We start from the raw sequence: 95,599 nt of genomic DNA, 5'->3' as shown, positions 1-95,599 counted from the left end.
CGAGGCGCCTCTCTCGTCGATACTGGGATCAGGCGGGGTAGTCGCCGCGCTTGACCTGCGGCTTGGGCAGGCGCATGAAACGCATCTGCAGCGACCGCATCGCGGCGTACCAGCCGAGACCGCGTTCCATGCGATCCTTGCCGAACTTCGCGGCGATCTTGCGCTTGACGCGCATTCCCAACAGCACCATGCCGCCGATCGCGAGGATCAGGTAGGCCATCATCACGAGGTACGCCCAACCGGCGATGGCGAAACCGCCGATCGCGAGATTGGCCGGGAGGAGCGAGATCAGGATGACCAGCACCATGACGCCCATCACGAATTCGGCAGGGTGCCAGCCGGCGTCCACGTAGTCGCGGACCCAGCGGCGCTGCGGCCCCTTGTCGCGAGCCGGAAGGTACTTCTCCTCGCCGGCAGCCAGGCCGGCCTGAGCGCGGTTGCGGCGTTCGTTCAGCTCGGCGCGAGCCGCAGCCTTGGCCTCCTTGGTGTTCGCGACCAGAGGTCGGCGACGGGCAGCCTCCTGCTCGGCCCGGGTCGGCGTCGCGCGTCCCTTGCCCGACGCGGTCGTCTCGGCGGCGGGGTCGTCGTTCGTCGAAGGGGGGACAGGGGTAGTGGCCACGAGGTTCCTCGGTTCAGTGAAGGCGGATCACCTTAAGATTACTCGCATGACATCTCCTGCCCAGTCCGGTGACCAGAATCTCTCCAGCGAACGCGAGCCGGCCGTCCTCGAGGCTGCTGCCACAGGGTTTCCGGCTGCGCTGAGCGACCTGGGCGCACTCGTCCGCATCCCCGGAATGGCATGGCCCGCGTTCGACCAGACGCAGCTCGAACGCAGCGCCGACGCTGTCGCCGCGCTCGCGTCCGCCACCGGCGTCTTCGACGAGGTGCGCGTGCTGCGCGCCGCGATCCCCGGCACCGACGAGCACGGGCAGCCTGCCGTGCTCGCGACGCGTGCGGCGCGCAACGGCAAGCCGACGATCCTGCTCTACGCGCATCACGACGTGCAGCCTCCCGGCGACAACGCGCTGTGGGAGACTCCGCCGTTCGAGCCCACGGTGCGCGACGGGCGCCTGTACGGACGCGGCGCCGCCGACGACAAGGCGGGGATCATGGCCCACATCGCGTCGATCCGCGCCGTGGCCGAGGTCATCGGCGACGACCTCGAGCTGGGCATCGCCATGTTCATCGAGGGTGAGGAGGAGTACGGATCGCGTTCCTTCGCGCAGTTCCTCTCCGACAACAAGGAAGCTCTCCGGGCGGACGCGATCGTCGTCGCCGACTCGGGCAACTGGGATTCGGTCACCCCGGGCCTCACGGTGTCGCTCCGCGGCAACGCGCGCTTCACCGTGCGCGTGCGCACGCTCGATCACGCATCCCACTCGGGCATGTTCGGTGGAGCGGTTCCCGACGCCATGATGGCCACGGTCAGGATGCTCGCCACGCTGTGGAACGAGGACGGCTCGGTGGCGGTTGCGGGAATGACCGAGCGCGACGCGCCGACGCCGGACTACACCGAGGAGACGCTCCGCGACGAAGCCGGCCTTCTGCCCGGCACGTCTCCGATCGGCGGTGGCACCATCCTCAGCCGGATCTGGAACAAGCCGGCGGTCACCGTCATCGGCATCGATGCCACGAGCGTCGAGGCGGCGTCGAACACGCTTCTTCCCGAGGTGACTGTCGTCGTGAGCGCGCGCGTCGCGCCCGGCCAGACGGGGGAGGAGGCGTACGCCGCTCTCGAGGCGCACCTGCGTGAGAACGCCCCGTTCGGCGCGGAGCTGACCTTCACCGACGTCGATCTGGGGAACGGCTTCCTCGTCGACACGAGCGGCTGGGCGGTCGCGCTCACCCGCGATGCGATGCATTCCGGGTACGGCGTGGCGCCCGTGGATCTCGGCGTCGGCGGTTCCATCCCGTTCATCGCCGACCTGGTGCGTGAGTTCCCCGAGGCGCAGATCCTCGTGACCGGCGTCGAGGACCCGCACTCCCGTGCCCACAGCCCGAACGAATCACTGCACCTCGACACGTTCCGTCACGCCGTCGCGACCGAGGCTCTGCTGCTCTCGCGCATGAACGACATCATCATCTGAGCCTCATCCGCGAGCCTGAGGGTAAAATCGAGATACCAGCCGTGCGAGCGCGGCCCGTCCCAAGGAGCGACATGAGCGACACCACACTGACCTCAGCAGAGACCACCCAGGCGCACGGCGTGAAGCTGACCGATGCCGCGGCCACGAAGGTCAAGAACCTCCTCGAGCAGGAGGGCCGCGACGATCTGCGCCTGCGCGTCGCCGTCCAGCCCGGCGGATGCTCCGGCCTGATCTACCAGCTGTACTTCGACGAGCGATTCCTCGAGGGCGACGAGACCGTCGACTTCGACGGCGTCGAGGTCATCATCGACAACATGAGCGTTCCGTACCTCGACGGCGCCTCGATCGACTTCAAGGACACGATCTCGGAGCAGGGCTTCACGATCGACAACCCCAACGCCGCTGGCAGCTGCGCCTGCGGAGACAGCTTCCACTGATCCGAACCCTCGCGCCAACCTGCGTGGTTGGCATGAATCAGGTGTGAGGTTGCCCTAGACTTGGGTGTGCCCTGTCCGCAATCTGAAAGGTGCATCGTGCCCTCGAAACGCCGCCTTCGTTGGGCCGCTCTCCCCCTGGGAGTAGCGGCAGCCGTGGCCCTGGCGGGATGTACTGCCACCGAGCTGAACGGTTACCTCCCGGGCTTCGTGGAGGGTGAGCCTGCAGCCACCAACCAGACCGAGCGCGTGTCGTCTCTCTGGGTCAACTCCTGGATCGTCCTCCTCGCCGTCGGCGTGATCACCTGGGGCCTCATGGCCTGGGCCGCGATCGCGTACCGGCGCCGCAAGGGCCAGACCGGGCTCCCCGTGCAGATGCGCTACAACATGCCGATCGAGATCTTCTACACGGTCGTGCCGCTGATCCTCGTGCTGGGCATGTTCTTCTTCACCGCCCGTGATCAGGCCGCGATCGAGACGAAATGGGATGAGCCCGACGTCGAGATCACGGCCATCGCCAAGCAGTGGGCGTGGGACTTCCAGTACGACGGCGAAGAGGAGGACAACTCCGACGCCGTCTGGACCATGGGAATCCAGGCTCAGCCTGATGCCGACGGAACCATCGACCAGTCCCAGCTCCCCACGCTGGTGCTGCCGGTCGACCAGAAGGTGACGATCAACCTGCAGTCCCGCGACGTCATCCACTCGTTCTGGATCATCGACTTCCTCTACAAGAAGGACATGTACATCGGGAAGGACAACTCCTGGTCCTTCATTCCGACCCGAGTCGGCGAGTACGCCGGCAAGTGCGCCGAGCTGTGCGGCGAGTACCACTCGATGATGCTCTTCAACGTCAAGGTCGTCGAGCAGGACGAGTACGACGCCTACCTCCAGACTCTCGAGGAGGAAGGCAACACGGGAGACATCACGGACGCGTACGACCGTCTGTCGAACTACCCGGGGACCACCGCCCCGACCTCCGAGGAAGGAGAGGAGTAAGCCATGTCGACCACAGAAGCCCCCCGCACCGACGAGGCCCCTCGCTCTCGACCCACCACCCTGCCCGCACGACAGGCCGCTCTGATGAGCTCGTCCCGTGTCGAGCAGAAGGGCAACATCGTCGTCAAGTGGATCACCTCCACCGACCACAAGACGATCGGGTACATGTACCTCATCGCCTCGGTGCTGTTCTTCCTCCTCGGCGGCGTGATGGCCCTCGTCATCCGTGCCGAGCTGTTCGCTCCGGGAATGCAGATCATCCCGACCAAAGAGCAGTACAACCAGCTCTTCACGATGCACGGCACGATCATGCTGCTCATGTTCGCGACCCCGCTGTTCGCCGGGTTCGCCAACGCGATCCTGCCGCTCCAGCTCGGCGCACCGGACGTCGCGTTCCCGCGTCTGAACGCCTTCGCCTTCTGGCTCTTCCTCTTCGGCTCGACGATCGCCGTAGCCGGCTTCCTCACCCCGCAGGGTGCGGCGTCGTTCGGCTGGTTCGCCTACCAGCCGCTCGCCAGTGCCTCCTTCTCGCCGGGTGCCGGAGGAAACCTCTGGATGCTGGGTCTCGGCATCTCGGGCTTCGGAACCATCCTCGGTGCGGTGAACTTCATCACCACGGTGATCACGATGCGCGCTCCGGGTATGACGATGTGGCGCATGCCGATCTTCTCCTGGAACACGCTCATCACGAGCCTCCTCATCCTGATGGCCTTCCCGGTGCTCGCCGCCGCGATCTTCGCCGCCGGCGCCGACCGCGTCCTGGGCGCTCACATCTACGACCCGCAGAACGGTGGCGTCCTTCTCTGGCAGCACCTGTTCTGGTTCTTCGGTCACCCTGAGGTCTACATCATCGCGCTGCCGTTCTTCGGCATCGTCTCGGAGATCTTCCCCGTCTTCAGCCGCAAGCCGATCTTCGGATACAAGACCCTCGTCTACGCGACGATCGCGATCGCTGCCCTGTCCGTCGCCGTGTGGGCTCACCACATGTACGTGACCGGTTCGGTGCTGCTGCCGTTCTTCGCCCTCATGACAATGCTCATCGCGGTGCCGACGGGTGTGAAGATCTTCAACTGGATCGGCACGCTCTGGCGTGGATCGGTGACCTTCGAGACGCCGATGGTGTTCGCACTCGGCTTCCTGGTCTCGTTCGTCTTCGGCGGTCTGACCGGTGTCATCCTCGCGGCTCCGCCGCTGGACTTCCACCTGTCCGACTCGTACTTCGTCGTCGCTCACTTCCACTACGTCGTCTTCGGCACCGTCGTGTTCGCGATGTTCGCCGGGTTCTACTTCTGGTGGCCGAAGTGGACCGGACGCATGCTGAACGAGCGCCTCGGCTACGTGCACTTCTGGATGCTGTTCATCGGCTTCCACATGACGTTCCTCATCCAGCACTGGCTGGGCGTCGACGGCATGGTGCGCCGCTACGCGGACTACTCGCCGGAAGACGGATGGACGTGGGGCAACCAGGTCTCGACCATCGGCGCGATCATCCTCGGTGCATCGATGCTGCCGTTCTTCCTGAACGTCTGGATCACGGCTCGCAAGGCGCCCAAGGTCACGGTCAACGACCCGTGGGGTTACGGTTCCTCGCTCGAGTGGGCGACGTCCTGCCCGCCGCCGCGTCATAACTTCACATCGATCCCGCGTATCCGCAGCGAGCGTCCTGCGTTCGACCTGAACCACCCCGAGGCGGCGGAGTTCACTCCTGCCGCACCCGGCGAGCGAGAGGGCCACTGAGCCATGCGCGACAACGTCATCCTCTGGTGGGTCCTGACCGCCTTCTTCGCCCTTGTCGGCGTTGTCTACACGGGCTGGCACATCCTCGCCACCCCGTCGGACAACTTCGCCGCACGGATCGAGTGGGTCGGCACTGTGGCACTGTTCTTCGCCGCCTTCATGGGCGCGATGATCGCGTTCTACCTCGACCGCACGCACAAGGCTCAGAACGGCGAGCTTCCTGAGGACATCCTCACGAGCGACATCGACGACGGCGACCCCGAGCTCGGCGAGTTCAGCCCCTGGTCGTGGTGGCCGATCGTCCTCGCGGGTTCCGCCGGCGTCTTCGTCGTCGGACTGGCCGTAGGCCACTTCCTCCTGCCGATCGGTCTGTCGATCTTCGTCGTCGCGATCGTCGGATGGGTGTACGAGTACTACCGCGGCAACTTCGCCCGCTGATCCGCACGTCGAAAGCCCCTGGGAATCGTTTCCCAGGGGCTTTCTGCATGTCCGCGCCTATGCGCGTGTACGGACCCGGGCGATCCCGGTCAGGACGTCGACAGGCCGGCGGTGCACCCCGTCGGCGTCCTCCACGGGATAGCCCTCGCGGACCCAGTACTCGAAACCGCCGATCATCTCTCGAACGTCGTATCCGAGCTTTGCGAACTCGAGAGCCCCCTTGGCGCCGGCGTTGCACCCCGGGCTCCAGCAATAGACCACGACGGCGGCCTCGGCAGGGATCTCGGCGGGAGCGCGACTCACGATCTCGCTGTAATGCATGTGCACAGCCCCTGCGACGCGCCCCTGCGCCCACGCCTCGTCGGAACGAACATCGATGACGACGACGTCCTCTCCGGCCCGCAGAGCGGCGTACACGTCGCTCGCGTCGGTCTCGTAGGTGAGTTTGGCGGCGTAGTAGTCAGCGCGATCGATCATCTCCTCAGCCTAAGGAGCACGGTCAGCTCACGCCGTCGTCATCAGGACGACGAGGGACGGGATTCCGCCAATATGAGACCGAGGGATCAGAGTTCCGTTGTCATCTGGACACGTCGTCCGTATCGGTCGAGGCCGAGCGAGCTCTCCGTGTCGACGAGACCCCTCTGGAACGGTGTTTCCGGGATGCTTTCGAGAAACCCGCAGGATGAGTAGAAGGGCGCGTTCCAGGGGATCTCGGCATAGGTGCGCAGAGTCATGCGCGTGTATCCGCGGGCGCGCGCCTCATCGAGTGCGGCGCTGACGAGTCGGCGTCCGAACCCCCGACGTCCGGCGGCAGGAAGAACGGACAGCTGCTCCAGGTGCGCATGGCCGTCGGCGTCCAGAACGTGCACGAAGCCCACGGGGGAGGAGCCGACTGCCTCTTCGATGACGAGAACGAAGCCCGTGCCTGCGAGGCGTTCCGTTCCGTTCGCCGCCGGTGGCCAGTCAGACGCCCCCAGGCTGTCGATCAGGAGCGCATCGGCCTGCGTCTCGATGGAGCACAGAGCCTCTGCATCGGCGGTGGTGGCCGGTCTGATCACCGCGCTCATCGTGCGTCCTCCGGGATCGCAGCGATCGCTTCGATCTCGACGAGTTGCCGGTCGTACCCCAGCACGGTGACGCCCATGAGTGTGCTCGGCACGTCATGGCCGGCGAACGCCGCATGGACGACGTCCCACGCCGTGACCAGATCTGCCTGAGACGACGAGGCCACGAGCACCCGGGTGCTGATGACATCGGTCAGGGCCGCACCACTCGCGCGAAGCGCGATCTCGAGCGTCTCGACGCAACGTGCCGCCTGCGCGGCGTAGTCTCGGGGCGCTGTGGTCGTGCCGTCGTCCTCGAGCGGGCATGCGCCCGCGAGGAAGACGAGTCGGGTGCCGGCGGGGGCGGTCGCCGCGTGCGCATAGGGGGCGGCTGCGAGGTCGACGGATCGGATGAGTTGGACTGCGGAGCTCATGTCATGATCCTTTCAGCTCTCCTTGGGAGCCTCCCGGACATGAAGAAGGCCCTGTCCGCGACGGACAGGGCCTTCTTCGGGGAGCGCCGACGTTACTCGTCGTCCTCCGACTTCTTGCGAGGCTTCTTCACCGGCTCGGTCGCGATGACCGTGCTGGGGGTGTTCGGCGTCTCGTCGACGTGCGTCTCGCTGACGGTGAGCGGTGCGTCCGGGAATCCTGCGCGCTCGTGAGCACCCTGAATCTCGGCGGCCTCGGTCTCATCGTTCTGAGCGGTGACGTGGTGCTGGTGAGCGTCCGCAGCCTCGACCTCTGCCTGCGTGAGAGGCGCGAGACGGTCTTCGTAGAACCAGCGCGAGATCGAGGAGCGGAGGTTCTCCGTCCACGAGATGCGGCCCTTCGCGTTCGGACGCACGACCAGAGGCTCGTAGTTGTCGACGTCGATGAGCTTCCAACGGTCGTACGTGTCGACCGGCTGGTGCACCTCGATGAACTCGCCGCCGGGGAGGCGGACGATTCGACCGGACTCGAATCCGTGCAGCACGATCTCGCGGTCCTTCTTCTGCAGGGCGAGCGCGATGCGCTTGGCGACGAAGTAGCCGAGCACCGGGCCGATGAAGAGCAGCGCCTGGAGAGTGTGGATGACACCCTCCATCGTGAGCATGAAGTGCGTGGCGATCAGGTCGGACGATGCTGCTGCCCACAGGACGGCGTAGAAGATCACGCCGGCGACGCCGATGGCGGTGCGGGTGGCCGCGTTGCGCGGACGCTGAGCGATGTGGTGCTCGCGCTTGTCTCCTGTGATCCACGCCTCGATGAAGGGGTAGATCGCGACGAGCACGATGAACAGCCCGAGTACGACGAGCGGCAGCAGGATTCCGAACGACCAGGTGCGATCGAGGAAGACAACGTCGAGGTTGGACGGAGCGAGGCGCAGAGCACCGTCCGCGAATCCGATGTACCAGTCAGGCTGCGTACCGGCGGAGACGGGGGAGGGGTCGTACGGTCCGTAGTTCCAGATCGGGTTGATCTGGAAGAAGGTCGCGATCAGCACGATCGTGCCGAAGACGATGAACAGGTATCCGCCCATCTTCGACATGTAGACCGGCATCATCGGGTAGCCCACGACGTTGTCGTTCGTGCGGCCGGGGCCGGCGAACTGCGTGTGCTTGTTGACGATCATCAGCATGAGGTGGACGGCGATCAGGCCGATCACCAGCAGCGGAAGCAGCAGGATGTGCAGCGTGTACAGGCGGCCCACGATGTCGGTGCCGGGGAACTCGCCGCCGAAGAGGAGGAACGAGGTCCAGGTTCCGATCAGCGGGATGCCCTTGATCATGCCGTCGATGATGCGGAGACCGTTACCCGAGAGCAGGTCGTCGGGGAGCGAGTATCCGGTGAAGCCCTCGGCCATCGCGAGGACGAACAGCACGAAGCCGATCACCCAGTTGAGCTCGCGGGGCTTGCGGAATGCGCCGGTGAAGAAGACGCGCAGCATGTGCACGCCGATTCCCGCGACGAAGACGAGCGCGGCCCAGTGGTGGATCTGGCGGACCAGGAGGCCACCGCGGAGGTCGAACGAGATGTGCAGCGACGACTCGAGAGCAGCCGACATCTCGATGCCGCGCATGGGTGCGTAGGCGCCGGTGTAGTGCGTCTCCACCATCGAGGCCTGGAAGAAGAACGTCAGGAAGGTTCCGGAGAGGAACACGACCACGAAGCTCCAGAGCGCGATCTCGCCGAGCATGAAGGACCAGTGGTCGGGGAAGATCTTGCGACCGAGCTCCTTGATGAAGCCGGAGATGCTGGTGCGCTCATCGATGTAGTTCGACGCGGCGCCGACGAATCGGCCGCCGAGAGGCGCCTTGTTGTCCTTGTCCTCTTTGGACAGCGTTGCGGTGCTCAATGGCGCTCCCAGAAGCTCGGGCCGACGGGCTCGGTGAAGTCACTGCGTGCGACGAGGTAGCCCTCGTCGTCGACGGTGATGGGCAGCTGCGGCAGCGGGCGCGCGGCCGGTCCGAAGATGACCTTGGCGTGATCCGTGACGTCGAACTGCGACTGGTGGCAGGGGCAGAGGAGGTGGTGGGTCTGCTGCTCGTACAATGCCACCGGGCATCCGACGTGCGTGCAGACCTTCGAGTACGCGACGATGCCGTCGTACGACCAGTCCTTGCGGTCTTCGGCCTCGATGAGCTGCTCGGGGCGCAGACGCATCATCAGGACGATGGCCTTCGCCTTCTCCTCGAGGTAGCCGTCGTGGTGGCTGAGCTCGGCGAGGTCCTCGGGGATCACGTGGAACGCGGATCCGAGAGTCACGTCCGCTGCGCGGATGGGCGTGCCGTCGGGGTCGCGGACGAGCCGCTGACCCTTCTCCCACATGGTGTGCTTCAGCAGCGTCACCGGGTCGCCGGCTGTCGGGTCATCGGGAGTGCTGTGCGGAGCGAGGCCGCGGAAGAGGGTGACTCCGGGGATGATCGAGGCCACGATCGCCGCGAACAGCGAGTTGCGGATCATCGTGCGTCGTCCGAAACCGGACTCCTCGTTCGCCGCGGCGAACGCCTCGACGACGGCCTCTCGGGTCGAGTCCTTGCCCCGGGTGGGGTGACGGTGCTCGATGTGCTCCTTGTCGCTCATCAGCGCCTTGGACCAGTGGATCGCCCCGATGCCGATCGAGAGCAGTGCGAGTGCGATGCCCAGACCGATGAAGAGGTTGTTCTGACGGATGTCGATGAGCGCGCCGCTCTCGATGGGGAAGAGCATGTAGGCGGCGACCGCCCAGATGCTTCCCGCCAGCGAGAGATAGAACAGCGTGTAGACCGTGCGCTCTGCAGCCTTCTCAGCGCGCGGGTCCTTGTCGGTCATCCGCGCGCGGTGCGGCGGCAGCCCCGGGTTCTGCACGGGATCGCTGACTGCGACACCCAGCCCCGGAGAGGGCTGGTAGGCCCTGTCAAGAGCCTGCGAGTCGTCGTCGTGTGCCATGGTGCTCCTCGTACGTTCCTCTTCGATGAATAAGCGTCAGTTGGACTTCGCCGTGATCCACACGGTGATGGCGACGAGCGCGCCGATGCCGAAGATCCAGACGAACAGGCCCTCGGAGACGGGACCGAGCGAACCGAGCGAGAAACCGCCGATCTGCACGGACTGCTGCTGGTAGAGCAGAGCCGAGATGATGTCGCGCTTGTCTTCGTCCGACAGGTTCATGTCGCCGAAGACGGGCATGTTCTGGGGGCCGGTGACCATGGCCGCGTACATGTGCAGCGCGCTGGTCTCGGTCAGTGCGGGGGCGTACTTGCCCTCCGTGAGTGCTCCTCCGGCTGCTGCCACGTTGTGGCACATCGCGCAGTTGACGCGGAACAGCTCGGCGCCGTTGGCCACGTCACCCTCTCCGTCGAGGATGTGCTCCTCGGGGAAGGTGGGGCCGGGCGCGGAGTCCTGCACGAAGGAGGAGATCGCGAGGATCTGCTCCTCGGTGAACTGCGGCTCCTTCTGAGGCGCCTGCGGTCCCTGCATCTGCAGAGGCATGCGACCGGTCGACATCTGGAACTCGACCGCGAGTTCGCCGACGCCGTAGAGGCTCGGTCCGTTCGGCGTGCCCTGCAGGTCGAGACCGTGGCAGGTCGCGCAGTTGGCCGTGAACAGCTTCTCGCCGTCCTCGACCGTGAGCGTGCTCGCCGCAGTGGTCTGGGTGTCGGTCGCAGCGAAGGCTGCGGACGTCCCGGCGTACACGGCGCCGGTGATCATGAGGCCTGCTCCGATGAGGGCTGCCGCAGCCAGTGGGCTGCGACGGCCAGTCGAACGGCGCTTCTTCTCTCGTGCCATCTCGGGGATCAGCTCCGCTCTTATTTCAGGAAGTAGATAACGACGAACAGCACGATCCAGACGACGTCGACGAAGTGCCAGTAGTAGGACACCACGATCGAGGAGGTCGCCTCCTTGTGCCGGAAATTCTTGACGGCGTATGCACGGCCGATGACGAGGAGGAAGGCGATCAGGCCGCCCGTGACGTGCAGGGCGTGGAAGCCGGTCGTCAGGTAGAACGCGGAAGCGTACGAGTCCGCGCTGATCGGCATGCCCTCTGCGACGAGCTGTGCGTATTCCCACACCTGGCCGGAGACGAAGATCGCGCCCAGCGCGAAGGTGAGGAAGAACCACTCGACCATGCCCCAGCCGAACAGGCGACGGCGGCCGGCGCCGTTCTTCTGTCCCTTGGCGATGCGGTAGGGCTGCAGGTCCTCAGCCGCGAACACGCCCATCTGGCACGTGAAGGACGAGAGCACGAGGATCGCCGTGTTCACGAACGCGAACGGGACGTTCAGCAGTTCGGTGCGGTCGGCCCAGAGCTCGGGGGAGGTGCTGCGGAGCGTGAAGTAGATCGCGAAGAGTCCCGCGAAGAACATCACCTCGCTGCCGAGCCACACAATGGTGCCGACAGCTACCGGGTTGGGGCGCTTGATCGTTCTTGCCGCCGGGGCATACGTCGCTGAGGTCGTCACCCTTCCATTATGGCCGATCCGCGAGCGCGATTCTCGCACCGGAGGCTCCGGTTTCGCCCGCGATCGACTTAGGGGACCCTAAGAGAACACTGCGAATCCTCGGTGAATCCGCGGGAAACGAGGGATGATTCGTCCTCGACGCCCGGTTCGGAAGAGTCTGCACGAATTCCCGCGCCGATAGGATCGCACACATGGCTGATTCTCTGACCTGGTCCGACGTGCTCACCACTCTTCTGGAGCGTCGTGACCTCAGCGTCTGGGAATCGACCTGGGCCATGCGCCAGATCATGCGCGGCGACGTGACTCAGGCGCAGCTCGCGGGCTTCCTCGTCGCGCTCCGAGCCAAAGGCGAGACGATCGACGAGATCGTCGGCTTCCGCGACGCGATCCTCGAAGCGGCGGTGCCGCTGCCCGTGTCGCCCGACGTCCTCGACATCGTCGGAACCGGCGGCGACCGGGTCGGCACCGTCAATGTGTCGACGACCGCGGCGGTCATCATCGGCGCGACCGGGATCCCGGTCGTCAAGCACGGCAACCGTGCGGCGAGCTCGTCCTCGGGTTCATCCGACGTGCTGAGTGCTCTGGGCCTCGAGCTCACCCTCGATCCAGCGGCCGTCTCGTCGATCCTCGACCGGACGGGCATCACCTTCGCGTGGGCGGGCGCCTTCCATCCCGGATTCAAGCACGCCGGTGCCGTCCGTGCGGAGCTCGGCGTCCCCACCGTCTTCAACATGCTCGGTCCGCTCTGCAATCCCGCGCGCGCCGAGGCCAATGCCGTCGGTGTGGCGCAGCTCGAACGCGTCCCCCTCATCACGGGAGTGTTCCGCACTCGGGGAGCCACGGCCCTGGTGTTCCGCGGCGATGACGGACTCGACGAGCTGACCACCACTGGGCACAGTCGCATCTGGGAGGTCACTCGGGGCGACATCCACGAGCACGACCTCGACCCTCGCGATCTCGGCATCCCGATCGCAGACCTCGAAGACCTGATCGGTGGGACGCCGGACCACAATGCGGCGGTGCTGCGCAGGACGCTCGAGGGCGAGCGGGGCGCGGTGCGGGACATCGTCCTGCTCAACGCGGCGGCCGGGATCGTGGCCTTCGAGCTGTCCCAGGACGCGACGCAGGTGCAGCGGCCGATCCTCGAGCGGCTCCGCGAAGGGTACGAACGGGCGGCCGCCGCTGTCGACGACGGTCGGGCCAGGGCGAAGCTCGACGAGTGGATCGGCGTGAGCCGCGAACTCGCATCCGTATAGGAGATGTGATGGACCCGATAGCCGCCCTGCTCGAGATCGCGTCGCTGCTCGAGCGCGAACGCGCGTCTCGCTATCGGGCCAAGGCTTTCCGTCAGGCCGCCGCGACCCTGCAGCAGCTGCCCGCGGATGTGCGCTCGGATCCGACGAGGCTGCGGGCGGCGAAGGGCATCGGAGAGTCGACCTTCGCCGTGATCCGACAGGCGCAGAGCGGAGAGGTCCCCGACTATCTCGTGGAGCTCCGCGGCGACGTGGAGCCGGAGCGCGTGTCGGCGCTGAGGGCGAAGCTCCGCGGAGACCTGCACGCGCACACGGAGTGGTCGGACGGAACGACGCCGATCGGTGTCATGGCGGCAGCCGCGCGCGCTCTCGGCCACGAATACCAGGCGATCACGGACCATTCCCCACGCCTGCGCGTCGCCCGCGGACTCTCGGCGGAGCGACTGCGAGAGCAGGTGCCGCTCGTGAGGGCGCAATCGTCGGACGGTTTCACGCTCCTGGCCGGCATCGAGGTCGACATCCTCGAAGACGGCGCGCTGGATCAGGAGGATGCTCTGCTCGGCGAGCTCGACATCGTGGTCGCATCCGTCCACTCGAAACTGCGGATGGACGCGCGACCCATGACCGCCCGGATGATCGCCGCCGTGACGCACCCGCGCGTGAACGTGCTCGGGCACTGCACCGGTCGGCTCGTGCAGGGGGAGAGAGGCACGCGGCCGGAGTCGCAGTTCGACGCCCGTGCCGTCTTCGCCGCATGCGCCGAGAACGGAGTCGCGGTGGAGATCAACTCGCGACCTGAGCGTCAGGACCCGCCTGACGATCTGATCGCGATCGCCCTCGAGGCCGGCTGCCTCTTCTCGATCGACTCGGATGCGCACGCACCGGGCCAGCTCTCGCTCCTCGACCACGGCGCCGAGCGCGCAGAGCGGGCGGGGGTGCCCGCGTCGCGCATCGTCACGACCTGGGGTCTCGACCGGCTGCTCGCCTGGGCGAGCTGAGTCAGGCGTCGATCGTCGCGAGGGCGGCGACGGCGCGAGCCATCGAGCTGCCGAGGTTCCACCTCTCCGCGAGGGCGGTCGCGGCGTCCGCTTCGGCCGGGTCGAGCGGTCGCAGCGCGTCGCCCGGCACGGTGATCGGGAGGTCGGTCGCGACCGCGACGACGGTCGGTGCGACCTCCAGGTAGGGCGCGGCCGCGAGCACCTTCGATCGGACCCCGGCGCTCATGCCCTCCCCGGCTTCGGCCGCCGCGCGGATGCCCTGGAGATCGCCGTGAGCCTGCAGGAGAGTCGCCGCGGTCTTCTCGCCGACGCCTGCCACGCCCGGCAGCCCGTCGGACGCGTCGCCGCGCATCGTTGCGAAGTCGGCGTACTGGCTCGGGAGCACGCCGTACTTCGCGACGACCACGGCATCCGTGACGATCTCGAGATTGCTCATGCCCCGTGCCGTATAGATGACTCGCACGTCTCTCGCGTCGTCGACGAGCTGGAAGAGGTCTCGATCACCCGTGACGATGTCGACCGGCATGGTCGCGAGCGTCGCGAGAGTGCCGATCACGTCGTCCGCCTCGTGCTCGGCCACACCGATGATCGGGATGCCCAGAACGCCGAGCGTCTCGCGGATGAGCGGGATCTGCGCCTCGAGCGGGTCGGGGACCTCTTCGACATCGGGGCCCGCGGGCACGACCTCGACGACGCGGTGAGCCTTATAGCTGGGGATCAGGTCGACCCTCCACTGAGGGCGCCAGTCGTCGTCCCAGCATGCGACCACGTGTGTCGGCTCGTACAGGGTCACAAGCTTCGCGATGATGTCGAGGAGTCCTCGTGCGGCGTTGATGGGGGAGCCGTCCGGCGCCGTGACCTTGTCGGGCACGCCATAGAAGGCCCGGAAGTAGAGGCTTGCGGTGTCGAGCAGGAGAAGCTTGTCGGCGCGGGGCATGCAGACAGTCTGTCAGCGCGGCGGACGGGGACGGTATCGAGTCCTGCATATCGTCTCCGGATCTGATAGCCTTGACTGTCACTCGTGGCATGCCTATGCATGCCCGGGAGGCAGAAACCAATCAATCGCTGCAGAGCTCGCGATCGGCCGTGCGCGGCCGGAGCTCGCAGCCCGAGTCTCCATTCACAAGGACAACCCACTACATGACTACCGCAACGACCGCCCCGGCCACCAAGCAGGTCGCCATCAACGACATCGGATCTGCTGAGGACTTCCTGGCCGCGGTCGAGAAGACCCTGAAGTTCTTCAACGACGGCGACATCATCGAGGGCACGATCGTCAAGATCGACCGCGATGAGGTCCTCCTCGATGTCGGATACAAGACCGAGGGTGTCATCCCCTCGCGCGAGCTCTCGATCAAGCACGACGTCGACCCGAACGAGGTCGTCAAGGTCGGCGACGAGGTCGAGGCCCTGGTTCTCCAGAAGGAGGACAAGGAAGGCCGTCTGATCCTCTCCAAGAAGCGTGCTCAGTACGAGCGTGCGTGGGGAGACGTCGAGAAGATCAAGGAGAACGACGGCGTCGTCACCGGTACGGTCATCGAGGTCGTCAAGGGCGGACTCATCGTCGACATCGGCCTCCGTGGCTTCCTCCCGGCGTCGCTCATCGAGCTGCGTCGCGTCCGCGACCTCACGCCGTACCTCGGCCAGGAGATCGAGGCCAAGATCCTCGAGCTCGACAAGAACCGCAACAACGTCGTGCTCAGCCGCCGTGCGCTGCTCGAGCAGACGCAGTCGGAGTCGCGCACCACGTTCCTGAACAACCTGCACAAGGGTCAGGTCCGCAAGGGTGTCGTGTCGTCGATCGTCAACTTCGGTGCGTTCGTCGACCTGGGCGGCGTGGACGGCCTCGTGCACGTCTCCGAGCTGTCCTGGAAGCACATCGAGCACGCTTCCGAGGTCGTCGAGGTGGGCCAGGAGGTCACCGTCGAGATCCTCGAGGTCGACCTCGACCGCGAGCGCGTCTCCCTGTCGCTGAAGGCGACGCAGGAGGACCCGTGGCAGGTCTTCGCCCGCACCCACGCGATCGGACAGGTCACGCCGGGTAAGGTCACCAAGCTCGTTCCGTTCGGTGCGTTCGTTCGCGTCGCAGACGGCATCGAGGGCCTCGTCCACATCTCCGAGCTCTCCAGCAAGCACGTCGAGCTGGCCGAGCAGGTCGTGTCGGTCGGCGAAGAGGTCTTCGTCAAGGTCATCGACATCGACCTCGAGCGTCGCCGCATCTCGCTCTCGCTGAAGCAGGCGAACGAGGCCGTCGACGTCAACGGCACCGAGTTCGACCCGGCTCTCTACGGCATGCTCGCCGAGTACGACGAGGCCGGCGAGTACAAGTACCCGGAGGGCTTCGACCCCGAGACCGGTGCGTGGAAGGAAGGCTTCGACACCCAGCGCGAGGCATGGGAGCAGGAGTACGCTGCGGCCCAGGCACGCTGGGAGGCCCACAAGGCTCAGGTTGCCAAGGCAGCCGAGGCCGAGGCGGCCGCTGGCGACGACTTCGGCGGCCAGGTCTTCTCGAGCGAGGCCGCAGGCGCGGGCACGCTCGCTGACGACGAGGCACTCGCGGCTCTGCGCGAGAAGCTCTCGGGCGGCAACTCCTAAGCATCATGCTCTGAACGGGCCGTCATCCTTCGGGATGGCGGCCCGTTCTGCGTCTCCACCCGTCGACGGGCCAACGTGACCGAACATTACGCCTGCATTCGTCACATTCCTGAGGCTTGGCCAGCATGGGGTCATGACCTCTCTGCTCACAGCGCCCTCCTCGGCCGGCGCCTCGGCGATCGCCGGCACCGCGCAGCCGGTGCGCCTGAAGGGAGTGGATCGCAGCTTCGCGCTCTCCCGGGGTCGTCGTGAAGTCCTCCGCGGGGTCGACGTGGACGTGGCCGCGGGCGAGATCGTCGCGATCGTCGGACCGTCCGGATGCGGCAAGTCGACGCTGCTGCGACTCGTCGGAGGGCTGGACGCCCCGACGGGCGGCAGCATCCGCATCGAGGACACGAACGTCGCTGACGTCGACGAGCGCACCGCCGTCGCGTTCCAGGAGCCGCGCCTGCTGCCGTGGCGGACCATCGCCCAGAACATCGAGCTCGGTCTCCCGCGGGGGACGGCCCGCCGAGAAGGACGCGAGCGTGTGCGCGAGCTGCTCGAGCTCGTCGGCCTCGAGCAGGCTGCCGGTCAGCGCCCGCGTGAGGTGTCGGGCGGCATGGCGCAGCGCGCGTCGCTCGCACGCGCCCTGGCTCGAAACCCGGGAGTGCTGCTGCTGGACGAGCCGTTCGGGGCGCTCGACGCGCTCACCCGGCTGCGCATGCATGACCTGCTCCTCAAGATCCACGCGGCTGAGCCGACCACGGTCCTCCTCGTCACCCACGACGTCGAAGAGGCCCTCTATCTCGCCGATCGTGTGCTGCTGCTGCGCACTCTCGGTGATGCCGACACGACAGCGCCGTCCATCGTGCGCGCGATCACCGTGCCGGGCGTCCGACCCCGGGACCGCGCCGACCGCGGTCTTGCCGACCTCCGCGCCGAGCTCCTCGAAGGACTCGGTGTCGACACCCACCACCGCACCGCCACCGAGGAGACCCGATGAGCACCATCACCCGCCGAATCATCCCCACGATCGCGATCGCCGGGACGATGATGCTCGTCGCCAGCGGATGCGTCGCCGGAGAGAACGCCACGGCCTCGGACTCGTCCTCCGACGAGACGACGGCGACAGACGAGTGGTCCGCAGACACGCTCTCCATCGACTTCGCGACCTACAACCCCCTCAGCCTCGTGATCCGCGACCAGGGCATCCTCGAGGACATCCTCGGTGACGACGTCGCGGTCGAGTGGGTGCAGTCCGCCGGCTCCAACAAGGCGAACGAGCTGCTGCGTTCCGGCTCGATCGACGTGGGCTCCACCGCCGGTTCCGCGGCGCTCTTCGCCCGCTCGAACGGCTCGCCCATCCAGGTCATCGACATCTTCTCGCAGCCCGAGTGGTCGGCGATCGTGGTCGGTCCCGACAGCGACATCACCTCGGTCGAGGATCTCGCAGGCAAGTCGGTCGCCGCGACGAAGGGAACAGACCCCTACTTCTTCCTGCTCCAGTCGCTCGAGGAAGCGGGGCTCTCGGTCGACGACGTCGAGGTGCAGAACCTTCAGCATGCCGACGGTCGCGCCGCTCTCGACAGCGGTTCGGTGGACGCCTGGGCCGGCCTCGACCCCATCATGGCCGCCGCCGAGGTGGAGTCCGGCGACGAGCTCATCTACCGCAACGTGGACTTCAACACCTATGGATTCCTCAACGCGACGGAGGACTTCATCGAGAACCACGCCGACCTCGCGCAGGCGGTCGTGGACGCGTACGAGCAGGCGCGTGAGTGGGCCCTCGATAACCCCGACGAGACCGCCGCGCTGCTGGCGGAGGTCGCGGGAATCGATCCCGCGGTCGCGACGACCGTGATCGAGGAGCGATCGAACCTCGACGTCAGCGGCATCCCCGGCGACGCACAGATCGCCGTGCTCGAGAAGATCGCGCCGGTGCTCGTCGAGTCCGGAGACGTCCAGGGCGGCGAGGCATCTGTCGAGAAGGCCCTCGATTCGATCATCAACGCCACGTTCGCCGAGAAGGCGGTCGGAGGCGAGTGACCATCTCGGACCAGCGCACGGCGGTGTCCGCGGACACGCCTGACGCGATCGACACGGCGCGCGCGGGCCGACGCCGCGACGGAGCCGGTGTGCGTCACGCGTGGGATCGACCGATGGTTCGCGTCCTCGGTGGCCTCCTGTTGCCGATCCTCATCCTCGGCGCCTGGCAGCTGGTCACCTCCATCGGTCTCGTCGCCCCCTATCTGCTGCCGTCCCCGGCATCCGTGGTCACCGCGGGTGTGGAGCTGGCCGAGCGCGGGGCGCTGTGGACGCACATCGCGATCTCGGTGCAGCGCGTGCTGCTCGGATTCGCCGTCGGCTCCGTCATCGGCCTCGCGGTGGCAGGCATCGTCGGCCTGTCCCGGATCGGCGACGTGCTGCTGAGTCCGACGCTCTCGGCGGTCCGCGCGGTCCCGTCGCTCGCGTGGGTCCCGCTGCTGATCCTCTGGATGCAGATCGGCGAGGAGTCCAAGGTGACACTGATCGCCATCGGTGCCTTCTTCCCGGTCTACACGACCGTCGCGTCCGCGCTCCGCCACGTCGACCCCCAGTTGGTCGAAGCCGGACGATCGTTCAGTCTTCGCGGATGGTCTCTCTTCCGCACGGTGCAGCTGCCGGCCGTCGTGCCGTCCGTCGCAGCCGGTCTCCGGCTCGCGCTCGCGCAGGCATGGCTGTTCCTCGTCGCGGCCGAGCTCATCGCGTCGTCCATGGGGCTCGGCTTCCTCCTCACCGACTCGCAGAACAGCGGCCGCGTCGACAGGATCATCCTCTCGATCGTCCTCCTCGCCCTGCTCGGGACGATCACCAATGCGATCCTCGTGGTGGTCGAGAAGTACCTGCTCCGCCGGTGGATGTGACGATGACCGAGGCACGCCTGCACGAGAGCCGTGCATATCCCGCGCCTGCTGCGTTCGCGGCGCAGGCGAACGTCGCGGAAGAGGCGTACGCGGAGGCCGCCGCCGATCCCGTCGCCTTCTGGGAGCGGGCCGCGGCGCGACTCGACTGGGCAGAGCGCTGGCACACGGCACATGAGTGGGATCCGCCTGTGGGCAGCGCGGTTCCGGCCGCGCGCTGGTTCGTGGGTGGACGCCTCAACGTGGCATACAACTGCGTCGACCGTCACGTCGCGGCCGGCCGCGGCGACAAGATCGCGCTGCACTTCGAAGGCGAACCGGGGGACCGCGAATCGGTCTCGTATGCAGACCTCCAGCGTCGTGTCGCGCAGGCCGCGAACGCTCTGACCGCGCTCGGCATCGAATCCGGCGACCGGGTCGTCGTCTATCTGCCCGTGCTGATCGAGACGGTCGTGATCACGCTCGCATGCGCTCGCATCGGCGCCGTGCACTCCCTGGTGTTCGGCGGATTCTCGGCCGAAGCGGTGCGGTTCCGCCTGATCGACACCGGCGCGAAGCTGCTCGTGACGAGCGATGGACAGTTCCGCCGAGGCACCGCGACCGAGGTCAAGTCGACTGCCGACATCGCCGCAGCGGACCTGCCCGACCTCGAGCATGTGCTGGTGCTGCGGCGCACAGGCCAGGACGTGCCGTGGACGGACGGCCGAGACGTCTGGTGGCACGACGCCGTCGACACGGCCTCGTCCGACCACATCGCGCAGGCCTTGGACGCCGAGCATCCGCTGTTCATCATCTACACGTCGGGGACCACAGGAAAACCCAAGGGGCTCGTGCACACCTCGGGCGGATACCTGACCCACGCGAACTGGGCCCACTGGGCGCACTTCGACGCGAAGCCCGACGACGTGCACTGGTGCACCGCCGATCTCGCGTGGGTGACCGCGCACACCTACGAGATCTACGGGCCTCTCTCCAACGGCCTGACCCAGGTGATCTACGAGGGGACGCCCGATACCCCCCATCGCGAACGCCATCTGGAGATCATCGAGCGATACGGCGTGACGGTGTACTACACCGCGCCGACGTTGATCCGCACGTTCATGACCTGGTTCGGCCCCGAACTCCCGGAGGGGCACGACCTCTCGACCCTTCGCCTGCTCGGCACGGTCGGAGAGGCGATCAACCCCGAGGCGTGGATCTGGTTCCGCCGCAACTTCGGACGCGATGAGCTGCCGGTCGTCGACACCTGGTGGCAGTCCGAGACGGGGGCGGCGATGATCGCGCCGCTGCCGGGAGTCACGACGTTGAAGCCGGGGTCGGCATCCGTGCCGTTGCCCGGGATCGACGCGGCTGTCGTGGACGCCCAGGGCAATGAGGTCGCTCCCGGTCGGTCGGGCACGCTCGTCGTCCGCCGCCCCTGGCCGGGCATGGCGAGGACCGTGTGGGGGAATCCGCAGCGGTACCGCGATGCCTACTGGTCGACCTATGCGGGGCACGGAGCGCACGGCGGCTACTACGTGGCCGGCGACGGCGCGACGAGAGACGCCGACGGCTACATCTGGATCCTGGGACGCCTCGACGACGTGGTGAATGTGTCAGGCCACAGGCTCTCGACGATCGAGATCGAGTCCGCGCTGGTCGCGCATGAGACGGTCGGCGAGGCGGGAACAGCCGGCGTCGGCGACCCCGTCACGGGGCAGGCCGTGGTCGCCTTCGTGACGCCCTCCGGCCGGTCCGAGGTGTCTCCTGCGGCACTGCGGTCGCAGGTGGCGACCGCCATCGGGCCCGTCGCCAAGCCCAAGCACATCGTCGTGGTCACGGATCTGCCGAAGACCCGCTCGGGAAAGATCATGCGTCGTCTTCTCGCCCAGCTGTGGGAGGCGGAGCAGGATCGTCGGTCCGGACGAGCACCTGCCCCTCTGGGCGACACGACATCGCTGCAGAATCCGTGGGCCGTCGGCGAGATCGCCGCCGTGCTCGAGAACGACGAACTGAGGACATCATGACGGAAGAACACCGCTTCGGGTTTCGCACGAGAGCTCTGCACGCGGGCGGGACGCCCGACGCGTCGACCGGCGCGAGGGCCGTGCCGATCTACCAGACGACGTCCTTCGTGTTCGACGACGCCGCGGACGCCGGCAACCTGTTCGCCCTGCAGAAGTACGGCAACATCTACTCACGCATCGGCAACCCCACGGTCGCCGCGCTCGAGGAGCGCCTGGCCTCGCTCGAGGGCGGGATCGGTGCCGTCGCGACCGCCTCGGGCATGAGCGCGGAGTTCATCACGTTCGCCGCTCTCGTCGGTGCGGGCGACCACGTCGTCGCCGCAGCTCAGCTGTACGGCGGCACGGTGACCCAGCTCGACGTGACCCTGCGCCGATTCGGCGTGGAGACGACCTTCGTCGCCTCCACCGACCCCGCCGACTACGCGGCGGCCATCCGTCCGGAGACCAAAGTCGTCTACGTGGAGATGATCGGCAACCCGTCGGGCGAGATCGCCGACATCGAGGGTCTGGCGCAGGTGGCCCACGCGGCCGGTGTGCCGCTGGTCGTCGACGCCACGCTCGCGACCCCGTACCTCGCGCGCCCGCTGGGGCACGGCGCAGACATCGTCATCCACTCGGTCACCAAGTTCCTGGGCGGACACGGGACCACGCTCGGTGGTGTCGTGATCGAGAAGGGCACCTTCGACTGGGGCAACGGGCGCTTCCCGCAGATGACGGAGCCGGTCGAGTCGTACGGCGGCATCAAGTGGTGGGACAACTTCGGCGAGTACGGCTTCCTCACCAAGCTCCGCACGGAGCAGCTGCGCGACATCGGCCCGGCGCTGAGCCCGCAGGCGGCGTTCAACCTCCTGCAGGGTGTGGAGACGCTGCCGCAGCGGATCGACGCTCACCTCGCGAATGCCCGGATCGTCGCCGAATGGCTCGACTCGGACCCCCGGGTGGAGTACGTGACGTGGGCGGGTCTCGATCATCACCCGCACCACGAGCGGGCCGCGAAGTATCTCCCGCTCGGGCCCGGTTCCGTGTTCGCCTTCGGGGTCAAGGCCGACGACGGTCGCGCGGCGGGGGAGGCCCTCATCGAGAGCCTCCAGCTCGCGTCGCACCTCGCGAACATCGGAGACGCGCGCACGCTCGTCATCCACCCGGCATCGACGACTCACCGGCAGCTCACCGAATCGCAGCTCGTGGCGGCGGGTGTGCGCCCCGACCTCATCCGCATCTCGGTCGGTCTCGAAGATGCCGAGGACATCGTCTGGGATCTCGATCAGGCCCTCACGACAGCGACAGGAGCGACCCGATGAGCGGAATCGAGACCACGGGAGTCGACGCCTGCGCCCTGCCGAGCGCGCCGGATGCTGCGGCCTGCGCCCTTCCCGGGGCCGCGCTGCATCACGATGATCGGACCTGGACGGGTCCCAGCCAGCAGCAGCGCTTCGGGGTACTCCGCCGCGCGAAGTCGGTCGCCATCGTCGGCGCGTCGAACAACCCGGCCCGTGCCTCGTACTTCGTCGCGACGTATCTGCTCTCCAGCACGGCGTACGACGTCTACCTCGTCAACCCGCGGGAGTCGGAGATCCTCGGTCAGCCGGTCTACGCCTCCCTCGCCGACCTGCCGGTCGTCCCGGACATCGTCGACGTCTTCCGCCGTCACGACGACCTTCCCGGCGTCGCTCAGGAAGCGATCGAGGCGGGAGCACAGACGCTCTGGCTGCAGCTGGGGTCCTGGAACGAGGATGCCGCTGCGATCGCCGAGGGGGCGGGGCTCTCCGTGGTGATGGATCGATGCATCAAGATCGAGCATGCCCGGTTCCACGGCGGCCTCCACCTGGCCGGGTTCGACACGGGCGTCATCAGCTCCCGGCGGCAGCTGCTGGCGCGCTGATCCCCGATTCGGCCGCGTTTAGACTGACGGGATGCCTCTCATCGCGCTCACCGGCGGCATCGCCTCCGGCAAGTCGACCATCGCACGACGACTCGCTGAGCTCGGAGCGGTCGTCGTGGATGCCGACCAGATCGTCCGCGATGTGCAGGCTCCCGGGACCCCGGTGCTCGCAGCCATCGCCGAGACGTTCGGTGCAGAGGTCATCGCCGCCGACGGCTCGCTCGATCGTGCCGCCCTCGGCGCCGAGGTCTTCGGCGATCCGGAGCAGCTCGCACGCCTGAACGCGATCGTGCATCCTGCCGTCCGTGCCGAGTCGCAGCGACGGTTCGACGACGCGGCGTCGACTGACCCCGGGACCGTCGTCGTCTACGACGTGCCGCTCCTGGTCGAAGCGCGCGTCGACGATCCGTGGGACCTCATCGTCGTCGCGCATGCGCCCGTGGAGGAGCGCAGGCGTCGGCTCGTCGGGATCCGTGGGATGTCGGAGCAGGCGGCGCAGGAGCGCATCGACGCGCAGGTCTCCGATGAGCGCCGCCTGGCGATCGCGGACGTGGTCATCGACACGTCCACATCGCTGGAGCAGACGCTCGCGCAGACGGACGAGCTCTGGGAGCGGATCACCACGTCGTGACCTTCACCGGTCACGCCCCCGGATCGCCCGCATACCGACGCCTGATCGTCGGTCTGTTCTTAGCGGGCATCGCGACCTTCGCGCAGCTCTATTCTCCCCAGGCCGTCCTGCCGCAACTCTCGGCTGCTCTCGGGATCTCACCCGCGAGCGCCGCGCTCAGCGTGTCGGCGGCGACGCTCGGGCTGGCTGCCGCCGTGATCCGCTGGTCGATGGTGGCCGACCGCATCGGGCGAGTGCAGGCGATGGCGATCGGGGTGCTCACGGCGACCGTGCTGGGGCTCCTCGCCCCGATCAGCGGGGGGATGGAGTTGCTGCTGACGCTGCGCCTGCTCGAAGGTGTCGCGCTCGGGGCTGTGCCCGCCGTCGCCCTCGCCTATTTGAGCGAAGAGGTCAGTCCGCGCAACGCGGCCGCCGCAGCCGGGAGCTACATCGCGGGAACCACGGTGGGCGGACTTCTGGGCCGGATCGTGTCCGGCATCGTCGGCGAGCAGGCGGGGTGGCGGGCGGGCATGTGGACGGTCGCAGGGCTGTGCGCGCTGGCGGCCGTGCTGTTCCTGTGGTTGACGCCGAAGGCGCGGGGTTTCGTTCCGGGCCGATTCCGCGCCGACGCCGGACCGGGGATGCTGACGCGTCTGCTGGCGCCGCTGCGCTCGGGGCGTCAGCTCGCACTGTATGCCCAGGGCTTCCTGCTCATGGGGGCGTTCGTGGCCGTCTACAACTACCTCGGCTTCCACCTCGCCGAGCCGCCTTTCGGGCTGCCGGCCTGGGTGGTGACGCTGCTCTTCCTCGCCTACCTCGCCGGCACCGTCTCGTCGCCATGGGCCGGCTCTCTCGCCTCACGTCTCGGTCGCTACCCGGTGCTGCTGGGCGCGATCGCCGTGATGGCCGCGGGGGCGACCGCGATGCTGGCTCAGTCCACTCCGATCGTGCTGCTCGGGCTGCTCCTGTTCACCGGAGGCTTCTTCGGCGCGCACGCGGTGGCGTCGGGGTGGGCGCCGGTGGAGGCGGGCCCCGACAGCAGAGCGCAGGCGTCCTCGCTCTACTACTTCGGCTACTACGCGGGATCGAGCCTGTTCGGCTGGGTGCTCGGCATCGTGTTCGGTCAGGCGGACTGGGCGTGGTTCATCGCCGCCGTCCTCGCCATGTGCGGCCTCGCGGCGACCGCGGCCGTCGCAGCGCTGCGCACATCGGCGGGCACCCGCTCCTGAGCGGATGGGCGCTTGCGCCGGGATCTCCTCGCGGACTGAGCGGCTCTCCGTTCGCTGCTGACGGACGCGCGCCCCGATGTCGGTGGCCCGGCATACGCTGGAGGCATGCAAACCACGCGCAGCGTCCGTCCTTTCGAGGTCATCAGCGAGTACGCGCCCGCCGGCGACCAGCCGAAGGCCATCGCCGAGCTCGCATCGCGCATCAACGCCGGCGAGACCGACATCGTGCTGCTCGGTGCCACGGGAACCGGGAAGTCCGCGACGACGGCCTGGCTGGTCGAGCAGGTGCAGCGACCGACGCTCGTCCTCGCCCACAACAAGACCCTCGCCGCGCAGCTCGCCAACGAGTTCCGCGAGCTGATGCCCAACAACGCGGTCGAGTACTTCGTCTCCTACTACGACTATTACCAGCCCGAGGCCTACGTCCCACAGACCGACACCTTCATCGAGAAGGACTCGTCGATCAACTCCGAGGTCGAGCGTCTGCGTCACTCGACCACCAACTCCCTGTTGAGCCGTCGAGACGTGATCGTGGTCTCGACCGTCTCCTGCATCTACGGCCTCGGTGCGCCGGAGGAGTACCTCCGGGCGATGGTCGCGCTCCAGGTGGGGGAGCGCTACGACCGGGACGCACTGATCAGGCAGTTCATCTCGATGCAGTACAACCGCAACGACGTCGACTTCTCCCGGGGCAACTTCCGCGTCCGGGGAGACACGATCGAGATCATCCCCGTGTACGAGGAGCACGCGATCCGCATCGAGCTGTTCGGCGATGAGATCGAAGCGCTCTACTCGCTGCACCCGCTCACCGGAGAGGTCATCGAGAAGCTCGACTCCGTGCCGATCTTCCCCGCCTCCCACTACGTCGCGGGCACGGACGTGATCCAGCGATCCATCGGCACGATCGAGCACGAGCTCGAAGAGCGGCTCAAGGAGTTCGAGCGTCAGGGGAAGCTCCTCGAGGCCCAGCGGCTGAGGATGCGCACCACGTTCGACCTCGAGATGCTGCAGCAGCTCGGATTCTGCTCGGGGATCGAGAACTACTCCCGTCACATGGACGGGCGGATGCCGGGCGAGCCGCCCCACACGCTGCTCGACTTCTTCCCCGACGACTTCATGCTCGTGATCGACGAGTCGCACGTCACCGTGCCGCAGATCGGCGCGATGTACGAGGGCGACGCCTCTCGCAAGCGCACGCTCGTCGAGCACGGCTTCCGACTGCCGAGCGCGATGGACAACCGGCCGCTGCGCTGGGACGAGTTCAAGAACCGGATCGGGCAGACCGTCTATCTCTCGGCGACACCCGGGAAGTACGAGATGGGCATCGCCGACGGCGTGGTCGAGCAGATCATCCGTCCGACCGGTCTCGTCGATCCGCACATCGTCGTGAAGCCGTCGAAGGGCCAGATCGACGACCTCCTCGAAGAGATCAGGGTGAGAGTCGAGCGCGACGAGCGCGTGCTCGTGACCACCCTCACGAAGAAGATGTCCGAGGAGCTCACGGACTTCCTCGGGGAGCACGGCGTGCGGGTGCGGTACCTGCACTCCGACGTCGACACTCTGCGACGTGTCGAGCTGCTCAGTGAATTGCGATCCGGTGTCTACGACGTCCTCGTGGGAATCAACCTGCTCCGAGAGGGCCTCGACCTGCCCGAGGTGTCGCTGGTCGCGATCCTCGATGCCGACAAGGAGGGTTTCCTCCGATCCGGGACCTCGCTGATCCAGACCATCGGTCGCGCGGCGCGAAACGTCTCCGGCGAAGTGCACATGTATGCCGACAAGATCACCGATTCGATGGCCAAGGCGATCGAGGAGACGGATCGGCGTCGCGAGATGCAGATCGCATACAACCTCGAGAACGGAATCGATCCCCAGCCGCTGCGCAAGAGGATCGCCGACATCACCGAGGTGCTCGCACGTGAGGGCGCCGACACCGCCGAGATGATGTCCGGACGTGGGCGCGCGACGGGCAAGGGCAAGTCGCCGACACCCAACCTGCGTCGCACCGGCATCGCCGCAGAGGGTGCTCAGCAACTCGAAGCGGTGATCCAGGACCTCTCCGATCAGATGCTCGCGGCGGCCGCAGAACTCAAGTTCGAGCTCGCCGGTCGGCTGCGCGACGAGGTGCAGGACATGAAGAAGGAGCTGCGCGCGATGGAGAAGGCTGGCCACGCCTGAGAAGCGCGGAGGCACCAGCATGGATGCATCGGGGGAGGAGCTCGCCGACCGGGTGAGAGCGCTCCTCACGCTCGACCGGAACGTCGAGGAGAAGCGGATGTTCGGAACCCGTGCGTTCCTCCTCGACGGTCACATCCTCGTCGGAGCCCGAACGGGCGGGGTGCTGCTCGTCCGTGTCGACGAGGAGCACGGTGCGTCGCTGATCACGCGGCCGGGAGTCACGGTCGCGGTCATGGGTGCGCGGACGATGGGCACGAGCTGGCTCGACATCTCGCCGAGTCTGCTCGTCGACGATCACGATCTCGCATCCTGGCTCGACATCGCGCGCCAGGACGCGCAGCGCGACGGCTGAGCTGGTGTCTCAGGGGCAGTGCACGAGAGTCTTCGGACCTGAACGGTCGATCTCGTGTTCACTCATCGGCGCACCGCACAGCGGACACGCGCGCTCAGCGCGCTCGGACGGGCTCGGCGGCGGGGTCGTCTCGTAGGGGCCCACCGAGGCGGGGCCTGCGAAGCGGATCAGATTCGAGTTGATCCACGCGTACAGCCCTCCGGCCTCGCGGATCCGAGTGCGGAGCGGAGGGCGATCATCAGAACTGGCCATGTTGCTTAGTGTACTAACTATTAGGGTCACTGTATATTCGTAGCCGTGAACGCATCGGATGATCTGCTCAAGCTCGACAATCAGCTCTGCTTCGCGCTGGTGACCGCGGCACGCAACGTGGTGGCGATCTACCGGCCGATCCTCGAGCCTCTCGGTCTCACGCATCCGCAGTATCTCGTCATGCTGGCGCTCTGGGAGCGCGCTCCACGCCCCTTGAACGACCTCGCAGCCGATCTCGCTCTCGAGCCGGCGACCGCATCCCCTCTGGTCAAGCGTCTTGAAGCCGACGGGCTCGTCGCCAGACAGCGCAGCGCCGAGGATGAGCGGCGTCTCGACATCACCCTCACGGACACGGGCCGGGCTCTGCGAGATCGAGCCCTCGACGTTCCTCGACAGGTAATGGCCGCTGTGGGGATGGACCTGCAGCAGGTGGCGACGCTGCGAGATGGCTTGTCGGCATTCGCGGGTCGCCGCCCGGTCGTGGAGTGACCGCACCGTAGGGTGTGGGCATGCCGAGCGAACACCAGACGCGTCCCGCGCGCCGGAGCGCCGATCGGCTCGTCCTGTCCACGGTGGTGGTGGGACTCTTCGTCGTGGTGATGACCGCTGCGGCGGTCCAGGGTCCGCCGCAGTTCCGTCCCGCTGAGCCGCTCCCCGCGGGCACAGCGGAGCCGCTGCCCTCGAGCGAACCGGGGGCCACGGGCGCTCCCGAGCCGATCGAGATCGACTCCACGAACGCCGCGGTCGCGCAGGTCCTCGCTGCGATACTCCTGCTTCTGGTGGCCGCGGGGATCATCGCGCTCCTCGTCATCGTCGCCAGGGCGCTTCTCCGAGCATGGCGAGATCGCCCGCTCGCTCGTCGCGATGCGGGGGCGGTCGCATCCGAAGTCGGCGAGCTCGGCTCGGCGTCCGAGCCGGAGGTCGCCGTCGCTGTCATGCAGCGTGGAATCGCCGGGGCGCTCGTACAGATCGACGACCGGATAGGCGCCTCTGATGCCATCATCGCCGCGTGGATCGGGCTCGAGGAGAGCGCCGCCGACGCAGGGGTGAGTCGAGCGATGACGGAGACTCCCGGCGAGTTCGTGGTGCGCATCATCGCTCTGCGTCCCGGGGCGGCAGGTGAGGCTGCGGCATTGCTGCGTCTCTATGAGAGCGTCCGCTTCGGAGCACGCTCCGCCGACGAACACGACCGCGCCTCGGCGAGAAACGCGCTGCGCCGCATCGAGGAGGTGTGGCGATGACCCTTCGCAGAACGCTGATCGCGGCGGGCGCTGCGGTCGTCGCCGCCCTGGTGTTGCTCGGCGTCGGTCTCACCTTGCCGTTCGCTGTCGCGTGGGGGCTTCTGACGGGTGTCGTCGGTCTGCTCGCACAGCTCGTGGTACCGCTCGAGCCGGGGGCCGACGCTCCGCGCATAGACGTCACGCCGGATCGTCGACCCACCGAGATCTCGCGGATGTCGTGGGCGCTCAACACGCACACCGGCATAGCCGGACCGCAGATCACACGTCGCGTCGGGGAGATCCTTCGCCAGCGGCTGCTGCGCCGCGGAGTGGACCCGCACGACCCTGAGCACCGGGGCCACCTCGAGCGGCTGATCGGATCCACCGTCTGGGAGCGCCTGACCGGGCCGGAGGCGACGATGTCCGACATCGAGCGAGCGCTGGACGCGATCGACCGCCTGGATCCCTCCGCGCCCACCGGATCCCCGCCTCCGTTGCCCGCGCCCACCCCCGACCGCCGGCGACCCTCGCCGTTCCGTCGATCAAGGAGATGACATGACGAGCCCCGCAGAGATCGCCGACACCGGAGCCCGGATCCTCGCCGCCGTACGAACGGCGGTCGTGGGCATGGACGATCCGGTCGAGATCGCGCTCGCATCGATCCTCGCCGGTGGACATGTGCTGTTCGAGGACGTGCCGGGGCTGGGCAAGACGCTCGCCGCGCGCAGTCTCGCCTCGGCACTCGGGCTGTCGTTCCGGCGCCTGCAGTGCACACCGGACATGCTGCCCGGCGACGTCACGGGGTCGTATGTCTACGCACCGGATTCGGGGGACTTCGTATTCCGCCCCGGGCCGATCTTCACCGGTCTGCTGCTCGCCGACGAGATCAACAGGACCACACCGAAGACCCAGTCGGCGATGCTCGAGGCGATGGCGGAGCGCCAGGTGACCGTCGAGGGCAACAGCTTCACCCTGCCCGCGCCGTTCCATGTGATCGCGACGTCGAACCCGATCGAGTACGAGGGCACCTACGCGCTCCCCGAGGCGCAGCTCGACCGGTTCATGGTGCGTCTGTCGGTCGGCTATCCGTCGGCGGAGGGCGAGGCTCACATCTTGGAGAACCGTGTGAGCAGGCGGCAGGAGGCGGCGGATGTCGCGTCGGTCATCGATGCTGCGCAGCTCATCTCGCTGCAGCAGGCTGTGGAGGCCATCCACGTCGACCCGGACATCTCGCGCTACTGCGTCGAGATCGTCCGCGCCACCCGGACCGCACCCACTGTGGAGGTCGGGGCGTCGCCGCGGGGGTCCCTGGGGCTGCTGCTGCTCGGTCGAGCGCTCGCGGCCCTCGACGGCCGCGATTTCGTGCGTCCGGATGACATCAAGCGGATCGCCGTGCCCGTGCTGGCACATCGACTGACGCTCACACCCCAGGCGTGGGCTCAGGGTGCGTCGGCATCCGATGTGGTTCGCTCGGTCGTCGCACAGGTCGCCGTTCCTCCGACCGTCGGAGCGCTCGGATGACAGATGCTCCCGATGAGGGGCGTCGCGGGCCCGTGCTGCCGGTGGCGATCGGTGGTGCTGTCCTCCTCGCCACGGTCGGTCTCCTCGCGGGCCGACCCGACGTGGTCGCCATGGGGCTTCCTCTCGCGATCTGGAGCGGCTTCGCGCTCGCGCGGGGCACATCAGGGGCCGAGGCGGAGGTCACGATCGAGGCGGTGCAGGGCCCTGACGGCGAACTGCTCACAGCGATCGCGGTCGACAGCGATGCGGATGCCGTCGACGTGGCGGTCGTGCAGTCCGAGCGTCGCAGTCGACGAGTGATCGTGCCCGGTGGCGGCTTCACGTTCACCGCACGCAGCACGGTCCTGCATTCGGGGCCGACGGTTCCCGTCCAAGCGGCGGTGAGGGGCTTCTCCTTCGAGGGAGCGGCGCTCTCGACGACATCGGAGGTGGTCGCCGTCAGGCGACAGGTGGCCCCTTCTCGTCGAGCGCTCGACGCGCTGCCGCTTCCCCGACGACTGACGGGGCTGAACGGGGCGCATGAGGGGCGTCGAGCGGGGCAGGGCGGCGACTTCCGGGACATCCACGCCTTCGCCCCCGGGGACGAGCTCCGCCGCGTGGACTGGCGGGCGACGGCGCGGATCGCACGCCGACCCGGTGAACTGCTGGTCCGGCGGACCAACACGCTCAGCGACTCGTCGATCGTGGTCGCCCTCGACACCTCCGAAGATCTGGGCGAGGTCGTCGCGTCCTGGGGGAGCGGCGATCACGAACGCAGCGGTGTGACGTCCCTCGACCTCGCGAGAGAGGCTGCGCGCGCCATCGCCGACTCGGCCATCGGAGCAGGGGACCGCGTCGCGCTGCACGTGCTCGTGCACGGCGGGCGGTCATTGCGCAGCGGCGGCGGTTCGAGGCATCTCGCACGCGTCGTAGCGGCCCTGGCCGCGACCGGGCAGGCGCACGACGACGCGACCTTCCGTCGCACGCCTCCCGTGCCGCACGGCTCGGTGGTCTTCGTGCTGTCGACCTTCTTCCAGGGCGCTGCCGCACGCACCGCACTGATGTGGAGGGCGAGCGGTCACCGAGTCGTCGCCGTCGATGTCCTTCCCTCTCTCGATCGCGCGCGGCTCACGCGTGCGCAGCTGATCGCCCTGCGCACGGTCCTCGCCGAGCGGCAGAACGTGTTCGCGGATCTCCACGGTGCGGGAGTCGACGTGGTCTCGTGGGCAGACGACCCGGCCTCGACGATGCGGGCGATCGCGAGGGGCCGCCGATGAGACCGAACGACTCCCTGCAGACTGGCCCCGTCGTCCCCGGGCTCGTCGTGAGGGGCGCGCTCGTCGCCGCCGCGGCTGCGGGTGCGATGATGCTGTGCCCGCTGATCGGCTGGCAGGTGGCGGCGATCGTCCTGGCGGGCCTCGCCGCCGCGCTTCCGCAGACCTTCGCGGCCTGGGGCTCCGTGGGCTGCCTCGTGATCGGGATGCTGATGTCGGACCCCGACGTCGCGCGCGCGATGACCGCGGTGCTCGTGGTGCACGTGATTCATCTCCTCATGTCGCTCTCCCTCGTGATCCCCGCCGGCTCACACGTGGTGATCGCCGCCCTCCGTCCGAGCCTCGTGCGGCTGCTCGTCGTGCAGGCGATCGCCCAGCCGGTCACCGTCGTGGTCATGATCGTCTCGGGTGTCGGCACGCCCGATCCGATGCCGACCGTGCCCTGGGCCGCCGTCGCCGGGGCGGCAGCCGTGGCCGCACTCCTCGTGACCCTGCTCGTGCGGGTGAACCGACCCGAACGGGCGCGCTGATCTCTTCCCTGTGAGCCCTCACGGAGCCAATGTCGGTGGCCCCTCGTAGACTTGATCAGTGCCTATCGTCCCGGTTGCAACCCCAGGAAAACTCAGTGTCCGCGGTGCCCGCGTACACAATCTGAAGAACGTCGACATCGACATCCCACGCGACTCCCTCGTCGTGTTCACCGGCCTGTCCGGATCGGGAAAGTCCAGTCTGGCGTTCGACACGATCTTCGCCGAAGGACAGCGTCGCTACGTCGAGTCGCTCAGCGCGTACGCGCGCCAGTTCCTCGGCCAGGTCGACCGACCAGACGTCGACTTCATCGAGGGGCTCAGCCCTGCGGTGTCGATCGACCAGAAGTCGACCAACCGAAACCCGCGGTCGACGGTGGGAACCATCACCGAGATCTACGACTACATGCGTCTGCTGTGGGCGCGCATCGGGATCCCGCACTGCCCCGAATGCGGTGAGCGCATCCAGCGACAGACCGTGCAGCAGATCGCCGATCAGCTCATGGAGCTGCCCGAGCGCACCCGGTACCAGATCGTCGCGCCCATCGTCTCGCAGAAGAAGGGCGAGTTCGTCGACCTGTTCCGCGAGTTGGGGGCCAAGGGCTACTCGCGCGCGATCGTCGACGGCGACCTCATCCAGCTCGCCGAGCCGCCCACGCTGAAGAAGAGCTACAAGCACGACATCGCCGTCGTCGTCGACCGCCTCGTCGCGGCAGACGACATCCTCGGTCGCGTCACGGATTCGGTCGAGACCGCGCTCGGACTCGCCGGTGGAGTGGTGCAGATCAACTTCGTCGACGAAGAGGGCGACGACGCCTGGCAGTCCTTCTCCGAGAAGCTCGCCTGCCCGAACGGTCACGCGCTCACTCTCACCGAGATCGAGCCGCGCACGTTCTCGTTCAACGCGCCGTTCGGCGCCTGTCCCGCCTGCTCGGGACTCGGCACCCGCATGTCGGTCGACATCGATCTGATGCTCGGCGACGAGGAGCTCTCGATCCGCGAGGGCGCCATCATCCCGTGGACGACTCAGGGCAAGGGTCTCTTCCAGTACTACGAGCGGCTGCTCGAGGGACTGGCCGACGACCTCAACTTCTCGCTGGACACCCCGTGGCAGGATCTGCGGGTCGATGTGCAGGATGCGATCCTGCGCGGCGACAACTACAAGGTCACGGTCAAGTTCAAGAACCGCTACGGGCGCGAGATGCGCTACGCCTCCGGGTTCGAGGGCGTCGTGCCGTACATCGAGCGTCAGTACGCGCAGGCCGAGTCCGACACGCAGCGCGCACGCTGGGGCGAGTACCTGCGCGAGGTGCCCTGCCCCGTCTGCGACGGCAACAGGCTCAAGCCCGAGGTGCTCGCCGTGCAGGTGCACGGTCACTCGATCGCCGAGGTGTCGCACCTCAGCCTCGCCGACGCGCGCTCTTTCATGGAGACCCTGACCCTCACCGACCGCGAGGCGAAGATCGCAGCCCAGGTGCTGCGCGAGATCCGTCTGCGACTCGACTTCCTCCTGCAGGTGGGTCTCTCATACCTCAACCTCAGCCGGTCCGCCGGGTCGCTCTCCGGTGGAGAGGCGCAGCGTATCCGTCTGGCCACGCAGATCGGCTCCGGGCTCACAGGCGTCCTGTATGTCCTCGACGAGCCTTCGATCGGTCTGCATCAGCGCGACAACCGTCGTCTGATCGACACCCTGCTGAAGCTCCGCGATCTCGGGAACACGCTCATCGTCGTCGAGCACGATGAAGAGACGATCGAGGCCGCCGACTGGGTCGTCGACATCGGACCCGGCGCCGGTGTGAACGGCGGCGAGGTCGTGCACTCCGGTCCGTACTCGGCTCTCCTGAACGAGCCGGACTCGATGACCGGGGAGTACCTCTCGGGTGCTCGCGAGATCCCGACGCCGACCAAGCGCCGCAAGTTCGACAAGAAGCGCAAGATCAGCGTGGTCGGGGCCCGCGAGAACAACCTCAAGAACGTGAGCGTAGACTTCCCGCTCGGTGTCCTGACGGCCGTGACCGGCGTCTCGGGTTCGGGCAAGTCGTCGCTCGTCAACGACATCCTGTACCAGGTGCTGGCCTCGCGACTCAACGGAGCACGCACGGTTCCCGGCAAGCACACCCGGGTCTCGGGACTCGACAACCTCGACAAGGTCGTGCACGTCGATCAGGCGCCGATCGGCCGCACGCCGCGGTCCAACCCGGCGACCTACACCGGTGTCTTCGACAGGATCCGTTCGCTGTTCAGCGAGACGCCCGAGGCGAAGGTCCGCGGATACCAGCCCGGACGATTCAGCTTCAACGTCAAGGGTGGGCGCTGCGACGCATGCTCGGGTGACGGCACGATCAAGATCGAGATGAACTTCCTTCCCGACGTGTACGTCGACTGCGAGGTCTGCCACGGCAAGCGCTACAACCGCGACACGCTGGCGGTGCACTACAAGGGCAAGAACATCGCCGAGGTGCTCGAGATGCCGATCGCCGAGGCGGCCGAGTTCTTCGAGCCCATCCAGGCGATCCACCGGTACATGAAGACCCTCGTCGACGTCGGGCTCGGGTATGTGCGTCTCGGCCAGTCGGCGACGACTCTCTCCGGCGGTGAGGCGCAGCGCGTCAAGCTCGCCACCGAGCTCCAGCGTCGCAGCAACGGACGCAGCATCTACGTGCTCGACGAGCCGACCACCGGTCTGCACTTCGAAGACGTGCGCAAGCTGCTCGAGGTCCTCAACGGCCTCGTCGACAAGGGCAACACGGTCGTCGTGATCGAGCACAACCTCGATGTGATCAAGTCGGCCGACTGGGTGATCGACCTCGGGCCCGAGGGTGGCTCAGGCGGTGGTGAGATCCTGGCGATCGGCACGCCCGAGCAGATCGCGCGAGTCGAGGACAGCCACACGGGCCAGTTCCTCGCCGAGATCCTGGGTGAGGGGCGCTCCGCGCGGAAGGCCAGCTGATGGCCGACGTCCTGCCGTACAAGCCGCGGGTTGGTGAGATCCCCACCAACCCCGGCGTGTACCGTTTCCGCGATGCCGATGGGCGCGTGCTCTACGTGGGCAAGGCCAAAAACCTCCGCCAACGCCTGTCGAACTACTTCGCTCCGTTGCGCACGCTCCATGAGCGCACGCGACGGATGGTCACCACAGCCACCTCCGTGGAGTGGACCGTCGTCTCGACCGACGTGGACTCGCTGCAGCTGGAGTACATGTGGATCAAGGAGTTCGATCCGCCGTTCAACGTCCGCTACAAGGACGACAAGTCCTACCCCTTCATGGCCGTGACGCTCGGCGATGAGGCGCCGCGTGTGATCGTGACGAGGAACCGCAAGATCCCCGGCGCCCGTTATTTCGGTCCGTATCCCAAGGTCTGGGCGGTTCACGAGACGATCGACCTGATGGTCAAGGCGTTCCCGATCCGCACCTGCAGCGACTCCAGTTACAAGCGCGCGATGCAGACCGGGCGGCCGTGCTTTCCCGGCCAGATCGGCAAGTGCGGCGGACCGTGCTCGATGACGGTGACGATCGAGGAGCACCGCGCGATGGTCGACGACTTCGTCGCCTTCATGGCCGGTGGCGACGAGCGTTTCACCAGAGACCTCACCAAGCGGATGCTGGCGGCATCGGCCGCGATGGACTACGAGGCCGCGGCCAAGTACCGCGACAAGCTCACAGCCATCGAGGCGGTGCTCGGCAAGAGCGCACTCGTGCTCGCGACCGATGAGGACGCCGATCTGTTCGGCATCGCGGAGGACGAGCTCGCAGCCGCGGTGCAGCACTTCGTGATTCGAGGCGGCCGCGTGCGCGGTGTTCGCGCGATGACCATCGAGAAGGAGATCGACATCTCCACGGCCGACCTCGTCGACCAGGTGCTGCAGCGTGCGTACGGCGACGCGCAGGATGTGCCCCGGCGGATCATCGTCCCGACCCTTCCCGATGATGCGGCCGAGCTCGAGCTGTGGTTGCGTGAGCGGCGAGGCAAGAAGGTCGAGATCGCCATCGCCCAGCGGGGTCAGCGCGCCGATCTCATGCGCACAGCGACTCTCAACGCGCAGCAGGCGCTGATCCGATACAAGACGCGACGCACCAGCGACTACGTCGCACGCACGCAGGCGCTGACCGATCTGCAGGAGGCGCTGGGGATGTCGGAGGCGCCGCTCCGCATCGAGTGCTTCGACATCTCGCACCTCGGCGGCACGAATGTGGTCGCCTCGATGGTGGTCTTCGAAGACGGGCTGCCCCGGAAAGACCAGTACCGGTCGTTCAACATCGCGGAGACGACGGACGACACCGACTCGATGTATCAGGTGCTGCGTCGTCGACTCGCCTATCTCGACCGCCCCGATGAGGCAGACGAGCCCGCAGTCGTCGCTGTCAGCGCAGAGGCGGAAGACGGATCCGCTGACGTCGTCGTCGAGGCCAAACGCAGACCCCGCTTCGCGTATCCACCGCAGCTTCTGCTCGTCGACGGTGGCCAGCCCCAGGTCGAAGCGGCCGCACGGGCGCTGCGAGACGCCGGCCACACCGAGATCGCGGTGTGCGGCATCGCGAAGCGGCTCGAAGAGATTTGGCTCCCCGGGGAGGACTTCCCGGTCATCCTGCCGCGCACGAGCGAATCGCTCTACCTGCTCCAGCGGCTGCGAGATGAAGCCCACCGATTCGCGATCACGCACCAGCGCAAGCGGCGCAAGAACGACATCACCTCGATCCTCGCCGAGGTGCCCGGGCTGGGCTCCTCGAGGATCAAAGTCCTTCTCAAGCATTTCGGCTCGGTCGCCGCGCTGCGCACCGCTCCGCCCGAGGCGATTCAGGATGTGCAGGGGATCGGGCCCGTGCTCGCTCAGAACATCCATACGCATCTCTCCACTCGCTAGGCTGGTAGGAGCGGGGGAGAAGGAGTAACCATGACTGACGGGGACAAGGGCGAGTTCCTCATCGTCACGGGCATGTCGGGCGCAGGGCGCACGACGGTGGCCAACGCACTCGAGGACCTCGGCTGGTACGTGGTCGACAACCTGCCACCGCAGATCCTCCGTCCGCTTCTCGACCTCACGGACATGGGCGGCGACGCCCTGCCGAAGGTCGCAGCGGTGGTCGATGTCCGCGGACGCAATCTCTTCGACGACTTCCCGGGCGTCGCCAGGGCGCTGAGGTCGCGCGGTTCCGTCCGCGTCCTGTTCCTGGACGCATCGGACGATGTGCTCGTGCGTCGCTTCGAGGCGGTTCGCCGGCCGCACCCGCTGCAAGGCGACGGCACTCTGCTCGACGGCATCCGCGTCGAGCGGCAACGACTCGCGCCGATCCGCGAGTCGGCAGATCTCGTCGTCGACACCTCGGGGCTCAACATCCACCAGCTCGCCACCCAGGTCTCGGACCTCTTCTCGGACGAGGGGGCTGCGAGGCACCGGGTGACGCTCATGAGCTTCGGTTTCAAGTACGGCCTTCCGACCGATGTCGACCTCGTCGCAGACATGCGCTTCCTCCCGAACCCGTTCTGGAACGAGGAGCTCCGCGGCCTCACCGGCAAGGACGAGTCCGTCAGGGACTACGTGCTCTCGCGCGAAGGGGCCGCGGAGTTCCTCGACGCCTACACGGCCGCGCTCACCCCGGTGCTCGAGGGGTATCAGCGCGAGAACAAGAGCCATTCGACCGTGGCCATAGGGTGCACCGGCGGAAAGCACCGCTCCGTCGCCATGGCGGAGGAGCTGGCCAAGCGGCTCGCGTCCGTGCCCGGAGTGGCCGTGAACGTGCGTCACCGCGACCTCGGCAGGGAATAGCAGGAGCCTCCGTCAGAGTAGGCTGGAGGTTTGCGCCGCGATCCGGCGCGTGAGCGTAGAGGAGTGTCGTGGCACTAACGACCGACGTCAAGGCTGAGCTGGTCAGCATCCGTAATGCACCCCCGACGGTGCGTGTCGCGGAGGTCACCGCGATCCTCCGGTTCGCCGGCGGACTGCACTCCATCGCCGGGCGGGTCGCCGTCGAGGCCGAGGTGGATGCCGAGATCCTCGCCCAGCGTGTCGCGCGTGACCTGGCGGAGATCTACGGCGTGCGGCCCGAGATCGCGCAGGTGCAGTCCAGCACCGCGAACGACGGTGCTCGGTGGGCCGTCAGGGTCATCGCCTCGGGGGAGACCCTCGCACGCCAGACCGGTCTGCTCGACCAGCGTCGTCGCCCCGTCCGGGGCCTGCCCAACCGTCTGACCACGGGTTCCCGTGCCGAGATCGCCGGCCTGTGGCGCGGTGCGTTCCTGGCCGCCGGAACCCTCAGCGAGCCGGGCCGGTCGGCGATGCTCGAGGTCGCCTGCCCGTCGTCGGAGGCCGCCATGGCGCTCGTGGGTGCGGCGCACCGTCTCGGCGTGGCCGCGAAGGCCCGTGAGGTCCGTGGCATGCCCCGCGTCGTCGTGCGGGAGGGAGAGGCGATCCGCACGATCCTCAGCGAGATGGGTGCACAGAAGACGGCCGTCGCCTGGGAGGAGATGCGCCAGCGTCGCGAGGTGCGCGCAGGTGTGAACCGTCTGGTGAACTTCGACGACGCGAACCTGCGCCGTTCCGCTCAGGCTGCAGTCGCCGCCTGCGCTCGGGTCGAACGAGCCCTCGAGATCCTTGCCGACGAGGTGCCCGATCACCTCAAGGTCGCCGGAGAGCTTCGTCTCGCGCACCGCGACGCGAGCCTCGACGAGCTGGGCCACCACGCCGACCCGCCCATGACCAAGGACGCCGTCGCCGGCCGCATCCGCCGTCTTCTGGCGATGGCGGACAAGCGTGCGCAGCAGGAGGGCATCCCGGGAACGGAGGCCGCCGTGCCTGCAGGTCTCGACGTCTGACGACCGAACTCCGATTCAGCGAGGCGGCCCCGATCTCCGGGGCCGCCTCGCTTCGTCATACGGAGGAAGGATCCAGTACGGGTGAGTGTTGTCGTCACTAGGATGAGTTACGTCCGCTCTACGTCGCACATCGGCGGCGCAGAGGATCGGCAAGCGCCGCGGCGCGGCGCGGATTGGATGAAAGCGACATGGCGACCTACACGCTCCCCGACCTTCCTTACGACTTCGCAGCCCTGGAGCCGCACATCAGCGGCAAGATCATGGAGCTGCACCACGACAAGCACCACGCGACGTACGTCGCCGGCGCCAACACCGCTCTCGAGCAGCTCGCCGAGGCGCGCGACAGCGGCAACCTCGCGAACGTGAACAAGCTCGAGAAGGACCTCGCGTTCAACCTCGGCGGTCACGTCAACCACTCCATCTTCTGGACCAACCTCTCGCCGACCGGCGGCGGACAGCCCGAAGGCGAGCTCAAGGCCGCCATCGACGAGTTCTTCGGCTCGTTCGAGAAGTTCCAGGCGCACTTCACCGCGAACGCCCTCGGAATCCAGGGCTCCGGCTGGTCTGTGCTCAGCTGGGACTCCATCGGCCAGCGCCTGATCATCCAGCAGCTCTTCGACCAGCAGTCCAACACGGCGCAGGGAACGGTGCCCCTGTTCCAGCTCGACATGTGGGAGCACGCCTTCTACCTCGATTACCTCAACGTCAAGGCCGACTACGTCAAGGCCGCGTGGAACATCGCCAACTGGGAGAACGTCGCTCAGCGCTTCGAGGTCGCCCGCGAGAAGACGAACGGCCTGCTGGTACTGTCGTAATCGGGTCGCGTCCCGACGGGCTCAGTCTCGTCGGGACGCCATCTCAGCCAAAAACCCCCGCGCACCGCGCACGCACGATTGCGGCGCACAGCGCACGAGAAACAGGGAGACCTGAGTGTCTGTCAAGATCGGTATCAACGGCTTCGGCCGTATCGGACGCAACTACTTCCGCGCGGCTCTCGCGCAGGGAGCGGACATCGAGATCGTCGCTGTCAACGACCTCACCGACAACAAGACCCTTGCCCACCTTCTGAAGTACGACTCCGTGGGCGGCGTGCTCGATGCTGACATCAGCTTCGACGACGAGAGCATCACGGTCAACGGCAAGGCCATCAAGGCATTCGCCGAGCGCGACCCCGCCAACCTCCCGTGGGGCGAGCTGGGCGTCGACATCGTCATCGAGTCGACCGGCTTCTTCACCAAGGCCGACCTCGCCAAGAAGCACATCGAGGCAGGGGCCAAGAAGGTCCTCATCTCGGCACCGGGCACCGGCGTCGACGGCACGTTCGTCATGGGCGTGAACGAGGACACGTACAACCCGGAGACGGACCACATCATCTCCAACGCGTCGTGCACGACCAACTGCCTCGCACCGCTGGCACAGGTCTTCAACGACGCCTTCGGCATCGACCGCGGCTTCATGATGACCGCGCACGCCTACACCGCAGACCAGAACCTGCAGGACGGCCCGCACAGCGACCTGCGTCGTGCGCGTGCTGCCGCGATCAACATCACCCCCGCGTCGACCGGCGCTGCCAAGGCGATCGGCGAGGTTCTCCCCGAGCTCCAGGGCAAGCTGAGCGGCTCGTCGTACCGCGTTCCGGTTCCCACCGGCTCGATCGTCGACCTCACGCTGATCACCGACCGCGAGAACCTCACGGTCGAAGAGGTCAACGAGGCGTACAAGAAGGCTGCTGCCGAGGGTCGCCTCGCCGGCTTCCTGCAGTACAACGAAGACCAGATCGTCTCGAGCGACATCGTGCACAACCCGCACTCGTCGATCTTCGACGCCACTCTGACCAACGTCAGCGGCAACCTGGTCAAGGTCTCCAGCTGGTACGACAACGAGTGGGGCTACTCCAACCGTCTCGTCGACCTGACCGAGTACGTGGCAGAGCGTCTCTGAGACATCTCCCATGACTCTGCGCACCCTGGATTCACTGGGTTCGCTCGAGGGCAAGCGCGTCATCGTCCGTTGTGATCTCAACGTCCCCCTGCGGGATGGGATCATCACGGACGATGGCCGTGTCCGCGCCTCGTTGCCTACCCTCAATGCTCTGATCAACGCGGGCGCCCGCGTGATCGTGTGCTCGCACCTCGGTCGTCCCGACGGCGCCCCCGACCCGCAGTACAGCCTCGCTCCGGTCGCCCAGCGACTGTCCGAGCTGCTCGGCAAGCCCGTGGCGTTCGCTCGCGACACCGTCGGCGAGTCGGCGCAGGAGGCCGTGGCCTCGCTCGAAGACGGCGGCATCGTCGTCATCGAGAACCTGCGGTTCAACCCGGGGGAGACCTCGAAGGACGACGCGGAGCGCGGCGCCTTCGCGGCTCAGCTCGCCGAACTCGGCGACGTCCTCGTCTCCGACGGTTTCGGTGTCGTGCACCGAAAGCAGGCGAGCGTCTACGACCTCGCCGAGCTGCTCCCGTCGGCTGCCGGCCTCCTCATCGCAGCCGAGCTCGACGTGCTCGACCGTCTGACCGAGAACCCCGAGCGCCCCTACGCGGTCGTGCTCGGCGGATCCAAGGTCAGCGACAAGCTCGGAGTCATCTCGCACCTGCTGCCGCGCGTGGATCGCATCCTCGTGGGTGGCGGCATGCTGTTCACCTTCCTCAAGGCGCAGGGCCACGCTGTGGCCTCCAGCCTCCTGGAAGAGGATCAGCTCGAGACGGTCCGCGGCTACATCGCCGAGGCCGAGAAGCGCGGTGTGGAGCTGGTGCTCCCGACAGACGTCATCGTCGCATCCTCGTTCTCCGCTGACGCGGACCACGAGGTCACCGCTGCCGACGCCATCGAGAGCACCGCATTCGGATCCGCCGGCATCGGTCTGGACATCGGTCCGGAGACAGCGGCTCGGTTCGCAGAGGTCATCCGCGGATCGAAGACGGTGTTCTGGAACGGTCCGATGGGCGTGTTCGAGTTCCCGGCGTTCGCCGGTGGCACGAAGGCCGTCGCCCAGGCGCTCACCGAGGTCGACGGTCTCAGTGTCGTCGGAGGCGGCGACTCGGCCGCGGCCGTGCGTCAGCTCGGCTTCGGCGACGACCAGTTCGGCCACATCTCGACCGGCGGCGGCGCCAGCCTCGAGTTCCTCGAGGGAAAGAAACTACCCGGCCTGGAGGTGCTCGGATGGGTGTGAACACCCGTACCCCGCTGATCGCGGGAAACTGGAAGATGAACCTCGATCACCTGCAGGCGGTGGCCTTCGTGCAGAAGCTGCACTGGACGCTCAAGGACGCCAAGCACGAGGACGGTTCGGTTGAGGTCGCGGTGTTCCCGCCGTTCACCGACATCCGCAGCGTGCAAACGCTGATCGATGCTGACAAGATCCCGTTCGCCCTCGGCGCGCAGGACCTCTCGGCTCACGACTCCGGCGCCTACACGGGCGAGGTCTCGGGCGCGTTCCTCGCGAAGCTCGACGCGAAGTACGTCATCATCGGTCACTCCGAGCGCCGTGAGTACCACGCGGAGTCGGACGAGATCGTCGCCGCGAAGACGAAGGCCGCGCTCAAGCACGGCCTGTCGCCCGTCATCTGCGTCGGTGAGACGGCCGAGGACCTCGAGAAGTTCGGTGCCAGCGCCGTGCCCTCGGGTCAGCTCGAGACTGCTCTCCAGGGGCTCTCGAAGGATGCCGACATCGTCGTGGCGTACGAGCCGGTCTGGGCCATCGGCTCTGGGCAGGCCGCGACGCCGCAGCAGGCGCAGGACGTCTGCGCGGCGCTGCGTGCGGTGATCGCCAAGGTCCTCGGTGACGACGCTGCGGCGCGTACCCGGATCCTGTACGGCGGATCGGTCAAGGCGGCCAACATCGCCAGCTTCATGCGCGAGCCGGATGTCGATGGCGCACTCGTCGGAGGCGCGAGCCTCGTGGTCGACGAGTTCGCGGCGATCATCCGCTTCGAGAAGCACGTCGGCGTGTGAGCGCGTGCGGCGGGGCTCCGGCCCCGCCGCACCGTATACTTGACCGTTACCGGGGCAATCCTGCCCCAGCGAAAGGCTCTTCCTCGTGGAAATTCTCGAGTTCGTCCTGCAGGTCGTGCTGGGCATCACCAGCGTCCTGCTGACTCTCCTCATCCTGCTCCACAAGGGTCGCGGCGGCGGCCTGTCCGACATGTTCGGCGGAGGCATGTCGTCGGCGGTCGGATCCTCCGGCCTCGCAGAGCGCAACCTCAATCGCTTCACCGTGATCCTCGCACTGGCGTGGTTCGTGGCGATCGTCGCGCTCGGTCTCATCACGAAGTTCGAGGTGATCTGATGGCTACCGGCGGCAACGCTATCCGAGGGACCCGCGTGGGTTCCGGCCCCATGGGCGAACAGGACCACGGCTACCACGCCGACCGCATCGCGGTCTCGTACTGGGACGGTCTCGGCAACGAGACGGTGCGGTACTTCGCCGCGGGGCTTCCCGAGGAGGAGATCCCCGAGACGATCGACCACCCGCAGTCGGGTCTTCCGGCAGGGCGGGACAAGTCGAACCCGCCTGCGCTCGCCAAGCCTGAGCCGTACAAGACGCACCTCGCCTATGTGAAGGAGCGTCGCACAGACGAGGAAGCCGTCCAGCTTCTCGAAGACGCGCTCACTCAGCTGCGTGAGCGTCGGGGTCAGTGACCTCGACCTGATCTGATGACAGAAGCCGCCGCGATCCTCTCGCGGCGGCTTCTCTCGTCTCAGGGGCGTGTTCAGCGGCATCCGGCCGCGGCGTCGATGTAGGACTGAGGTGGATATCCGTATGCCCAGACGCCGTTGGCGTCGTCGGTGAAGCCCATGCTGATCGCCCACGCCGTGGCCCACTTCTCGATGCTGTCCTGCGTCGACGAGTCGTACATGTCCTCGCACTTGACGCTGATCGCGTGGCCGACCTCGTGAGCGACCAGGGCCTTGCTGCGGTCGGCGGGCCACTGCTCAGCGACCGAGTTCGACAGTTCGATGACGGCGCGATCGGGATCGTCCCACCACCACGTGGTGAGGCCCCCCATGCTGCCGTTGTAGCCGGCATTGTTGACGACCTGGTTCCAGTCGAACTCGAGCAGCACTCCAGGGGCGAGCGACCGGGCGAAGGCCTCGATCTCTGTCCGTGCGGCCTGCAGGGGTCCGGCCTTCTCGGCGAGTTCGGCCTGTTCGGTCGTCACGACCTGACCAGCGGCATCCTGCAGTGCCGCCAACGCCTGGACCGCCGCAGCATCGAGATCGGTCGTCTCGGACGCCCGTGACGCCGCATCGCGCAGGGCGATCACGGCGTCATTCTTGGCAGAGAGGTGTGCGGATTCGAACGCGGGCGCCGCGTCGGCCGCGGAGCGGAGAACGGCTATGCCGGACTCAGCCACCTGGTCGCCGGCGGAGGCCATCGTGGGCACCGCCGCGTCGAGGTCGGCAGTCAGCTCGTCGAGATCGCGGGTATCGGCAGCGAGCCGATCGGATGCCGCGAAGAGCTCCCAGAAGGCCGATGGCTTCGTCTCGCCGGAAGGCAGGGGCTCGGCGAGCAGATCCTGGGCGGGGGCTGCAGCCTCATCGGCATCCGTCGTCGCCGTCGTGAGTGCGTCCCGCGCCTCGGGAGAGGTGAGGATGCCCGAATCCGTGCTCGTCAGCAGGGTGCCGGTGTCGACCGTGGCCAGCAGGGAATCCAGTTCCTGCTGGACGGTGGCGGCACTGCTTCGCGCCGTGGACGCCGCCGCATCGAACTCGTCGCGCGCGCCGTCGTAGCCGAGGTTCGCGGAGACCTGCGTCACGCCGACGGCGGCAGCCGCGACGAGCACCACGACGGCGGCCAGAGCGACGCCTGTGCGCCTTCTGCGAGGTCTCGGTCCTCTGTCGGATGCGCCGGCGAAGTGCGGGGGGAGCGCATGGCCTCCGACCGGGGAGGAGGCCACGTCGACGGATGCGGTCATGCGGTGGGACCTCCGAAGGGAACCGGCGTAAGACGACTCTAATCACTGGACTGGCCTGCATGAGGACTCGCAGAGACGAGAACGGCCCCCGCGGATCGCGGGGGCCGTTCGAGTGGAGGGGCTGACGAGAATCGAACTCGCATCATCTGTTTGGAAGACAGAGGCTTTACCACTAAGCTACAGCCCCGTTGCCGGCGGAGTCCCGGAGAACTGTGCCGACTCATCGATCATAGCGGACTGACGGAGGTGCTCGTGTCCGTTAGACTCGGTGGGGCTGAATCTGCATGCGGATTCCCCGGGGCGTAGCTCAGTTTGGTAGAGCGCCCGCTTTGGGAGCGGGAGGTCGCAGGTTCAACTCCTGTCGCCCCGACACGGCTTCAACGGCCTGACAGCCGCGATTCAGCGCGGAAATCACAAGGAGAGCACACCAGAATGGCGAACAGCACCGTCGAGAAGCTGACCCCGACCCGGGTCAAGCTCAGCATCACGGTCACCCCCGACGACCTCAAGCCCAGCATCGCGCACGCCTACGAGCACATCGCTCAGGACGTTCAGATCCCCGGCTTCCGCAAGGGCAAGGTCCCCGCTCCGATCATCGACCAGCGCATCGGTCGTGGTGCGGTCATCGAGCACGCGGTCAACGAGGGCCTCGACAAGTTCTTCCGCGACGCGACCGTCGAGCACAAGCTCCGCGTCGTCGGACGCCCGTCCGCCGACATCACGCAGTGGCCGAACGAGAAGGACTTCTCGGGCGACCTGCTCGTCGACATCGAGGTGGACGTGCGTCCCGAGATCGAGGTCCCGGCATTCGACGGCATCACCCTGACGGTCGACGCCGTCGAGGCTGACGACGCCGCGCTCGACGCCGAGCTCGAGAACCTGCGCGCGCGCTTCGGCACGCTCGTCCCGGTCGACCGTCCCGCAGCGAAGGGCGACTTCGTCGAGCTCGACCTCGTCGCCACGATCGACGGCGCCGAGATCGACCGCGCCGAGGGCGTCTCGTACGAGGTCGGCTCGGGCGAGCTGCTCGAGGGCATCGACGACGCGATCGAGTCGCTGACCGCCGGCGAGGACACCACGTTCCGCTCCGCACTCGTGGGCGGCGACCACGCCGGCTCCGAGGCCGAGGTCTCCGTCACCGTCAAGGCGGTCAAGGAGCGCGAGCTTCCTGAGGCCGATGACGACTTCGCGCAGATCGCCAGCGAGTTCGACACGATCGCCGAGCTCCGTGCGAGCCTCGCCGAGCGCGTCTCGCAGCAGGGCGTCTTCACGCAGGGTTCCGCGGCTCGCGACAAGCTCGTCGAGACGCTGCTCGAGCAGATCGACATCCCCGTGCCGCCGAAGCTCATCGAGGACGAGGTGCACAACCACCTCGAGGGTGAGAACCGCCTCGAGGACGACGTGCACCGCGCCGAGGTCACCGAGGCCAGCGAGAAGCAGTTCCGCACGCAGGTTCTGCTCGACACGATCGCCGAGCAGGCCGACGTGCAGGTCTCGCAGGAGGAGCTCTCGCAGTACCTCATCCAGTCCGCGTCGCAGTACGGCATGGCTCCTCAGGAGTTCGTCGAGGCCCTGCAGTCGTCGAACCAGCTCCCGGCGCTCGTCGGCGAGGTCGCCCGCAACAAGGCCCTCGCGATCGCGCTCGGCAAGGTCAAGGTCGTCGACACCAACGGCAAGCCTGTCGACCTCTCCGACTTCGTCGTGACCGACGACGAGGACGAGGCCGAGAGCGAGTCGGCTGCTGACGAGAAGCCCGCCAAGAAGGCTCCCGCCAAGAAGGCCGCCGCGAAGAAGGCTGACGACGCAGACGCCGCTGAGAAGCCGGCTGCGAAGAAGCCTGCGGCGAAGAAGGCTCCCGCGAAGAAGGCTGATGACGCTGAGGGTGCTGAGAAGCCCGCGGCGAAGAAGCCTGCAGCGAAGAAGGCTCCGGCCAAGAAGGCTGCCGACAAGGCTGAGTGATCGGACACGATCTCGTGAAGGGGCGGATGCTGCGGCATTCGCCCCTTTCTCGTGAGTGGAGCGAATGGAGGGATGAAGACATCATGAAGACCTGGGAAGAACGCGTCGACGACGTGTGGGACGACGCGACGGGCGAAGAGGTCGGTGAAGAGACCATTGCACGGATCGACGCTCTGGCTGCCGAGCGGGGCGTCGACGACGCGCGCGCGGAATTCGAACGTGCAGGCGCGCGAGATTCGGCGGGACGCCCCGCGGAGGCGGTGGAGCTCTATCGGCGCGCGCTGGCGCTGGGCCTCGATGACGAGCACCGCCCGCAGTGCGTGATCCAGATGGCGAGCTCGTTGCGCAATCTGGGTGAGTATGACGAGGCCCTCGCCGTCATCCGCGCGGAAGAGGAGCTCTCAGCCGACGGCCCCTACCGGGATGCCGTGGCGACCGTCCACGCGCTGATCCTGGCGAGTTCGGGGCGGCCGGCCCAGGGGCTGTCGGTCGCTCTCCTCGCACTCGTGCCGCACCTGCCTCGGTATCACCGGTCGATGACCGCGTACGCCCACGAGATCGCGGAACTCGACGCCTGATATGCCGACGGCGAACACGGCCTGGGCGCTGCGTTGTCGCCGGTAGATTCGAATCACTGAAACACGGAATCAGGAGCTGACATGGCTGCAGAACCCCTCCTCGCTACGAGCGTCTTCGACCGACTGTTGAAAGACCGCATCATCTGGCTGGGATCGGAGGTGCGCGACGACAATGCGAACGAGATCTGCGCGAAGATCCTCCTCCTCGCCGCAGAGGACTCCGAGAAGGACATCTACCTCTACATCAACTCGCCCGGTGGATCGATCACCGCCGGCATGGCGATCTACGACACGATGCAGTTCGTCCCGAACGACATCGTCACCGTCGGAATCGGCATGGCCGCCTCGATGGGTCAGCTGCTGCTGACCGCCGGCACGAAGGGCAAGCGCTACATCACGCCCAACGCGCGCGTGCTGCTGCACCAGCCGCACGGTGGCTTCGGCGGAACGTCGAGCGACATCCAGACGCAGGCGCAGCTGATCACCTCGATGAAGAACCGCCTGGCGGAGATCACCGCGGCGCAGACCGGCAAGTCGGTCGAGCAGATCAACGAAGACGGTGACCGCGACCGCTGGTTCACCGCCGACGAGGCGCTCGAGTACGGCTTCGTCGACCACATCCGCGACTCGGCCACCGACGTCGTCGGCGGCGGCGGAACCGACCAGGACATCAAGTAACGGAAAGCGAAAGGACTCTCATGTACGCACCCACCTTCCGCTCTGCCGGGGACCTGCCTTCGAGCCGCTACGTGCTGCCTCAGTTCGAGGAGCGCACGGCTTACGGATTCAAGCGCCAGGATCCCTACAACAAGCTGTTCGAAGATCGCGTGATCTTCCTCGGCGTCCAGGTCGACGACGCGTCGGCCGACGACGTGATGGCGCAGCTGCTCGTTCTCGAGAGCCAGGACTCCGAGCGCGACATCACGATGTACATCAACTCGCCCGGTGGTTCCTTCACCGCCATGACGGCGATCTACGACACGATGCAGTACGTCGCGCCGCAGATCCAGACCGTGGTGCTCGGCCAGGCGGCGTCGGCCGCATCGGTCCTGCTCGCCGGCGGTCACCCCGGCAAGCGCCTCGCTCTGCCCAACGCCCGCGTGCTCATGCACCAGCCGGCGATGGGCGAGGCGGGACACGGCCAGGCCTCCGACATCGAGATCCAGGCTGCGGAGATCCTGCGCATGCGCACGTGGCTCGAGGAGACCATGGCCCGTCACACGGGCAAGTCCGTCGAGCAGGTCAATCGCGACATCGACCGCGACAAGATCCTGTCGGCCGCCGAGGCGCTGGACTACGGCATCGTCGATCAGGTGCTCACGTCGCGCAAGCGCGCCTAAGCAGCTCGTCTGAGAAAGGACGTCGGCCCTCTGGGTCGGCGTCCTTTCGTCGTCTCCGGCAGATGCGCGACCGCTCGCAGGATCTCTGCTCATATGAGCGATGAGATGCGCGAACGATGCCTCGGTCGTATGCTGGAGACGGAAGGAGGATGCCATGGAAGAGGAACTGGTCATGGTCCGCGTCGCTGAGCTCTACTACGACGAGGACAAGACGCAGGACGAGATCGGCGCCCTCCTCAAGCTGTCTCGCTGGAAGGTCGGTCGCCTCCTCACACAGGCCAGAGAGCGCGGTATCGTCCGAATCGAGATCGTGCACCCCCGCGCGCGGCGTCTCGGACTCGAGCGTGAGCTCGTCGAGCGGCATGGTCTCGCGGCTGCGGTCGTGGTTCCCTCCCCGGACGGTGATGACGGGACGCTCGAGCGCGTCGCGCAGGCCGCTGCCGACTACCTCACGGCGATGCGGCCGGTGCCGCGGACGCTCGGCGTCAGCTGGGGGCGCACTCTGCGCGCCGTCGCCGAGTCGCTGCCCGAGGGGTGGGCGACCGGAGTGACCGTCGTGCAGCTGAACGGGGGAGTGAGCCTCAATCGCCGCTCGGGCGGAGCCGCAGGCCTCGCGGTCACCATCGCTCAGCGTGCATCCGGACATGTGTCGCTGCTGCCCAGTCCGGCCATTCTCGAACGCGTCGAGACCAAACAGGCGATCGAAGCCGACCGCACCGTCGCGGCCGTCCTGGTCGAAGCGGCCGAAGCGCAGGCGTTCCTGTTCACTGCGGGGCCGTGCGATGCGACATCCGCGCATGTCGAGAACGGCTATCTCACGGCAGCCGATGTCGAGGAGCTCGCCCGTCGAGGCGCCGTGGGCGACGTCCTCGGACGATACATCGATGCCGACGGCAACATCGTCGACCCGCAGCTCGATGCCCGGACGGTCGGAGTCGACCTCGGGCGTCTGCGCGCCGCCCAGCGCTCGATCTTCGTCACCGCCGGTGACGCCAAACATGACATCGCGCGCACAGTCGTCACCAGTAGCCTGTGCAGCGTTCTGGTGACAGATGAGACCACAGCACGAGCATTGTTGGAGGAACGATGACGACCCAAGAACTCAGCCGCAGATCGGCGGTGGACGTTCTCGGCGGTGAGCCGGATGACGCCACGCTCCGCCGGTTCCTGCATGGACTCCCGGGTGTCGACGCCGTCGGCCTGGAGCAGCGCGCGGCCGCACTCGGCACGCGTTCGATCAAGACGACGTCGAAGGCCTGGGCGCTCGACACGATCATCAAGCTGATCGACCTCACCACCCTCGAAGGCTCGGACACGCCGGGCAAGGTGCGCTCGCTGGTCGCCAAGGCCAAGAATCCTGATGCCTCTGACTCGACGACGCCCCGGGTCGCCGCCGTCTGCGTGTACGGCGACATGGTCGGCGCCGCCGTCGAGGCGCTCGGCTCTCTGCACGGCGACCCGGATGACGGACTCATCTCGGTGGCCGCAGTCGCCACCGCGTTCCCCAGCGGGCGTTCGTCGCTGGCCATCAAGCTCGCCGACACCGCGGAAGCGGTCGCCGCCGGCGCAGACGAGATCGACATGGTCATCGAACGTGGAGCGTTCCTCTCGGGCCGGTACGGGCTCGTGTACGACCAGATCGCCCAGGTGAAAGAGGCGTGCCGCCGCGCCGACGGCTCGTACGCCTCGCTCAAAGTGATCCTCGAGACCGGCGAGCTCAACACGTACGACAACATCAAGCGCGCATCGTGGCTCGGCATCCTCGCCGGTGGCGACTTCATCAAGACCTCGACGGGCAAGGTGCAGCCCGCGGCCACCCTGCCCACGACGCTGCTCATGCTCGAGACGGTGCGCGACTGGCACCGCGGCACGGGTGAGCGCATCGGCGTGAAGCCGGCCGGCGGCATCCGCGCGTCGAAGGACGCGGTGAAGTATCTCGTCACTGTCGCCGAGACTGTGGGGGAGGAATGGCTCCAGCCCCACCTCTTCCGTTTCGGCGCCTCGAGTCTGTTGAACGACGTGCTCCTGCAGCGTCAGAAGCTCACCACCGGCCACTACTCCGGCCCCGACTACGTCACGATCGACTAGGAGCCCCGCATATGTCATTCCTGGAATACGCTCCCGCCCCGGAGTCGAAGGCCGTTCTCACCCTCAAGGACAGCTACGGGCTGTTCATCGACGGGGAGTTCGTCGACGGCTCGGGCTCGAGCTTCGCGACCATCTCGCCGGCCGATGAGACCCACATCGCCGAGATCGCTTCGGCGAGCGACGCGGATGTCGACCGTGCGGTCGCCGCCGCGCGCCGCGCCTACGAGAAGACCTGGTCGAGGATGAGCGGTCGCGATCGGGGCAAGTACCTCTTCCGCATCGCGCGTCTCGTGCAGGAGCGGGCTCGCGAGCTCGCCGTCGCCGAGAGCCTCGACAACGGCAAGCCGATCAAGGAGAGCCGTGATGTCGACGTGCCCCTCGTCGCGTCCTGGTTCTTCTACTACGCAGGCTGGGCCGACAAGCTCGACTATGCCGGGCTCGGCGCGAACCCTCGTGCGCTCGGCGTCGCCGGACAGATCATCCCGTGGAACTTCCCGCTGCTGATGCTCGCGTGGAAGCTCGCTCCCGCACTGGCGGCGGGCAACACCGTGGTGCTCAAGCCTGCGGAGACCACTCCGCTCACGGCGCTGATCTTCGCCGAGATCCTGCAGCAGGCGGATCTTCCCGCCGGCGTCGTCAACATCATCACGGGAGCCGGTTCGACGGGTGCCACCCTCGTGCGCCACCCCGACGTCGACAAGGTCGCCTTCACGGGGTCGACGGGTGTCGGTCGCGACATCGCACGAGCCGTCGCCGGCACCGACAAGAAGGTCACGCTCGAGCTCGGCGGCAAGGCCGCGAACATCGTATTCGACGACGCGCCGATCGACCAGGCCGTCGAGGGCATCGTCAACGGCATCTTCTTCAACCAGGGGCACGTGTGCTGCGCAGGAAGCCGCCTGCTCGTGCAGGAGTCGATCCACGACGAGGTCATCGACCGGCTCAAGACCCGCCTGTCGACGCTGCGCCTCGGCGACCCGCTCGACAAGAACACGGACATCGGTGCGATCAACTCGGCGGCACAGCTCGCTCGCATCCGTGAACTGAGTGACATCGGCGAGGCCGAGGGCGCTGAGCGCTGGACCGCGGACTGCGCGATCCCCGACAAGGGGTTCTGGTTCGCTCCCACGATCTTCACCGGTGTCGAGGCGTCGCACCGCATCGCGCGCGACGAGGTCTTCGGGCCCGTCCTGTCTGTGCTCACGTTCCGCACGCCGGCTGAGGCGATCGCCAAGGCCAACAACACGCCGTACGGCCTCTCCGCCGGCATCTGGTCGGACAAGGGTTCGCGGATCCTCGCGGTCGCCGATCGACTTCGGGCCGGAGTCGTCTGGGCGAACACCTTCAACCGATTCGACCCGTCGAGCCCGTTCGGCGGATACAAGGAGTCCGGATACGGCCGCGAAGGCGGACGTCAGGGTCTCACCGCGTACCTGAAGGGGGCCTCCGCATGAGCAAGCGACTGACCGTTCCGAAGACCTACAAGCTGGCGATCGGCGGTGCGTTCCCGCGCAGCGAGTCCGGCCGCACCTACGAGGTGCTGTCGGCGAAGGGGGCGTTCCTCGCGAACGCCGCGCAGGGCTCACGCAAAGACGCACGGGATGCCGTCGTCGCCGCGCGCGCCGCGGTGAAGGGCTGGTCCGGCGCCACCGCCTACAACCGCGGTCAGGTGCTCTATCGGGTCGCCGAGGTCCTCGAGGGGCGTCGCGCGCAGTTCATCGACGAGATCGCCGCGCAGGAGGGCGTCTCGTCGTCGGCAGCCGCTGCGCAGGTCGACGAGGCGATCGATCTGTGGGTCTGGTACGCCGGCTGGTGCGACAAGTACGCGCAGGTCGCGGGCAACGCGAACCCCGTCTCGGGTCCGTACTTCAACATCTCGGTGCCGGAGCCCACCGGTGTCGTCGCGATCGTCGCGCCGCAGGACTCGGCGCTGCTCGGTCTCGTCTCGGTCGTGGCGCCGGCTCTGGTGGCGGGCAACACCGTCGTCGTGATCGCGAGCGAGCGGTTCCCGCTGTCGGCCATCAGTCTTGCCGAGGTGCTCGCCACCAGCGATGTGCCCGGAGGAGTCGTGAACGTGCTCACCGGCTCGCCGGCCGAGATGGCGCCGTGGCTCGCCTCGCACCAGGACGTCAACGCGCTCGATCTGGCCGGTGCCGGCGACCTCGAGTGGGTCGACCTGCAGATCGCAGCCGCCGAGACCCTCAAGCGGGTTCTGGCTCCCGGTGCCGTCACCGCATCTCCGGAGCGCATCGGCGCCTTCACCGAGGTCAAGACGGTCTGGCACACCAAGAGCCTCGTCTGACATCGGCGGAACCCGCCCGCGCACGTGAGCCCCGTAGCATCAGCTGCGGGGCTCACAGCACTCGGCATCGTTCGAGTGGACCTGCACTGCTGATCAGAGACCCGGCAGCCAACATCGGGCAGCGACGGTATGGTGCGCACACCCCGCGTGGGCCGTCACGCCGAGGCGACGTCGCGTTCACGACCGCAGTGCGTCTGCGGGCACGATGCGGTTCGCGCGAACTGCTCCGGCGATCGCGCCGAGAGCGGCGATGGCGATTCCCGCTCCGAGGGCGGCAAGCGCGAGGACGGGGTCGAAGACCGGGGTCCACCTCTGGGCGATCGTCACAGCGAGTACTGCGGTCATCCCTATGACGATGCCGAGGAGACTGCCGAACAATCCGACAAGCACAGCTTCGAGTAACAGCATCGTCGCGATATGGTTCTTGCGCGCTCCGATCGCACGCCGAAGTCCGATCTCGTTGCGTCGTTCGGCGACGGCCGAGAGGGTGGCGATCGTCACTGAGGCTGCAGCAGCGAGTCCGGTCACGATCGTCAGCAGCGCCAGGCTCAGCGCGACGCTCGCCTCCACATTCGCGCGCAGAGAGTCCGCCGGCGGGGAGATGCGACATCGACGCGTTCCGGCTGTACAGGGTCGAGCACAAGCGGCGCTTCCTCCGCGATGCTCGCAGCGGCGCCCATTTCCGTGACGACGTAGGCCGTCACCGTGCTCGTCGGAGGGTTCGCGGTCTCAGGGTTCTCGTCGCCTCCGGTCACGGCCTTGCCGAGCAGATCGGGCGCGCGCGGGGAATCAGTGATGACTCCCACGACGACGAGGGTCCGGCCGGCGATCTCGATCGTCGGAGCCAGATCGACCGGCGCCATCCCGATGCCCTCGGCCAGATACGCGCCGACGAGCACCTGGTTCGAAGCGAGCGACGCCATCGGCGCATCCGTCCAGTCGATGTCGAGGCGTAGTGCAGTCCTGATGTCTCCGTAGCTCGCGTATGTGGATGTGTCCGTCGCCTCGCGTGGGGCACCGACGCGCACACTTGCCGTGCCGAGATCCTCGAGGATGGCGACGGCGGCTGAGCCATTCAGATCCGCCAAGGATTCGGCAACATCCGGGAGACCGGTCTCGACCGTCGCTGAGACGCCATCGCCGGAGACCGTAGCGGTGACGTCGCGGCTCTTGACGGCATCGAAGCTCTCGGAGACCTGCTGCTGCGCTGTGGCTGAAAGTCCCAAGGTCGCCACGAACAGAGTCGCAGCGACTGCGATCGCTGCGATGAGCCCGGCGGCGCGCCCGGGGCGGCTCAGCAGGTTCGCAGCGGCGTCTCTGACTGCAGCGGTCGGTCGCACAGTGGACGCCTTCCCCGGCGTCTTCGGTTCCTCGTGGTGCTTGATAGGAGGAGGATTCTCGGTGCAGCCCTCTTCCGTGCGCTCCTGAACTTCGCCGTCCACGACGTGGATCTGTCGGTCAGCATGCTGTGCGACCTGCTCCGAGTGGGTCACGAGGATCAGTGTCGCGCCATGTTGACGGAGGTTTTCGAAGCTCGTCATGACCGCTTCAGTGGTGCTCGAGTCAAGGTTGCCTGTGGGCTCATCCGCCACGACGATGGGCGCCCCGGAGGCGAGCGCCCGAGCGATCGCTACGCGTTGACGTTGTCCGCCGGACAGCTGGCGTGGCTTCGCATCAGCAAGGTCTGCGATTCCCACATCAGCGAGCGCGGCAAGGGCTCGCGTCCTCATCCTGCGGGGGTCGACACCGCGATAGTGCATCGACAGTTCCACGTTCTCGACGACCGAGCGGCGGTCGAGGAGGTGGAAGGCCTGGAAGACGAACGCGAATGTCTCGGAGCGGTGGGCGCATGCTGCGCCTTCTTTCAGTGCGGCAACGTCCTGACGATCGATGAGGTAAGTTCCCGTCGACGGAGCATCGAGCAGCCCGAGGACGTTGAGCAGGGTCGACTTCCCACTGCCCGATTCACCCTGGATGGCGATGTAGCTGCCTTGCGGGACGTCAAGGTCGACGCCTCGCAGCGCGTCTACCGACGACAGGCGGGTGCCGTAGCGCTTGGTGATATCTCGAAGGGTGAGCCCGGGCACTACTGGACTCTCACTCGATCGCCAGGCTTCAGCTTCGCGTCCTTTAGGACCTCGATGGCGCTGAGGCCGTTCAGCTCGCCGAGCTCCTTCACCGGCACCTCCAGGAAATCACCTTCCGAGTCCTGGCGCAGAACGTATCGACTCGAGCCGCGGGAGGCGACAGCGCGACTCGGCACGAGGAGAGCATCCGTCGCAACCACGCTGCGGGTCACCACGAGTACGGGCTTCTCTCCGACGGTCGAGTCCGGAATGGGCGGAGTGCCAGGGTCCCCAAAGTCGGCTGTCACGAAGGTGATCGGAACCAGACCTTCCTCGTCGGCCGCTCCGATGTTCTGCAGGACGAGGGGGACTTCGGTCCCTGCGATCGTCGCTTTCGCCTCGAAGCCGACTTCTAGCTGGGCCGCGGTGGCTGCGATCACGGTCGCTGAGGCGATGGGATACCCCTTGGCGAAGACGACCGCTGCATCATCCGGCAGTGAACCCACACCTGGCGCCGCGACGACAGCAGCTGGTAGGGCCGAGGTCACCACGAACGAGCTCGACCTGGCGACGGCTCGCATCTTCCCGGCTGTGGGAGCGACAGGTGTCCCCGGGGCTACTGGGACCGGCTGGACTCCCGGGGTGGCGGGGTTCGAGGGAGCGGCGGGATCTTGCGAGGGCGGCGGGGCTGTCTGGGTAGTAGCTGAGCTCTCCTCGGCTGCGGTTGCCGCTTCCATGGGGACGTTATAGCCATGGTCGGCGTAAAGACTGGTGAGCGAACGCTCTGTTTCTGGGCCGAAGATCCCGTCTGCCGTCGTGGAGTATCCGGCGGCAGTCAACGCGTGCTGCAACTGCTCGACGTCGCGGCCGGTATCTCCGGTGCGCAGATCTCGGAAGAACGGAAACGCGCCAGGCAGGGCGAAGACCGGCTGGGCGTTGATCTCGAGGAGCACCTGGCCGGCCGAGACTTGCGAGCCAACTGCAACAGGTGCGTCGGTCACGACTGCAACACCGCCCTCGCCCGGGGCAGCCAGACTGGTCGACGTCTGCTCACCTGCACGCACTTCACCCTGCACCGTCAGGGTCTCGGCGAGGATTCCTTGTTCCACGGGGGCTGTGATCGCTGAGGGCAGAGGCGCTGCGGCGTCACTGGCGATCTGGCTGGGGGAGCGGAACGCCGACGCGGCCGCCCATCCACCAGCAAGCAGAGCCGCACTGGCAACCGCGACAACCATCACCACCGTCGCGCGTCGGCCAGGTTTCGTTCGACCACCTGAGCGCTCACCTGGCCGAACGAGGGGGTCTGTGCGGCCAGCAGCGCTGAGGAGATCCTCCAAGGACGGACTCTGATCGACGCGCGTCATCCTGCTCGCGACTCCGCGATGATCTCGTCGATCTCCGACGTTATGCTCTCGATCTCCGCGCCGGCGTCTATGAGTGCCGCTTCGTTGTCTTCAAGCATCGAGCTCTCTCGGGCCCACAGCGCGTCGTAGAACGCTTCGGTGAAGCCCGACGAGTCTCGGCACTCGGCGTCGGTGGTTGCCAGGTCGATCTCTTCAGCGGTGGGCTCCGTGATGGGGCTGTCGATGCTCGCGCCCAGCCCAAGGCGCTGACGAACGGACTCGCTGGGCATCTCGATCGGCGTCGACGGGAGGTCTTCGATGCCGACATCGGCCATGCAGTCGTTCCATGCGGCAGCGGACTCGAGAACAGCGGGGTCCTTGCTCGCTCCGGAATACGCTGCGGTGGCCAGACCTGATGTGAAGTTCATCAGATTGTTGCTGTATCCAGGGCTGACGGTGGCAGGGTCGTCGCGACACGCCAAGAACACCTCGTCCTCGGACGGCGTCGACGCTTGACGCTGGAATTCGTCCCACGCCTGGAGGCCGGCAGGGCGCTGCTGCGAAGGCTCGTGGTAGCCGTACGTCTGGGCGATCTTCAGATCGAACCACTTCCGAACCGTGGCGTCGGAGCCATACGCCGCGTCGATGTCCACGTATGGAACGGGATCGTCGATCCCTTTGGCGGCGAGGCAGTCATCGACGGTGAGTGCCGCGGCGTATGCCGCCTTCGTCAGCTGGACATCCGAGAGGAGATAGGGATCCAAGGGGAGGGCCCATCGAACGATGTCCTTGCCTTCGCCATCCACGGCGCTTGTGTGCTGGTCCGAGCTTGCGGGCCCACACGCGGCCGCCACGCTGACGGTGGCGGCCGCGGCGATGACGCCGACGGCCCGGCAAGCGAGTGTGAGCTGCCTGGGTCGCCTCATGATACTCAGACGAATCTCGCGGCGTTGGGGTCCCAGGCAAGTCCTTGGACGATTCCGGAGCTGTTCTCGATGTTTCCATCGCCCTGGTTCGTGTTGAGGCAGACCGAGGAACCGCCGTAGCCGCCGGTGGCGGTGTCGTAGAAGCACGCGACCGAGTAGCGACCGTTGTTGAACCAGGAGTCTGCCGTGTTGCCGGCGTTCACCGAGGTTCCGGCGTAGTTGTAGCTCGTCATCGGCGTGACGTAGTACTCGAACCACAGCACGCCCGCATAGCTGCCGTTCGTGTTGAAGTCCGGATCGTCCCAGACGCAGGCCCTGCCGAGGCTGCAGTAGCTCGGGGCGGCGCTGGCAGGCGCCGCGAACCCGAACAGAGCGACCAGCGGAGCTGCCAGAGCGATCAGAGTGATGGCGATCCTTCTGCGCCTGCTCTTGCCCTCAAGTGGTGTCGTCATTGTCATTCCTCTCGAACCAGAACGCGGAGTTGTCCGCTACGTGGGTTGTTTCCGAAATCGCGGCGTTCGTTTCGACGGAACGGATATATTCCTCGCGCCTCACGATCTGTAACAGAATCTGAAACACATCGCCCGTGTGCGGAAATGAAGAATTCAGGGGCGCTGCGGGAGGGGGCACGCTGGTGAATCAGTTCCCGGAGTTCTATCGGAAGCACTATCGGTTGATCTTGACTGTGGCTCAGCAGCGACTCGGCGGGAGAGCCGATGCGGAAGACGTGACGGCCGAGGTGTTCCGCGTCGCGTGGGCCCGGCATGACGACGGCACAGCGATCACGCTGCCGTGGTTGTATACGACACTTCGCAACATGATCGGCAACGAGTACCGGCGTCAGGGGCGCCTCGGCTCTTTCGTCTCCGACGCCGGTCCGATCCTCACCGGGGATGACAGTTTCGGGCCGGCGACGGACGACGCCATCGAGGTGCGACGGGCTCTTCGCAGGTTGCCGGAGGCCGACCGCGAGCTCTTGTATATGACCTACTGGGAGGAGCTCTCGCGAGCGGAGATCGCAGCGATCCTCGGTGTCAGTGCGATCGCAGTGCGGATTCGACTGATGCGTGCTCGAGAGCGATTCAGGCACCTGCTTCCACGCGAAGACGACATTCATGACGAGGAGGTGGTCAGCGATGGACGAGTGTGAACGACGCATCCGTGCGGCGCGCCCCGAGAGCGGGCATCGCACCCTGCCGCTCACAGATCGAGCGGAGCACGAACTGGCGGAGCTGGTTTCCGCGAGACAGCTCACCGCCCAGGATCTCCGCCGGACGAGACCCGCCGCAGACGCCGAACAAGCCGGACGTACCGCGCGCCCGGTGAGCGGCAGGCTGATGTCGCTGGTGGTCGCCACTGCCGCGGCGGTGGCTGTCGTCGCTGTCGGGCTGACGCCGTTCTTTCCGACTGCTCCGACGTATGCCGCGACTCCGCCACTGCTCGACGTATCTCCGGTTTCCCAGCCGCGGGAGGAGCTGCTCTTGGACCTGAGCCAGAAAGCGATGCGCGACGCCGAGAGTCCGACACCCGACCCCGGGGTCACGAAGATCTCGGCTCAGGCGTGGTCGCTCGTCGTGATGTCAGACGGCGAGCGCCAGACCGCGAATGTAGTGAACCTGGATTACGACATCACAGTTCAGCCTGACGGCGCAGTGCACCAGGTCGTCACGGCAGGACCGTCCGTCGACGCCGACGACCGACCAGTGACTGAGGGCGTCCCTGCTCCCGGTGAGCTCATGTCCGAGGAAGAGTGGTCAGCGGGCAGCCCGGAGCTGCGCTTCACAGAACCTCTGCCACCCGAGAGCGACCAGCTCCCCGCCTACTTCGCCGAGGCGTATGAGACCGCAGAGCTTCCCGATGCTGCCTTGATCATCACTTCGGTCGCCGAGCTCATGCGGCAGCGTCAGCTCTCACCGGCAGAGGAAGCCACGGTGCTGGAGTACTTCGCGCGTGACGCCGATCTCACCGTCGTCGGGGCGGTGACTGATCGGTTGGGCCGTGATGCGATCGCCTTCTCGGCTGTGCACGAGGAAGACTCCTCGTACGAGGAGTATCTGCTCGTCGCCCCCGACAGCGGCAGGATCCTTGCGGTCGAGACGCACTACATCGCGCGGGGTCGTACTGACATCCCTTCGCCGTCGGTCACGGGATATTTCGCCTGGCGCAGATGACGCGTCCCCTCGCCGGTCTCCGGGGAGGCGGGCTTCGATACGTGCGGACGGGTGATGCGGACTCGAGATGCGCGACCCCGCGCCAATGCGTCCCGGTGTCGGATGCAGCGGTTAGGCTCAGTAGACGATCTCAGGATCCCCCTAGGAGGACGCGCATGGCCCGTATCGGCGAAAGCGCTGACCTGTTCAAGTGCTCATTCTGCGGAAAGAGCCAGAAGCAGGTGCAGCAGCTCATCGCAGGACCCGGTGTGTACATCTGCGACGAGTGCGTCGAGCTGTGCAACGAGATCATCGAGGAGCGGATGGCCGAGTCCTCCGCCGACGGCACGGCGGACTTCGAACTCCCCAAGCCCCGCGAGATCTTCTCGTTCCTCGAGGAGTACGTCGTCGGACAGGAGCCCGCCAAGAAGGCGCTGGCCGTCGCGGTGTACAACCACTACAAGCGCATCCGCGCGCACGGCACCCTCCAGACGGCCGAGCAGAAGGCCGAGAGCGTCGAGATCGCGAAGAGCAACATCCTGCTCATCGGACCGACCGGATGCGGCAAGACGTATCTGGCCCAGACTCTCGCGAAGAGGCTCAATGTGCCTTTCGCGGTCGCGGACGCCACGGCACTCACCGAGGCAGGCTACGTCGGTGAGGATGTCGAGAACATCCTTCTCAAGCTCATCCAGGCAGCCGACTACGACGTCAAGCGCGCAGAGCAGGGCATCATCTACATCGATGAGGTCGACAAGATCGCCCGCAAGGCGGAGAACCCGTCGATCACTCGCGACGTCTCCGGTGAGGGCGTGCAGCAGGCGCTGCTGAAGATCATCGAGGGCACTGTCGCCTCGGTGCCTCCGCAGGGCGGACGCAAGCACCCGCACCAGGAGTTCCTGCAGATCGACACGTCGAACGTGCTGTTCATCGTCGCGGGTGCGTTCGCGGGCCTCGAGGACATCGTGTCGGCCCGCGTCGGCAAGCACGGCATCGGGTTCGGCGCCCCGCTGCACGACAAGGGCAAGGATCTCGACCTGTTCAGCGAGGTGCTCCCGGAGGACCTGCACAAGTTCGGACTGATCCCCGAGTTCATCGGCCGACTTCCCGTCGTCACGAATGTGTCGCCGCTCGACCAGGATGCCCTCATCGACATCCTCACCGGTCCGCGCAATGCGCTTGTGAAGCAGTATCAGCGCATGTTCGAACTCGACGGCGTTCAGCTCGAGTTCGAAGACGCGGCGCTCCGCTCGATCGCCGACCTCGCGGTCGAGCGCAAGACCGGCGCTCGCGGCCTCCGGGCGATCCTCGAAGACGTGCTGGGTCCGATCATGTTCGAGATCCCGTCGGCGGAAGACGTGGCGAAGGTCGTCGTCACCCAGGCGGCCGTCGATGAGGGCGCTCCGCCGACGATCGTGATGGAGCGCAAGCGCAAGAGCGCGTGAGTCACCTTCCCTCGCCCTGGCGAGTGGTCGACAGCGAGCTGGTCCGGGCAGACCGCTGGATTCGCGTACGCGCTGACGACTGCGTCGACGAGCGGGGACGATCCATCGCTCCGTACTACGTGCTCGAATATGGAGACTGGATCTCCGTGCTCGCACTCGATCGCGACGGTCACGCCATCGTCGTCGAGGAGTATCGTCACGGTGCGGGGGTCGTCGCGATCGGAACGGTCGGTGGCGGCGTGGAGACCGCAGAGTCACCGCACGCGGCTGCGATGCGAGAGCTGCGGGAAGAGACCGGGTACGAGCCCGAGGAGATGATCGACCTCGGATCCACGTGGGCCAACTTCGGCAACCACACCAACCGAGTGCATCATTTCCTCGCTCGCGGTTGCACGCGAGTCGCCGAGCAGTCGCTCGGTGACAGCGAGGCTATCGCGGTGCACATCGTTTCTCTCGATGGCCTCGGTGATCACCTCGCGCAGAGCTATCACCAGCTCACCTGGTACAAGGCGATGGACTTTCTGGATCGATGACGTCAGGCGTCGCGCGACCCGATCACGCCTCGAGTCCGCGTCGCTTGAGCAACGGCGCGATCTCCGCGTCGCGTCCGCGGAAGTCGCGGTAGGCGTCGAGCGGGTCCTTGGACCCTCCGACTCCGAGGAGACGTGAGCGGAACCGGTCGCCGTTCTCTCGGGTGAGTCCGCCGTTGGCGCGGAACCAGTCGACCGTGTCGGCGTCGAGCACCTCACTCCAGATATACGAGTAGTAGCCGGCGCTGTATCCGCCCGAGAAGATGTGCGCGAAGTAGGTCGATGAGTAGCGGGTCGGCACCACGGGGTCGTCGAGTCCGATGTCGGCGAGGGCCGCAGCTTCGAACTGAGCCACGTCGGGGATCTCCGCGTTCGCGCTCGCGCGGTGCCATGCCTGGTCGAGCCATGCCGCGGCGAGGTACTCGCTGGTGTCGTGTCCCTGGTTGAAGGTCTCCGTCGCACGCAGCCGCTCGACGATTGCCGGATCGAGCGGCTCTCCCGACTCGTGGTGCCGTGCATAGTTGTCGAGGACTTCGGGCCACAGGATCCACATCTCATTGACCTGGCTCGGGAACTCCACGAAGTCGCGGAAGACATTCGTTCCCGCGAAGTGCGGGTAGGTGACGACGGCGAAGAGGCCATGCAGAGCATGGCCGAACTCGTGGAAGAGCGTCGTGACCTCGTCGAGAGTGAGCAGCGTCGGCTCGCCGTCTGCGGGCAACGGCACATTGAGGTTGTTCACCACGACGGGCAGCGTCCCGCGCAGGCGCGACTGGCTCACGATCGGGTTCATCCATGCGCCTCCGCGCTTCGAGTCGCGCGTGTAGAGGTCGAGCACATAGAGGCCGACCGGGCTGCCGTCGGCATCGTTCACCTCGAAGACGCGCGCACCCGGGTGATATGCGCGGAGATCTCGCCGCTCGGAGAAGGTGACCCCGTACAGTTCCGTTGCGGCGAAGAACACGCCGTCCTGCAGCACGCGTTCGGCCTCGAACCACGGGCGCAGCGCGCTCGTGTCGATCGCATACCGGGCAGTACGCACCCTCTCGGTGTAGAACGCCCAGTCGTGAGCGTCGATCGAGAACGGGCTCGCTTCGGTCTCGTCGACGATCGCCTGCAGAGCTTCCTTCTCGGCACGGGCGTTGCGTGCAGATGGCGCGGCGAGCTCGCGCAGCATCCGTTCGACCGCGTCGGGCGTGCCGGCCGTCTCATCTGCCGTCACATAGGCGGCGTGCGAAGGGTAGCCGAGCAGCGCCGCTCGCTCGGCGCGGAGGCGCACGATCTCCGCGAGGACGGGACGGTTGTCGTTCGCGTTGGCGCGGGATCCGCGCGACTGCGAGGCGGCCATGATGCGGCGCCGCGATTCGCGGTCACGGAGCTGTGCGAGATACGGGTGCCCGGTGAACAGTGGGAGCGAGATGACGAAGCGTCCGTCGAGGCCACGATCGGCCGCCGTGCGAGCCGCGGCGGAGAGCTCCCCGCTGCTCAGTCCCTCGAGCTCGTCGGCGGAGTCGAACACCACGGCGAGATCGTTCGTGTCGTTCAGGAGATTGCGCTCGAAGGTGCTGCTCAGAGTCGACAGCTGCTGGTTCAGGGCGGTGAGTCTGCTCTTCGCCTCGTCGTCGAGGGCGGCACCTGCGTGGGTCATCTCACGGTGGTGCCGTTCGACGAGGTATCGCTGCTCGTCGTCGAGCTCGAGATTGTCGAGGCGGGCGTGCACGTGCTGTACGCGGGAGTAGAGCGCAGTGTCGAGGGTGATGGCGTCCTGGTGGGCGGCCATGAGGGGAGCCAGCAGTTCGTCGATCTTCTGGATCTCCGGTGTCGCGTCGGCCGATGACACGGTGTAGAACGCGTGCGCGACACGATCGAGTACCTCTCCTGAACGTTCCACCGCTTCGATGGTGTTCTCGAAGGTGGGCGTCGAACGCACCGTCGTGATCCGCGCGATCTCCCGGAGGTGCTCGTCGAACGCGACCTGGAACGCCGGAAGGTAGTGCTCGGGCCTGATCGCGGCGAAGTCGGGAAGACCATAGGGGAGCGCGGACGGCTGAAGCAGCGGATTCGATGCATCGGTCATCCTCTGAGCCTAGCCATCACCCGCTGGAGCGCCTCGACGACGAGTCGCACGGACTGGCGCCTCAGGTTCTCGGGGCGGGCGAGGACGTCGATCATCCTGTGCGTGCTGACTCCGCGCAGCGGAAGCCTCACGATGTCGCGGTCATCGACGGTGCGGGTCGTATAGCGAGGCAGCATTCCGAGGACCCCTCCTGCGGCGACCACGGCGGCGACCGCCCCGTAATCGTTGATCCGGTGGCGGATCTCGACGGGGCGTCCGGCGACCGCGGAGACAGCGCGCAGCACGTCGTCGGGGGAGTAACCGATGCGACTGGTGACCCACGGGCTGTCGACGACGTCGAAGGACGTCACCTGTGCGCGCGCGGCGAGCGGGTGCGATGCGGCGACCGCGACGTCGAGCGGTTCTCGCACGAGCGCGAGACTGCGCACGCCGTCGGTGGGCCAGGGCGGCGAATGCTCCATGCGATGAGCCAGCACGAGGTCATAGCGGGCGGTGAGCGCGGGGAACTCGCTCTGCGCCACGTCCTCATCGGTCAGCTGCACGGTGGGCGCTGACGCCGACGTGTCGAGCTCGCGGACCAGCGACCCGAAGAGCGCCTGACCGACGCTGTGGAATCCGCTGATCTTCACCACTCCCGCGCTGTCGTTCTCGAAGTCGTCGAGCGCGCTGCGGGCGGCGGCCATCGCGTCGATGGCCTCGGCGCCCGCAGTCGCGAGCACCTCGCCTGCTGCGGTCAATGCGAGGCGGCGGCCGTCCTTGCGGGTGAGTGGGGTGCGGAACCCCCGCTGGAGAGCGGCGAGATGCTGCGACACGGCTGAGGGAGTGACGTTCAGCGTCTCGGCGACGGCGGTGACGCTGCCCAGGGCTCCGAGCTCCCGCAAAATCTGCAGTTGATGCAATTCCACGACAACAGATTAGCGCCTACTACATCGTGGGTGCAGAAAGTTCCCGTGGTTCTACATCGTCTCATGCGGTGGAATCGACGTATGAAGGCACTGTTCAAAGCCGAACGCGCAGCCGGTCTCGAGCTCGTCGATCGCCCGGAGCCCACGGCGGACGCCGATGAGGTCGTGATCCGTGTGATGCGCACCGGGATCTGCGGCACTGATCTGCACATCCGTCGCTGGGACGACTGGGCCGCATCCGCGATCGACGCTCCGCTGATCCCCGGCCACGAGTTCTACGGAGAGGTCGTCGAAGTCGGACCGCTCGTGCATGACATCACCGTGGGAGATCGCGTCTCGGGAGAGGGGCACATCGTCTGCGGCACGTGTCGGAACTGTCGTGCCGGTCGTCGGCAGATGTGCATCCGCACGATCGGACTCGGACTGCAGCGCGACGGAGCCTTCGCGGAGTTCCTCGCACTTCCCGCCGCCAACGTCTGGGTGCATCACGCCGATGTCACCCCGGAGCTCGGAGCGATCTTCGACCCGCTCGGCAACGCGGTGCACACCGCGCTCACGTTCCCGCTCGTCGGTGAGGACGTGCTCGTGACCGGATGCGGTCCGATCGGCCTCATGGCCATCGCGGTCGCTCGGCATGCGGGGGCGCGCTTCATCGCAGCGACCGACGTCAGTGCGCCTCGCCTCGAGATGGCGCGTCTGATGGGCGCCGACGAGGTCGTCGACGTCTCGGTCCGCGACATCCGCGACGCGCAGCAGTGCCTGGGCCTGCGCGAGGGTTTCGACATCGGCTTCGAGATGAGCGGGGCGGCATCCGCGCTGCCGGCGATGATCGACAACATGAACCACGGAGGGCGGATCGCGATGCTGGGTCTGCCCGGCACCGGGTTCGAGATCGACTGGGGCAAGCTCGTCACGCACATGCTCACCATCAAGGGCATCTACGGACGCGAGATGTTCGAGACCTGGAATGCGATGGGGGCGATGCTGCAGACCAGCGCCACCCTGCGCGATTCGATCGGACGGGTGATCGCCGATGTGATCCCCGCCAGGGACTGGGAGCAGGGCTTCGCGGCCGCGGAGTCCGCCGGGACGGGAAAGATCATCCTCGATTGGACGGAGCTGTGATGTACGGGACATTCCAGAAGCATGTGGCAGGGGAACTCGCCGGGATCGAGGCTGCGGGCCTCACGAAGCACGAGCGCGGCATCCGTGGGCCGCAGAGGGCGGAGATCACTGCGGACGGTGCGGGGGTGCTCAACTTCTGCGCGAACAACTACCTCGGTCTCGCCGATGACCCGCGGATACTGGATGCCGCGACCGCGGCTCTGCAGGAGTGGGGATACGGGCTCGCCAGCGTCCGTTTCATCTGCGGCACCCAGGAGCAGCACCTCGAGCTCGAACGACGGCTCGCCGGCTTCCTCGGCACCGAGGACTCGATCCTGTATTCATCGTGCTTCGACGCCAACGGGGGCGTGTTCGAGACCCTGTTCAGCGCCGAGGACGCGATCATCTCGGACGAGCTGAACCATGCATCGATCATCGACGGGATCCGCCTCTCGAAGGCTCGCCGTCTGCGATACCGCAACCGCGACATGGCCGATCTCGAGGCGCAGCTGCAGGCGGCATCCGACGCCCGCTTCCGTGTGGTCGTGACCGACGGCGTGTTCTCGATGGACGGCTACATCGCACCTCTCGCCGAGATCTGCGATCTCGCGGATCGCTATGACGCGCTGGTCTTCGTCGACGACTCGCATGCGGTCGGCTTCGTGGGGGAGAACGGTCGTGGCACGCCCGAGTTCTGCGGCGTGGCGGATCGGGTGGACATCTACACCGGCACCTTCGGCAAGGCGCTCGGAGGAGCCTCCGGCGGTTACGTCGCCTCCCATGCGGACGTCGTGGCGCTGCTGCGCCAGCGATCGCGTCCCTATCTGTTCTCCAACACTCTCGCTCCTGCCATCGTGGCAGGCACGCTGACCGCCCTCGACCTGGTCGAGCGCTCGGTCGATCTGCGTGTGCGTCTGCGCGACAACGCCGCGCTGTTCCGTGAACGGATGACGGCCGAGGGCTTCGACCTGCTGCCGGGGGAGCATCCGATCGTCCCGGTCATGTTCGGCGACGCGGCTCTCACGGCGCGCATCGCGACGGAGATGCAGGCGCAGGGCGTCTACGTGACCGCGTTCAGCTTCCCCGTCGTTCCGCGCGGTCTGGCGAGGATCCGAGTGCAGCTGTCGGCGGCGCACACGTCGGAGCAGATCGAGAGATGCGTGGCTGCCTTCGTCGCAGCGCGCGCCATCGTCGCCTGACGGTCTCATCACCCGACCACGGGGCCGCAAATACTTCTTTGCAAAGAAGTGCTTGCAAAGAAGTATTTGCAAGTGTATCTTTGCTTGCATGGCAGACGACGAGCAGTTGCGACGACTCGATGCCGGGGCGCTCAAGGCTCTGGCCCACCCGCTGCGTGTGCGGATCTTCGATCTCCTGAGTGCGCACGGGCCGCAGACGGCGAGTTCACTCGCTTCGATGCTGGGGGAGACCTCCGGGTCCACCAGCTATCACCTGCGCACCCTCTCGGCGCACGACCTCATCCACGAGGTGGAGGGGCGCGGCACGGCGCGCGAACGATGGTGGGAACTCCCCGAGGGGCGCATCGACATCCCCGGCCCGAGCCAGAGCATGTCGCCCGCGAATCGCGCTGCCGCGCAGATCGTCTCGTCGGAGTTCTTCCGCCTGAGGCACGAGACGCTGATGTCCTATGTGAACCGGCCCGACACGGAGGTGCCCGAGGGGTGGAAGGATGCCGGCCTGATCGCCACGACTCTGCTCGAGATGACCCCCTCGCAGATGGAGGACCTCAAGGGCGAGCTGATGGCCGTCATCGACGGTGCGGTCGGGCGGTATCGCGGTCAGACCGGGCCCGACGTCCGCCGCGTGTCGATGCGTACCGAGCTCTTCGATCTTCCCGCGACGGGGCCGGTGCTCTCCGACGCCACCGGAACGGACGAGGAGCGATCATGACCAGCGCGACCATCCGTCTCGTCGCCCCCACACGGGCGGAGCGGAAGCTCCTCGGCCTCGCCGATCTCCTCACGGGATTCGTCGAGCATCGCATCGAGCGCCGGGCCCAGCGACGGGTCCTCGCTCTCGACCTCCTGCGGGAGCAGCAGACCAGAAGACAGGATCCGCACGCGGTCGATCACATGCTCGCGCAGGTCGGTCTCCCTCGCCGCTGAGCTCTCCGACCACAGGGAAGCCCCCTGCCGCACGAGCGGACAGGGGGCTTCGTCGTCAGAGTCCGATCAGTCCTCGAACGGACGGGCGATCACGTCGCCCGTTCCCGTCTGCACGACCTCCCAGCCCGCATCGAGTTCTGCGATCGCGCGGCCTTCGAGCCACGTGAGCGTCCAGTGTCCGCTGAGACCGCGCGATTCCACCTCTGCGATCGCCGGTCGAAGCGCGGCAGGAACGGATGCCGGCGGCTCCGCACCCGTCGCCCACCGCGTGCCGAGCTGCATCATGCCCCCTCAGCGGGAGCGAGCTCGATCGCGGTGACCGCGAACTCGTCGGCCTCGGTGAACTCGAGGTCGGCGATGCGTCCGACGGCCTTCAGGTCTTCGGCGGCGGCACGGAGGGCGTCGAGTTTGGCCGCGGGTGCCGCGATCGCCGCGCGAGAGACCGGGGTCTTCTGCGAGGCCTTCGCCTCGGTCTTCGCCCGACGGATGCCGATCAGCGCCTCGCTCGCGGCGGACAGCACGGCGGTGTCGCCCTCGATGCCGAGCGGCTTGGGCCACGTGGCCGTGTGCACCGAGCCCTCTTCGAACCACGACCACACCTCTTCGGTCGCGAACGACAGGATCGGGGCCAGAAGGCGCAGCAGGGTCGACAGCGCCAGGCGCAGTGCGAGCGCCGCGGACGCCTGCCCCACATCGTTCTGGTTGTAGGCACGCTCCTTGACGAGCTCGAGGTAGTCGTCGCAGAAGGTCCAGAAGAATGCCTCGGTGACCTCGAGTGCCTTGGCCTGGTCGTAGTTCTCGAACGCCGTGGTCGCCTCGGCGATCACCGAGTCGAGCCGCGTCAGCATCGAGGCGTCGAGAGCGTGCGTCACCTGCGCGCCCTCGGGAACCGGGAACGACAGCACGAACTTCGCGGCGTTCAGCACCTTGATCGCCAGGCGGCGGCCGATCTTCACCTGCGTCGGGTTCTGCGGGTCGAAGGCGGCATCCATTCCCAGGCGGCTCGAGGCGGCCCAGTAGCGCACGGCATCCGATCCGTGGGTCTGGAGGATGTCTGCGGGCGTCACCACATTGCCCTTCGACTTCGACATCTTCTTGCGGTCGGGGTCGACGATGAAACCGGAGATCGCGGCGTTGCGCCACGGCGCGCGCCCGTCTTCGAGGGTCGAGCGCAGCATGGTCGAGAAGAGCCAGGTGCGGATGATGTCCTGACCCTGGGGGCGAAGGTCGAACGGCGCCGTGAGCTGCCACAGCTCCTCGTCGCGCTGCCATCCGCCGGCGAGCTGCGGGGTGAGCGACGAGGTGGCCCAGGTGTCGAGGATGTCGGCCTCGGCCTCGAAACCGCCGGCCACACCACGCTGGTCCTCGGAGTACCCCTCGGGCACGTCCGTCGTCGGGTCGATGGGGAGACTCGCGTGGTCTGGGGCGATCACCCGGTCGTAGTCCCGCTCGCCGTTCTCGTCGAGTCCGTACCACAGCGGGATCGGCACGCCGAAGAAGCGCTGTCGCGACACGAGCCAGTCGCCGGTCAGACCCCCGACCCAGTTCTCGTAGCGAACCCGCATGAAGTCGGGGTGCCACGCCAGCTGCGTGCCGCGCTCGAGCAGCTCGTCACGCAGCTCGGTGTCGCGCGCACCGTTGCGGATGTACCACTGGCGGGTCGAGACGATCTCGAGAGGGCGGTCGCCCTTCTCGAAGAACTTCACCGCGTGGTTGAACGGCTTGCCGACGGCCGTCATGTCGCCGGTCTCCTGCAGCTTCTCGACGATGGCCTTGCGGGCAGAGAACACCGTCTTGCCCGCGAGCTCGGCGGCGTACCAGTCGACCGCGTCAGCGTCCGCGACGATCGACGGAGCCGCGGGGAGGAAACGGCCGTCGAGGCCGATCGTGGTCATGTTCGGGAGGTGGCCGCCCGCGGTCGTGCGCAGCTCGCGCCACCAGATGATGTCGGTCACATCGCCGAAGGTGCAGACCATCGCCGCACCCGTGCCCTTGTCGGGCTGTGCGAGGTGGTGGCCGTGGATCTCGATCTCGGCGCCGAAGAACGGCGTGCGCACCTTCGTGCCGATCAGGTGCTTGTGCGGGCCCTCGGGGTGGGTCACGATCGCGATGCATGCGGGAAGCAGCTCGGGGCGAGTGGTCTCGATCGTGATCGAGCCGGACCCGTCGGCGAAGGGGAAATCGATGGTGTGGTAGGCGGCCTGCTGGTCGCGATCCTCGAGCTCCGCCTGGGCGATCGCGGAGCGGAAGTCGATGTCCCACAGGGTCGGTGCCAGCGACTGGTAGGCCTCGCCGCGCTCGAGGTTGCGCAGGAACGCGAGCTGGCTCTGACGGATCGTGTCGTCCGAGATGGTCCGGTACGTCTGCGTCCAGTCGACGCTGAGGCCGAGCTGGCGGAAGAGCGCCTCGAACTGCTTCTCGTCTTCGATCGTCAGGCGTTCGCACAGCTCGATGAAGTTGCGACGGCTGATGGGCACCTGGTCGGCGGCGCGGCTGGACTTGTTGTCTCCGCCTTCGAAGGGCGGGGTGAAGTCGCTCTGGTAGGGGAGCGTCGGGTCGCACCGCACGCCGTAGTAGTTCTGCACGCGGCGCTCGGTGGGCAGGCCGTTGTCGTCCCAGCCCATGGGATAGAACACGTTCTTGCCGCGCATGCGCTCGAAGCGCGCCTTGACGTCGGTGTGCGTGTAGGAGAACACGTGGCCGATGTGCAGGCTTCCGGATGCGGTCGGCGGGGGAGTGTCAATCGAGTAGACGCCCTCGCGGCCGGACTCGGCGGCGCGGATGCGGTCGAACAGGTATGTGCCCTGCTCGGACCACGCGTCACCCCACTTCGCTTCGAGACCTTCGAGTGCGGGCTTGTCGGGAATAGCGGACATGAAGGTTCTCCTCGAGCGATGTATGCGGCACTGTGTGAGCGTGCCTGAGTGTGGATTGTGTCCCACAGTCTAATCGTCCCTGCCGCGAGGCGCCGCCCGGCGCCACTGCCACCGCAGAAGACCTAGACTTGGATCCAGTCCAAGAACCGTCGTGTTCGCGCCCCTTCCGCCTTCCCTCCCGAGGACCAGCATGCCCATCCCCTTCCTGCGCCGCGTGATCCCGCTCGCCGCCACCGTCGCCGTGAGCGCCCTTGTGCTCAGCTCCTGCGCCACGCCGTCGTCCGAGTCCGACGGAGGCGAGCTCGTCTGGTCGATCGAGGGTGCGAACCTCTCGGCCGGACACATGGATCCGCAGGTGAGTCAGCTCGATGTCTCGGGCATGGTGCAGCGCGCGGTGCTCGACTCGCTGATCTACCAGGAGGAGGACGGCTCGTTCAGCCCGTGGCTGGCGAAGGAGTGGACCGTGTCGGGCGACAGCACCGAGTACACGTTCATCCTCCGTGACGACGTGACGTTCACCGATGGCGAGCCCTTCGATCCTGAGGCGGTCAAGGCGAACTTCGATCGCATCGTGGACCCCGAGACGGAGTCTGCACAGGCGGCGGCGATGCTGGGAGCCGATTTCTACGAGGGCACGGAGGTCATCGACGAGCACACGGTCACGGTGAGCTTCACCCAGCCGTATGCGCCGTTCCTGCAGGCGGCCAGCACGCCGCAACTCGGGTTCTACTCGCCGGCCGTGCTCGCCGAGTCCGCCGACCAGCTCAAGGCCGGGGGTCCCGACGTCACGGTCGGGACCGGTCCGTTCGTGCTCACGGAGTACACGCCCGATCAGGAGCTCGTGTACACGCGGAACGACGACTACGCCTGGGGTCCGCACGGCGACGATGCGGCGAAGGTCGAGACGCTGCGCGTCGAGATCCAGCCTGAGGCCTCGGTGCGCACCGGCGTGATGCAGAGCGGCGAGGCCGATCTCGCGAGCAACATCCCCCCGAACCTCGCGGGTGAACTCGGCGACGGCATCACCGTGGACTCGATCGAGTACCCCGGCCTGCCGTATTCGCTGTACCTCAACGAGAAGTACGGTGTCTTCGCCGACGAGAAGGTGCGCCAGGCATTCGCCCGGGGAATCGACGTCGACGCGGCGGTCGACGAGATCTTCTTCGGACAGTTCCCGCGCGCGTGGAGCGTGCTCGGATCGACGACCCCCGGCTATGACGCCTCGCTCGAGGGCAGCTGGCCCTTCGATGCGGAGGCGGCGAACGCCCTCCTCGATGAGGCGGGGTGGACGGAGCGCGACAGCGACGGCATCCGCATGAAGGACGGCCAGCGCCTGTCGGCCCGCTGGATCGCGTGGACGCCGGTTCCCGACGACCGTGCCGCTCTGGCGAACGCCGTGCAGTCCGACCTCAAGGCGATCGGTTTCGAGGTCGTGCGAGAGGTGCTGGAGCCCGGCGCCTACAACGAGCAGTACGGTCCGAAGACGTTCGACCTGACCGACTGGGGATTCTCCGGCGTCGACCCCGACTTCCTGCGTGCGCACCTGCACACCGAGGGGTTCCAGAACGCCTCGCAGGTGGCGGATCCCGAGATCGACGCTCTGCTCGACCAGGCCGTCGCCTCGAGCGACCAGGACGAGCGCAACGGCATCTACACGCAGCTGCAGGAATGGAACGCCGAGTACACGGCGATCGTCCCGCTCTACAGCCCGTCGGCCATCACCGCCGTCGGCGAGCGCGTCAGCGGTCTCGACTACGACCTCTACGGACGGCCGCTGTTCTACGACGTGAGCGTCGACTGACCGTTGCACCGTCGAGCGCCCTTCGGCAGATCGCTGCGGTATCGTTCGTGAGCGAGCGCCGCCTGCCGAAGGGCGCCCGGGAACTGTCGAGAGGGCGCCACCGGTGAAGTCAGCGCTCGTCCGCATCGCCGGTCTCGCGGCCTCGGTCGTCATCGTGCTCTGGGGCGCTGCGACGCTCGTCTTCCTCGCGTTCCGCGTCATCCCGGGAGATCCGGTGTCGGTGATGCTCGGGCCGCAGGCTCAGGTCAGCGAGGCGGTCAAAGACGGCATCCGCGCGGAGCTCGGCCTCGACAGGCCCCCGTTCGAGCAGTATCTGACGTTCATCGGTCAGCTCGCCCGGGGAGACCTGGGCGAGTCGTATCAGCTCCGAATGCCGGTGACCGAGGTCATCGGCCGCCAGCTCGGGGCGACCCTGCAGCTCTCGGCGCTGGCTCTCGTGATCGCCGTGCTGCTCGCCCTCGCCGTGGCTCTGCTGGTGCGCGGCCAGACAGGACGAGCTGTCGCCGCCGGTATGGAGCTCGTCATCCTCTCGTCGCCGGTGTTCTGGATCGGACTGATCCTGCTCAGCGTCTTCGCATTCGGACTCGGCTGGTTCCCTGTCTCGGGTGCCCGCAATCCGGCGACGATCGTGCTGCCGGCCATCACCCTCGCGCTTCCCGTGGCTGCGCTGCTCAGCCAGGTGCTCCGGGACGGACTGGTGCAGGCCGAGCGGATGCCGTTCGCCGAGACCGTGCGGGCGCGGGGGGCGAGCGCGTCCTGGTTCACATGGCGGCACGGACTCCGTCACGGCGCCGCGAACGCCGTGACGCTGGCGGCCTACCTGACCGGGTCGGTGCTGGGCGGAGCCGTTCTCGTCGAGACCGTGTTCGCCCGTGCGGGCCTCGGCCGTGTCACCCTTGCGGCGATCACGAACCGCGATCTCCCGGTGATCACCGGGATCATCCTGCTCAGCGCCATCGTCTTCGTCATCGTGAACCTCGTGATCGAGCTGCTGCATCCGCTCATCGATCCGCGGCTGCGCGCCCGACGGGGAGGTGCACGGTGAGGCGCGCGCAGACCGCGCTGCTCTGGTGCGCGGCGGCTGTGCTGCTCGTGCTCGCGTTCGTCGCGGTCTTCCCGGGTGTCCTCGCCACGCATGACCCTCTCCAGACCGACGTGCGCGCATCGCTCCTGCCTCCCAGCACCGAGCACCTGTTCGGCACCGACCAGAGCGGCCGCGATGTGTACTCGCGGGTGCTCTACGGCGCGGGACGGTCGATCGGCATCGGTCTGCTGGCCACGGGCATCGCGCTCGCCGTCGGGCTGCTCATCGGCGCGCTCGCCGGGCTCGCTCCGCGGGGAGTCGATGCGACGCTCATGCGGGTGAACGACGTGCTCATGGCCTTCCCGGAGTTCCTCGTCGCGCTCGTGGTCGTGGCGGTGCTCGGACCCGGACCGGTCAACATCGCCGTCGCCGTGACGCTCGCGGCGGTCCCCGTCTACATCCGGCTCGCGCGGGTGCAGACGCGCACGCTCCGCAGCGCCGAGCATGTCGAGGCCGCCCGCATCCTCGGTGTGGCTCCCGTGCCCGCCTTCGTCCGTCACGTGGTGCCGGGCGTGCTCGGGTCCCTGAGCGTGCTCGCGACGATCGGCATCGGTTCCAGCATCCTCGCCGCGGCCGGGCTCAGCTTTCTCGGCCTCGGTCCTTCGGAACCGACTCCGGAGTGGGGCCTCATGCTCGCGGGGGGACGCAACGTGCTCGGACAGGCCTGGTGGATCGCGGTGTTCCCTGGGATCGCGATCACGCTGACCGTGATCTGCGCGACGATCGTCGGTCGGGTCCTGCGAGCCAGAGCAGAGGGGCGGACGACGTGAGCGCGGCGCTCGAGCTGGAGGGACTCCGCATCGACTTCGGTGGAACGCCCGTGATCGACGGGGTGTCGCTGTCGGTCGCGCGGGGCGAATGCGTCGCGATCGTCGGTGAGTCGGGGGCCGGCAAGTCGCTCACGGCCCGGGCGCTGCTGGGGCTGACCCCTGCCGACGCCCGCGTGCGGTTCGAGCGGCTCGTCATCGACGGGACGGATGTCGCGCGGTTCGGGGAGCGGCGGTGGAGATCTCTCCGCGGCGCGGGCATCGCGCTCGTCTCGCAGGACGCCCTCGTCTCGCTCGACCCTCTGCAGCGTGTGGGCTCGGAGATCGCCGAACCGCTGCGCCTCCACCGTCTCGAGTCAGGCCGAGCGGTGCTGCGCGACCGGGTGCAGGAGCTGCTGCACCGTGTCTGGATGCCGGATGCCGCCCGCAGAGCGCGGCAGTACCCGCACGAGCTCTCCGGAGGTCTCAGGCAGCGTGCGCTGATCGCCTCGGCGATCGCCGCCGAACCCGCGATCCTCGTGGCGGACGAGCCGACCACGGCTCTCGATACGACCGTGCAGGCGCGGATCCTCGGGCTCCTCCGCGACATCGCAGACGCCGGCACCGCGATCGTGTTCATCAGCCACGATTTCGCGGCCGTTCGCCGGATCGCCGATCGGGTGCTGGTCATGCGCAACGGTGTGGTGGTCGAATCCGGGCCCGTCGAGCAGGTGCTCGACGATCCGCAGCACGCATACACGCGGCAGTTGATCGCCGCCACGATTCACGAGCCCCGGAGGATCTCGACCGAGGAGATGACGCCCGTGCTCCTCGCGACCGGCCTCGGCAAGACGTTCGACGAGTTCGCCGCGGTGACCGAGGCGTCGTTCGCGGTTCACGAGGGGCGCACACTGGGGATCGTCGGCGAATCGGGGTCAGGCAAGACCACGCTCGCGCGAATGATCGTCGGCGTCGAGGGACCCGACCACGGCGCACTGCGGTGGATCGGGGATCACCGCGTGCAACTCGTGCACCAGAATCCGCTCGGCGCGTTCGATCCTCGATGGACCATCGGGCGGTCGCTGCGAGAGGCGCTCGCCGCCGGCGGTGTGCCTCGCGCGCTGCGGGCCTCGCGAGTGTCCGAGCTTCTCGCCGAGGTCGATCTCGACCCCGTGCTGGCGACTCGTCGACCGATCGCGCTGTCGGGCGGACAGCGACAGCGAGCGGCGATCGCACGGGCATTGGCGGCGGAGCCTGACGTGCTCGTGCTGGACGAGCCGGTGTCGGCCCTGGACCCGTCGGTGCGGGAGCGTGTTCTCCAGCTGCTGCTGCGCCTGCGGCGCGAGCGTCGGCTGACCATGATCTTCGTGTCGCACGACCTGGATGTCGTTGGCGCGGTCGCCGACGAGGTGCTCGTGATGCAGGACGGCGTCATCGTCGAGCAGGGCTCGGTCACCGACGTGTTCGAATCGCCCCGGCATCCGTTCACCCAGGAGCTGCTCGACGCGAACCGTCCGGTCAGTCCCTGACCTGGATGCCGATCCCCGCGGCGAGCACCGGTGCCAGCTGCTGCACCTGAAAGCTGGTCAGTGTCGTGCCGCGGAGGCTGTTCGTGTCGAGGAACGCCGACGCGTCGAGCCCACGCAGGTCGACGTGCGTGGCACGCATACCGCGCGAGTCGACCTCGTCGGAACGCGTGTCGACGAAGCGCACGCGGGTGAGCTCGGCCTGAGGCATGTCGATGGTCCGGATGCTGCACGCGGTGATCTCGACGTCGGCGGCCTTCGACGCCCCCAGGTTGAGGTAGTCGATCCTCACGTCTCGCAGCTCCACTTCGTCGATGCGCGCGCTGCTCAGATCCAGCGTGCCGATGCGTCCGCCGCTGATGCGCACACGACGGATGCCGGCATCCCGCATCCTGAGCGATGCGATGCGCACGTCCGACATGTCGACATCGATGAGGGTGGCGCCGGTGAGGTCGACCGAGTCCGCGTCGGCGGTGATCGTGCACTGCTCGAGTGATGCGTGCGCGAGATCCGCGGTGACCTCGAGGACGAGCCGCGCGGCGAGCAGATCGGCGCTTCGGCGCGGGCTCGCGCGCTCGAACTCCCGGGGGAGGTCGGGCGGTGAGACGCGGGGAGCCGCGGGAGATTCGGGGGAGCGGGCCATGCTTCGAGGGTAGGCCGTGGGTGCGACATCGCTTCCGGTCCGTCGGTCGCGATCTGCAGCCGGTCGTGGATCGCGTCGATGTCGCAGGGAACTGCCCGCTTCCCCGCGACATCGTTGCGATTCTGCGACCTCCTCCAGGCCGACCCCGCCGAGATCTGGCGACCAGGTTGACACTCTGCGAGCGGGTGCGGGACTCCCGGTCGAAGCAGGACGAGTGACGGCCCTTCCTGCACCGGACGTGACCTGCGGAGGTCTTCCACAGGCGGCGCCGACAGGGCGCCCGGGCAGTCGGGGCGGGCGACATGATCTCCGAATGCGACCTTCCCGGCGACAGCGGCTCCTTTCAGCGATGGGCGACGCGAACGGAATCGCGAGAGTCGAGAGGCTGCACGATCGCGGCGTCAGCCGGTACGACATCGACACGGCGCTCGTGGAGGGCGTCATCGAGCGCGTCCGAGTGGGGTGGGTGGCTCTGCCCGGCGCAGATCGGATGCTGGTCGCTGCCGCGAGCCGAGGAGTCGTCCTGACATGCGGGACGCAGGCGCGTCGGCTCGGAGTATGGGTGCACGACGAGCACCCGGGTGTGCACCTCGGTGCGACGCCCGGGAGTCGAGGAGGAAAGCCGAGGGGAGTGCGAGTGCACTGGTCGGCGCCCACGGTGCCGCGGCACCCGGATTCGCTCGAGGATCCGATTGAGAATGTGCTGGCCATGATCGCGGTCTGCGAGCCGTACGAACAGGCTCTGGCCTCGTGGGAGTCGGCGCTCAACCTGGGTCTCGTGACCAGGGAGGTTCTCGAGGGCTTGACGTGGCGACCGGCGGCGCGGCGCCTTCTGCGCGATGCCTGGCCGTTCTCGGATGCCGGTCTGGAGACGTATCTCCGATCGCGACTCAGCTGGCTCAGAATTCCGCTGTACTTCCAGGTCTGGATCGCGGGCCACCGTGTCGATGCCCTGATCGGGGCGAGGCTCGTGATCCAGATCGACGGCGGGACGCACGTCGGCGCACGGCGGAACGAGGACAACCGCCACGACGCGGAACTGAAGCTCAGGGGGTATCACGTGATCCGGATCGGATACCACCAGGTGATCCGCGAGTGGCACGTGGTGCAGGACCTCATCATGCGTGCTGTCGCCCAGGGACTGCATCGCGCGCGCAAGACCGGCGCGGCGTGAGCCACGGATCTGTGGTGGGTCGCAGAGTCGCACCGGGGTCGCAGAGATGCGCGAGGGGAATGCGACGTCGGTGCGAATCGGCGACGCCGTGCGGGCGGCGCCCGTGACCGGCCGAGGGGGAGGCGCACGCGCCGCACCGCGCGTACAATGGGAGGCACGAGCATCGATCCGGACATCACCGGGGAGCTCTCGGAAGAACGGTCCGCGAGGGTGGGCTCAGTAGAACCGAGCGGGGCAGGCCCGTCACAGCCGCAGTGAGAGTGGCTCCGCCGTGAGGCGCGGCACGCGAGGTGGTACCGCGGTCCCCGGGACGACATTCCCGGCGGGTCGTCCTCGCAGCAGCATCCGCCACGACTCCTGCGAGACGACATGACCTACCCGCGTTCCTCCTTCGGCCCCGCCGCCGACCAGGCTGCCTCCGTCGCCCCGAGCCCTCGGTTCCCTCAGATCGAGCGAGAGGTGCTCGACTTCTGGGAGACCGACCAGACTTTCCGCGCCTCGATCGAGCAGCGCGAGGGCGACGACGAATGGGTCTTCTACGACGGCCCGCCGTTCGCCAACGGTCTGCCGCACTACGGGCACCTGCTCACGGGGTACGCCAAGGACGTGTTCCCGCGCTTCCAGACCATGATCGGCAAGAAGGTCGACCGTGTCTTCGGCTGGGACACGCACGGCCTGCCCGCCGAGCTCGAAGCCATGAAGCAGCTCGGCATCACCGAGAAGAGCCAGATCGAGGAGATGGGCATCGACGTCTTCAACGCGAAGGCGAAGGACTCGGTGCTCAAGTACACGCACGAGTGGCAGGACTACGTCACGCGTCAGGCCCGTTGGGTCGACTTCGAGCGGGGCTACAAGACGCTCGACCTCGGCTACATGGAGAGCGTGCTGTGGGCGTTCAAGACCCTGTTCGACAAGGGGCTCGCCTACGAGGGATACCGGGTGCTGCCGTACTGCTGGCGCGATGAGACGCCGCTGTCGGCGCACGAGCTGCGCATGGACGACGACGTCTACCAGAATCGCCAGGATCCGTCGGTCACGGTCACGTTCCCGCTGACCGGTGCGAAGGCCGAGGCGCTCGGCCTCACTGCCGTGCGGGCACTCGCCTGGACGACCACGCCCTGGACGCTTCCCACCAACCTCGCACTCGCCGTCGGTCCCGACATCGAGTACGTCGTGCTGCCCGCGGGGCCCGGCGGCGCCGCAGACGTGCACGCGCCCGAGGGAACCACGGATGCCGTCGTCGAGGCGTCGGCCCACCGCTATCTCCTCGCCCGCGAGCTCCTGGGCGGGTATGTCAAGGAGCTCGGCTACGAGAGCCTCGACGATGCGCTCGCCGCGGTCCACGCCACCGTGCGCGGCGCGGACCTCGACGGCGTCACGTATGACCGGCTCTTCGACTACTACGCCGACGCCGAGACCTACGGCACCGAGAACGCCTGGCGGGTCCTCGTCGACGACTACGTCACGGTCAGCGACGGAACCGGGATCGTCCACCAGGCTCCGGCCTACGGTGAGGACGACCAGCGGGTGGCGGGTGCCGCCGGCATCCCGACGATCCTCTCTCTCGATGACGGCGGGCGCTTCCTGCCCAACGTCACCGACGTCGCCGGGCAGCTCTGGATGGACGCGAACACACCGCTCATCCGACTTCTGCGCACCGAGGGCCGTCTGCTGCGCGAGCAGAGCTATGTGCACTCGTACCCGCACTGCTGGCGCTGCCGCAATCCGCTGATCTACAAGGCGGTGTCGAGCTGGTTCATCCGCGTGACCGACATCAAGGACGATCTGCTCGCGAACAACGAGCAGATCACCTGGGTGCCCGAGAACGTGAAGCACGGCCAGTTCGGCAAGTGGCTCGAGGGCGCGCGCGACTGGTCGATAAGCCGCAACCGCTACTGGGGCTCGCCCATCCCGGTCTGGAAGAGCGACGACCCCGAGTACCCTCGCATCGACACCTACGGCTCGCTCGACGAGCTGCAGAGGGACTTCGGCACGCTGCCGCGCAACCCCGAGGGTGAGATCGACCTGCACCGCCCGTACATCGACGACCTGACGCGACCGAACCCCGACGACCCCACCGGCAAGAGCACCATGCGCCGTATCGAGGACGTCTTCGACGTGTGGTTCGACTCCGGCTCGATGCCGTACGCACAGGTGCACTATCCGTTCGAGAACCAGGAGTGGTTCGACACCCACGCCCCCGCCGACTTCATCGTCGAGTACATCGGGCAGACCCGCGGCTGGTTCTACGTGATGCACGTGCTGTCGACCGCGCTGTTCGATCGCCCGGCCTTCACGGGCGTCAGCTGCCACGGCATCGTGCTCGGCAACGACGGCTACAAGATGTCGAAGTCGCTGCGCAACTATCCGGATGTCTCGGAGGTGCTCGACCGAGACGGCTCCGATGCGATGCGCTGGTTCCTCATGTCGAGCTCGGTGCTGCGCGGCGGCAACCTCGCGGTGACCGAAGAGGGCATCCGCTCCGGCGTGCGCGAGTTCCTGCTCCCGCTGTGGAACTCCTGGTACTTCTTCGCGACGTATGCGAACGCGGCGCAGCCCGGCGGGTATGAGGCGACCTGGCGCACCGACTCGACCGACGTCCTCGACCGCTACATCCTGGCTCGTCTCGGCGACCTGGTGCGCGAGGTGCGCGCCGACCTCGAAGGCCTCGACTCGACCACGGCATCCGCGCGTCTGCGCGACTTCGCCGAGGTGCTCACCAACTGGTACATCCGCCGCTCGCGCGACCGGTTCTGGGAGGGATCGAGCACGGATGCCTTCGACACCCTCTACACCGTGCTCGAGACCCTGACCCGGGTCGCCGCGCCTCTCGTGCCGCTCATCAGCGAGCGCGTCTGGCAGGGGCTCACGGGCGGACGCAGCGTGCACCTGCAGGATTGGCCGGATGACACCGCGTTCCCCGCGGCGGATGAGATCCGCGACGCGATGGATGCCGTCCGCGAGCTGTCGAGCGTCGGCAACGCGCTGCGCAAGAAGGAGAAGCTGCGCGTGCGGCTGCCGCTCGCGCGCCTCACGGTCGTGTCGCCTCTGGCCGCCACGCTCGGGCAGTTCGAGGACATCCTCCGTGAGGAGCTGAACGTCAAGTCGGTCGAGCTCGTCGAGCAGTCGGGCACGACGGCGGCGGACTACGGCATCAGCCACCGGCTCAGTGTGAACGCGCGCGCAGCGGGTCCCCGTCTCGGCAAGAACGTGCAGACCGTCATCAAGGCCGCGAAGGCGGGCGACTGGTCCGAGGCCGATGGCGTGGTGACCGCAGGGGGCATCGCGCTCGAGCCGGCCGAGTACGACCTCGTGCTCGAGACCACCGGCCGACCCGAGGGTGAGGCTCTCGCGATCGTGCCGAGCGGTGGATTCGTGCTGCTCGACACGACGACGACCCCCGCGCTCGAGGCCGAGGGACTGGCCAGAGATGCCATCCGCGTCGTGCAGGAGGCCCGCAAGAACGCGGACCTCGACGTGAGCGACCGCATCGTTCTCGCGCTGAACGTGTCTCCGGCCGATGCCGAGGCGCTGCAGGCGCATGCGGACCTGATCGCGGCGGAGACCCTGGCGATCGCGTTCGCGGTGGAGGCGACCGACGAGATGGACGCGCTCGTGCAGCAGGTCGCCAGCCCCGGCGACGGCGTCTTCCGCAGCGGGGCGACCGCCCTCGGCGCCGACAAGCGTCCGATCATCGTCACGATCGACGTCACGAGCAAGGAGCCCGTCGCATGAGCGCACGAGACAAGGCCGATGCGGTCTACGCCACGCTGCTGAGCCGTGCGGGGGAGCGCTGGGTGCAGCCGCGCAAGGAGCGCACCGCGCGCGTCCTGGCGTATCTCGACGACCCGCAGCGCACGTATCGAGTCGTCCACATCACGGGCACGAACGGCAAGACCTCAACCGCCCGCATGATCGAGACCCTGCTGCGTGCCCACGGGCTTCGCACAGGCCTCTTCACCAGCCCGCACCTCGAGCGCTTCACCGAACGCATCGTGATCGACGGCGAGCCGATCGACGATGCCGCAGTGGTCGACGCCTGGAACGAGATCGAGCCGTTCGTCGAGATCGTCGACGCCGAGCTCGAAGGGGCCGGCGAAGAGCCGCTCACGTTCTTCGAGCTGCTCACCGTGCTCGCGTTCGTGGCGGTCGCGGATGCTCCCGTCGATGTGCTCGTCCTCGAGGTGGGAATGGGCGGCGAGTGGGACTCGACGAACACGGCCGATGGGGATGTCGCGGTGTTCGCGCCCATCGACATCGACCACGCGGATCGTCTCGGCGGCACGATCGCCGAGATCGCGGCGGTCAAGGCGGGGATCATCAAAGACGGCGCGGCCGTGGTCTCGGCGGAGCAGCCTGCGGAGGCGGCCGAGGTGCTGCGCCGCGTCGCCGCGGAGAAGAACGCCACGATCGCGTTCGAGGGTGAGGACTTCGGCCTCGCCGAGCAGAAGCTCGCCGTCGGCGGGCAGCTGATCACCATCCGCGGTCTCGCGGGTGCGTACGTCGAGGAGTATCTGCCGCAGTACGGAGCGCATCAGGGGCATAACGCGGCCCTGGCGGTCGCCGCCGTGGAGTCCCTCATCGGCGGGGCGCAGCAGCCGATCGCCGCCGACATCATCTCGGAGGGTCTGCAGGGTGCCACCTCGCCCGGACGCCTTCAGCTGTTGGGCATCGCGCCCACGGTGATCGTGGATGCCGCGCACAACCCGCACGGCGCGGCGGCGCTCGTGCAGGCGATGGACGACAGCTTCGACTTCGACGAGTGGGGAGTGGTCCTCGGCGTGCTCGCAGACAAGGACGCCGCGGGCATCGTCGCGAAGCTCGCACCCGCAGCCGCGCACGTGTTCGCGACTGCACCGGAGTCCGACCGCGCGAGCGACGCGGATCTCATCGCCGATCTCGTCGAGGCGACGGGGCAGCGAGCGACCGTGCATCCGACGCTCGCGGATGCGGCCGACGCCGCTCGCGAGTGGGCGGCATCATCGGATCGCCGGGCCGTCGTGATCGCCGGCTCGGTCGTGCTCGCGGGCGAGGCGATCGCCCTCGCCGAGGAAGAAGACTGGAAATCGGGATGGCGCGCGTGAGCGCTGCATCGCAGTCGGCGCGTGCGCCGCGTCCGCCGCGCACCCTGGTGCAGAAGCTGGCGCCGATCGTGCTGGGCTTCGAGTCGATCGTCGTGTTCCTGGCGGGGCTCACGATCTTCGGTCTGAAGACGCTGCCACCGGGCATCCCGCAGTGGTGGGGGATCGTCGGCGGTGCCGTGGTCGGACTCGCCTGCCTCGCCCTCGCCGGGATGATCACGAAGCCGTGGGCCATCACCGCAGGCTGGATCCTGCAGGTCGTCATCGCGCTGGCGGCTATCCTGGTCCCCGCGATCCTGCTCGTCGTCGTGGTTTTCGGCGGCATGTGGGGGTATGCGACGATCATGGGGGCCCGATTGGACGGACGACGTCCCGACGGGTCCACGACTGAGACTCAGACAGAGAGTGAATGACATGGCCACCGAAGAAACCCTCGTCCTCGTCAAGCCCGATGGCGTCGCCCGCGGCCTCACCGGCGCGATCCTGGCACGCATCGAAGCGAAGGGCTACGCCCTCGTCGATATCCGCCTGGTCGAGCCCGACCGCGACCTCCTCGCCGAGCACTATGCGGAGCACGAGGGCAAGCCGTTCTACGAGCCGCTGCTGGAGTTCATGCTCTCGGGTCCGTCGGTCGCGATCCGCCTCGCAGGCAACCGTGTGATCGAGGGTTTCCGCTCGCTCGCCGGCACGACCGACCCCACCACCGCTGCGCCCGGCACGATCCGTGGCGACTTCGGCCGCGACTGGGGCCTCAAGGTGCAGCAGAACCTCGTGCACGGCTCGGACAGCCCCGAGTCGGCTGCACGCGAGCTCGGCATCTGGTTCGACTGAGCGACCCGCATACGACGAAGCCCGCCGCACGAGATCGTGCGGCGGGCTTCGTCGCGTCCGGGGTTCGGGATCAGAAGATGATCCGCGCCATCTCGCCGAGGAAGTCGAGACCCTGCAGCTGAGCCATCGTGATGATGACGGCGTAGGCGAGGATGGTCGCCAGCGGAACCCAGACCATGAGCTTGTCGGCGCGCTCCTGCGTCTTCCGGTTGCGCGTGAAGGTTCCGTTGCGGGTCAGATGGAGCATCGTGGCGAAGAAGGTCGGGATCGTCACCGCCCATGTCACCATGCACCACGGGCAGAGCACCCCGAGGTTCGCCGCATACAGGCTCTGACCGATCAGCCAGCAGACGAGTCCGAATGCGAAGGTGATGCCGGCGCCGAAGGCGGCCCAGAACCACCGCGGGAAGCGGGCTCCTGCGAGGATCGCCACTCCGACCACCAGCGGGGCCATCCACCCGGTCAGTCCGAGAAGCGGGTTGGGGAAGCCGAAGATCTCACCCTGCCAGGATCCGAGGTTCTTGCTGCACTGGATGAAAGGACTGACGTCGCAGGCGAGAGCATCGGTCGGGTTCTCGAGCAGGATGAACTTCTCGACCGTGAGCTGGAAGGCGGCGAACCATCCGATGACGCTCGCGATGATCAACCACACGGCATAGACGACGGGGCGGGTGCGCTGCTCGCTCATGTGTGGATTCTCTCAGCGATCGCTATGTATCGGACGTGAGCGCGCCGGAGAAAACGACGCGGAGTCGCGACGATGCCGCGAACCGGGGCACTTGGTGCGATAATGGCCTGTGATGCATCGCTCGACCCCGTCGTGGCGGGCATCGACGCAGACTTCGGGGCCGTATGCCCCTCGCGATCAGAGCCATGGGCCGGTCGCACACCGAATGAGTTCGCGGCACCTGCGGGTGTCGCATGAGAGTTAGCGGAACACGAAGTTTCCGCGCGAGGAGCAAGCCAGAGATGGCCGATGAGAACAATGACCACGACGCCCCTACCCTCGACTTCACTGCGGATGCTGACGCGCCCGCAGAGGTAGTCGCCGACGCTTCGGAGACGGTCGCTTCCGACGCTCCGGCGGAGGAGGCTCCCGCGGAGGAGGCTCCGGCTGAGGAGGCTCCGGCTGAGGAGGCTCCGGCGGAGGAGGCTCCGGCGGAGGAGGCTCCCGCGGAGGAGGCTCCGGCGGAGGACGTGCCTGACGCTGCTGCCGAGCAGGCCGAGGCAACCGCGCCCGAGAAGCAGGAGAAGCCCGAGGAGTCCAAGCCCGAGGAGGTCAAGCCGGTCACCGCCGTGTCGCTGGGCCTGCTCCCCGAGGTCTTTGTCTCGCAGGTCTCGACGCAGCTGCACTTCTACGCTCCCGAGGTGCTGCCGCTCCCCGCGCGCACGGGTCGCGAGCGAGTGTTCGACCGCATCGCGGACCGCGATCAGGACGAGCCTGCCGGTCGCCGCGGCCGTCGTCGTCGCGGCGGTTCGGATGACGTCGATTCCCGTGACCAGCGTGAGCCGCGCGAGCAGCGCGATGAGCCGCGCCAGCCGCGCCAGCGCGTCGTGGAGTACATCACCGAGCCCAAGGCCATCAAGGGCTCCACGCGCCTCGAGGCGAAGAAGCAGCGTCGTCGCGACGGACGGGATGCAGGTCGTCGCCGCCCGGTCGTGACCGAGGCCGAGTTCCTCGCGCGCCGTGAGTCGGTCGACCGCAAGATGGTCGTCCGTTCCAAGAACGGACGCACGCAGATCGGCGTGCTCGAAGACGGCGTGCTCGTCGAGCACTACGTCGCGCGCAATCAGGATGCCTCGCTGATCGGCAACGTCTACCTCGGTCGCGTCCAGAACGTGCTGCCGAGCATGGAGGCCGCGTTCGTCGACATCGGTCGCGGCCGCAACGCCGTGCTGTACTCCGGCGAGGTCGACTGGGACGGCGTCGAGACCGGCAACCAGCCGCGCCGTATCGAGCTCGCACTGAAGGCGGGCGACCGCGTGCTCGTACAGGTCACCAAGGATCCGGTGGGCCACAAGGGTGCTCGCCTGACCAGCCAGATCTCGCTCCCCGGCCGCTACCTCGTGTACGTGCCGGGCGGATCCATGAACGGCATCAGCCGCAAGCTGCCCGACAACGAGCGCACGCGCTTGAAGCGCATCCTCAAGGAGGTCCTGCCGGAGTCCTCCGGCGTGATCGTCCGCACCGCGGCCGAGGGCGCGACCGAAGACCAGCTCACGCGCGACGTGCAGCGCCTGACCAGCCAGTGGGAGCACATCCGCAAGCAGGTCGAGAACCAGCAGGCTCCGGCGTTGCTGCACGCCGAGCCCGATCTCCTCGTCAAGATCGTCCGCGACGTCTTCAACGAGGACTTCACGAAGATGCTCATCCAGGGCGAGGATGCGCAGCGAACGATCCGCGCCTATCTCGAGAGCGTCGCCCCCGACCTCCTCGAGCGCGTCGAGTCGTACGAGGACGAGACCGACCCGTTCGACGCGTTCCGCATCACGGAGCAGATCGAGAAGGCGCTCGATCGCAAGGTGTGGCTGCCCTCCGGCGGCTCCCTCGTCATCGACCGCACCGAGGCCATGACCGTCGTCGACGTCAACACCGGCAAGTTCGTCGGCTCGGGTGGAAACCTCGAGGAGACGGTCACGAAGAACAACCTCGAGGCTGCCGAGGAGATCGTGCGCCAGCTGCGGCTGCGCGACATCGGCGGAATCATCGTCGTCGACTTCATCGACATGGTGCTCGAGTCCAACCGTGACCTCGTGCTGCGTCGCCTGATCGAATGCCTCAGCCGCGACCGGACGAAGCACCAGGTGGCCGAGGTCACCTCGCTCGGCCTCGTGCAGATGACCCGCAAGAAGCTGGGCCTCGGTCTGCTCGAGACGTTCAGCGAGGCATGCGACGTCTGCGCCGGCCGCGGCGTCATCGTCCACCATGACCCGGTGGTCAAGCATCGCGCGAGCAGCAACGGCAATGGCGGCGGCAACGGCAACGGCAACTCGCAGTCCAACCGCCGCCAGCGCGGCGGGAACGGTCAGTCGCAGAGCGCCGCTCCGGCCGCGGTGACGACCCACAGCATCCCCGAAGGGGCGAAGTCCGCGCTCGCGCAGATCGCCGCCTCGACCCGCACGCCCAACGCCGACGAACCCGTGGAGGCCGCCGCCCCCGCCGTCGAGGCGCCGGAGGCGACCGCTCCGCAGGAGCGCGCCAAGAAGCCCCGCAAGAAGCGCGGATCCGAGCGCAAGTCGTCGCCGAAGTCTCCCGCCGAGGCTCTGCTGGATTCGGTGCTCGATGCCCTTCCCGAGCCGAAGGCACCGGGCCAGGGCCGCGGTCGTCGTCGCGTGTCGACGGCTGCACTCACGGGCACCCCGGTCTCGGTGAACTCCGAGCCGTCAGCGCCGGTCGCGGGCGGGGACTCGCAGTCCTGAGGCGATCAATCGCCTGACCAGCTCCTTGCCGCCGACATGCTGTGCGCCGGCGGCGAGGAGCCGGGGGATGAGCTCCTCGGGAACGTCGTAGTGATCGAGATCGAACGCGCGCGCGGGCACGTCGTGCGCCTTCGCGAAGGCGTGCAGCTCCTGCAGACTGTCATCGCTCACGAGATGAGCCCACAGGCGCCCGTGTGCGGGCCACAGGGGGTCATCCACGAGAACGGTCATCCGTCCAGCCTATGGCTGGACACACCGGGCGGCGCGTTTTGCCACAGTGTCCCGCATCCGGTAAAGTAGTCCCTTGGTGCGTATGCCGCGTCGTCCTCGACGGTCGAAGCGGAGAGTCTTGCGTTCGTACCCGTCGCTCCACGACGCATGCAAGCAACAGTCTTCCCGTGAGATCTCGGAGCCGCGAGCTCCCCAACGAAACAGGTATGAAGTGGTTTACGCAGTAGTGCGCGCCGGTGGGCGGCAGGAGAAGGTCGAGGTCGGCACGATCGTTCAGCTCGACCGTGTCAAGGCTGCCCAGGGCGAGAAGATCGAGCTGGCCGCCGTGCTGCTCGTCGACGGCGCCTCGGTGACCACCGACGCTGACTCGCTGGCGAAGGTCAAGGTCGAGGCAGAGGTCATCGGCAACCTCCGCGGCCCGAAGATCGTCATCCAGAAGTACAAGAACAAGACCGGCTACAAGAAGCGTCAGGGCCACCGCCAGGAGCTCACGCGCGTCAAGATCACCGGCATCAAGTAAAGACCGAGGAGACCAGGACATGGCACATAAAAAGGGCGCAAGCTCCACCCGCAACGGTCGTGACTCCAACGCACAGCGACTTGGCGTCAAGCGCTTCGGCGGACAGCAGGTTCTCGCCGGCGAGATCATCGTCCGTCAGCGTGGCACGCACTTCCACCCCGGTGTGAACGTCGGCCGCGGTGGCGACGACACGCTGTTCGCTCTGGCCGCGGGCGCGGTCGAGTTCGGCGCGAAGGGCGGCCGCAAGGTCGTCAACATCGTCGCCGCTGCTGAGTGATCACAGCGCGACACTAGTCATCCGATTCGGGGCGGGCTTCGGCCCGTCCCGAATCTGCGTATACGGCCGGATCCACGTTCCGGACCGAATCTACTGAGGAGAGAGACATGGTCAGCTTCGTCGACACCGTGACGCTGCACCTGCGCGCGGGCAAGGGCGGCAACGGCTGTGTCTCGGTGCATCGCGAGAAGTTCAAGCCCCTCGGCGGCCCGGACGGTGGCAACGGCGGCGACGGCGGCGACGTCGTCCTCGTCGCAGACACCCAGACGGGGACGCTCCTGTCGTACCACCACTCGCCCCACCGCAGCTCCGGCAACGGCGGCCCCGGCATGGGCGACCACCGGGCCGGATTCATGGGCGAGGACCTCGAACTTCCGGTTCCCGTCGGCACGGTCGTGAAGAACACCGCCGGCGACGTGCTCATCGACATGATCGAGCCCGGCGAGCGCTTCGTGGTGGCCAAGGGCGGCTACGGCGGGCTCGGCAATGCCGCATTGGCCACGCCCAAGCGCAAGGCGCCTGGTTTCGCCCTCCTCGGCACCCCCGGGTACGAGGGAGACGTCGTCCTCGAGCTCAAGACCGTCGCCGACGTCGCCCTGGTGGGATACCCGTCCGCCGGCAAGTCCAGCCTGATCGGCGCGATCTCGGCGGCGCGACCGAAGATCGCCGACTATCCCTTCACCACGCTGCACCCCAACCTCGGCGTCGTGCAGGCAGGGGACTCCCGCTATACCGTCGCCGACGTCCCCGGCCTCATCGAAGGAGCCAGCGAAGGACGCGGTCTCGGGCTGGAATTCCTCCGGCACGTCGAGCGCTGCTCGGCGCTTCTCCACGTCCTCGACTGTGCGACCCTCGAGCCGGGCCGTGACCCGATCTCGGATCTCGACGTGATCCTCGGCGAGCTCTCGGCATACGAGGTTCCCGAAGGGCAGACTCCGCTGCTGGAGCGTCCGCAGCTCATCGCGCTAAACAAGATCGATGTGCCGGAGGCTCGCGACCTCGCCGATCTGGTGCGCCCCGACCTCGAGGCCCGCGGATTCCGTGTCTTCGACATCTCGACCGTCTCGCATGAGGGCCTGCGCCCGCTCACCTACGCACTCGGCGAGATCGTCGACCAGCATCGTGCCGAGCTCGCTGCGACCGAGGTGCCCCGCGAGCGTGTCGTCCTTCGTCCGCGCGGCCCGAAGAAGGGCTTCGAGATCCGCGTCGAGGGCGGCACGTACGGCAACGTCTATCGCATCCTCGGCGAGAAGCCCGTGCGCTGGGTGCAGCAGACGGACTTCCAGAACGAGGAGGCCGTGGGCTACCTCGCCGACCGACTCGAGAAGCTGGGCGTCGAAGACGAGCTCTTCCGTCTCGGCGCCGTGCAGGGGTCGACGGTCGTCATCGGTGAGGGCGACAGCATCGTCTTCGACTGGGAGCCCACCATGACGTCGGCCGCCGAGCTCATGACGGCACCGCGAGGCACCGACCCTCGGCTCGCCCCGAACAGCCGTCGCACCACCTCGGAGCGTCGCGAGACGTACTACGAGCGCATGGATGCCAAGGCTGAAGCGCGTGCCGAGGTCGAGGCGCAGCGACTCGCGGCCTACCGCGAGGACGGCGAGTGACCGCACGCACCAGGGCGGATCTCGCCACAGCCTCACGGATCGTCGTGAAAGTCGGCTCCTCGTCGATCAGCGGCGAGTCCTCGTGGCGCATCCCCGTGCTGGTGGAGGCTCTGGCGGCAGCGCACGCGCGCGGAGCCGAGGTGATCCTCGTCTCATCCGGCGCGATCGCCACGGGCATCCCGTTCCTGCGTCTCGACGCTCGCCCCACCGACCTGGCGACGCAGCAGGCCGCCGCCGCCGTCGGACAGAACATCCTGGTGTACCGCTATCAGGAGGCACTGCGTCCCTTCGACATCGTCGCCGGTCAGGTGCTGCTCACGACAGGGGACCTCGAGAATCCGACGTCCCGCAGCAATGCTCGGCGGGCCATGGAGCGCCTGCTCGGTCTTCGCATCCTGCCCATCGTCAACGAGAACGACACGGTGGCGACGCAGGAGATCCGTTTCGGCGACAACGACCGCCTCGGCGCGCTCGTGGCGCAGTTGATCGAGGCGGATGCGCTCGTGCTGCTCAGCGACATCGAGTCGCTGTACACCAAGCCGCCTTCTGACCCGTCGGCTGAGCCCATCGACATCGTCGCACCGGACGCCGACCTCTCGGGGCTCGAATTCGGCTCGACGGTCGTCAACAGCGTCGGCACCGGGGGAGCGGCCACGAAGGTGTCGGCAGCGCGCCTGGCTGCCGCGTCCGGGATCGGAGTGCTCGTGACCAGTGCCGACCTCGTCGACAAGGCTCTCGCCGGCGACGACATCGGGACCTGGTTCGAACCCGCGCTCTCCTAGACTGGGCGGATGACCGACCAGACTCCGCAGGTGCGCCTCGAGCGTGCCAAAGAGGCGTCCCGCGCCACGGCCAGATTGACCAGCGACGACAAGGCACGCGCTCTCGAGGCCATAGCAGTCGCACTCGAGGCGAACGCTGCCGTGATCATCGAGGCCAACGGCCGCGACATCGAGCGCGGTCGGGCCGATGGCATCGGCGGCTCGCTCATCGACAGACTGCGCCTCGATGAGAAGCGCGTCGCCGCCCTCGCTGCGGCGGTCCGTCAGGTGGCGGCTCTTCCGGACCCTGTCGGTCGTGTGGTCGGAGGACACCGGATGCCCAACGGCGTCGCCCTCGAGCAGGTGCGGGTGCCGTTCGGAGTGGTCGGTGCGATCTATGAAGCGCGTCCCAATGTCACCGTCGACATCGCAGCGCTCGCGCTGCGCTCGGGGAACTCGGTGGTCCTGCGCGGCGGCAGCGCCGCGAGGGAGTCGAACACGGTGCTCGTCGAGACCATGCGCGAGGCGCTCCAGGGGGCGGGCGTCACCGCAGAAGCGGTGCAGACCGTCGACGACTTCGGTCGTGACGGCGCGACCGCGCTCATGCACGGACGTGGATTCATCGATGTGCTGGTGCCTCGCGGCAGTGCGGGGCTGATCGAGACCGTCGTGACCGAGGCGACCGTGCCGGTGATCGAGACCGGCGCCGGCAACGTGCACATCGTCCTCGATGAGAGCGCTCCGGATGACTGGGCGCGGGACATCGTCGTGAACGCGAAGGTGCAGCGTCCGAGTGTGTGCAATGCCGTCGAGACGGTGCTCGTGCTCCGCCAGGCCGCGCCACGGCTCGTCCCGCTCGTCGCCAGTGCACTGCAGAGCGAGGGCGTGGCCGTCCATGGCGATGACATGGTCGTCGGCCTCGTCTCGAACGTGATACCCGCCACCGAGGAGGATTGGGCGACCGAGTACCTGAGCCTCGACATCGCCATCAAGGTCGTCGACACGCTCGATGACGCGCTCGACCACATCCGTCGATACAGCACAGGTCACACCGAGTCGATCATCACCACCGACTCGCGCAACGCGGAGCGGTTCCTCGCCGAGGTCGACTCGGCGGTCGTCATGGTCAACGCCTCGACGCGGTTCACCGACGGGGGCGAGTTCGGGTTCGGCGCCGAGGTCGGCATATCGACGCAGAAGCTGCACGCGCGGGGTCCGATGGGGCTTTCCGAGCTGACCAGCACGAAATGGCTGGCGCGTGGGGCAGGGCAGACGCGCGGCTGAGGGCTAGACTAGGGGGCGCTGTGGCTCTCCGTGAGCCATGCCCGCCAGCCACGAAACGGAGTCAGGATGAACCTCGTCGCACAGATCGCGATGGTCGCTGCCGAAACCGAGCACCACGGCAATGTCCAGCTCGAGACGCTGATCTTCGGCGTGATCGCGATCATCGTCTTCGCCTTCCTCGGACTGGTCACGCTGTCGTACAAGAACGTCGCCAACCGACACTCCGCCAAGGCCGACGCCTGGGCGGCGAGGCACGGCAAGGACGGCCACGAGGCGGGGCACGGCCACTAGGCCCGCATGAATGACACGACCTCGCGCCCGGCGCGCATCGGTGTGATGGGTGGCACGTTCGACCCCATCCACCACGGGCACCTGGTCGCTGCGAGCGAGGTCGCCCACTCGTTCGATCTCGACGAGGTCGTGTTCGTCCCCACGGGGCACCCGTGGCAGAAGTCCGACGTCACCCCCAGCGAGCACCGCTACCTGATGACGGTGATCGCGACAGCATCCAACCCGCAGTTCACCGTGAGCAGGGTCGACATCGATCGTGAAGGTCCGACCTACACGATCGACACCCTCCGCGACCTGAAGGAGAAGCGCCCTGACGCGGAGCTGTTCTTCATCACGGGCGCCGACGCCGTGGCGCAAATTCTCAGTTGGAGGGACCATGATGAACTGTGGGAGTTGGCACACTTCGTCGCGGTCTCGCGTCCAGGACACGTTCTGAGCACTGACGGCCTCCCGAGCGACAACGTCAGCCAACTGGAGGTGCCGGCGCTGTCCATCTCGTCGACGGCCTGCCGGGCGCGGGTCCGTGATGACGAGCCGGTCTGGTACCTGGTCCCCGACGGAGTCGTTCAATACATCGCGAAGCATCATCTGTATCGGAGCAAGGCATGAGTACATCGGATCAGCAGGGTCAGGGTCCGCTGACGCGAAAGCAGTTGCGAGAGATCCGGTTGACCGGCTCGACACCGGTCATCTCAGCGGAGGAGGCCGCGGCGGCCGCTGCTGCTGTTCCCCCGCCCGCGCCGGCGCAGCCCGAGGAGCACGACGCCGTCGAGGCCGTGCCTTCTCGGCATCCGGCGCCTGCGGAGGGCAGTGACATCGAGCCCGGCGCCACGCCGTTGACGCGCCGACAGGTCCGCGAGCGCGAGCGGTCCATGACCGGCTCCGTTCCGGTCGACGACGCGGAGGAGTCCGCGGCGTCGGATGGCGACGCGCAGGCGGCGGCACCGGAGCAGGCGCCGCCCGTCGAGGTCGACGCGGGTGACCTGCCCGTGGCCTCGGAAGACGATGAGGACGACGCATCCGGGGTGGAGCTCCCCGCTCCGGTCAGCGCGCAGGCGAACCTCGATGCGGCGGTCGATGACGGCGAGCCGGTCGCTGCTGACGCCGGCGACACCACCGCGGCCGTCGCCGAGCTCGGCATCGAGGCCGACACGATCGACGCAGCTGACGAGGTCGGCGCCGACGACGTGCTGTCCGACGTGGGTGATTCCGACGATGACGACCTCGCAGACGGGGAGCGTCCCACCGTCAACTCCGCCTTCGGGCAGGGACTCCTGGACGACGACGCGGCGACCAGGAAGCCCTTCTCTCCGTCGTTCGACGAGCTGCTGACCGCCGGCGACTCGACGGGTTCCCAGCACCTCGCTCCGAACACCCTGATCTTCAACCCCTCCCCGGGAGACGGTTCGCTCTCGGGTCCCGTCGCCTCCACAGGCGAGATCCTCGTGACCGGCTCGTACGAGCTGCCCAAGGGCCTCGGCTCGCAGGGCCACGCGCACGGCACCACAGACGGCAAGGACGTCGACGCCGTGCTGATCGACGGCGAGCTGCCCCCGGCATCGTCGCCCACGCCGATCGCCGCCAGCTCAGCGGTCAGCACCATCAAGCCCGCAGGCGAGGTCATCCGCCCGCCCGCCCCCGAAAAGGGCAACAAACTCATGCTCATCCTCGCGATCGTGGCGGGTGGTCTCGCGCTCGCGCTGGGCGTGTCCCTGATCGTCGCCTTCACCACGAATGTGTTCTGATGCAGTCACCTGAAAACGCCGAAGAGATGCTGCAGCTCGCAGCAGATGCAGCCGTCTCGAAGGGCGGTGAGGATCTCGTCGCGCTGAACGTGTCGGAGCCTCTGCCGCTTGTCGACATCTTCCTGCTCGTCACCGGGAACAGCGAGCGCAACGTCGCCGCCATCGCCGATGAGATCGAGGACAAGCTCATCGAAGCCGGTCACAAGCGGGTTCGCCGCGAGGGGCGAGCAGAGGCCCGCTGGGTGCTGCTCGACTTCGGAGATCTGATCGTCCACGTCTTCCATCAGGAGGAGCGCGTCTACTACGGCCTCGAGCGTCTGTGGAAGGACTGCCCTGTCGTTCCGTTCGAGCTCGCCGACTCCGCCGCCGCAGACCGCGACTGATATGAGCGTCCACCTGATCACCGGTGCCGGATCCGGCATCGGTGCAGTCGTCGCGCGCCGCCTCCTCGAACGAGGCGATCAGGTCGTGGTGCTGGCCCGCGATGCGGGGCGCGCCAAGGAGATCACGTCAGCGCTGCCGGGGGCCTCGGCGGTCGTCGGTGACCTCGCCCAGCCGGGCAGGCTGTCGTGGGCCCTGTCGAAGCAGGCACTTCCCGAGCGCATCGACTCGCTGGTGCACGCGGCAGGCGTCGTCGACCTCGGATCAGTGGCCGACCTGCCGGCGAATCTCTGGGAGCGTCAACTGGCGGTCAATCTCGTCGGCCCCGCCGAACTCACCCGACTGCTCCTGCCGGTGCTACGCGTCTCACGCGCTCGGGTCGTGTTCGTCAACTCCGGTGCGGGGCTGAACGCGCACGCCGGCTGGTCGGCCTATGCCGCGTCCAAACACGGTCTCAAGGCTCTCGCCGATGCACTGCGCGCAGAGGAGGGCGAGCATGGTGTGCGGGTCACGTCGATCTATCCCGGCCGCACGGCGACGCCCATGCAGGAGCGGGTGCACCAGCAGGAGGGGCGTGACTACGACCCCGAGCGTTTCATCACGGCGGATTCCGTCGCGACCACGATCCTCACAGCGCTCGACCTTCCCGACGACGCTGCCCTCACGGATCTCACCATCCGCCCTCGGGCGTGACATCTCTCTGAGGTCTCTCCTCTCAACTGTCAAGCCCCTGTGACCTTTCGGTCCGAGCAGGGATGATCTTGAGTGGGGAGAGAGTCGTGGAGGGAATCACATGTCCGGAGATCCAGATCCTAGATACGTGCTGCATCGCGTCACACCGTCGGAGTGGGTGATCAACGACCGGCGGTACGAGACGAACGATCCGCGGCACGTGGTGGCATGCGTGTACGAATACGCGGAGACCGAGGTCGAGGTCGTCTGGCTTCGCGATCTGCCTCTTGCAGCGCGGTACACCACCGCTTACGAAGTCCTCGAAGAGGTGACGCGGGTTCAGGATTCGAGCAGGGCGACGAGGCCCATCGCCATTCCGCATCTGCCTCCTCTTCTCGCGACCTGAACAGACTGCGCGGCAGGACCCGGGGAGGGGCCTGCCGCGCAGGGGCGTGGGGGGGGGGGGCTCAGGGGTCCTAAACCCGCCGCTGCTCCGCCCCCCCACGGTGAGGTACGGAGATCACAACTCTGAAATACAGTAACCCTGGAGTAAAAATGGTT

Annotated in this window: 94 protein-coding genes and 2 tRNA genes; 72 read left to right on the top strand and 24 right to left on the bottom strand. The window is 67.4% G+C overall.

The features are described from left to right. Positions 1-28: 28 nt before the first annotated feature. Entirely contained in the window at positions 29-619 is a 591-nt protein-coding gene (locus AB0N61_RS17215; protein ID WP_167942628.1) for a DUF3043 domain-containing protein, read from the bottom strand. 46 nt (positions 620-665) lie between these two features. Here AB0N61_RS17215 and AB0N61_RS17210 point away from each other — a divergent pair, with 46 nt between their 5' ends. From AB0N61_RS17210 to AB0N61_RS17190, 5 genes are all read left to right on the top strand, one after another. Further along, positions 666-2,087, top strand: a complete 1,422-nt coding sequence (locus AB0N61_RS17210; RefSeq protein WP_363365550.1) for a dipeptidase — start codon at positions 666-668, stop codon at positions 2,085-2,087. A 71-nt stretch (positions 2,088-2,158) separates the two neighbouring features. After that, complete coding sequence (gene erpA, locus AB0N61_RS17205) at positions 2,159-2,524, top strand: iron-sulfur cluster insertion protein ErpA (RefSeq protein WP_053096720.1); 366 nt, start codon at positions 2,159-2,161, stop codon at positions 2,522-2,524. 96 nt (positions 2,525-2,620) lie between these two features. Beyond that, the gene (coxB, locus tag AB0N61_RS17200; protein ID WP_167942630.1) at positions 2,621-3,520 is read left to right on the top strand and encodes a cytochrome c oxidase subunit II; all 900 of its coding nucleotides are present in this window, start codon (positions 2,621-2,623) and stop codon (positions 3,518-3,520) included. Positions 3,521-3,523: 3 nt separating this feature from the next. Then, positions 3,524-5,257, top strand: a complete 1,734-nt coding sequence (gene ctaD / locus AB0N61_RS17195) for a cytochrome c oxidase subunit I (protein WP_185274832.1) — start codon at positions 3,524-3,526, stop codon at positions 5,255-5,257. Between the two features lie 3 nt (positions 5,258-5,260). Further along, the gene (locus tag AB0N61_RS17190; protein WP_167942631.1) at positions 5,261-5,695 is read left to right on the top strand and encodes a cytochrome c oxidase subunit 4; all 435 of its coding nucleotides are present in this window, start codon (positions 5,261-5,263) and stop codon (positions 5,693-5,695) included. 57 nt (positions 5,696-5,752) lie between these two features. Here the strand turns inward: AB0N61_RS17190 and AB0N61_RS17185 are convergent, their stop codons facing one another. The 7 genes from AB0N61_RS17185 to AB0N61_RS17155 form a co-directional block, all read right to left on the bottom strand. Then, positions 5,753-6,172 (bottom strand): rhodanese-like domain-containing protein, encoded by a 420-nt coding sequence (locus AB0N61_RS17185; RefSeq protein ID WP_363365549.1) that lies wholly within the window; start codon positions 6,170-6,172, stop codon positions 5,753-5,755. Positions 6,173-6,258: 86 nt separating this feature from the next. Further along, positions 6,259-6,762 (bottom strand): GNAT family N-acetyltransferase, encoded by a 504-nt coding sequence (locus AB0N61_RS17180; RefSeq protein ID WP_363365548.1) that lies wholly within the window; start codon positions 6,760-6,762, stop codon positions 6,259-6,261. Next, complete coding sequence (locus AB0N61_RS17175) at positions 6,759-7,172, bottom strand: Rid family hydrolase (RefSeq protein WP_363365547.1); 414 nt, start codon at positions 7,170-7,172, stop codon at positions 6,759-6,761. Before AB0N61_RS17175 ends, AB0N61_RS17180 begins: the two co-directional genes overlap by 4 nt. A gap of 92 nt (positions 7,173-7,264) precedes the next feature. Next, entirely contained in the window at positions 7,265-9,076 is a 1,812-nt protein-coding gene (locus tag AB0N61_RS17170; RefSeq protein WP_363365546.1) for a cytochrome bc complex cytochrome b subunit, read from the bottom strand. Then, positions 9,073-10,149 (bottom strand): Rieske 2Fe-2S domain-containing protein, encoded by a 1,077-nt coding sequence (locus AB0N61_RS17165; RefSeq protein ID WP_167942636.1) that lies wholly within the window; start codon positions 10,147-10,149, stop codon positions 9,073-9,075. Before AB0N61_RS17165 ends, AB0N61_RS17170 begins: the two co-directional genes overlap by 4 nt. Positions 10,150-10,185: 36 nt before the next feature. Next, positions 10,186-10,989, bottom strand: coding sequence for a cytochrome c (locus AB0N61_RS17160; protein WP_363365545.1), 804 nt, complete (start codon positions 10,987-10,989; stop codon positions 10,186-10,188). A gap of 20 nt (positions 10,990-11,009) precedes the next feature. After that, a complete protein-coding gene (locus tag AB0N61_RS17155) occupies positions 11,010-11,663 on the bottom strand; it encodes a heme-copper oxidase subunit III (protein WP_363365544.1) in 654 nt (217 codons plus the stop codon). A 191-nt stretch (positions 11,664-11,854) separates the two neighbouring features. Between AB0N61_RS17155 and trpD the strand changes: the two genes are divergently transcribed. Continuing rightward, a complete protein-coding gene (trpD, locus tag AB0N61_RS17150; RefSeq protein WP_363365543.1) occupies positions 11,855-12,919 on the top strand; it encodes an anthranilate phosphoribosyltransferase in 1,065 nt (354 codons plus the stop codon). A gap of 8 nt (positions 12,920-12,927) precedes the next feature. Then, a complete protein-coding gene (locus AB0N61_RS17145) occupies positions 12,928-13,914 on the top strand; it encodes a PHP domain-containing protein (protein ID WP_363365542.1) in 987 nt (328 codons plus the stop codon). Between the two features lies 1 nt (position 13,915). On the opposite strand, the gene AB0N61_RS17140 is transcribed toward AB0N61_RS17145, so the two are convergent. Next, positions 13,916-14,851, bottom strand: coding sequence for a 5'-3' exonuclease (locus AB0N61_RS17140; protein ID WP_363365540.1), 936 nt, complete (start codon positions 14,849-14,851; stop codon positions 13,916-13,918). 203 nt (positions 14,852-15,054) lie between these two features. Between AB0N61_RS17140 and rpsA the strand changes: the two genes are divergently transcribed. From rpsA to AB0N61_RS17085, 11 genes are all read left to right on the top strand, one after another. Continuing rightward, positions 15,055-16,509 (top strand): 30S ribosomal protein S1, encoded by a 1,455-nt coding sequence (gene rpsA / locus AB0N61_RS17135; protein WP_167942641.1) that lies wholly within the window; start codon positions 15,055-15,057, stop codon positions 16,507-16,509. A 133-nt stretch (positions 16,510-16,642) separates the two neighbouring features. Next, positions 16,643-17,494: an ABC transporter ATP-binding protein gene (locus AB0N61_RS17130; protein WP_363365539.1), complete on the top strand. Its 852-nt coding sequence runs from the start codon at positions 16,643-16,645 to the stop codon at positions 17,492-17,494. Next, positions 17,491-18,537 (top strand): aliphatic sulfonate ABC transporter substrate-binding protein, encoded by a 1,047-nt coding sequence (locus AB0N61_RS17125; RefSeq protein ID WP_363365538.1) that lies wholly within the window; start codon positions 17,491-17,493, stop codon positions 18,535-18,537. Before AB0N61_RS17130 ends, AB0N61_RS17125 begins: the two co-directional genes overlap by 4 nt. A gap of 89 nt (positions 18,538-18,626) precedes the next feature. Next, positions 18,627-19,394 (top strand): ABC transporter permease, encoded by a 768-nt coding sequence (locus AB0N61_RS17120; RefSeq protein WP_363365552.1) that lies wholly within the window; start codon positions 18,627-18,629, stop codon positions 19,392-19,394. A 2-nt stretch (positions 19,395-19,396) separates the two neighbouring features. Beyond that, positions 19,397-21,397 (top strand): acetate--CoA ligase, encoded by a 2,001-nt coding sequence (gene acs, locus AB0N61_RS17115; protein WP_363365537.1) that lies wholly within the window; start codon positions 19,397-19,399, stop codon positions 21,395-21,397. After that, positions 21,394-22,698: an O-acetylhomoserine aminocarboxypropyltransferase/cysteine synthase family protein gene (locus AB0N61_RS17110; protein ID WP_363365536.1), complete on the top strand. Its 1,305-nt coding sequence runs from the start codon at positions 21,394-21,396 to the stop codon at positions 22,696-22,698. Before acs ends, AB0N61_RS17110 begins: the two co-directional genes overlap by 4 nt. Then, positions 22,695-23,279, top strand: coding sequence for a CoA-binding protein (locus tag AB0N61_RS17105; protein ID WP_363365535.1), 585 nt, complete (start codon positions 22,695-22,697; stop codon positions 23,277-23,279). The genes AB0N61_RS17110 and AB0N61_RS17105 overlap by 4 nt, the downstream gene beginning before the upstream one ends. A gap of 31 nt (positions 23,280-23,310) precedes the next feature. Further along, positions 23,311-23,910 carry a dephospho-CoA kinase gene (coaE, locus tag AB0N61_RS17100; protein ID WP_363365534.1) on the top strand — a complete coding sequence of 200 codons (600 nt, stop codon included), beginning with the start codon at positions 23,311-23,313 and terminating at the stop codon, positions 23,908-23,910. Continuing rightward, positions 23,907-25,118 carry an MFS transporter gene (locus AB0N61_RS17095; protein ID WP_363365533.1) on the top strand — a complete coding sequence of 404 codons (1,212 nt, stop codon included), beginning with the start codon at positions 23,907-23,909 and terminating at the stop codon, positions 25,116-25,118. The genes coaE and AB0N61_RS17095 overlap by 4 nt, the downstream gene beginning before the upstream one ends. 105 nt (positions 25,119-25,223) lie before the next feature. After that, a complete protein-coding gene (gene uvrB / locus AB0N61_RS17090; RefSeq protein WP_167942649.1) occupies positions 25,224-27,296 on the top strand; it encodes an excinuclease ABC subunit UvrB in 2,073 nt (690 codons plus the stop codon). A gap of 19 nt (positions 27,297-27,315) precedes the next feature. Next, positions 27,316-27,648 carry a TfoX/Sxy family protein gene (locus AB0N61_RS17085; protein WP_363365532.1) on the top strand — a complete coding sequence of 111 codons (333 nt, stop codon included), beginning with the start codon at positions 27,316-27,318 and terminating at the stop codon, positions 27,646-27,648. A gap of 9 nt (positions 27,649-27,657) precedes the next feature. Here AB0N61_RS17085 and AB0N61_RS17080 read toward each other — a convergent pair whose 3' ends face one another. After that, on the bottom strand, positions 27,658-27,900 hold the full coding sequence (locus AB0N61_RS17080; RefSeq protein ID WP_363365531.1) for a hypothetical protein: 243 nt from the start codon (positions 27,898-27,900) through the stop codon (positions 27,658-27,660). A 45-nt stretch (positions 27,901-27,945) separates the two neighbouring features. On the opposite strand from AB0N61_RS17080, the gene AB0N61_RS17075 reads away from it, so the two are divergent. From AB0N61_RS17075 to AB0N61_RS17000, 16 genes are all read left to right on the top strand, one after another. Further along, positions 27,946-28,389: a MarR family transcriptional regulator gene (locus AB0N61_RS17075; protein ID WP_363365530.1), complete on the top strand. Its 444-nt coding sequence runs from the start codon at positions 27,946-27,948 to the stop codon at positions 28,387-28,389. Positions 28,390-28,409: 20 nt separating this feature from the next. After that, the gene (locus AB0N61_RS17070) at positions 28,410-29,141 is read left to right on the top strand and encodes a DUF4129 domain-containing protein (RefSeq protein WP_363365529.1); all 732 of its coding nucleotides are present in this window, start codon (positions 28,410-28,412) and stop codon (positions 29,139-29,141) included. Continuing rightward, on the top strand, positions 29,138-29,674 hold the full coding sequence (locus AB0N61_RS17065) for a hypothetical protein (protein WP_363365528.1): 537 nt from the start codon (positions 29,138-29,140) through the stop codon (positions 29,672-29,674). Before AB0N61_RS17070 ends, AB0N61_RS17065 begins: the two co-directional genes overlap by 4 nt. A 1-nt stretch (position 29,675) precedes the next feature. Beyond that, a complete protein-coding gene (locus AB0N61_RS17060) occupies positions 29,676-30,641 on the top strand; it encodes a MoxR family ATPase (RefSeq protein WP_363365527.1) in 966 nt (321 codons plus the stop codon). Next, positions 30,638-31,897 carry a DUF58 domain-containing protein gene (locus AB0N61_RS17055; RefSeq protein ID WP_363365526.1) on the top strand — a complete coding sequence of 420 codons (1,260 nt, stop codon included), beginning with the start codon at positions 30,638-30,640 and terminating at the stop codon, positions 31,895-31,897. The genes AB0N61_RS17060 and AB0N61_RS17055 overlap by 4 nt, the downstream gene beginning before the upstream one ends. Further along, positions 31,894-32,424 carry a hypothetical protein gene (locus AB0N61_RS17050; RefSeq protein ID WP_363365525.1) on the top strand — a complete coding sequence of 177 codons (531 nt, stop codon included), beginning with the start codon at positions 31,894-31,896 and terminating at the stop codon, positions 32,422-32,424. The genes AB0N61_RS17055 and AB0N61_RS17050 overlap by 4 nt, the downstream gene beginning before the upstream one ends. A 58-nt stretch (positions 32,425-32,482) precedes the next feature. Further along, positions 32,483-35,371 carry an excinuclease ABC subunit UvrA gene (uvrA, locus tag AB0N61_RS17045; protein ID WP_167942651.1) on the top strand — a complete coding sequence of 963 codons (2,889 nt, stop codon included), beginning with the start codon at positions 32,483-32,485 and terminating at the stop codon, positions 35,369-35,371. Then, on the top strand, positions 35,371-37,284 hold the full coding sequence (uvrC, locus tag AB0N61_RS17040) for an excinuclease ABC subunit UvrC (protein ID WP_363365524.1): 1,914 nt from the start codon (positions 35,371-35,373) through the stop codon (positions 37,282-37,284). The genes uvrA and uvrC overlap by 1 nt, the downstream gene beginning before the upstream one ends. A gap of 30 nt (positions 37,285-37,314) precedes the next feature. Then, positions 37,315-38,187 (top strand): RNase adapter RapZ, encoded by an 873-nt coding sequence (rapZ, locus tag AB0N61_RS17035; RefSeq protein WP_167942653.1) that lies wholly within the window; start codon positions 37,315-37,317, stop codon positions 38,185-38,187. 68 nt (positions 38,188-38,255) lie between these two features. Continuing rightward, positions 38,256-39,233: a DNA-binding protein WhiA gene (whiA, locus tag AB0N61_RS17030; RefSeq protein ID WP_363365523.1), complete on the top strand. Its 978-nt coding sequence runs from the start codon at positions 38,256-38,258 to the stop codon at positions 39,231-39,233. A gap of 188 nt (positions 39,234-39,421) precedes the next feature. After that, the gene (locus AB0N61_RS17025) at positions 39,422-40,048 is read left to right on the top strand and encodes a superoxide dismutase (RefSeq protein ID WP_042540783.1); all 627 of its coding nucleotides are present in this window, start codon (positions 39,422-39,424) and stop codon (positions 40,046-40,048) included. A gap of 115 nt (positions 40,049-40,163) precedes the next feature. Continuing rightward, on the top strand, positions 40,164-41,174 hold the full coding sequence (gap, locus tag AB0N61_RS17020) for a type I glyceraldehyde-3-phosphate dehydrogenase (RefSeq protein ID WP_167942655.1): 1,011 nt from the start codon (positions 40,164-40,166) through the stop codon (positions 41,172-41,174). 10 nt (positions 41,175-41,184) lie between these two features. Further along, positions 41,185-42,399 (top strand): phosphoglycerate kinase, encoded by a 1,215-nt coding sequence (locus AB0N61_RS17015; protein ID WP_363365522.1) that lies wholly within the window; start codon positions 41,185-41,187, stop codon positions 42,397-42,399. Beyond that, positions 42,390-43,181 (top strand): triose-phosphate isomerase, encoded by a 792-nt coding sequence (tpiA, locus tag AB0N61_RS17010; protein ID WP_167942657.1) that lies wholly within the window; start codon positions 42,390-42,392, stop codon positions 43,179-43,181. Before AB0N61_RS17015 ends, tpiA begins: the two co-directional genes overlap by 10 nt. Positions 43,182-43,266: 85 nt before the next feature. Beyond that, on the top strand, positions 43,267-43,515 hold the full coding sequence (secG, locus tag AB0N61_RS17005; RefSeq protein WP_060926463.1) for a preprotein translocase subunit SecG: 249 nt from the start codon (positions 43,267-43,269) through the stop codon (positions 43,513-43,515). Then, positions 43,515-43,868 carry an RNA polymerase-binding protein RbpA gene (locus AB0N61_RS17000; RefSeq protein WP_363365521.1) on the top strand — a complete coding sequence of 118 codons (354 nt, stop codon included), beginning with the start codon at positions 43,515-43,517 and terminating at the stop codon, positions 43,866-43,868. Before secG ends, AB0N61_RS17000 begins: the two co-directional genes overlap by 1 nt. Positions 43,869-43,939: 71 nt before the next feature. Here the strand turns inward: AB0N61_RS17000 and AB0N61_RS16995 are convergent, their stop codons facing one another. Together AB0N61_RS16995 and AB0N61_RS16990 are read right to left on the bottom strand one after the other, a co-directional pair. Continuing rightward, positions 43,940-45,145 (bottom strand): hypothetical protein, encoded by a 1,206-nt coding sequence (locus tag AB0N61_RS16995; protein ID WP_363365520.1) that lies wholly within the window; start codon positions 45,143-45,145, stop codon positions 43,940-43,942. 113 nt (positions 45,146-45,258) lie between these two features. Continuing rightward, positions 45,259-45,332, bottom strand: a tRNA-Gly gene (locus AB0N61_RS16990). Positions 45,333-45,441: 109 nt separating this feature from the next. On the opposite strand from AB0N61_RS16990, the gene AB0N61_RS16985 reads away from it, so the two are divergent. From AB0N61_RS16985 to AB0N61_RS16945, 9 genes are all read left to right on the top strand, one after another. Further along, a tRNA-Pro gene (locus tag AB0N61_RS16985) sits at positions 45,442-45,515 on the top strand. A 62-nt stretch (positions 45,516-45,577) separates the two neighbouring features. Continuing rightward, positions 45,578-47,104: a trigger factor gene (gene tig, locus AB0N61_RS16980; protein ID WP_363365519.1), complete on the top strand. Its 1,527-nt coding sequence runs from the start codon at positions 45,578-45,580 to the stop codon at positions 47,102-47,104. A gap of 83 nt (positions 47,105-47,187) precedes the next feature. After that, the gene (locus AB0N61_RS16975; protein ID WP_363365518.1) at positions 47,188-47,682 is read left to right on the top strand and encodes a tetratricopeptide repeat protein; all 495 of its coding nucleotides are present in this window, start codon (positions 47,188-47,190) and stop codon (positions 47,680-47,682) included. Between the two features lie 81 nt (positions 47,683-47,763). Then, positions 47,764-48,360, top strand: a complete 597-nt coding sequence (locus AB0N61_RS16970; RefSeq protein ID WP_042540775.1) for an ATP-dependent Clp protease proteolytic subunit — start codon at positions 47,764-47,766, stop codon at positions 48,358-48,360. Between the two features lie 20 nt (positions 48,361-48,380). Beyond that, positions 48,381-49,022, top strand: a complete 642-nt coding sequence (locus tag AB0N61_RS16965) for an ATP-dependent Clp protease proteolytic subunit (protein WP_167942662.1) — start codon at positions 48,381-48,383, stop codon at positions 49,020-49,022. Between the two features lie 154 nt (positions 49,023-49,176). After that, entirely contained in the window at positions 49,177-50,112 is a 936-nt protein-coding gene (locus AB0N61_RS16960; protein WP_363365517.1) for a sugar-binding domain-containing protein, read from the top strand. Continuing rightward, the gene (gene deoC, locus AB0N61_RS16955; RefSeq protein ID WP_363365516.1) at positions 50,109-51,110 is read left to right on the top strand and encodes a deoxyribose-phosphate aldolase; all 1,002 of its coding nucleotides are present in this window, start codon (positions 50,109-50,111) and stop codon (positions 51,108-51,110) included. Before AB0N61_RS16960 ends, deoC begins: the two co-directional genes overlap by 4 nt. An 11-nt stretch (positions 51,111-51,121) precedes the next feature. After that, positions 51,122-52,564: an aldehyde dehydrogenase family protein gene (locus AB0N61_RS16950; protein WP_167942665.1), complete on the top strand. Its 1,443-nt coding sequence runs from the start codon at positions 51,122-51,124 to the stop codon at positions 52,562-52,564. After that, positions 52,561-53,412, top strand: coding sequence for an aldehyde dehydrogenase family protein (locus AB0N61_RS16945; RefSeq protein ID WP_363365515.1), 852 nt, complete (start codon positions 52,561-52,563; stop codon positions 53,410-53,412). The genes AB0N61_RS16950 and AB0N61_RS16945 overlap by 4 nt, the downstream gene beginning before the upstream one ends. A gap of 177 nt (positions 53,413-53,589) precedes the next feature. Here AB0N61_RS16945 and AB0N61_RS16940 read toward each other — a convergent pair whose 3' ends face one another. The 5 genes from AB0N61_RS16940 to AB0N61_RS16920 form a co-directional block, all read right to left on the bottom strand. Then, on the bottom strand, positions 53,590-53,982 hold the full coding sequence (locus tag AB0N61_RS16940; protein WP_363365514.1) for an FtsX-like permease family protein: 393 nt from the start codon (positions 53,980-53,982) through the stop codon (positions 53,590-53,592). Continuing rightward, the gene (locus tag AB0N61_RS16935) at positions 53,961-55,499 is read right to left on the bottom strand and encodes an ATP-binding cassette domain-containing protein (protein WP_363365513.1); all 1,539 of its coding nucleotides are present in this window, start codon (positions 55,497-55,499) and stop codon (positions 53,961-53,963) included. Before AB0N61_RS16935 ends, AB0N61_RS16940 begins: the two co-directional genes overlap by 22 nt. Then, positions 55,499-56,713: a peptidoglycan-binding domain-containing protein gene (locus AB0N61_RS16930; RefSeq protein ID WP_363365551.1), complete on the bottom strand. Its 1,215-nt coding sequence runs from the start codon at positions 56,711-56,713 to the stop codon at positions 55,499-55,501. The genes AB0N61_RS16935 and AB0N61_RS16930 overlap by 1 nt, the downstream gene beginning before the upstream one ends. 125 nt (positions 56,714-56,838) lie before the next feature. Continuing rightward, complete coding sequence (locus tag AB0N61_RS16925) at positions 56,839-57,627, bottom strand: hypothetical protein (RefSeq protein WP_363365512.1); 789 nt, start codon at positions 57,625-57,627, stop codon at positions 56,839-56,841. A 125-nt stretch (positions 57,628-57,752) separates the two neighbouring features. Next, the gene (locus AB0N61_RS16920; protein ID WP_167942670.1) at positions 57,753-58,199 is read right to left on the bottom strand and encodes a hypothetical protein; all 447 of its coding nucleotides are present in this window, start codon (positions 58,197-58,199) and stop codon (positions 57,753-57,755) included. Between the two features lie 182 nt (positions 58,200-58,381). Here AB0N61_RS16920 and AB0N61_RS16915 point away from each other — a divergent pair, with 182 nt between their 5' ends. The 4 genes from AB0N61_RS16915 (at position 58,382) to AB0N61_RS16900 (ending at position 61,875) form a co-directional block, all read left to right on the top strand. Further along, on the top strand, positions 58,382-58,897 hold the full coding sequence (locus AB0N61_RS16915; protein ID WP_363365511.1) for a sigma-70 family RNA polymerase sigma factor: 516 nt from the start codon (positions 58,382-58,384) through the stop codon (positions 58,895-58,897). A 172-nt stretch (positions 58,898-59,069) separates the two neighbouring features. Beyond that, the gene (locus AB0N61_RS16910) at positions 59,070-59,918 is read left to right on the top strand and encodes a hypothetical protein (protein WP_363365510.1); all 849 of its coding nucleotides are present in this window, start codon (positions 59,070-59,072) and stop codon (positions 59,916-59,918) included. A 155-nt stretch (positions 59,919-60,073) separates the two neighbouring features. Continuing rightward, a complete protein-coding gene (clpX, locus tag AB0N61_RS16905; RefSeq protein ID WP_167942673.1) occupies positions 60,074-61,342 on the top strand; it encodes an ATP-dependent Clp protease ATP-binding subunit ClpX in 1,269 nt (422 codons plus the stop codon). Further along, positions 61,339-61,875, top strand: coding sequence for an NUDIX hydrolase (locus AB0N61_RS16900; RefSeq protein WP_363365509.1), 537 nt, complete (start codon positions 61,339-61,341; stop codon positions 61,873-61,875). The genes clpX and AB0N61_RS16900 overlap by 4 nt, the downstream gene beginning before the upstream one ends. 22 nt (positions 61,876-61,897) lie before the next feature. On the opposite strand, the gene AB0N61_RS16895 is transcribed toward AB0N61_RS16900, so the two are convergent. After that, positions 61,898-63,949 (bottom strand): M3 family metallopeptidase, encoded by a 2,052-nt coding sequence (locus tag AB0N61_RS16895; protein ID WP_363365508.1) that lies wholly within the window; start codon positions 63,947-63,949, stop codon positions 61,898-61,900. Continuing rightward, positions 63,946-64,854 carry a LysR family transcriptional regulator gene (locus AB0N61_RS16890; protein WP_363365507.1) on the bottom strand — a complete coding sequence of 303 codons (909 nt, stop codon included), beginning with the start codon at positions 64,852-64,854 and terminating at the stop codon, positions 63,946-63,948. The genes AB0N61_RS16895 and AB0N61_RS16890 overlap by 4 nt, the downstream gene beginning before the upstream one ends. An 81-nt stretch (positions 64,855-64,935) precedes the next feature. On the opposite strand from AB0N61_RS16890, the gene tdh reads away from it, so the two are divergent. The 4 genes from tdh (at position 64,936) to AB0N61_RS16870 (ending at position 68,084) form a co-directional block, all read left to right on the top strand. Beyond that, positions 64,936-65,979, top strand: coding sequence for an L-threonine 3-dehydrogenase (gene tdh, locus AB0N61_RS16885; protein WP_363365506.1), 1,044 nt, complete (start codon positions 64,936-64,938; stop codon positions 65,977-65,979). Beyond that, positions 65,979-67,157 carry a glycine C-acetyltransferase gene (locus AB0N61_RS16880; protein ID WP_363365505.1) on the top strand — a complete coding sequence of 393 codons (1,179 nt, stop codon included), beginning with the start codon at positions 65,979-65,981 and terminating at the stop codon, positions 67,155-67,157. Before tdh ends, AB0N61_RS16880 begins: the two co-directional genes overlap by 1 nt. A gap of 88 nt (positions 67,158-67,245) precedes the next feature. After that, positions 67,246-67,869: a helix-turn-helix domain-containing protein gene (locus tag AB0N61_RS16875; RefSeq protein ID WP_167942679.1), complete on the top strand. Its 624-nt coding sequence runs from the start codon at positions 67,246-67,248 to the stop codon at positions 67,867-67,869. Then, a complete protein-coding gene (locus tag AB0N61_RS16870; protein ID WP_363365504.1) occupies positions 67,866-68,084 on the top strand; it encodes a hypothetical protein in 219 nt (72 codons plus the stop codon). The genes AB0N61_RS16875 and AB0N61_RS16870 overlap by 4 nt, the downstream gene beginning before the upstream one ends. Positions 68,085-68,150: 66 nt before the next feature. Here AB0N61_RS16870 and AB0N61_RS16865 read toward each other — a convergent pair whose 3' ends face one another. Together AB0N61_RS16865 and valS are read right to left on the bottom strand one after the other, a co-directional pair. Continuing rightward, positions 68,151-68,366, bottom strand: a complete 216-nt coding sequence (locus tag AB0N61_RS16865) for a hypothetical protein (protein ID WP_167945042.1) — start codon at positions 68,364-68,366, stop codon at positions 68,151-68,153. Further along, on the bottom strand, positions 68,366-70,960 hold the full coding sequence (gene valS, locus AB0N61_RS16860) for a valine--tRNA ligase (protein WP_363365503.1): 2,595 nt from the start codon (positions 70,958-70,960) through the stop codon (positions 68,366-68,368). The genes AB0N61_RS16865 and valS overlap by 1 nt, the downstream gene beginning before the upstream one ends. Before the next feature lie 190 nt (positions 70,961-71,150). Here valS and AB0N61_RS16855 point away from each other — a divergent pair, with 190 nt between their 5' ends. The 4 genes from AB0N61_RS16855 (at position 71,151) to AB0N61_RS16840 (ending at position 76,120) form a co-directional block, all read left to right on the top strand. Next, positions 71,151-72,761: an ABC transporter substrate-binding protein gene (locus AB0N61_RS16855; protein ID WP_363365502.1), complete on the top strand. Its 1,611-nt coding sequence runs from the start codon at positions 71,151-71,153 to the stop codon at positions 72,759-72,761. A gap of 103 nt (positions 72,762-72,864) precedes the next feature. Continuing rightward, positions 72,865-73,806, top strand: a complete 942-nt coding sequence (locus tag AB0N61_RS16850) for an ABC transporter permease (RefSeq protein ID WP_167942683.1) — start codon at positions 72,865-72,867, stop codon at positions 73,804-73,806. Beyond that, the gene (locus tag AB0N61_RS16845) at positions 73,803-74,615 is read left to right on the top strand and encodes an ABC transporter permease (protein ID WP_363365500.1); all 813 of its coding nucleotides are present in this window, start codon (positions 73,803-73,805) and stop codon (positions 74,613-74,615) included. The genes AB0N61_RS16850 and AB0N61_RS16845 overlap by 4 nt, the downstream gene beginning before the upstream one ends. Beyond that, a complete protein-coding gene (locus tag AB0N61_RS16840) occupies positions 74,612-76,120 on the top strand; it encodes an ABC transporter ATP-binding protein (protein WP_363365499.1) in 1,509 nt (502 codons plus the stop codon). The genes AB0N61_RS16845 and AB0N61_RS16840 overlap by 4 nt, the downstream gene beginning before the upstream one ends. Here AB0N61_RS16840 and AB0N61_RS16835 read toward each other — a convergent pair. Then, positions 76,110-76,760 (bottom strand): pentapeptide repeat-containing protein, encoded by a 651-nt coding sequence (locus AB0N61_RS16835; protein ID WP_363365498.1) that lies wholly within the window; start codon positions 76,758-76,760, stop codon positions 76,110-76,112. The two genes, AB0N61_RS16840 and AB0N61_RS16835, sit on opposite strands and share 11 nt — an antisense overlap. A 349-nt stretch (positions 76,761-77,109) precedes the next feature. Here AB0N61_RS16835 and AB0N61_RS16830 point away from each other — a divergent pair, with 349 nt between their 5' ends. The 5 genes from AB0N61_RS16830 (at position 77,110) to ndk (ending at position 83,846) form a co-directional block, all read left to right on the top strand. Beyond that, on the top strand, positions 77,110-77,934 hold the full coding sequence (locus AB0N61_RS16830) for a DUF559 domain-containing protein (protein WP_363365497.1): 825 nt from the start codon (positions 77,110-77,112) through the stop codon (positions 77,932-77,934). Between the two features lie 369 nt (positions 77,935-78,303). Next, positions 78,304-81,669 carry an isoleucine--tRNA ligase gene (gene ileS / locus AB0N61_RS16825; RefSeq protein ID WP_363365496.1) on the top strand — a complete coding sequence of 1,122 codons (3,366 nt, stop codon included), beginning with the start codon at positions 78,304-78,306 and terminating at the stop codon, positions 81,667-81,669. Further along, positions 81,666-83,018, top strand: coding sequence for a folylpolyglutamate synthase/dihydrofolate synthase family protein (locus AB0N61_RS16820; protein ID WP_363365495.1), 1,353 nt, complete (start codon positions 81,666-81,668; stop codon positions 83,016-83,018). Before ileS ends, AB0N61_RS16820 begins: the two co-directional genes overlap by 4 nt. Continuing rightward, positions 83,006-83,428, top strand: coding sequence for a DUF4233 domain-containing protein (locus AB0N61_RS16815; protein ID WP_363365494.1), 423 nt, complete (start codon positions 83,006-83,008; stop codon positions 83,426-83,428). The genes AB0N61_RS16820 and AB0N61_RS16815 overlap by 13 nt, the downstream gene beginning before the upstream one ends. Before the next feature lies 1 nt (position 83,429). Further along, positions 83,430-83,846 (top strand): nucleoside-diphosphate kinase, encoded by a 417-nt coding sequence (ndk, locus tag AB0N61_RS16810; protein ID WP_017830321.1) that lies wholly within the window; start codon positions 83,430-83,432, stop codon positions 83,844-83,846. Between the two features lie 70 nt (positions 83,847-83,916). On the opposite strand, the gene AB0N61_RS16805 is transcribed toward ndk, so the two are convergent. Continuing rightward, on the bottom strand, positions 83,917-84,534 hold the full coding sequence (locus AB0N61_RS16805; protein WP_363365493.1) for a vitamin K epoxide reductase family protein: 618 nt from the start codon (positions 84,532-84,534) through the stop codon (positions 83,917-83,919). Positions 84,535-84,815: 281 nt separating this feature from the next. Here AB0N61_RS16805 and AB0N61_RS16800 point away from each other — a divergent pair, with 281 nt between their 5' ends. Next, on the top strand, positions 84,816-87,266 hold the full coding sequence (locus tag AB0N61_RS16800; RefSeq protein WP_363365492.1) for an Rne/Rng family ribonuclease: 2,451 nt from the start codon (positions 84,816-84,818) through the stop codon (positions 87,264-87,266). On the opposite strand, the gene AB0N61_RS16795 is transcribed toward AB0N61_RS16800, so the two are convergent. Next, positions 87,231-87,497, bottom strand: coding sequence for a DUF4031 domain-containing protein (locus tag AB0N61_RS16795; RefSeq protein WP_167942693.1), 267 nt, complete (start codon positions 87,495-87,497; stop codon positions 87,231-87,233). The genes AB0N61_RS16800 and AB0N61_RS16795 overlap by 36 nt on opposite strands. 211 nt (positions 87,498-87,708) lie before the next feature. Here AB0N61_RS16795 and rplU point away from each other — a divergent pair, with 211 nt between their 5' ends. From rplU to AB0N61_RS16740, 11 genes are all read left to right on the top strand, one after another. Beyond that, the gene (gene rplU, locus AB0N61_RS16790) at positions 87,709-88,017 is read left to right on the top strand and encodes a 50S ribosomal protein L21 (RefSeq protein ID WP_185274833.1); all 309 of its coding nucleotides are present in this window, start codon (positions 87,709-87,711) and stop codon (positions 88,015-88,017) included. A gap of 19 nt (positions 88,018-88,036) precedes the next feature. Beyond that, entirely contained in the window at positions 88,037-88,294 is a 258-nt protein-coding gene (rpmA, locus tag AB0N61_RS16785; protein ID WP_017202370.1) for a 50S ribosomal protein L27, read from the top strand. Positions 88,295-88,401: 107 nt separating this feature from the next. After that, positions 88,402-89,904: a GTPase ObgE gene (gene obgE, locus AB0N61_RS16780; RefSeq protein WP_363365491.1), complete on the top strand. Its 1,503-nt coding sequence runs from the start codon at positions 88,402-88,404 to the stop codon at positions 89,902-89,904. After that, entirely contained in the window at positions 89,901-90,686 is a 786-nt protein-coding gene (gene proB / locus AB0N61_RS16775; RefSeq protein WP_363365490.1) for a glutamate 5-kinase, read from the top strand. Before obgE ends, proB begins: the two co-directional genes overlap by 4 nt. Positions 90,687-90,695: 9 nt before the next feature. Further along, positions 90,696-91,949, top strand: a complete 1,254-nt coding sequence (locus AB0N61_RS16770; RefSeq protein WP_363365489.1) for a glutamate-5-semialdehyde dehydrogenase — start codon at positions 90,696-90,698, stop codon at positions 91,947-91,949. Between the two features lie 66 nt (positions 91,950-92,015). Next, positions 92,016-92,240 (top strand): hypothetical protein, encoded by a 225-nt coding sequence (locus AB0N61_RS16765; protein ID WP_053096577.1) that lies wholly within the window; start codon positions 92,016-92,018, stop codon positions 92,238-92,240. A 6-nt stretch (positions 92,241-92,246) separates the two neighbouring features. Beyond that, positions 92,247-92,849, top strand: coding sequence for a nicotinate-nucleotide adenylyltransferase (nadD, locus tag AB0N61_RS16760; RefSeq protein ID WP_053096575.1), 603 nt, complete (start codon positions 92,247-92,249; stop codon positions 92,847-92,849). Further along, on the top strand, positions 92,846-93,985 hold the full coding sequence (locus tag AB0N61_RS16755) for a hypothetical protein (protein WP_363365488.1): 1,140 nt from the start codon (positions 92,846-92,848) through the stop codon (positions 93,983-93,985). Before nadD ends, AB0N61_RS16755 begins: the two co-directional genes overlap by 4 nt. Then, on the top strand, positions 93,985-94,368 hold the full coding sequence (rsfS, locus tag AB0N61_RS16750; protein WP_167942698.1) for a ribosome silencing factor: 384 nt from the start codon (positions 93,985-93,987) through the stop codon (positions 94,366-94,368). The genes AB0N61_RS16755 and rsfS overlap by 1 nt, the downstream gene beginning before the upstream one ends. A 1-nt stretch (position 94,369) precedes the next feature. Then, positions 94,370-95,059 (top strand): SDR family oxidoreductase, encoded by a 690-nt coding sequence (locus tag AB0N61_RS16745; protein WP_167942699.1) that lies wholly within the window; start codon positions 94,370-94,372, stop codon positions 95,057-95,059. A 100-nt stretch (positions 95,060-95,159) separates the two neighbouring features. Next, positions 95,160-95,444 (top strand): hypothetical protein, encoded by a 285-nt coding sequence (locus AB0N61_RS16740; protein WP_167942700.1) that lies wholly within the window; start codon positions 95,160-95,162, stop codon positions 95,442-95,444. The last annotated feature ends 155 nt before the right edge of the window (positions 95,445-95,599 follow it).

It is taken from the genome of Microbacterium sp. NPDC089320 (assembly GCF_040684875.1).
Taxonomy (GTDB): Bacteria; Actinomycetota; Actinomycetes; order Actinomycetales; family Microbacteriaceae; genus Microbacterium.
This window is presented reverse-complemented; position numbering and strand designations above follow the sequence as displayed.

What these genes read in the sequence shown, in the direction of transcription:
- AB0N61_RS17060 (WP_363365527.1), top strand. Translation starts at nt 29,676, where the DNA reads ATGACGAGCCCCGCAGAGATCGCCGACACCGGAGCCCGGATCCTCGCC.
- erpA (WP_053096720.1), top strand. Translation starts at nt 2,159, where the DNA reads ATGAGCGACACCACACTGACCTCAGCAGAGACCACCCAGGCGCACGGC.
- AB0N61_RS17180 (WP_363365548.1), bottom strand. Translation starts at nt 6,762, where the DNA reads ATGAGCGCGGTGATCAGACCGGCCACCACCGCCGATGCAGAGGCTCTG.
- ndk (WP_017830321.1), top strand. Translation starts at nt 83,430, where the DNA reads ATGGCCACCGAAGAAACCCTCGTCCTCGTCAAGCCCGATGGCGTCGCC.
- ctaD (WP_185274832.1), top strand. Translation starts at nt 3,524, where the DNA reads ATGTCGACCACAGAAGCCCCCCGCACCGACGAGGCCCCTCGCTCTCGA.
- deoC (WP_363365516.1), top strand. Translation starts at nt 50,109, where the DNA reads ATGACGACCCAAGAACTCAGCCGCAGATCGGCGGTGGACGTTCTCGGC.
- AB0N61_RS16930 (WP_363365551.1), bottom strand. Translation starts at nt 56,713, where the DNA reads ATGGTTGTCGCGGTTGCCAGTGCGGCTCTGCTTGCTGGTGGATGGGCG.
- tpiA (WP_167942657.1), top strand. Translation starts at nt 42,390, where the DNA reads ATGGGTGTGAACACCCGTACCCCGCTGATCGCGGGAAACTGGAAGATG.
- AB0N61_RS17130 (WP_363365539.1), top strand. Translation starts at nt 16,643, where the DNA reads ATGACCTCTCTGCTCACAGCGCCCTCCTCGGCCGGCGCCTCGGCGATC.
- rsfS (WP_167942698.1), top strand. Translation starts at nt 93,985, where the DNA reads ATGCAGTCACCTGAAAACGCCGAAGAGATGCTGCAGCTCGCAGCAGAT.
- acs (WP_363365537.1), top strand. Translation starts at nt 19,397, where the DNA reads ATGACCGAGGCACGCCTGCACGAGAGCCGTGCATATCCCGCGCCTGCT.
- AB0N61_RS17165 (WP_167942636.1), bottom strand. Translation starts at nt 10,149, where the DNA reads ATGGCACACGACGACGACTCGCAGGCTCTTGACAGGGCCTACCAGCCC.
- tdh (WP_363365506.1), top strand. Translation starts at nt 64,936, where the DNA reads ATGAAGGCACTGTTCAAAGCCGAACGCGCAGCCGGTCTCGAGCTCGTC.
- AB0N61_RS17125 (WP_363365538.1), top strand. Translation starts at nt 17,491, where the DNA reads ATGAGCACCATCACCCGCCGAATCATCCCCACGATCGCGATCGCCGGG.
- AB0N61_RS16770 (WP_363365489.1), top strand. Translation starts at nt 90,696, where the DNA reads ATGACCGACCAGACTCCGCAGGTGCGCCTCGAGCGTGCCAAAGAGGCG.
- AB0N61_RS16895 (WP_363365508.1), bottom strand. Translation starts at nt 63,949, where the DNA reads ATGACCGATGCATCGAATCCGCTGCTTCAGCCGTCCGCGCTCCCCTAT.
- AB0N61_RS16875 (WP_167942679.1), top strand. Translation starts at nt 67,246, where the DNA reads ATGGCAGACGACGAGCAGTTGCGACGACTCGATGCCGGGGCGCTCAAG.
- rpmA (WP_017202370.1), top strand. Translation starts at nt 88,037, where the DNA reads ATGGCACATAAAAAGGGCGCAAGCTCCACCCGCAACGGTCGTGACTCC.
- trpD (WP_363365543.1), top strand. Translation starts at nt 11,855, where the DNA reads ATGGCTGATTCTCTGACCTGGTCCGACGTGCTCACCACTCTTCTGGAG.
- AB0N61_RS17025 (WP_042540783.1), top strand. Translation starts at nt 39,422, where the DNA reads ATGGCGACCTACACGCTCCCCGACCTTCCTTACGACTTCGCAGCCCTG.
- AB0N61_RS16995 (WP_363365520.1), bottom strand. Translation starts at nt 45,145, where the DNA reads ATGACCGCATCCGTCGACGTGGCCTCCTCCCCGGTCGGAGGCCATGCG.
- AB0N61_RS17190 (WP_167942631.1), top strand. Translation starts at nt 5,261, where the DNA reads ATGCGCGACAACGTCATCCTCTGGTGGGTCCTGACCGCCTTCTTCGCC.
- AB0N61_RS16800 (WP_363365492.1), top strand. Translation starts at nt 84,816, where the DNA reads ATGGCCGATGAGAACAATGACCACGACGCCCCTACCCTCGACTTCACT.
- AB0N61_RS16880 (WP_363365505.1), top strand. Translation starts at nt 65,979, where the DNA reads ATGTACGGGACATTCCAGAAGCATGTGGCAGGGGAACTCGCCGGGATC.
- AB0N61_RS17015 (WP_363365522.1), top strand. Translation starts at nt 41,185, where the DNA reads ATGACTCTGCGCACCCTGGATTCACTGGGTTCGCTCGAGGGCAAGCGC.
- AB0N61_RS16920 (WP_167942670.1), bottom strand. Translation starts at nt 58,199, where the DNA reads ATGACGACACCACTTGAGGGCAAGAGCAGGCGCAGAAGGATCGCCATC.
- clpX (WP_167942673.1), top strand. Translation starts at nt 60,074, where the DNA reads ATGGCCCGTATCGGCGAAAGCGCTGACCTGTTCAAGTGCTCATTCTGC.
- AB0N61_RS17055 (WP_363365526.1), top strand. Translation starts at nt 30,638, where the DNA reads ATGACAGATGCTCCCGATGAGGGGCGTCGCGGGCCCGTGCTGCCGGTG.
- AB0N61_RS17070 (WP_363365529.1), top strand. Translation starts at nt 28,410, where the DNA reads ATGCCGAGCGAACACCAGACGCGTCCCGCGCGCCGGAGCGCCGATCGG.
- AB0N61_RS16830 (WP_363365497.1), top strand. Translation starts at nt 77,110, where the DNA reads ATGGGCGACGCGAACGGAATCGCGAGAGTCGAGAGGCTGCACGATCGC.
- AB0N61_RS16765 (WP_053096577.1), top strand. Translation starts at nt 92,016, where the DNA reads ATGAACCTCGTCGCACAGATCGCGATGGTCGCTGCCGAAACCGAGCAC.
- AB0N61_RS16855 (WP_363365502.1), top strand. Translation starts at nt 71,151, where the DNA reads ATGCCCATCCCCTTCCTGCGCCGCGTGATCCCGCTCGCCGCCACCGTC.
- AB0N61_RS16835 (WP_363365498.1), bottom strand. Translation starts at nt 76,760, where the DNA reads ATGGCCCGCTCCCCCGAATCTCCCGCGGCTCCCCGCGTCTCACCGCCC.
- AB0N61_RS16870 (WP_363365504.1), top strand. Translation starts at nt 67,866, where the DNA reads ATGACCAGCGCGACCATCCGTCTCGTCGCCCCCACACGGGCGGAGCGG.
- obgE (WP_363365491.1), top strand. Translation starts at nt 88,402, where the DNA reads ATGGTCAGCTTCGTCGACACCGTGACGCTGCACCTGCGCGCGGGCAAG.
- AB0N61_RS16795 (WP_167942693.1), bottom strand. Translation starts at nt 87,497, where the DNA reads ATGACCGTTCTCGTGGATGACCCCCTGTGGCCCGCACACGGGCGCCTG.
- rapZ (WP_167942653.1), top strand. Translation starts at nt 37,315, where the DNA reads ATGACTGACGGGGACAAGGGCGAGTTCCTCATCGTCACGGGCATGTCG.
- AB0N61_RS16740 (WP_167942700.1), top strand. Translation starts at nt 95,160, where the DNA reads ATGTCCGGAGATCCAGATCCTAGATACGTGCTGCATCGCGTCACACCG.
- AB0N61_RS16965 (WP_167942662.1), top strand. Translation starts at nt 48,381, where the DNA reads ATGTACGCACCCACCTTCCGCTCTGCCGGGGACCTGCCTTCGAGCCGC.
- AB0N61_RS17160 (WP_363365545.1), bottom strand. Translation starts at nt 10,989, where the DNA reads ATGGCACGAGAGAAGAAGCGCCGTTCGACTGGCCGTCGCAGCCCACTG.
- AB0N61_RS17065 (WP_363365528.1), top strand. Translation starts at nt 29,138, where the DNA reads ATGACCCTTCGCAGAACGCTGATCGCGGCGGGCGCTGCGGTCGTCGCC.
- AB0N61_RS17185 (WP_363365549.1), bottom strand. Translation starts at nt 6,172, where the DNA reads ATGATCGATCGCGCTGACTACTACGCCGCCAAACTCACCTACGAGACC.
- AB0N61_RS16815 (WP_363365494.1), top strand. Translation starts at nt 83,006, where the DNA reads ATGGCGCGCGTGAGCGCTGCATCGCAGTCGGCGCGTGCGCCGCGTCCG.
- AB0N61_RS17085 (WP_363365532.1), top strand. Translation starts at nt 27,316, where the DNA reads ATGGATGCATCGGGGGAGGAGCTCGCCGACCGGGTGAGAGCGCTCCTC.
- AB0N61_RS16865 (WP_167945042.1), bottom strand. Translation starts at nt 68,366, where the DNA reads ATGCAGCTCGGCACGCGGTGGGCGACGGGTGCGGAGCCGCCGGCATCC.
- AB0N61_RS17110 (WP_363365536.1), top strand. Translation starts at nt 21,394, where the DNA reads ATGACGGAAGAACACCGCTTCGGGTTTCGCACGAGAGCTCTGCACGCG.
- AB0N61_RS16975 (WP_363365518.1), top strand. Translation starts at nt 47,188, where the DNA reads ATGAAGACCTGGGAAGAACGCGTCGACGACGTGTGGGACGACGCGACG.
- valS (WP_363365503.1), bottom strand. Translation starts at nt 70,960, where the DNA reads ATGTCCGCTATTCCCGACAAGCCCGCACTCGAAGGTCTCGAAGCGAAG.
- AB0N61_RS16805 (WP_363365493.1), bottom strand. Translation starts at nt 84,534, where the DNA reads ATGAGCGAGCAGCGCACCCGCCCCGTCGTCTATGCCGTGTGGTTGATC.
- nadD (WP_053096575.1), top strand. Translation starts at nt 92,247, where the DNA reads ATGAATGACACGACCTCGCGCCCGGCGCGCATCGGTGTGATGGGTGGC.
- AB0N61_RS16945 (WP_363365515.1), top strand. Translation starts at nt 52,561, where the DNA reads ATGAGCAAGCGACTGACCGTTCCGAAGACCTACAAGCTGGCGATCGGC.
- AB0N61_RS17080 (WP_363365531.1), bottom strand. Translation starts at nt 27,900, where the DNA reads ATGGCCAGTTCTGATGATCGCCCTCCGCTCCGCACTCGGATCCGCGAG.
- AB0N61_RS17000 (WP_363365521.1), top strand. Translation starts at nt 43,515, where the DNA reads ATGGCTACCGGCGGCAACGCTATCCGAGGGACCCGCGTGGGTTCCGGC.
- uvrC (WP_363365524.1), top strand. Translation starts at nt 35,371, where the DNA reads ATGGCCGACGTCCTGCCGTACAAGCCGCGGGTTGGTGAGATCCCCACC.
- AB0N61_RS16745 (WP_167942699.1), top strand. Translation starts at nt 94,370, where the DNA reads ATGAGCGTCCACCTGATCACCGGTGCCGGATCCGGCATCGGTGCAGTC.
- AB0N61_RS17105 (WP_363365535.1), top strand. Translation starts at nt 22,695, where the DNA reads ATGAGCGGAATCGAGACCACGGGAGTCGACGCCTGCGCCCTGCCGAGC.
- AB0N61_RS16970 (WP_042540775.1), top strand. Translation starts at nt 47,764, where the DNA reads ATGGCTGCAGAACCCCTCCTCGCTACGAGCGTCTTCGACCGACTGTTG.
- AB0N61_RS16960 (WP_363365517.1), top strand. Translation starts at nt 49,177, where the DNA reads ATGGAAGAGGAACTGGTCATGGTCCGCGTCGCTGAGCTCTACTACGAC.
- AB0N61_RS17175 (WP_363365547.1), bottom strand. Translation starts at nt 7,172, where the DNA reads ATGAGCTCCGCAGTCCAACTCATCCGATCCGTCGACCTCGCAGCCGCC.
- AB0N61_RS17145 (WP_363365542.1), top strand. Translation starts at nt 12,928, where the DNA reads ATGGACCCGATAGCCGCCCTGCTCGAGATCGCGTCGCTGCTCGAGCGC.
- rpsA (WP_167942641.1), top strand. Translation starts at nt 15,055, where the DNA reads ATGACTACCGCAACGACCGCCCCGGCCACCAAGCAGGTCGCCATCAAC.
- ileS (WP_363365496.1), top strand. Translation starts at nt 78,304, where the DNA reads ATGACCTACCCGCGTTCCTCCTTCGGCCCCGCCGCCGACCAGGCTGCC.
- AB0N61_RS16755 (WP_363365488.1), top strand. Translation starts at nt 92,846, where the DNA reads ATGAGTACATCGGATCAGCAGGGTCAGGGTCCGCTGACGCGAAAGCAG.
- AB0N61_RS16820 (WP_363365495.1), top strand. Translation starts at nt 81,666, where the DNA reads ATGAGCGCACGAGACAAGGCCGATGCGGTCTACGCCACGCTGCTGAGC.
- tig (WP_363365519.1), top strand. Translation starts at nt 45,578, where the DNA reads ATGGCGAACAGCACCGTCGAGAAGCTGACCCCGACCCGGGTCAAGCTC.
- coaE (WP_363365534.1), top strand. Translation starts at nt 23,311, where the DNA reads ATGCCTCTCATCGCGCTCACCGGCGGCATCGCCTCCGGCAAGTCGACC.
- AB0N61_RS17050 (WP_363365525.1), top strand. Translation starts at nt 31,894, where the DNA reads ATGAGACCGAACGACTCCCTGCAGACTGGCCCCGTCGTCCCCGGGCTC.
- uvrB (WP_167942649.1), top strand. Translation starts at nt 25,224, where the DNA reads ATGCAAACCACGCGCAGCGTCCGTCCTTTCGAGGTCATCAGCGAGTAC.
- AB0N61_RS17140 (WP_363365540.1), bottom strand. Translation starts at nt 14,851, where the DNA reads ATGCCCCGCGCCGACAAGCTTCTCCTGCTCGACACCGCAAGCCTCTAC.
- AB0N61_RS16950 (WP_167942665.1), top strand. Translation starts at nt 51,122, where the DNA reads ATGTCATTCCTGGAATACGCTCCCGCCCCGGAGTCGAAGGCCGTTCTC.
- AB0N61_RS17210 (WP_363365550.1), top strand. Translation starts at nt 666, where the DNA reads ATGACATCTCCTGCCCAGTCCGGTGACCAGAATCTCTCCAGCGAACGC.